Annotated in this window: 106 protein-coding genes and 1 tRNA gene (1 of these 107 only partly in view); 56 read left to right on the top strand and 51 right to left on the bottom strand. The window is 71.6% G+C overall.

What is annotated here, in order from left to right:
- Positions 1 to 222: 222 nt before the first annotated feature.
- Entirely contained in the window at positions 223 to 789 is a 567-nt protein-coding gene (locus tag AC6EUL_RS07320; RefSeq protein ID WP_056220398.1) for a superoxide dismutase family protein, read from the bottom strand.
- Between the two features lie 321 nt (positions 790 to 1,110).
- Here AC6EUL_RS07320 and AC6EUL_RS07315 point away from each other — a divergent pair, with 321 nt between their 5' ends.
- A complete protein-coding gene (locus AC6EUL_RS07315) occupies positions 1,111 to 1,725 on the top strand; it encodes a hypothetical protein (RefSeq protein WP_499869664.1) in 615 nt (204 codons plus the stop codon).
- 81 nt (positions 1,726 to 1,806) lie between these two features.
- On the opposite strand, the gene AC6EUL_RS07310 is transcribed toward AC6EUL_RS07315, so the two are convergent.
- Positions 1,807 to 2,163 carry a GcrA family cell cycle regulator gene (locus tag AC6EUL_RS07310; protein WP_244472518.1) on the bottom strand — a complete coding sequence of 119 codons (357 nt, stop codon included), beginning with the start codon at positions 2,161 to 2,163 and terminating at the stop codon, positions 1,807 to 1,809.
- A 334-nt stretch (positions 2,164 to 2,497) separates the two neighbouring features.
- On the opposite strand from AC6EUL_RS07310, the gene AC6EUL_RS07305 reads away from it, so the two are divergent.
- The 6 genes from AC6EUL_RS07305 (at position 2,498) to AC6EUL_RS07280 (ending at position 7,459) form a co-directional block, all read left to right on the top strand.
- Positions 2,498 to 4,138: an inorganic phosphate transporter gene (locus AC6EUL_RS07305; RefSeq protein ID WP_499869662.1), complete on the top strand. Its 1,641-nt coding sequence runs from the start codon at positions 2,498 to 2,500 to the stop codon at positions 4,136 to 4,138.
- Between the two features lie 427 nt (positions 4,139 to 4,565).
- Positions 4,566 to 4,895, top strand: coding sequence for an NAD(P)-dependent oxidoreductase (locus tag AC6EUL_RS07300; protein ID WP_056382784.1), 330 nt, complete (start codon positions 4,566 to 4,568; stop codon positions 4,893 to 4,895).
- Between the two features lie 145 nt (positions 4,896 to 5,040).
- Positions 5,041 to 5,793: an ABC transporter permease gene (locus AC6EUL_RS07295; protein ID WP_056382782.1), complete on the top strand. Its 753-nt coding sequence runs from the start codon at positions 5,041 to 5,043 to the stop codon at positions 5,791 to 5,793.
- A gap of 1 nt (position 5,794) precedes the next feature.
- Positions 5,795 to 6,568: an ABC transporter ATP-binding protein gene (locus AC6EUL_RS07290; RefSeq protein ID WP_056220383.1), complete on the top strand. Its 774-nt coding sequence runs from the start codon at positions 5,795 to 5,797 to the stop codon at positions 6,566 to 6,568.
- A 138-nt stretch (positions 6,569 to 6,706) separates the two neighbouring features.
- On the top strand, positions 6,707 to 6,925 hold the full coding sequence (locus tag AC6EUL_RS07285; RefSeq protein ID WP_056220380.1) for a DUF2842 domain-containing protein: 219 nt from the start codon (positions 6,707 to 6,709) through the stop codon (positions 6,923 to 6,925).
- A 123-nt stretch (positions 6,926 to 7,048) separates the two neighbouring features.
- On the top strand, positions 7,049 to 7,459 hold the full coding sequence (locus AC6EUL_RS07280; protein WP_056220377.1) for a hypothetical protein: 411 nt from the start codon (positions 7,049 to 7,051) through the stop codon (positions 7,457 to 7,459).
- Positions 7,460 to 7,464: 5 nt separating this feature from the next.
- Here AC6EUL_RS07280 and AC6EUL_RS07275 read toward each other — a convergent pair whose 3' ends face one another.
- Positions 7,465 to 8,574 (bottom strand): polysaccharide deacetylase family protein, encoded by a 1,110-nt coding sequence (locus AC6EUL_RS07275; RefSeq protein ID WP_082501143.1) that lies wholly within the window; start codon positions 8,572 to 8,574, stop codon positions 7,465 to 7,467.
- Positions 8,575 to 8,765: 191 nt separating this feature from the next.
- Here AC6EUL_RS07275 and AC6EUL_RS07270 point away from each other — a divergent pair, with 191 nt between their 5' ends.
- Positions 8,766 to 9,959, top strand: coding sequence for a GNAT family N-acetyltransferase (locus AC6EUL_RS07270; protein ID WP_499869659.1), 1,194 nt, complete (start codon positions 8,766 to 8,768; stop codon positions 9,957 to 9,959).
- An 82-nt stretch (positions 9,960 to 10,041) separates the two neighbouring features.
- Here AC6EUL_RS07270 and AC6EUL_RS07265 read toward each other — a convergent pair whose 3' ends face one another.
- Complete coding sequence (locus AC6EUL_RS07265) at positions 10,042 to 12,393, bottom strand: GumC family protein (protein WP_499869657.1); 2,352 nt, start codon at positions 12,391 to 12,393, stop codon at positions 10,042 to 10,044.
- Between the two features lie 186 nt (positions 12,394 to 12,579).
- Here AC6EUL_RS07265 and AC6EUL_RS07260 point away from each other — a divergent pair, with 186 nt between their 5' ends.
- The 3 genes from AC6EUL_RS07260 to AC6EUL_RS07250 all read left to right on the top strand — a co-directional run bounded on the left by AC6EUL_RS07260 (position 12,580) and on the right by AC6EUL_RS07250 (position 16,206).
- Positions 12,580 to 13,152, top strand: coding sequence for a polysaccharide biosynthesis/export family protein (locus tag AC6EUL_RS07260; RefSeq protein ID WP_056220364.1), 573 nt, complete (start codon positions 12,580 to 12,582; stop codon positions 13,150 to 13,152).
- 212 nt (positions 13,153 to 13,364) lie between these two features.
- The gene (locus tag AC6EUL_RS07255; protein WP_200941366.1) at positions 13,365 to 14,600 is read left to right on the top strand and encodes a glycosyltransferase family 4 protein; all 1,236 of its coding nucleotides are present in this window, start codon (positions 13,365 to 13,367) and stop codon (positions 14,598 to 14,600) included.
- Positions 14,601 to 14,679: 79 nt separating this feature from the next.
- On the top strand, positions 14,680 to 16,206 hold the full coding sequence (locus tag AC6EUL_RS07250; RefSeq protein ID WP_056220358.1) for an undecaprenyl-phosphate glucose phosphotransferase: 1,527 nt from the start codon (positions 14,680 to 14,682) through the stop codon (positions 16,204 to 16,206).
- Between the two features lie 93 nt (positions 16,207 to 16,299).
- Here the strand turns inward: AC6EUL_RS07250 and AC6EUL_RS07245 are convergent, their stop codons facing one another.
- From AC6EUL_RS07245 to AC6EUL_RS07200, 10 genes are all read right to left on the bottom strand, one after another.
- Positions 16,300 to 16,659 carry a hypothetical protein gene (locus AC6EUL_RS07245; protein ID WP_499869654.1) on the bottom strand — a complete coding sequence of 120 codons (360 nt, stop codon included), beginning with the start codon at positions 16,657 to 16,659 and terminating at the stop codon, positions 16,300 to 16,302.
- Between the two features lie 41 nt (positions 16,660 to 16,700).
- Entirely contained in the window at positions 16,701 to 17,084 is a 384-nt protein-coding gene (gene lanM, locus AC6EUL_RS07240; RefSeq protein ID WP_056348648.1) for a lanmodulin LanM, read from the bottom strand.
- Positions 17,085 to 17,470: 386 nt separating this feature from the next.
- Complete coding sequence (locus tag AC6EUL_RS07235; RefSeq protein ID WP_056220349.1) at positions 17,471 to 19,912, bottom strand: TonB-dependent receptor; 2,442 nt, start codon at positions 19,910 to 19,912, stop codon at positions 17,471 to 17,473.
- Positions 19,913 to 20,176: 264 nt separating this feature from the next.
- Positions 20,177 to 20,812: a hypothetical protein gene (locus AC6EUL_RS07230; protein ID WP_056382773.1), complete on the bottom strand. Its 636-nt coding sequence runs from the start codon at positions 20,810 to 20,812 to the stop codon at positions 20,177 to 20,179.
- The gene (locus AC6EUL_RS07225) at positions 20,812 to 21,708 is read right to left on the bottom strand and encodes an ABC transporter permease (protein ID WP_499869651.1); all 897 of its coding nucleotides are present in this window, start codon (positions 21,706 to 21,708) and stop codon (positions 20,812 to 20,814) included. The genes AC6EUL_RS07230 and AC6EUL_RS07225 overlap by 1 nt, the downstream gene beginning before the upstream one ends.
- Complete coding sequence (locus tag AC6EUL_RS07220) at positions 21,705 to 22,448, bottom strand: ABC transporter ATP-binding protein (RefSeq protein WP_499869649.1); 744 nt, start codon at positions 22,446 to 22,448, stop codon at positions 21,705 to 21,707. Before AC6EUL_RS07220 ends, AC6EUL_RS07225 begins: the two co-directional genes overlap by 4 nt.
- A complete protein-coding gene (locus tag AC6EUL_RS07215) occupies positions 22,445 to 22,696 on the bottom strand; it encodes a hypothetical protein (protein WP_499869647.1) in 252 nt (83 codons plus the stop codon). The genes AC6EUL_RS07220 and AC6EUL_RS07215 overlap by 4 nt, the downstream gene beginning before the upstream one ends.
- An 11-nt stretch (positions 22,697 to 22,707) precedes the next feature.
- Positions 22,708 to 23,142, bottom strand: coding sequence for a cupredoxin domain-containing protein (locus tag AC6EUL_RS07210; protein ID WP_056220340.1), 435 nt, complete (start codon positions 23,140 to 23,142; stop codon positions 22,708 to 22,710).
- A gap of 258 nt (positions 23,143 to 23,400) precedes the next feature.
- Positions 23,401 to 24,417: a YVTN family beta-propeller repeat protein gene (locus AC6EUL_RS07205; RefSeq protein ID WP_056220338.1), complete on the bottom strand. Its 1,017-nt coding sequence runs from the start codon at positions 24,415 to 24,417 to the stop codon at positions 23,401 to 23,403.
- A gap of 160 nt (positions 24,418 to 24,577) precedes the next feature.
- Entirely contained in the window at positions 24,578 to 25,855 is a 1,278-nt protein-coding gene (locus AC6EUL_RS07200) for an ABC transporter substrate-binding protein (protein WP_056270643.1), read from the bottom strand.
- A gap of 308 nt (positions 25,856 to 26,163) precedes the next feature.
- Between AC6EUL_RS07200 and AC6EUL_RS07195 the strand changes: the two genes are divergently transcribed.
- The 8 genes from AC6EUL_RS07195 to AC6EUL_RS07160 all read left to right on the top strand — a co-directional run bounded on the left by AC6EUL_RS07195 (position 26,164) and on the right by AC6EUL_RS07160 (position 33,538).
- Positions 26,164 to 26,721: a DUF3280 domain-containing protein gene (locus AC6EUL_RS07195; protein ID WP_082486907.1), complete on the top strand. Its 558-nt coding sequence runs from the start codon at positions 26,164 to 26,166 to the stop codon at positions 26,719 to 26,721.
- Between the two features lie 177 nt (positions 26,722 to 26,898).
- Positions 26,899 to 27,627, top strand: coding sequence for a (5-formylfuran-3-yl)methyl phosphate synthase (locus tag AC6EUL_RS07190; RefSeq protein WP_499869643.1), 729 nt, complete (start codon positions 26,899 to 26,901; stop codon positions 27,625 to 27,627).
- Positions 27,627 to 28,217 (top strand): amino acid kinase family protein, encoded by a 591-nt coding sequence (locus tag AC6EUL_RS07185; protein ID WP_499869641.1) that lies wholly within the window; start codon positions 27,627 to 27,629, stop codon positions 28,215 to 28,217. Before AC6EUL_RS07190 ends, AC6EUL_RS07185 begins: the two co-directional genes overlap by 1 nt.
- Positions 28,214 to 29,845, top strand: a complete 1,632-nt coding sequence (locus tag AC6EUL_RS07180) for a DUF6513 domain-containing protein (protein ID WP_499869639.1) — start codon at positions 28,214 to 28,216, stop codon at positions 29,843 to 29,845. The genes AC6EUL_RS07185 and AC6EUL_RS07180 overlap by 4 nt, the downstream gene beginning before the upstream one ends.
- Before the next feature lie 4 nt (positions 29,846 to 29,849).
- Positions 29,850 to 30,446, top strand: coding sequence for a DUF447 domain-containing protein (locus AC6EUL_RS07175; protein WP_056220330.1), 597 nt, complete (start codon positions 29,850 to 29,852; stop codon positions 30,444 to 30,446).
- 30 nt (positions 30,447 to 30,476) lie between these two features.
- Complete coding sequence (locus AC6EUL_RS07170) at positions 30,477 to 31,013, top strand: SRPBCC family protein (RefSeq protein ID WP_056220328.1); 537 nt, start codon at positions 30,477 to 30,479, stop codon at positions 31,011 to 31,013.
- Entirely contained in the window at positions 31,010 to 32,038 is a 1,029-nt protein-coding gene (locus AC6EUL_RS07165; protein WP_499869637.1) for a YncE family protein, read from the top strand. The genes AC6EUL_RS07170 and AC6EUL_RS07165 overlap by 4 nt, the downstream gene beginning before the upstream one ends.
- Before the next feature lie 477 nt (positions 32,039 to 32,515).
- Entirely contained in the window at positions 32,516 to 33,538 is a 1,023-nt protein-coding gene (locus AC6EUL_RS07160; protein WP_056270705.1) for a zinc-binding alcohol dehydrogenase family protein, read from the top strand.
- A gap of 261 nt (positions 33,539 to 33,799) precedes the next feature.
- Here the strand turns inward: AC6EUL_RS07160 and AC6EUL_RS07155 are convergent, their stop codons facing one another.
- Together AC6EUL_RS07155 and AC6EUL_RS07150 are read right to left on the bottom strand one after the other, a co-directional pair.
- On the bottom strand, positions 33,800 to 34,000 hold the full coding sequence (locus AC6EUL_RS07155) for a hypothetical protein (RefSeq protein ID WP_056348629.1): 201 nt from the start codon (positions 33,998 to 34,000) through the stop codon (positions 33,800 to 33,802).
- Positions 34,001 to 34,021: 21 nt separating this feature from the next.
- The gene (locus AC6EUL_RS07150) at positions 34,022 to 35,047 is read right to left on the bottom strand and encodes a hydantoinase/oxoprolinase family protein (RefSeq protein ID WP_244476309.1); all 1,026 of its coding nucleotides are present in this window, start codon (positions 35,045 to 35,047) and stop codon (positions 34,022 to 34,024) included.
- Between the two features lie 62 nt (positions 35,048 to 35,109).
- Here AC6EUL_RS07150 and AC6EUL_RS07145 point away from each other — a divergent pair, with 62 nt between their 5' ends.
- Positions 35,110 to 35,793 (top strand): HisA/HisF-related TIM barrel protein, encoded by a 684-nt coding sequence (locus AC6EUL_RS07145; RefSeq protein WP_499869635.1) that lies wholly within the window; start codon positions 35,110 to 35,112, stop codon positions 35,791 to 35,793.
- A 136-nt stretch (positions 35,794 to 35,929) separates the two neighbouring features.
- Here AC6EUL_RS07145 and fae read toward each other — a convergent pair whose 3' ends face one another.
- From fae to AC6EUL_RS07110, 7 genes are all read right to left on the bottom strand, one after another.
- The gene (fae, locus tag AC6EUL_RS07140; RefSeq protein WP_056220318.1) at positions 35,930 to 36,442 is read right to left on the bottom strand and encodes a formaldehyde-activating enzyme; all 513 of its coding nucleotides are present in this window, start codon (positions 36,440 to 36,442) and stop codon (positions 35,930 to 35,932) included.
- Positions 36,443 to 36,689: 247 nt separating this feature from the next.
- The gene (locus AC6EUL_RS07135) at positions 36,690 to 37,535 is read right to left on the bottom strand and encodes a triphosphoribosyl-dephospho-CoA synthase (RefSeq protein WP_499869628.1); all 846 of its coding nucleotides are present in this window, start codon (positions 37,533 to 37,535) and stop codon (positions 36,690 to 36,692) included.
- Positions 37,532 to 38,443 (bottom strand): ATP-grasp domain-containing protein, encoded by a 912-nt coding sequence (locus AC6EUL_RS07130; RefSeq protein ID WP_499869626.1) that lies wholly within the window; start codon positions 38,441 to 38,443, stop codon positions 37,532 to 37,534. The genes AC6EUL_RS07135 and AC6EUL_RS07130 overlap by 4 nt, the downstream gene beginning before the upstream one ends.
- Before the next feature lie 167 nt (positions 38,444 to 38,610).
- Positions 38,611 to 39,597, bottom strand: coding sequence for a methenyltetrahydromethanopterin cyclohydrolase (gene mch, locus AC6EUL_RS07125; protein WP_056220310.1), 987 nt, complete (start codon positions 39,595 to 39,597; stop codon positions 38,611 to 38,613).
- Positions 39,594 to 40,544 (bottom strand): ATP-grasp domain-containing protein, encoded by a 951-nt coding sequence (locus AC6EUL_RS07120; RefSeq protein WP_499869624.1) that lies wholly within the window; start codon positions 40,542 to 40,544, stop codon positions 39,594 to 39,596. The genes mch and AC6EUL_RS07120 overlap by 4 nt, the downstream gene beginning before the upstream one ends.
- A 212-nt stretch (positions 40,545 to 40,756) precedes the next feature.
- Positions 40,757 to 41,650 (bottom strand): NAD(P)-dependent methylenetetrahydromethanopterin dehydrogenase, encoded by an 894-nt coding sequence (locus AC6EUL_RS07115; RefSeq protein ID WP_056220304.1) that lies wholly within the window; start codon positions 41,648 to 41,650, stop codon positions 40,757 to 40,759.
- A 110-nt stretch (positions 41,651 to 41,760) separates the two neighbouring features.
- Positions 41,761 to 42,747: a beta-ribofuranosylaminobenzene 5'-phosphate synthase family protein gene (locus tag AC6EUL_RS07110; RefSeq protein WP_082486903.1), complete on the bottom strand. Its 987-nt coding sequence runs from the start codon at positions 42,745 to 42,747 to the stop codon at positions 41,761 to 41,763.
- 282 nt (positions 42,748 to 43,029) lie between these two features.
- Here AC6EUL_RS07110 and AC6EUL_RS07105 point away from each other — a divergent pair, with 282 nt between their 5' ends.
- From AC6EUL_RS07105 to folK, 16 genes are all read left to right on the top strand, one after another.
- Complete coding sequence (locus AC6EUL_RS07105; RefSeq protein ID WP_499869621.1) at positions 43,030 to 44,121, top strand: formyltransferase; 1,092 nt, start codon at positions 43,030 to 43,032, stop codon at positions 44,119 to 44,121.
- The gene (locus AC6EUL_RS07100; protein WP_499869619.1) at positions 44,115 to 45,758 is read left to right on the top strand and encodes a formylmethanofuran dehydrogenase subunit A; all 1,644 of its coding nucleotides are present in this window, start codon (positions 44,115 to 44,117) and stop codon (positions 45,756 to 45,758) included. The genes AC6EUL_RS07105 and AC6EUL_RS07100 overlap by 7 nt, the downstream gene beginning before the upstream one ends.
- A 33-nt stretch (positions 45,759 to 45,791) precedes the next feature.
- Entirely contained in the window at positions 45,792 to 46,748 is a 957-nt protein-coding gene (gene fhcD / locus AC6EUL_RS07095; RefSeq protein ID WP_056220295.1) for a formylmethanofuran--tetrahydromethanopterin N-formyltransferase, read from the top strand.
- Positions 46,745 to 47,539: a formylmethanofuran dehydrogenase subunit C gene (locus tag AC6EUL_RS07090; protein ID WP_499869617.1), complete on the top strand. Its 795-nt coding sequence runs from the start codon at positions 46,745 to 46,747 to the stop codon at positions 47,537 to 47,539. Before fhcD ends, AC6EUL_RS07090 begins: the two co-directional genes overlap by 4 nt.
- A gap of 203 nt (positions 47,540 to 47,742) precedes the next feature.
- Positions 47,743 to 47,949, top strand: a complete 207-nt coding sequence (locus AC6EUL_RS07085; protein ID WP_056270611.1) for a hypothetical protein — start codon at positions 47,743 to 47,745, stop codon at positions 47,947 to 47,949.
- Between the two features lie 256 nt (positions 47,950 to 48,205).
- Entirely contained in the window at positions 48,206 to 49,828 is a 1,623-nt protein-coding gene (locus AC6EUL_RS07080; RefSeq protein WP_056270609.1) for a sensor histidine kinase, read from the top strand.
- The gene (locus tag AC6EUL_RS07075) at positions 49,825 to 50,529 is read left to right on the top strand and encodes a response regulator transcription factor (RefSeq protein ID WP_055951546.1); all 705 of its coding nucleotides are present in this window, start codon (positions 49,825 to 49,827) and stop codon (positions 50,527 to 50,529) included. Before AC6EUL_RS07080 ends, AC6EUL_RS07075 begins: the two co-directional genes overlap by 4 nt.
- A 200-nt stretch (positions 50,530 to 50,729) precedes the next feature.
- Positions 50,730 to 50,819 carry a pyrroloquinoline quinone precursor peptide PqqA gene (gene pqqA / locus AC6EUL_RS07070; protein WP_055889187.1) on the top strand — a complete coding sequence of 30 codons (90 nt, stop codon included), beginning with the start codon at positions 50,730 to 50,732 and terminating at the stop codon, positions 50,817 to 50,819.
- Between the two features lie 43 nt (positions 50,820 to 50,862).
- Positions 50,863 to 51,765, top strand: a complete 903-nt coding sequence (pqqB, locus tag AC6EUL_RS07065) for a pyrroloquinoline quinone biosynthesis protein PqqB (protein ID WP_056220280.1) — start codon at positions 50,863 to 50,865, stop codon at positions 51,763 to 51,765.
- A gap of 143 nt (positions 51,766 to 51,908) precedes the next feature.
- Positions 51,909 to 52,991, top strand: coding sequence for a pyrroloquinoline-quinone synthase PqqC (gene pqqC / locus AC6EUL_RS07060; RefSeq protein WP_499869613.1), 1,083 nt, complete (start codon positions 51,909 to 51,911; stop codon positions 52,989 to 52,991).
- Positions 52,988 to 54,145 carry a pyrroloquinoline quinone biosynthesis protein PqqE gene (gene pqqE, locus AC6EUL_RS07055; RefSeq protein WP_056270606.1) on the top strand — a complete coding sequence of 386 codons (1,158 nt, stop codon included), beginning with the start codon at positions 52,988 to 52,990 and terminating at the stop codon, positions 54,143 to 54,145. Before pqqC ends, pqqE begins: the two co-directional genes overlap by 4 nt.
- Entirely contained in the window at positions 54,142 to 54,876 is a 735-nt protein-coding gene (locus AC6EUL_RS07050; RefSeq protein WP_499869611.1) for a hypothetical protein, read from the top strand. The genes pqqE and AC6EUL_RS07050 overlap by 4 nt, the downstream gene beginning before the upstream one ends.
- Entirely contained in the window at positions 54,857 to 55,237 is a 381-nt protein-coding gene (locus AC6EUL_RS07045; RefSeq protein WP_499869609.1) for a hypothetical protein, read from the top strand. Before AC6EUL_RS07050 ends, AC6EUL_RS07045 begins: the two co-directional genes overlap by 20 nt.
- Before the next feature lie 238 nt (positions 55,238 to 55,475).
- On the top strand, positions 55,476 to 56,249 hold the full coding sequence (folP, locus tag AC6EUL_RS07040; protein ID WP_156647934.1) for a dihydropteroate synthase: 774 nt from the start codon (positions 55,476 to 55,478) through the stop codon (positions 56,247 to 56,249).
- Positions 56,246 to 56,620 (top strand): dihydroneopterin aldolase, encoded by a 375-nt coding sequence (folB, locus tag AC6EUL_RS07035; protein WP_056270598.1) that lies wholly within the window; start codon positions 56,246 to 56,248, stop codon positions 56,618 to 56,620. Before folP ends, folB begins: the two co-directional genes overlap by 4 nt.
- Positions 56,617 to 57,108, top strand: a complete 492-nt coding sequence (gene folK / locus AC6EUL_RS07030; protein ID WP_056220262.1) for a 2-amino-4-hydroxy-6-hydroxymethyldihydropteridine diphosphokinase — start codon at positions 56,617 to 56,619, stop codon at positions 57,106 to 57,108. The genes folB and folK overlap by 4 nt, the downstream gene beginning before the upstream one ends.
- Positions 57,109 to 57,576: 468 nt before the next feature.
- On the opposite strand, the gene xoxJ is transcribed toward folK, so the two are convergent.
- The 6 genes from xoxJ to AC6EUL_RS07000 all read right to left on the bottom strand — a co-directional run bounded on the left by xoxJ (position 57,577) and on the right by AC6EUL_RS07000 (position 64,177).
- A complete protein-coding gene (gene xoxJ / locus AC6EUL_RS07025; protein WP_499869606.1) occupies positions 57,577 to 58,431 on the bottom strand; it encodes a rare earth element methanol dehydrogenase accessory protein XoxJ in 855 nt (284 codons plus the stop codon).
- Positions 58,431 to 59,036 (bottom strand): c-type cytochrome, methanol metabolism-related, encoded by a 606-nt coding sequence (locus tag AC6EUL_RS07020; RefSeq protein WP_082486902.1) that lies wholly within the window; start codon positions 59,034 to 59,036, stop codon positions 58,431 to 58,433. Before AC6EUL_RS07020 ends, xoxJ begins: the two co-directional genes overlap by 1 nt.
- A 135-nt stretch (positions 59,037 to 59,171) precedes the next feature.
- Positions 59,172 to 60,974 (bottom strand): lanthanide-dependent methanol dehydrogenase XoxF1, encoded by a 1,803-nt coding sequence (gene xoxF1, locus AC6EUL_RS07015; RefSeq protein WP_056220255.1) that lies wholly within the window; start codon positions 60,972 to 60,974, stop codon positions 59,172 to 59,174.
- Positions 60,975 to 61,645: 671 nt separating this feature from the next.
- On the bottom strand, positions 61,646 to 62,422 hold the full coding sequence (locus AC6EUL_RS07010; protein WP_056382746.1) for an ABC transporter ATP-binding protein: 777 nt from the start codon (positions 62,420 to 62,422) through the stop codon (positions 61,646 to 61,648).
- Positions 62,403 to 63,140 (bottom strand): ABC transporter permease, encoded by a 738-nt coding sequence (locus AC6EUL_RS07005; RefSeq protein WP_056220251.1) that lies wholly within the window; start codon positions 63,138 to 63,140, stop codon positions 62,403 to 62,405. The genes AC6EUL_RS07010 and AC6EUL_RS07005 overlap by 20 nt, the downstream gene beginning before the upstream one ends.
- Before the next feature lie 44 nt (positions 63,141 to 63,184).
- Positions 63,185 to 64,177: an ABC transporter substrate-binding protein gene (locus AC6EUL_RS07000; RefSeq protein ID WP_056382741.1), complete on the bottom strand. Its 993-nt coding sequence runs from the start codon at positions 64,175 to 64,177 to the stop codon at positions 63,185 to 63,187.
- 261 nt (positions 64,178 to 64,438) lie between these two features.
- Between AC6EUL_RS07000 and AC6EUL_RS06995 the strand changes: the two genes are divergently transcribed.
- Positions 64,439 to 64,816, top strand: a complete 378-nt coding sequence (locus AC6EUL_RS06995) for a 4a-hydroxytetrahydrobiopterin dehydratase (protein WP_056382738.1) — start codon at positions 64,439 to 64,441, stop codon at positions 64,814 to 64,816.
- A gap of 15 nt (positions 64,817 to 64,831) precedes the next feature.
- On the opposite strand, the gene AC6EUL_RS06990 is transcribed toward AC6EUL_RS06995, so the two are convergent.
- Genes AC6EUL_RS06990 through AC6EUL_RS06980 form a run of 3 tightly spaced genes read right to left on the bottom strand, consistent with a single transcriptional unit; the run spans position 64,832 to position 66,595 of the window.
- Positions 64,832 to 65,053, bottom strand: coding sequence for a hypothetical protein (locus tag AC6EUL_RS06990; RefSeq protein ID WP_055949561.1), 222 nt, complete (start codon positions 65,051 to 65,053; stop codon positions 64,832 to 64,834).
- A gap of 56 nt (positions 65,054 to 65,109) precedes the next feature.
- Positions 65,110 to 65,955: a metallophosphoesterase gene (locus AC6EUL_RS06985; protein ID WP_056220241.1), complete on the bottom strand. Its 846-nt coding sequence runs from the start codon at positions 65,953 to 65,955 to the stop codon at positions 65,110 to 65,112.
- A 19-nt stretch (positions 65,956 to 65,974) separates the two neighbouring features.
- Positions 65,975 to 66,595: a cation efflux transmembrane domain-containing protein gene (locus AC6EUL_RS06980; RefSeq protein WP_056220238.1), complete on the bottom strand. Its 621-nt coding sequence runs from the start codon at positions 66,593 to 66,595 to the stop codon at positions 65,975 to 65,977.
- Between the two features lie 234 nt (positions 66,596 to 66,829).
- Here AC6EUL_RS06980 and croR point away from each other — a divergent pair, with 234 nt between their 5' ends.
- From croR to AC6EUL_RS06935, 9 genes are all read left to right on the top strand, one after another.
- Positions 66,830 to 67,309, top strand: coding sequence for a 3-hydroxybutyryl-CoA dehydratase (gene croR / locus AC6EUL_RS06975; RefSeq protein ID WP_055949554.1), 480 nt, complete (start codon positions 66,830 to 66,832; stop codon positions 67,307 to 67,309).
- An 82-nt stretch (positions 67,310 to 67,391) separates the two neighbouring features.
- On the top strand, positions 67,392 to 68,144 hold the full coding sequence (locus tag AC6EUL_RS06970) for a TrmH family RNA methyltransferase (RefSeq protein WP_499869671.1): 753 nt from the start codon (positions 67,392 to 67,394) through the stop codon (positions 68,142 to 68,144).
- A 169-nt stretch (positions 68,145 to 68,313) separates the two neighbouring features.
- The gene (gene crtI / locus AC6EUL_RS06965) at positions 68,314 to 69,894 is read left to right on the top strand and encodes a phytoene desaturase family protein (protein ID WP_499869601.1); all 1,581 of its coding nucleotides are present in this window, start codon (positions 68,314 to 68,316) and stop codon (positions 69,892 to 69,894) included.
- A complete protein-coding gene (locus AC6EUL_RS06960; RefSeq protein WP_244472513.1) occupies positions 69,891 to 70,322 on the top strand; it encodes a DUF2141 domain-containing protein in 432 nt (143 codons plus the stop codon). The genes crtI and AC6EUL_RS06960 overlap by 4 nt, the downstream gene beginning before the upstream one ends.
- A 7-nt stretch (positions 70,323 to 70,329) precedes the next feature.
- Positions 70,330 to 71,316 (top strand): ABC transporter ATP-binding protein, encoded by a 987-nt coding sequence (locus tag AC6EUL_RS06955; RefSeq protein ID WP_056382734.1) that lies wholly within the window; start codon positions 70,330 to 70,332, stop codon positions 71,314 to 71,316.
- Positions 71,313 to 72,506 carry an ABC transporter permease gene (locus tag AC6EUL_RS06950; RefSeq protein ID WP_499869598.1) on the top strand — a complete coding sequence of 398 codons (1,194 nt, stop codon included), beginning with the start codon at positions 71,313 to 71,315 and terminating at the stop codon, positions 72,504 to 72,506. The genes AC6EUL_RS06955 and AC6EUL_RS06950 overlap by 4 nt, the downstream gene beginning before the upstream one ends.
- A 124-nt stretch (positions 72,507 to 72,630) precedes the next feature.
- Positions 72,631 to 74,157, top strand: a complete 1,527-nt coding sequence (locus tag AC6EUL_RS06945) for a phytoene desaturase family protein (RefSeq protein WP_056270573.1) — start codon at positions 72,631 to 72,633, stop codon at positions 74,155 to 74,157.
- Between the two features lie 11 nt (positions 74,158 to 74,168).
- Positions 74,169 to 74,969 (top strand): lysophospholipid acyltransferase family protein, encoded by an 801-nt coding sequence (locus AC6EUL_RS06940; RefSeq protein ID WP_056270571.1) that lies wholly within the window; start codon positions 74,169 to 74,171, stop codon positions 74,967 to 74,969.
- Positions 74,969 to 76,099 (top strand): glycosyltransferase family 2 protein, encoded by a 1,131-nt coding sequence (locus AC6EUL_RS06935; RefSeq protein ID WP_499869669.1) that lies wholly within the window; start codon positions 74,969 to 74,971, stop codon positions 76,097 to 76,099. The genes AC6EUL_RS06940 and AC6EUL_RS06935 overlap by 1 nt, the downstream gene beginning before the upstream one ends.
- Here the strand turns inward: AC6EUL_RS06935 and cutA are convergent.
- On the bottom strand, positions 76,078 to 76,410 hold the full coding sequence (gene cutA / locus AC6EUL_RS06930; protein ID WP_499869595.1) for a divalent-cation tolerance protein CutA: 333 nt from the start codon (positions 76,408 to 76,410) through the stop codon (positions 76,078 to 76,080). The two genes, AC6EUL_RS06935 and cutA, sit on opposite strands and share 22 nt — an antisense overlap.
- 136 nt (positions 76,411 to 76,546) lie before the next feature.
- Here cutA and AC6EUL_RS06925 point away from each other — a divergent pair, with 136 nt between their 5' ends.
- Positions 76,547 to 77,317: an NAD kinase gene (locus tag AC6EUL_RS06925; protein WP_056220208.1), complete on the top strand. Its 771-nt coding sequence runs from the start codon at positions 76,547 to 76,549 to the stop codon at positions 77,315 to 77,317.
- 7 nt (positions 77,318 to 77,324) lie between these two features.
- Here AC6EUL_RS06925 and AC6EUL_RS06920 read toward each other — a convergent pair whose 3' ends face one another.
- The 3 genes from AC6EUL_RS06920 to AC6EUL_RS06910 all read right to left on the bottom strand — a co-directional run bounded on the left by AC6EUL_RS06920 (position 77,325) and on the right by AC6EUL_RS06910 (position 80,618).
- Positions 77,325 to 78,992 carry a DUF2336 domain-containing protein gene (locus AC6EUL_RS06920; protein ID WP_499869593.1) on the bottom strand — a complete coding sequence of 556 codons (1,668 nt, stop codon included), beginning with the start codon at positions 78,990 to 78,992 and terminating at the stop codon, positions 77,325 to 77,327.
- Positions 78,989 to 80,095: a lytic transglycosylase domain-containing protein gene (locus tag AC6EUL_RS06915; RefSeq protein ID WP_499869591.1), complete on the bottom strand. Its 1,107-nt coding sequence runs from the start codon at positions 80,093 to 80,095 to the stop codon at positions 78,989 to 78,991. Before AC6EUL_RS06915 ends, AC6EUL_RS06920 begins: the two co-directional genes overlap by 4 nt.
- A 103-nt stretch (positions 80,096 to 80,198) precedes the next feature.
- Positions 80,199 to 80,618 (bottom strand): rhodanese-like domain-containing protein, encoded by a 420-nt coding sequence (locus AC6EUL_RS06910; protein WP_499869589.1) that lies wholly within the window; start codon positions 80,616 to 80,618, stop codon positions 80,199 to 80,201.
- A gap of 86 nt (positions 80,619 to 80,704) precedes the next feature.
- On the opposite strand from AC6EUL_RS06910, the gene ftrA reads away from it, so the two are divergent.
- Positions 80,705 to 81,691: a transcriptional regulator FtrA gene (gene ftrA / locus AC6EUL_RS06905; RefSeq protein ID WP_499869588.1), complete on the top strand. Its 987-nt coding sequence runs from the start codon at positions 80,705 to 80,707 to the stop codon at positions 81,689 to 81,691.
- Positions 81,692 to 81,770: 79 nt separating this feature from the next.
- On the opposite strand, the gene AC6EUL_RS06900 is transcribed toward ftrA, so the two are convergent.
- The 3 genes from AC6EUL_RS06900 to AC6EUL_RS06890 all read right to left on the bottom strand — a co-directional run bounded on the left by AC6EUL_RS06900 (position 81,771) and on the right by AC6EUL_RS06890 (position 83,161).
- Positions 81,771 to 81,845 (bottom strand) — tRNA-Gly (locus tag AC6EUL_RS06900).
- Between the two features lie 135 nt (positions 81,846 to 81,980).
- Entirely contained in the window at positions 81,981 to 82,457 is a 477-nt protein-coding gene (locus AC6EUL_RS06895) for an NUDIX domain-containing protein (protein WP_499869587.1), read from the bottom strand.
- Positions 82,458 to 82,462: 5 nt separating this feature from the next.
- Entirely contained in the window at positions 82,463 to 83,161 is a 699-nt protein-coding gene (locus tag AC6EUL_RS06890) for a fumarylacetoacetate hydrolase family protein (RefSeq protein ID WP_499869585.1), read from the bottom strand.
- Positions 83,162 to 83,306: 145 nt separating this feature from the next.
- On the opposite strand from AC6EUL_RS06890, the gene AC6EUL_RS06885 reads away from it, so the two are divergent.
- From AC6EUL_RS06885 to AC6EUL_RS06870, 4 genes are all read left to right on the top strand, one after another.
- Entirely contained in the window at positions 83,307 to 84,773 is a 1,467-nt protein-coding gene (locus AC6EUL_RS06885; RefSeq protein WP_499869583.1) for an FAD-binding oxidoreductase, read from the top strand.
- 235 nt (positions 84,774 to 85,008) lie between these two features.
- Positions 85,009 to 85,302 carry a DUF2218 domain-containing protein gene (locus tag AC6EUL_RS06880; RefSeq protein WP_056220187.1) on the top strand — a complete coding sequence of 98 codons (294 nt, stop codon included), beginning with the start codon at positions 85,009 to 85,011 and terminating at the stop codon, positions 85,300 to 85,302.
- A 108-nt stretch (positions 85,303 to 85,410) separates the two neighbouring features.
- Complete coding sequence (locus AC6EUL_RS06875) at positions 85,411 to 86,706, top strand: aminopeptidase (RefSeq protein ID WP_082486901.1); 1,296 nt, start codon at positions 85,411 to 85,413, stop codon at positions 86,704 to 86,706.
- A gap of 395 nt (positions 86,707 to 87,101) precedes the next feature.
- Positions 87,102 to 87,977, top strand: coding sequence for an outer membrane protein (locus tag AC6EUL_RS06870; RefSeq protein WP_499869581.1), 876 nt, complete (start codon positions 87,102 to 87,104; stop codon positions 87,975 to 87,977).
- A gap of 131 nt (positions 87,978 to 88,108) precedes the next feature.
- Here AC6EUL_RS06870 and AC6EUL_RS06865 read toward each other — a convergent pair whose 3' ends face one another.
- The 9 genes from AC6EUL_RS06865 to AC6EUL_RS06825 form a co-directional block, all read right to left on the bottom strand.
- Positions 88,109 to 88,882 carry a DUF1223 domain-containing protein gene (locus AC6EUL_RS06865; RefSeq protein WP_056348541.1) on the bottom strand — a complete coding sequence of 258 codons (774 nt, stop codon included), beginning with the start codon at positions 88,880 to 88,882 and terminating at the stop codon, positions 88,109 to 88,111.
- Positions 88,883 to 88,886: 4 nt separating this feature from the next.
- Complete coding sequence (locus AC6EUL_RS06860; protein ID WP_082514156.1) at positions 88,887 to 89,924, bottom strand: lipid A biosynthesis lauroyl acyltransferase; 1,038 nt, start codon at positions 89,922 to 89,924, stop codon at positions 88,887 to 88,889.
- Positions 89,925 to 90,016: 92 nt separating this feature from the next.
- On the bottom strand, positions 90,017 to 91,039 hold the full coding sequence (locus AC6EUL_RS06855) for a zinc-binding dehydrogenase (RefSeq protein ID WP_499869578.1): 1,023 nt from the start codon (positions 91,037 to 91,039) through the stop codon (positions 90,017 to 90,019).
- A gap of 109 nt (positions 91,040 to 91,148) precedes the next feature.
- On the bottom strand, positions 91,149 to 91,427 hold the full coding sequence (locus tag AC6EUL_RS06850; RefSeq protein ID WP_056220174.1) for an SH3 domain-containing protein: 279 nt from the start codon (positions 91,425 to 91,427) through the stop codon (positions 91,149 to 91,151).
- 13 nt (positions 91,428 to 91,440) lie between these two features.
- Complete coding sequence (locus AC6EUL_RS06845; RefSeq protein WP_499869576.1) at positions 91,441 to 92,220, bottom strand: SDR family NAD(P)-dependent oxidoreductase; 780 nt, start codon at positions 92,218 to 92,220, stop codon at positions 91,441 to 91,443.
- Positions 92,217 to 93,515, bottom strand: coding sequence for a beta-ketoacyl-ACP synthase (locus AC6EUL_RS06840; protein ID WP_499869574.1), 1,299 nt, complete (start codon positions 93,513 to 93,515; stop codon positions 92,217 to 92,219). Before AC6EUL_RS06840 ends, AC6EUL_RS06845 begins: the two co-directional genes overlap by 4 nt.
- A gap of 52 nt (positions 93,516 to 93,567) precedes the next feature.
- Positions 93,568 to 94,707 carry a beta-ketoacyl-ACP synthase gene (locus AC6EUL_RS06835; RefSeq protein WP_056382708.1) on the bottom strand — a complete coding sequence of 380 codons (1,140 nt, stop codon included), beginning with the start codon at positions 94,705 to 94,707 and terminating at the stop codon, positions 93,568 to 93,570.
- A gap of 42 nt (positions 94,708 to 94,749) precedes the next feature.
- Entirely contained in the window at positions 94,750 to 95,220 is a 471-nt protein-coding gene (locus AC6EUL_RS06830; protein ID WP_056220162.1) for a 3-hydroxyacyl-ACP dehydratase FabZ family protein, read from the bottom strand.
- 75 nt (positions 95,221 to 95,295) lie between these two features.
- A complete protein-coding gene (locus AC6EUL_RS06825; RefSeq protein ID WP_055949487.1) occupies positions 95,296 to 95,598 on the bottom strand; it encodes an acyl carrier protein in 303 nt (100 codons plus the stop codon).
- 298 nt (positions 95,599 to 95,896) lie between these two features.
- On the opposite strand from AC6EUL_RS06825, the gene AC6EUL_RS06820 reads away from it, so the two are divergent.
- Positions 95,897 to 97,060, top strand: coding sequence for an AI-2E family transporter (locus AC6EUL_RS06820; RefSeq protein WP_499869572.1), 1,164 nt, complete (start codon positions 95,897 to 95,899; stop codon positions 97,058 to 97,060).
- Positions 97,061 to 97,174: 114 nt separating this feature from the next.
- Here the strand turns inward: AC6EUL_RS06820 and AC6EUL_RS06815 are convergent, their stop codons facing one another.
- The 3 genes from AC6EUL_RS06815 to AC6EUL_RS06805 form a co-directional block, all read right to left on the bottom strand.
- A complete protein-coding gene (locus AC6EUL_RS06815; protein WP_056220158.1) occupies positions 97,175 to 97,651 on the bottom strand; it encodes a DUF411 domain-containing protein in 477 nt (158 codons plus the stop codon).
- Positions 97,652 to 97,764: 113 nt separating this feature from the next.
- The gene (locus tag AC6EUL_RS06810; protein WP_499869570.1) at positions 97,765 to 98,415 is read right to left on the bottom strand and encodes an NrsF family protein; all 651 of its coding nucleotides are present in this window, start codon (positions 98,413 to 98,415) and stop codon (positions 97,765 to 97,767) included.
- A complete protein-coding gene (locus tag AC6EUL_RS06805) occupies positions 98,412 to 98,966 on the bottom strand; it encodes a sigma-70 family RNA polymerase sigma factor (RefSeq protein ID WP_499869667.1) in 555 nt (184 codons plus the stop codon). Before AC6EUL_RS06805 ends, AC6EUL_RS06810 begins: the two co-directional genes overlap by 4 nt.
- 524 nt (positions 98,967 to 99,490) lie before the next feature.
- Here AC6EUL_RS06805 and AC6EUL_RS06800 point away from each other — a divergent pair.
- From AC6EUL_RS06800 to AC6EUL_RS06790, 3 genes are all read left to right on the top strand, one after another.
- On the top strand, positions 99,491 to 100,099 hold the full coding sequence (locus tag AC6EUL_RS06800) for a DUF2231 domain-containing protein (protein ID WP_056220153.1): 609 nt from the start codon (positions 99,491 to 99,493) through the stop codon (positions 100,097 to 100,099).
- An 800-nt stretch (positions 100,100 to 100,899) separates the two neighbouring features.
- Positions 100,900 to 101,187 (top strand): hypothetical protein, encoded by a 288-nt coding sequence (locus AC6EUL_RS06795; RefSeq protein ID WP_499869568.1) that lies wholly within the window; start codon positions 100,900 to 100,902, stop codon positions 101,185 to 101,187.
- Positions 101,188 to 101,234: 47 nt separating this feature from the next.
- Positions 101,235 to 101,518, top strand: partial view of a TolC family protein gene (locus tag AC6EUL_RS06790; RefSeq protein ID WP_056270522.1) — the 5' portion only. The gene runs 1,252 nt beyond the window's last position; only the first 284 of its 1,536 coding nucleotides appear in the window; the start codon lies at positions 101,235 to 101,237; the stop codon falls past the right edge of the window.

Below are 101,518 nucleotides of genomic sequence, written 5' to 3'. Positions count from 1 at the left end.
GTCCGGGTGCGCACGCTGACGCTGCCGGACACCTACCAGGACCACAACGCGCCGGACGCCATGTACGCCGAGGCCGGGCTCGACGCCGCCGGCATCCTCAAGACCGTCAAGAACGCCCTGCCTGAGCGGAAGGCGCGCGGCGCCAAGCTCGTCAGCGTCGTCCAGAAGTAGCGTCGTCCCGCATCCCGCGGAGCCCTCGGCTCCGCGGGGTCGAACGGAGGCCTACTTGATCACCGCGCAGGCGATGCGGGCGCCGGCCCCGCCGATGGGCTGGGTGGTGTGATCATCCTCGTTGGCGTGGATGATCAGGGCCGAGCCGTCGCCGTCCTTGAGGGCACCCTCGCCGGTCAGCGGCGTCTCGCTCGACACCTCCGCGTTCACCGATCCGTCGGCATTGGCGAAGACGTTCGGCAGGTCGCCCTCGTCCGGACCCTCGGGATTGAGCAGGCCGTGCTTGCTCTGGTCGTGGTTCACGTGAGCCTTCGACTTCTCGAACTTCGCGGTGTCCGAGCAATCGCCCACGGCATGGAAGTGGATGCCGTGCCAGCCGGGGGGCAGGCCGCCGGGCTGGATCGTCACGCGCATGACCAGGGAGCTGGCGCCGTCGCGGATCATGATCTTGCCGATGGGCTCGCCCTTCCCGTTCTGGATCGGGCTCTCGAAGGTCTGCGGGGCCGCAGGGGGCGCTGCCTCCGCGGGCGCCGCCGGTGCGGCGGGCTGCGCGAGGGCCGCCTGGGCGGCGAAGGCCGTGCTGGCCGCGAGGGCAAGGACCGACGGAAGTCGTCTCATGAAATGGCTCTCCTCTCCATGCCGGGTACGCCGGTGGAGCGTCAACGAAGATGGTCGCGGGGGGCTCCACGGCAATGCCGGGGTGCCCGACCTTTCCCATGCCTGGAGCGGCGAGGCCAGATGCCGGGCCCTCACGGACAGCTGTGTCCTGCGGCACCCAGGTGGTTGCCGTACGTGGACGAACTCTTAAGGTTTCGCTAAGTTTCCCGTGACGGGGCCAGTGTCGGCGTCCGATCCGCCAAGTCTCTTCCGGTGGACGGTCCGCAGATCTTGGCGCGGCTTGAATATCGATTGCAGCGTAAGACTCGTTGGGAGATTCCCATGACGTTCGCAGCCCTCCGCCGCCTCGGGTTCCTCGCTCTGATGCTGGGATTTCTGCCCGTCCTGGCGCATGCGCAGACGCCACCGTCCTCCGCTTCCGGGCGGACCTGGACCGACCCGCCGCCCCGGGGGACCGACGAGGCCAAAGCTCCGCTGGCCAAGGCTCCGCTGGCCAAATCCTCGCAGACCAAGGCTCCGGTCACCAAGCCCGAGGCGCCCGAGCAGGCGGCCGCAGCGCCTGCCGAGGCGCGGCGCCCGACGCACGCGGCGGTCCGGACGCCGAAAAGCGCGCGTGGGAATACCCAAGCACGCGTGCGGGTCGCGCGCCCGACGGCATCCCCGTCGCGTCGTCCTGCCGTCCGGACGGTGGCGCGCGCCCAAGACCGCCAGGACCCCGCCGTCCGCCGCGTCACGACGCGCCCGCCGGTGATGCGCTACAGCTACGGCGTCGTCCCGGAATCGACTGGCCCGTTCGGGTACGAGGACGACCGGGCCCGCCGGATCCGCCAGGCCCAGGAGGCCGGGTACCTCGTGGTGCGGTCCCGCAGCGTCGAGTTCCCCGACGGCCGGCGCCTACGCACCTATCGCCCCTACGAGGAGGAGGGCGACGACTAGGATGCGACCGGTTCCGCATAGGAAAACCCCGCCGGGGGGACCGACGGGGTTGGGGTGAGCGCGCGATGGGACGTCTGCGGATCAGCGCAGGCGGCCGGGCCGGGCCGGCTCGAACACGATGCGGCGGTGGAACGCGCACCAACTCTTGCCGTCCGGCGCCGGGGCGCCGCAGCAGACGGCGCGGTCGTTGGGCTCGCCGATGATGAATTTGCACACGAAGGCACCGGACTGCGCGAACGGCACCCGCAACTCGGCGGAGGGTTCGGCGATGGCATCGGCCTCGCCGACCTGTGACATGCGGACAAGCTGGTTCATGGATCGAATGACTCGCGGACTGGCTTTCGCGGGCGGGGCCCTGCGGCGTGTGACGGATCGGGAGCGTGTCGCCTTCGGGAGGGCCTCTCCCCTGCATGGACACAGCGGGCGACCCGCGGACATGAATGGGAAGAATCGCGGACCTTGCACAGGTCGGAAGCGCGGCCAGACCGGACGCGACAGCGTCATGATGCTGTTATATCTGGGGTTTGCCCCTCGGCAAACAAGTGCTGACGCATGTGTGTGTTGCAGCGCACAGGTTTCGGGCCGCTTTCTTGAGCCGCTGCGGGCCGGGCCGGCAGCCGTCACGAACCACGAATGGGTTTCATCCCGGCCGCTGCCAGGAGGCCGCCGGCTGTCATCGTCCTGAGACGGGACCGTCATAGAGCCCGGGACGTGCGGGGATCCTGCCGGGATCGACCCGCAGCGGCGATCGCCCAGCCGGGAGACCCGAATCATGGCCGATGCGATCGCCCCCGGACTCCGCCCGGTGCCGCAGGCGGAACCGGGCCGCCGCCCGGGCCCGAACCTCGACGGCCGCATCCCCGTCTCGGGCCTCCTGGCCTTCGCCCTCGTCCTCCTCGGCGGCCTCGCCTATGCCGGCTACAGCCTGATCCACGACATGAACGCGGTCGGCGAGACGCCGCTCGCGCTGGGGGCCTTCGCCCTCCTCGCCCTGGCCCTCCTGATCGCCCTGGCCTTCGAGTTCGTGAACGGCTTCCACGACACCGCCAACGCGGTGGCGACGGTGATCTACACCCACGCACTCCCGCCGGTGGTGGCGGTGATCTGGTCCGGCGCCTTCAACTTCCTGGGCGTCATGCTGTCCTCCGGCGCGGTGGCCTACGCCATCGTCACCCTGCTGCCGGTGGAGCTTATCCTGCAGGTCGGCTCGTCCGCCGGCTACGCGATGATCTTCGCGTTGCTGATCGCCGCGATTCTGTGGAACCTCGGCACCTGGGCGCTCGGCCTGCCGAACTCCTCCTCCCACGCCCTGATCGGTTCGGTGATCGGCGTCGGCCTCGCCAACCAGTTGATGGCGCCCGAGGGCCAGGGCACCTCCGGGGTCGAGTGGGGACAGGCCGTGACGGTGCTGGAGGGGCTGCTGTTCTCACCCGTCCTCGGCTTCGTCCTGGCGGCCCTGCTGCTCGTGGCCATGAAGGCGGTGGTTCGGCGCCGGGACCTCTACGAGGCCCCCGCGGGCGAGGCCCCGCCCCCGCTCTGGATCCGCGGCCTCCTCATCCTCACCTGCACCCTGGTGTCGTTCTTCCACGGCGGCAACGACGGCCAGAAGGGCATGGGCCTGATCATGCTGATCCTGATCGGCGCGGCCCCCACCGCCTACGCCCTCAACCGCACCATGTCGGACGACATGACGCCGGTCTTCGTGCAGCAGTCGCGGGACGCCCGCACGGTGTTCGCCGCCCGGGCCGCGGGTGCGGCCCGTCCCGATGCGGCGGCCGCCCGGGCCCAGGTCGGCGAGGCCCTGCGGACGAAGGCGCTGAACACCCCCGCCGTCTATGCGGCGCTGGCCGCCCTCTCGGACGACATCGCCGCCTCGGTGCAGCGCCACGGCGCGATCCGCCAGGTGCCGGCCGCCGCCACCCCGAACCTGCGCAACGACATGTACCTCGCCGCCGACGCGGTGCGGCTGCTGCCGGCCGCCGGCGCCGGCTTCCCGGAGGCCGAGGGCAAGGTACTCAAGGCCTACGAGGGCCTGCTCAACGACGGCACCCGCTACATCCCCACCTGGGTGAAGGTCTGCGTCGCCCTGGCGCTCGGCCTCGGCACCCTGGTCGGCTGGAAGCGCATCGTCGTCACGGTGGGCGAGCGCATCGGCAAGACCCACCTCACCTACGCCCAGGGCGCCTCGGCCGAGATGGTGGCCGCTGGTACCATCGGGCTGGCCGAGCTCTACGGACTGCCCGTCTCCACCACCCACATCCTTTCGAGCGGCGTCGCCGGCACCATGGCGGCCAACGGCTCGGGCCTGCAGGTCGCCACCGTGCGCAACATGGCGCTTGCCTGGGTGCTGACCCTGCCGGCGGCCATCACCCTGGCGGGCGGGCTGTTCGTCATCCTGCGGCACGTGTTCTGACGAGGGGGGCGCATCGCGTCCCACCCCCCTGTTCCCAGGGGTCGCTCCAGTCCGACGCGGCCCCCCGTGGACAGGGTGATCGCAGGGGAGGACGCGCCGCCATTCCGGGGCGCCGCAGGCGAGCCCGGACCCGAAGGGGCAGCGGCGTGCGATCCAGGGTCGCCGCCCGTCGATGGTCCTGCACCACCTGTGTGTCTGGATCCCGAGCGGCGCGGCCCCGGGATGACGGGGGGTGCAAGCGGGTTTCCGGCACGACGAACCCCCGCCGGGACAATCGCCGACGGAGCCCCCGGGAGCGATGACGGACCCCGATGGCCTCCGGGGCGGCGGGCCTATGGAGGCGGCCCCCCGCTTTCTTGAGGTCGCGCGGCGCTGCGTGTAGGTCGGGGACAGGCTCGACCCGGTTCGGACGGCCGCCAGGGACCCCATGCGCGTCTTCCTCACCGGCACCGCCGGCTTCATCGGCGACCCGTTCGCACGGCATCTCCGCGACGCGGACCACGCGGTCGCGGGCTTGGCTCGCCTCCGCGACGATGACGACGTCGCCCTGGCGCGGGCGCGGGCGCGCCACGCCGGCGGCGCACCCGGCGCGATCGCGGCGCTGCGGAGGCCTGTGGGGCGTCACCGTCTGTTCGCCTCCAACGGCCTGTTCGCCTCCACCGGCCCGGCCCAGGGCGGCCCAGCGCCCGGCCGGTCCCGCGAGACCGCCTCCGTCGTGAGGCCGCGGACCCGCGACGCCGCCGCTGGCGGGGCCTGAATGCCCTCACCCGTCCCTCCGCATCCGCTCCGGCCGGCTGCGCCGCGATGCCTTCACAACCCACGAGCCCGATGACCCCCAGACCCCTTCCACCGCGGCGCCGCCCCCGCTCGGGTCCGACCCGCAGCCTGCCGGGGCGCCGGCCATGATAGCCCTGCGCTCCACCGCCCTGGCGGCGGCCGGCCTCCTCGCCTTCCTGCTGTTCTGGGAAGCGATGCCGCGCCTCGGCCTGATCAACCCGGCCTTCCTGCCGCCGCCGAGCACGATCCCGGCCGCCTTCCTCAACGAGGTGCGCCTCGGCGTCTGGGGCGAGGCGGTGCTGTCGAGCTTGAGCCACTACGTGACCGGTCTCGCCGTCGGCGCGGGGGCGGGTATCGCCCTCGGCCTCCTCAGCGGCATGTTCCGCTGGTTCGAAGCCGCCACCGCCTGGATCGTGCGCCTGCTGCGTCCGATTCCCGGTCTGGCCTGGGTGCCGTTCGCCATCATCTGGTTCGGCGTCCAGCCGGAGGCCGCCGTCTTCATCATCGCCATCGGCGTGTTCTGGATCGTCTTCTTCGCGACGCAGGGGGCGGTGCGCGGCGTCGACCGCGACCTCGTCGAGGTGGCGCAGGCCTTCGGCTTCGGCTCGCCCTGGTCCCGGCTCACCAAGATCCTGCTCCCGGCCGCGACACCGGGCATCCTCGTCGGCCTGCGCACGGCGCTGGGCCAGGCCTGGATGGCGGTGGTGGCCGCCGAGATCTTCGGCGTGCCCGGCGTCGGCGCCCGGATGATGCAGGCCTCCAGCCTGCTCTCCACCGACATCGTCGTCGTCTACATGCTCACCATGGCCGCCCTCTACGGCCTGTTCGACACGGCCTTCGTCGCCCTCCAGGGGTGGCTCCTACGGTGGCGCGCCTGAGATGCCCGAATCGATCACGCCTGAGCCGATCATTTCCATCGCGGGCCTGAGCCTCGCCTACGCGCGCGCCGGCACCCGGACCGTCATCCTGGAAGACCTCGACCTCGACGTGGCCCGCGGCGAGTTCCTCGTCATCGTCGGCGAATCCGGGGTCGGCAAGTCCACCGTCCTGCGCGTGCTGATCGGCCTGGCCAAGCCGAGCTCGGGCACCGTGCGCCTCCGCGCCCGCCCCGACTGCCGCACGCCGATGGCCCTGGTCTTCCAGGATGCGCGGCTGCTGCCCTGGCGGCGGGTCGTCGCCAACGTCGCCTTCGGGCTCGAGGGCAGCGGCCTGTCCAAGGCCGAGCGCTTGGCCAAGGCGCAGGCGATGCTCGACCTCGTGGGCCTCGGCGACCTCGGCCAGCGCTGGCCGCACCAGCTCTCCGGCGGCCAGCGCCAGCGCGTCGCCATCGCCCGGGCGCTGGCCGTCGACCCGGACGTGCTCCTCATGGACGAGCCGTTCTCGGCGCTCGACAGCTTCACCCGCGAGGGCCTTCAGGACGAATTGCAGCGCATCCAGGCGGCGACGGGCAAGACCATCCTGTTCGTGACCCACGACATCGACGAGGCCGTGACCCTTGCCGACCGGGTCGTCGTGCTCGCCGGCAGCCCCGGCCGGCTGGCGGCCGAGATGCCCGTGACGGTGCCCCGGCCCCGCCGCCGCCGCGACGCCGCCCTGCAGGAGGCCGCCCGGCAATTGCGGATGGAGCTGTCGAACCGCTCGGCGGAGCTCTGAGGCGAAGGGTTACGGCCAGGAGCCTGGAAAGAAGCCCCGGGGCGGGATGCGAAAAGGGTCGCGGGCCCGGCCGTTGCCATCGCTCGCCCGGCGCTCTACCCCCCTGGGAGACACCCGTTCGCTTCGAGGACCAGGCCGATGCGCCGCCGCACCCGCTCGCTGATCGGCACGATCGTGATGCTGGCCTTCATCATCATCTACGCGCCGCTGGCCATGGCGCTGGCCGACAGCCGGATCTCCGAGACCCCGGCGGCCGTGCAGGCGGTGCTCTACGCCCTGCTGGGCATCGCCTGGATCTTCCCGCTGATGCCGCTCATCAGCTGGATGGGCAAGAATGACGCCGGGGATCGGGGCTGAGGGTGCCGGAACCGGGGAGAACCTCCGGACCGGCAAGAAAATGGCGGCCGGCGTCGGGTTTTCGCCGCACTCGGGCGCCAGACACGCGCCGTGTCATTCGTTAAAAGGCCGTCGTCCCGCTCAATGCCACGCCTGTGCACGCCCTCGCTTCTGCTCGGCCTCGCGATCCTGTCGGCCCTCCCCCTCCTGGCGGTGCGTCCCGCGCAGGCGCAGGGGGCGCCCCGCTCGGTCTCCGACTGCGAACGTCTGAAGAACGACCTCGCCTACAACCAGTGCCTCGCCTTGTTCGGCCCGGCCGCCAGGAACGTCGCCGGCGGCGTCTCCGCCGGCGCCGCCTCGGCCGAGGTCGCCAACGCGCTGGCGGCGATCCCCCAGAGCATCGCCGCGAGCGCCGCGGCGACGGGGGCGGCGATCGCTTCCATCGGCCATCGCACGCGGCGCGGCCGCCATGCCCGCCACGGCCGCCAGAGCGTCAGCTTCGCCATCGCGGGCGGCGAGAGCCGCGCCTCTCGCCGACACCGCCGCCGGCGCTGAGGGCTTCAGGCGACGTTGAGCCGGCGGCCCCGGTTCCAGGCCAGGAACGGCACCCCCGAGAGCAGGGCCGAGAGCGCGGCCTCCGTCTGGTGGTGCCCGTTCACCGAGACCCGCGGCAGCGCGTGCAGGTGGTCCGCATGGGCGGCGAAGAGGTGGCCCGGCCGGGTCGTGACCGCCGTGGCGAAGCCGAGGTCCCGGGCGAGGGTGAAATCGCGCGGGCCGGCTGAGGTCGGATCGCCCACCGGGTAGGACAGGTGCGTGACCGGGCGGCCGAGTTCGGCCGCGATCCGCGCCCGCCCCTCCGCGATCTCCCGGCGTGCGACGGCCTCGCCGTGCTTGGCCAGCATCGGGTGGCTGATCGTGTGGGCGCCGAAGGTGACGAGGGGGTCGCGAGCGAGATCCCGCAGCTCGGACCAGGACAGGCAGAGCCCGCCGGCCATGCGCCCCGGCGCCAGGCCGGCCTCGGCGCAGAGGGCGGCGATACCCGCAAGGAGCCGCGCCTCCGGGCCCGACCGCAGCCGGCGATAGACGGCCGCGAAGGCGGCGGATTTCTCGTGGGCGTCGCGGGCCGGCAGGTCGAGGCCCGCCTCCGGCACCCGGACCCGGTCCAGGCGGCGGATCGCCTCTTCCAGTTCAAGCCACCACAGGCGCCCCTGTCCGCTCGCGAAGTCGCTGGTGACGAACAGCGTCCAGGGCGCCCCGTGCCGCCGCAGGATCGGGGCCGCGTGTTCGGCATTGTCGCGATAGCCGTCGTCGAAGGTGAGCACGACGAAGGGGCGTCCGCCCGCGGCGAGGCGCTCCGGCAGGGCGTCGAGGCCGAGGATTTCGAATCCCCGCCGGCGCACCAGCGCCAGGGTCCGGTCGAGGAAATCCGGGGTGATGGCCAGGAGCCCGTTGGGGTCGTAGGGCCCCGGACGCCCGGGGCGGACGTGGTGGAAGGTCAGGATCAGCCCGCGCCCGCGCGCCACCGGCCCGAGCCAAAGGTCCGCCCGGCTCGCTGCGATGGCCCGGAAGCCGGCGGCGAACAGGCGGTGGCGTCGGCTCAAGGGGGGCGCCGGGGCGGCAGGGGGCTGCGTCGCGGACGTCTGGGTCGCGGGGGTCTCAGGAGCGGACATGGTGAATCCGTTTCGGCCTCGCCCCAGGGGACCACGCCAACCGGCAAGGTTTCGTTACCCACGCGCGCAGACAGCGGGAGCGTGGCGCCCCGGCGTCACCGCCGGGTTAAGGGCTGCGGGGCCAGGGTCGGCCCAGACGTCCGGCGGATCCCGATCCGCCGGTCACCCAGGATGATGGCAAGGATGATGGCATGGCCGTTCTCGCCCATGAACTGACCGGAGCCGGAGCGATGCGGGCACGGGTGCGGCCCCGCCTCGCCGCGGAGGTCTTCCACGATCTGGCCGCCGCCGAGGCCCTGTGGCGCGCCCTGGAGGCCGATCCGGCCGTGCTGGCCACGCCCTACCAGCGCTTCGACTGGGTCGCGGCCTTCGCCCGGACCGCGCCGGGCGCGGACCTGCGGATCGTGGTCCTGCGCGATGCGGCCGGGCGTCCCCGCGTGCTCCTCCCCCTCGTGGTCGCCCGCGAGGGCGGGGCGACCGTGGCCCGGGTGGTGGGCGCGAAGCACGCCAACTACCACATGCCGCTCTTCGCCTCGCGCGAGGCGGCGGCGATGCCCCCGGAGGACCTCGCCGAGGCCCTGCACCGGCTCGGCCGGGAGGCCGGGATCGACGTCTTCGCCCTCTCGCACCAGCCTCGCTTCTGGGACGGCGCGGCCAATCCCCTGCATCACCGGGCCGAGCCGGCCCCGAGCGACGGCTACGGGCTGATCCTCGGCCCCGATCCGGACGCGACGCTGAAGCGCGTCTTCAGCAGCGACGCCCGCAAGAAGCTCCGCGCCAAGGAGCGCAAGCTGGTGGAGGCCTTCGGGCCCGTGGCCTGCCGGCGCGCCGAGACCCCCGAGGAGACCGAGGCCTTTCTCGCCGCGTTCTACGCCCAGAAGGCCGCGCGCTTCGCCGCCATGGGTCTCGCCGACCCCTATGCCGATCCGGCGGTGCGCGACTTCCTCGCCCGGGCGGCCTCCCCGGCGGGCGGGTCGGTCCTCGAGGTGACGGCCCTCGTCGCCACCGAGACCAGCCGCATCTTCGCGGTCTTCGCCGGGGCGGTCGACGCCCAGCGCTACAGCGGCATGTTCACCGCCTTCGACGCCGACCCGGCCGTGAGCCGGTCGAGCCCCGGCGACATCCTGCTGCACCACCTCATCGGCGACCAGACGGCCCGGGGCCGCCGGACCTTCGACCTCGGCGTGGGCGAGGCCCGCTACAAGAGCAGCATCTGCGACGAGACCATCGAACTGGGCGAGGTCGCCCTGCCGGTGACCCTGCGCGGCCAGGCCTTCGCCTTCAGGACCGTCGCGGCCGCCCGCCTCAAGCGGCGCATCAAGCGCGACCCGCGCTTGATGGCCCTGGTGACGCGCCTGCGCCGGCGCCGGGCGGCGGCGGAGTAGCGGGGTCCCGCCGGACGCGCGGCACCGCCCCTCGCGGATGCGGGGGCCGGTGCCGGCGGGACGGACGCCCGGGTGGGCCGGTTCAGGCGGCCGAGAGGCGCAGGGGCATCGCCTCGTCGGCGAAGGCGGGCGCCTCGGGGGCCAGGGCCGCGGCGGCGTGGTCCTGGGCTACCAGGATCTGGGCGGCGCCGGAGGCCTCGGCCAGGGCGTAGAGGTCGAGGAGGTCGGCATCCTCGGGGTCGCGGTCCGAGGCGACGATCGCCGTATCCATGAGGCTGCCCGCCACCGCCAAGATGTCGCGGGCGGTGCGGGCCTGCGGCGTGCCGAGGCGGCACACCACCCAGTCATAGGCCTGGGCCAGGGCGTCGAGGGTGATCGCCAGGGCCTGCGGCTCCTCGGCCAGGATGGCCGCGTCCACGAAGCCCCGCGGGATCGCATGCAGGCGCGAGCCGGGGATCGACTGGATCACCTCGAGGAAGGCGGCCTCGCCCGCCACCAGGTCGGTGAGGCCCACCTCGTCCGCACCGCAGGCGGGGCCGTTGAGATCGAGCACCACGACGCTCGCGCCGGCCGCGAGGCTGCTGCCGAGGCTGACGGCAAGGCCCGCCTCCAGCCGCCTGGCCGGCACGGCCTCGATCACCAGGACCGCGCGGCCCGCGCCGGACCGGGCCGGGCCCGCGCCGGTGCGCAGGCGGGCGATGAGCGGGTCGAGGGCGTAGGCGCCCGCGTTGGCGGGGGCCGGGACGGAGGTCCGGGCGGAGGTCGCGGCGGCCTCGGCCGCCTCGGTCCGTGCCGGGGCGAGGGTCGGCCGGGCAGGCGCCGCCTCGGCCGTCGGGGCCGCGCCTTCGGCCACCGGCGGGGCCGCCCCGGAGCCGCCGGCCTGCGCCGTGGCGGCGGCACCCGGCCGCGCGAGGGCGAGGGAGGCTTCGGGGAAGGCGAAGGGCTGGCGGCCATAGGCGGGGCGCTCGGCCTCCCCCTCGGAGTCCGCCTCGTGCCGCCGGCGGCGGCCCGGGCCGTCGGGGTCGCCGAGGAGGTGGTGGGCGATCACGCCGCCCATGGAGAACAGCAGGCCGAGCACCGCCGCCAGGAGGACGATCGGCAGCTTCTTGGGGAAGGACGGCGTCTCCGGCGTGATGGCGCGCGAGACCACGCGGGCATCGGCCGGGGCCGCGCTCTCGGCGTCGCGGGCCGAGGCCTCGCGGTAGCGGGCGAGGTAGGATTCGAGCTGCTCGCGCTGGGCCTTGGCCTCGCGCTCCAGGGCCCGCAGCTGGACCTCGCTGGAATTGCCCTTCGAGACCACGTCGCGCTGGGCGTCGACGGCGGCGTTCAGGCTCTCGACCCGGGCCTCGGCGATGCGGGCATCGTTCTCCAGGGTGCGGACCACGCGCTCGGCCGTGGCCTTGATCTGGGCGTCGAGGTCGGAGATCTGCGCGGTCAGTTCCTTGATGCGCGGGTGGGCGGACAGGAGGGTCCGGGATTCCAGGGCGAGCTGGTTGCGCAGGGTGATGCGCTGCTCGACGGTGCGCCGGATGATCTCGTTGTTGGCGACATCCGGGATCTCGAAGGCGCGGCCGTCCTTGATCATCTCCTTGATCAGCTTGGCGCGGCCGGCGAGGTCGGCCTTGGCGGTGCGGGCCTGGGAGAGCTGGGTCGAGAGCTCGCCGAGCTGCTGGGCGCCGAGGGGCTGGCCGCCGGCCCCCCCGGTGGCGATCAGGCCATGGCTCGCGCGATAGGTCTCGACCTTGGCCTCGGCCTCGGCCACGCGGGTGCGCAGGGTCTCGATGTTGCCGCCGAGCCAGGTCGAGGCGTAGCGGGCGGTGTCGGTCTTGGCCGCGTCGAGGGAGGCGATGTAGAGCTCGGCGATGGTGTTGGCCGCCTGGGCCGCGAGGTGCGGGTCCTTCGAGCGGAACTCCACCGTGAGGATGCGCGACTTGCCGGCCGGGTAGACGGTCAGGCGGTCGAAGTAGGTCTCCAGCATCCGCTCCTCGGGCGGACGCTCCATCGGGTTCTTGGCCAGCCCGATCATCATCAGGGCGCGCTGGAGCGGGCCGAAGCCGGCGACGCCGGGGTCGAACTCCGCATTGCCGGCGAGCGACAGCCGGCGGATCGCCTCGCGGGCGAGATCGCGCGACATCACCACCTGCACCTGGCTCGCCACCGCCTGCTCGTCGATGGGCTGGGGCTGCTCGCCGCGCTCCTGGGCGGTGCGGGTGTAGGGCGTGTCGCGGCTCTCCAGCAGGATCTTCGCCTCGCCGGTGTAGCGCGGCGAGACCACCTGCACGAAGGCGATGGCGCCGATGGTGGCCAGGGCGGTCGGGATGACGATCCAGCGCCAGGACCGGCGCAGAACGCCTGCGAGCTGCGACAGCCCCAGGCCCTCGCTTCCGGCGGGGGACGCATCGCGCGTGGGCTCGAACAGCGAAGAGCGGGGCATGGCTCGATCTTTACGCAAGGCAAGGGCGTCGACCGCGGAGCGGCCGGCTTTCCACGACTAGACCGGTTTAAGGTTGACCGGACGTTAAGAACCGCGCGTTTCCTGCACCCCGAAGCGGGACGTCAGTGTTCGTTAACCATATCGGCTTAGGGCTGGGTTCGAATTCTCCTCACGACGGCAGTAGTGATGAACCGGCGATCACTCCTCTTAGCTCTCACGTCGAGCCTGGCGCTCGGCGGCTGCCTGCGCCCGGATTTCCGGACCGATCAGCTCGACGCGACGGGCACCGGCTCCATCGGTGCCCGCTACACCCTCTCCGCCGGGGACCGCCTCCGGGTCATCGTCTTCGGCCAGGACAACCTCTCGAACATCTATGCGGTCGACGGGGCCGGCAACATCGCCATGCCCCTCATCGGTCTCGTGAAGGTCGGCGGCCAGCCCACCAGCCAGGCGGCGCGGACCATCGAGGCCAAGCTCTCGGCCGGATTCGTCCGCGAGCCCCACGTCACCGTGGAGGTGGACGCCTACCGGCCGTTCTACATCCTCGGCGAAGTCACGACCTCGGGCCAGTATCCCTACGTCAACGGCATGGCCGTGGAGACCGCGGTGGCGATCGCCGCCGGCTTCGGGCCCCGCGCCGCCCGCGACTACGCGGTTCTCACCCGCGAGGGCCGGGACGGCCTCGTCTCCGGCATCGTGCCGATGACTTACCCGGTGCGCCCCGGTGACACCATCGTGATCAAGGAGCGCTTCTTCTAGGAGCCCCTCGTCCCGGCCGCGGCCGGATGCGGACGATGCCCTCGCGGCGGTTAGGACTCGCCTAACTGAACCGAGAACTATTCCGCTGGTCCGGGCCTTCGCCCGACTCGGCGCGGGTTCCGCCTTAACGGTCCACGCACCGGTCGTGCGCCAAGGTCTCGCGACGGACGAGCGGCCCGGCCGCTCGCGCTACGGTGCGTGGAGCAGCTGTCGTGAACGCGTTCCCCCTCGGTTCGACCGGTGCCAGCGACCCGGGCGCGGCGCTCAGCGCCGCCTCGGGCGGCCTCCCCGCCCAGCGCATCCTGCACGTGTTCCGCGCGCCCGTGGGCGGCCTGTTCCGCCACGTGGTCGATCTCGCCCGCCTGCAGGCCTCGGCGGGCCATCAGGTCGGCATCGTCTGCGACGCCTCCACCGGCGGCGAGCGCGCCGCCCAGGCCCTGGCCGAGCTCGCGCCCAGCCTCGCCCTCGGCATCACCCGCCTGCCGATGCGGCGCAACCCGCATCCCTCCGACCTCGCGGCGCTCCGCACCATCGCCCGGCGCGCCGCGGCGGTGGGGGCCACCGTCCTGCACGGGCACGGGGCCAAGGGCGGCGTCTACGCCCGCCTGGCCGTGGTGCCCGGCCCCGCGCCGATCCGCGCCTACACGCCCCACGGGGGCAGCTACAATTACAAGCCCGGCACCCTGCGCCATCGGTTCTACATGGGCCTCGAGCGCCTGATGGGCCTGCGCACCGACGTGTTCCTGTTCGAGAGCGAGTACGTCGCCGGGCGGCACCGGGCCCATGCGGGGGACCCGCGCCGCATCACCCGCATCGTCCACAACGGGATCAGCGAGGCCGAATTCGCCCCGATCGTGCCGGCCGCGGACCGGGTCGACCTCGTCTATATCGGCGAGTTGCGCGACGCCAAGGGCGTGCCCTTCCTCCTCGACGCCCTCCTGCGCCTACGCGCCGCGGGCCGTCCCCTGCGGCTGCTGATGGTGGGCTCCGGCCCCGATTCCGCCATCCTGTCCGACCGCGTGGTGGCGATGGGCCTCGGCGAGGCGGTGTCCTTCGAGCCGCCGCAGGCGATCCGCCCGGTGCTGGCCCGGGGGCGGCTCATGGTGGTGCCCTCGCTCGCCGAATCCCTCCCCTACGTGGTGCTGGAGGCGGCCGCCGCCTGCCAGCCCCTCGTCGCCACCAATGTCGGGGGCATCCCGGAAATCTTCGGGGCCGCGGCCTCCGACCTGGTGCCGCCCCGCGACGGGCAGGCCCTGGCCCAGGCCATCGCGCGGGTCCTCGACGAGGATCCCGAGGCCTCCCGGCAGCGCGTCGAGACCCTGGCGGCCTCGGTTCGGGCCCGCTTCTCTATGACCCGCATGGGCTCCGACGTGCTCTCCGGCTACGCCGCGGCCCTGCGCGCCCGGATGCCCGGTGCGGGCCACGCCGTCGCGCCCACGGCCCCGTGACGCCCGCCCTTCCGTCCCGATCCGACCCGCAACCCCGCTCCCCGTTTCCAAGACGCGTGCCCGAGCCCGGAAGTCAGCCATGAGCGCCTTCGATGTCCGTGACCTGCTGGATGCCGCGGGCCGCTTCGGACCCCAGTCCGAGGGGGGGGCGGCCACGGCGCTGCCGCCCGCCGAGGCGCGGATGCGCCCGGCCGCCCCGAAGCTGCTGTCGCCGGTGGTGCTGGCCGGCTGCGTCCGGATCGCGGAGTTCGCCCTCGTGGCGATTCTCGGGATCGTGATCCAGCGCCTGCAGCTCGCCGGGATCGTGCCGCTGTCGCCCCGCTACCTCGCCGCCACCCTCGGCCTCGCCGCCCTGGCCGTCTGCCTGCTCCAGGCCGTGGGGGCCTACCGCATGGCGGCCTTCCGCACCCTGCGCGGCTCCGCGCTGCGGCTGGTGGGCGCCTGGTCGCTGGCCTTCCTCCTGGCGGCCACCGCCATGGTGTTCGCCAAGATCGCCGACCACTATTCCCGGGTCTGGATGGCCAGCGTCTTCGTCGCCGGCCTCGCCGCCCTCCTGACCGGCCGCCTCGCCCTGGCGCGGTTCATCACGGCCCGGAAGCAGCGCGGCCATTTCGACCGCCGCACCGCCATCGTCGGCGGCGGCCCCGTCGCCGAGGACCTGATCCGCGCCCTCGACGCGGAAGCGGAGTCCGGCGTGCGCATCGTCGGCGTGTTCGACGACCGCGGCGATATGCGCTCCGACACGGTGGTGGCCGGCTACCCGAAGCTCGGCACCGTGAGCGACCTCGTCGCCTATGCCCGCACCACGCGCCTCGACCTCATCATCTTCACGATCCCGATCGCCGCCGAGGACCGCATCCTGCAGATGCTGGCCAAGCTCTGGGTCCTGCCCATCGACATCCGGCTCTCGGCCCAGGCCTCGAAGCTGCGCCTGCGCCCGCGGGCCTATTCCTATCTCGGCGCGGTGCCGGTGCTCGACATCTTCGACAAGCCGATGGCCGACTGGGACATCGTCGCCAAGAGCATCTTCGACCGGGTGGTCGGCTGCGCGATGCTGGTGGTCCTGGCGCCCGTGATGCTGGCGGTCGCCCTGGCGGTGCGCCTCGGTTCGCCCGGGCCGGTGCTGTTCCGGCAGAAGCGCTACGGCTTCAACAACGAGCTGATCGAGGTCTACAAGTTCCGCTCGATGTACGTGAACCAGAGCGATGCCGGCGCGGCCCGGCTGGTCACGCGGGACGACCCGCGCGTGACCCCGGTGGGCCGGTTCATCCGCAAGACCTCGCTCGACGAACTGCCGCAGCTGTTCAACGTCATCAAGGGCGAGCTCTCCCTCGTCGGTCCCCGGCCGCACGCCCTCCAGGCCAAGGCCGCCAACACCCTCTACGACCAGGTGGTGGACGGCTACTTCGCCCGCCACAAGGTCAAGCCCGGCATCACCGGCTGGGCCCAGGTCAACGGCTGGCGCGGCGAGACCGACACCAGCGACAAGATCCAGAAGCGCGTCGAGCACGACCTGCACTACATCGAGAACTGGTCGATCCTGTTCGACGTGAAGATCATGCTGGCGACCCCGGTCTCGCTGTTCCGGACCCGGAACGCGTATTGAGTCGACGGGCCCGCCGCCCCCGGAACGCGACAAGGGCCGCCCCCCGGGAGGGGGCGGCCCTTGTGCCGTTCGCGGGATCGAGGCTGCGAGGGCCTACGGCAGGGCGCCGGCCTTCTTCTTGGCCTCGGTCATCGTGTCCTCGCAGCCCTTCATGTCACCGGCCTTGTCCTGGGCACGCGCCTTCTTGATCAGGTCGCGGGCCTCGGAGATGCCACCGGCGCTGGCCGTGGTGGACGGGTCGGTCGGCTTTCCCTTGGGGGCGTGATCGAGGGCCTTGTCCGAGTGCGAGGAGGTCGGGCCGCCGGGCGGCTCCTTGCCCGTGATCTGCTCGGCGCCGGCGCTGTCGAGGCGGCGCTCGATCGTGGCGATCTGCTCCGAACAGGACGAGGCGACGGCGGGTCCGGCCGCGCCGAGCAGGATGAGGGCGGCGGGCAGGACGGTGGTGATCCGCATGGATGGGCTCTCCGGGTGGGTCGGCCGCCCCGCGGGCAGCCTTACTTCATCAGGGTCGCCAGAGAGACGCCTGCGGGCGACGAGAGTTCCTTCGCGTCGATGGTCCCCTCGGCATCCGGGTCTGCGGCTTTGAAGCGCGCCGCCACCACGGCGAGGTATTCCTTCTTGTCGAGGGTGCCGTCGCTGTCCGGATCGGCGGCCTTCAGCTCGGCAGGGGTCAGGAGGCCGTTCAGCTCCTTGGCGTCGAGGGTGCCGTCCTTGTCGGGGTCGAGCATGTCGAACTTCTTGGAGGCGGCGGCCTGCGCCTCGGCGAGGTCGATGGTGCCGTCCTTGTCCGGATCGAAGGCCGAGACGTCGGCCGCGAAGGCAGGAGCGGCGCCGAGCAGGACGGCGAGGAGGGTGACGGCGGACAGGCGGGACGACATCTCTGAATACTCCGAAGATCATCGGGAAGAACTGTCAGGTACTTCCCCGAGAAGGACATGACCGGGGCGAGTCGGCCCGAGTCATGGCGAGTCGAGTCGACGACTCAACTTGCCATCTGGTAGAAGAATCGGGAGAATCCGGCAACCCCTGCGGGGATGTTTTGAACTCATGCCTGGGTCGAAGCGGCAAAATCGCTGGATCGTGAGGTCAGGGTGGGGTTTCAGGGGTGAGTTCGGATGGACCAAAAACGAACGGCGCAGCTGCGAGGCTGCGCCGTTCGTCTTGTCAGGCGGAAGATCTGCATTCGGGCCCGGCCTGGTCTTGCGGGGGCGCCGTGCGCAGGGACTGCGCGGTTCGGGGGAGGCCCCCGAACCGACGCGTCGGTCTACCAGGTCACCCGGACGCCGCCATAGGCCGAGAGCGGCTGCACCAGGGTCGTGGTGCGCGGATCGTTGATCACGAAGTTGCCCGCGACCGCGCCGGTCTCGGCGAAGGTGCCGAAATTGGCGTAGCGGTTGTTGAACAGGTTGGTGACCAGGGCGAAGACCTGCACGTTCTGGGTGACCTGGATGCTCGTGTTCAGGTTGGCGGTGAAGTAGGGCGGCAGCTTGCGGTTGATGTTCGACTCGTCGCCCCGGTAGTAGGACGAGGAGAAGGCCGACAGGTTCATGCCGAAGGTCCAGATCGGGGTGATCAGGTAGTTGAACCCGGCCTTGAACTGGTGGTTCGGGATCAGCGGCACGTTGTTGCCGCGGCGCACGTTGATCAGGCCGTCATCCGCCAACGGGTTGTTGGGCGAGGACAGTTCGCCCTCGAACTGGAAGGTGGCGTCGATGAGCGCGTAGTTGCCGTAGAGGCTCAGGCGCTCGCCGACATACTCGCCCGAGACCTCGATGCCCTGGCGCTGGGTGGCCGGCACATTGACGAAGTAGCCGCGGGCGGCGTTGCCCGGCACCGCGACCTGCAGGATGTCGTTGCGCAGGTCCGTGCGGAAGGCGCCGATCTTGTAGTTGAACAGGCCGTTCTCGTAGAAGTTCGGCACGGTGCCGCGGAAACCCACCTCGTAGGTCTGGCCGGTGACCTGCTTGAGCGGCGGATCGGCCACGAGCGAGTTCGGCAGCAGGCAGGGCCGGTCGGGATTGGCGCAGGCGAGCTCGAGGGGCGTCGGGGCGCGGTTCGACTCGGAGTAGCCGCCGTAGAGGTTCAGCCAGGGGAAGAACCGGTAGGTGGCGCCCACGACCGGGTTCACCTTGGTGAAGTAGTGCGTGCCCGTCACGTCCGGGGAGAAGCCGGTCTGGTCCTGGGTCGAGATCCGGGCGAAGTTGAGCCGGGCGCCGGCGGTGAGCGACAGGGCGTCGGTGACGTCGAAGGTGTCGAGGGCGTAGAGGCCCATGTAGAGGTTCGAGCCGGTGACGTTGCTGGGCGCGATGCCGAGGGCCGCCGCCGTGCGGATCGCCTCGGTGCCGAGGCCCGGGATGGTGCCGTAGTTCGGGTTCAGCGGATCGGTGGTGACGCTGAGATCCGGGTTGATCACGCCGAGCGTGCTCGAGGATTTGTAGGAGTAGTTGGCCGCATCGATGCTGCCGCCGACCACGAAGGTGTTGTTGTGGCCGAAGACCTGGTCGCGGTTGGTGGCCTGCAGCGTTCCGCCGTAGCCGACCGCCTCGGTGCGTATGGTGTCGAGGGTGCCGTAGGGGACGCCCGTGGTGAACGGGATGCGCTGGCCCTGGCGCCCGACGATCGTGAACTGGTCGCGAAAGGCCCGGTCGCTCAGGGCGCCGCGCTCGAAGCCGTCATCCTCGAAGCAGAGGAAGCCGCGGTTGCTGGAGCGGGTGCTGCACTGCTCGAAATTGCCGTCGTTGCCGTCGATCACGAACTGGCTCAGGCGGCGCACGTAGGCGTTGCCCTGGAGGTCCCAGGTCGGCGAGACCACGACCTTGCCGGTGACCTGGATCTGGCCCTGCTCGGTGGAGATCGTCTGGGGCGAGGTGAAGATCGCCCGCTCGTTGACGTGGGTGAAGTCCACCGGCGTGGCGGCGGCGGCGCCGAAGAAGGTCTTGGCGCCCGAGGCGATGATGTGGAACTCGGAATCCAGGGTCTTGTGGCCGAGATCGGCGTAGACGCGGCCGATCTCCGAGGGCGACCGGAAGCGCCAGCCGCCGTCGCGCAGGCCCTCGCCGGCGAAGTAGAAGCTCCAGGGTCCGATGACCTCGCCGTATTGCAGGGAGCCGCTGATGCGCCCGTCGGAGCCGCCGCTGACGGTGACCTCCTTGCCCTGCCAGGTGAAGCCGTTCTTCATCTCGATGTTGACGGCGCCGCCCAGGGCGTTGAGGCCGAAGACGGGGTTGCCGGTGACGATGTCGATCCGGTTGATCGCCACCGAGGGGATCAGATCCCAGTTCACCACGTCGCCGAAGGCTTCGTTGATGCGCACGCCGTTCTGGTAGACGGCGAGGCCCTGCGGGGCGCCCTGCAGCGGCGAGGCGTCGAAGCCCCGATAGGTCAGGGTCTGGCGGAAGCTGTTGCCCTGCCCGTCCGACAGGTTCACGCCCGGCGTCTTGCGCGCGAGGGTGAAGGTCGGGTCGAGGGTCGCCCGGTCCTGGGCGAAGTCGGCCGCCGTGACGGTCTCGACCGTGTTGGGGATCCTGTAGAGCGAGACGCCGCCGCCGCCGCCCGTGGCGCTCACCGGCGTGGTCGCCACCACGTCGAGTTCGCTCAGCGTCACCGCCTGCTGCCCACCCGCCGGCGCGACGCCCTGGGCGCAGACCGCGCCCGGGATCAGTGCCACCGACAGCAACAGGCTGCCGCGCAAGGTCCGCTTCATCATCCCCAGCCCCTCGGTCGTCTTGGTGTCCCTGCCCCTTGTCCGGGGCTTCGGTCACACCTTTGAGAGGATCCAGGATGAAGAACAATCGTGCGGCGGGCCGTTTCCGTGGATTTGCGGCGCCAAAGCTTGCTTGGCCGTCCGGCGTGGCGTCGCGGACACAATTTCGGGCCTGATTTCAAGGCCTTAAGGATGTTTCAGCAAGGCACCCGGGATAAACTGGCAATGGCGACCGCAAGGGCGCGGGCCGGGGCCGGCCCCCTGCCCTCAAAGGCGCGCCTGGATTCGCCGGGCGATCTCGCCGAGGCGCTGTTCCAGCAGGGTCGGGACCTCGCAGACATAGGTCAGGGACTGGCTGCGCTCCTGGAAGATGCGCCGGTCCCAGGTGAACTTGGTCTCCAGCTCGGAGGCGTCCTTGGGGATGTCGCGGGCGTCCTGGGCGCTCGGACCGTCCTTGGTGGCGCTGATCTGATCGGCCTCGTCGCGGATGCGCTCGGCCATGCGGCGCTGCCCCTGGGCGTAGCGGCCGATGCCCGAGATCACCTTGTTGCGCTCGCCGTTGATGACCTCGAACACGCCGGCGAAGACGCGGGTCAGGCGCTTGTCCTTCTCGGGGCCGACCTTGGCGGCGAAGGCGTCGAGGAGCGGGTCGACCTCGTCGAGGGCGGTGCGCCGCGAGGCGATCTTCTGGGCGAGCGCCGCCGCTTCGAAATCGTCGCCCCAGGCGCCGGCGGCCTCGAGGTCCGGCCCGGTCCAGACCGTACCAGGGCTGAGGGTCGAGACCTTGCGCTGGACGCAGGGCCAGTCGGGATCGCCCTTGGGCTGGGCCAGGGCCGTTCCGGCCCCGAGGGCGAGGGCGGCGAGGCTCATCAGGGTACGGGCGGACATCGTGCGAACGGTCATCAGGAATTGTCTCCGGCCGGGCCGCCGCGCCGGGCCATGATGCCACGGCCGGGATCGTAGGCCACGACGGCGAGGGTGAAGAAGGCGAGGGTGGTGCCCACGACCACCGCGCAGGCGACCGGCTCGAACTGCCCGTAGAGGGCGAAGCGCACGAGCTGCACGGCGTGGGAGAAGGGGTTTGCCTGACAGATCCAGTACAGGGTCTCGGAGGATTCGCGGATGCGCCAGAGCGGGTAGAGCGCCGAGGAGGCGAAGAACATCGGGAAGATCACGAAGTTCATCACGCTGGCGAAGTTCTCCAGCTGCTTGACCATGGAGGAGAGCAGCAGGCCGATGGCGCCGAGCATCAGTCCCGAGGCGATGAAGGCCGGCAGCGCCGCCACGTAGCCGATGGCCGGGATGTCGAGCTCCCAGAACCACGCGATGGCCAGGAAGGCGTAGGCCTGCACCACCGAGACGGTGACGCCGGCGATCAGCTTGGCCAGCAGCAGCAGCCAGCGCGGATAGGGGCTGGTGAGCAGCACCTTCATCGAGCCGACCTCGCGGTCGTAGACCATCGAGAGGGAGGATTGCATGCCGTTGAAGAGCTGGATCATCACGGCGAGGCCCGGCACCACGTAGACCTCGTAGAGCACGTAGGTCTGGTAGGGCGGCTCGATCGAGACGCCGAGCGTGTTGCGAAAGCCCGCCGCGAAGATGAACAGCCAGACCAGGGGGCGCACGAGCGCCGAGAAGAAGCGCTCCTTCTGGTTGAAGAAGCGCAGCAGCTCGCGCCGCACGATGCCACCGAGGCAGATCAGGTAGCCGACCGCGTCGAGGCGCCCGAGATGGGGCACGGGCGTCTCGGCCTGTGCTGAGACGGCCGGATGGGGTGGCGTGCGCTCGATCGTGTTCATGCGGCCTGCCGGGCGGGTTCGGCGACGAGGCGGCGGAAGGCCGCCTCCAGGGTCTCGTCGCCCCGGGCGATGGAGCCGGCGGTGCCGCGCGCCACGATGCGGCCCTTGTGCAGCACCACCGCGTCGTCGCCCGCGTCGATCTCCTCGAAGATGTGGGTGGCCCAGAGCACCGACAATCCCTCCTCGCGCACCAGGGCGCGCACGATGGCGACGATGTCGGCGCGCGATTCGAGATCGAGGCCGACGGTGGGCTCGTCGAGGAGCAGCAGCCGGGGCTCGTGCACCAGGGAGCGGGCGATCTCGATGCGGCGGGACTGGCCGCCGGACAGGGTGCGGACCTTGTCGTCCCGCCTGTCGCGCAGCCCGACGCGGGCGAGCAGGCTCTCGATCCGCGCCTTGGCGGCCTTGCGGGTGATGCCGTGCAGGCTGGCGTGGTAGAGCAGGTTCTGCGCGACGGTGAGGTCGGTGTCGAGGGTGCGGGCCTGGAACACCACGCCGAGGCGGGCCAGCGCCCGGCTCGGCTCCCGGTCGAGGGCATGGCCCAGGATCGAGACCCGGCCGTCCTGGTTCGCGTAGAGCCGGGTGATCACCGAGAACAGGGTGGTCTTGCCCGCCCCGTTCGGCCCGAGCAGGGCGGTGAAGTGCCCGCGGGGCACGCTGAGGGAGACGTCGGAGAGGGCCGCCCGCGTGCCGAAGCGGTGGCTGACATGGGCGACGTCGAGGGCAGGGCTTGCGCTCACGGCTTCAAGGCCCGCCGGGCGTCGCCGACCGCGTCGAGGCACTCGTCGAACTCGCCCTCCCCCAACTCGCGCTCGGCCACCCGCAGGGCCTTCTTGAGCTTGGGCTGGGCCGCCTCCGGGGCGGGCTTGGCGAGTTCGGCCTTGATCATCGCGATGCCCTCCACGCAGGCGGCCTTGTCGTCCGCGTGGGCGGCGACGCTCCCGAGGACGAGGAGGACGGAGAAGGCAAGAACCGGGGGCGCGCGCATCAACAGGGGTCCTACTTCACGATGAACTTGCCGGTCATGCCCTTGGATTCGAGGCCATGGACCGACCAGGGATACTCCCCGGGCCGGATGGCCACGAACTCGATCGCGATCTCGCCCGGATCGTCGAATTCGAAGTGGTCCGGCGGGCCGCTGCCGTGGATCTCCAGGTGCTGGATGACGATCTGGTTGAACCAGATGTTGCGGAAGAACTCGGTGGCGTAGAACTTGTACTCCTGCCGGCCCTTGGCGACGATCCGCAGGCGGTAGGCCTTGCCGGATTCAAGCTCGATCTCCTTGTTCTCCACGACGAAGTCGTTGCCCTCCTCGTTGCCGAGGACGAGATCGGGCAGGTTCTGGCGCTTCTTCGTCAGGTCGAGGGCCCCGGCCGGACCGGTGGCGAGACACGCCGCCAGGGCGAGGGCGGCAAGCTGCATCGTTCGCGTCATTCGTTGTCCTCCCGTTGGCCGCCCGAGGGCGGTGCCGCCCGAGGGCGGTGCCGCCTTGGAGCGGTCGTCGTTTTCGATCTCACGGAGCTCTCCTCCCCTGTGGGGAGGCGTTGGAGGTGGGGCTGGGTGACCCTCAGGCCCCCGGGGCCAGCGGCACCACCCGCACTCCCAACCTCTCCCCACAAGGGGGAGAGGGACGCGTCCAGCTGCCGGAAACGCGGATGAGCCAATCCGGAAGCCTTCCTGAGGGGCGCGTGCCTAGTTCGGCGAGACCGCGACCCCCCAGGGCAGAAGCCCCACGGGGATGCTCTTCACCACCTTCTCGGCCGCCACGTCCACCACCGAGATGTCGTTCGAGGAGCCGTTGGTGGAGAACAGCAGCTTCTGGTCCGGCGTGAAGGCGAGCTGCCAGACGCGCTGGCCCACGGGCAGGTACTTCTCCACCGCGTAGGTCTTGGCGTCGATCACCGCGATGCGGTTGGCCGGGCCGAGCGCCACGAAAGCCTTGGTGCCGTCCTTGGTGATGCGGATGCCGACGGGCTGGATCGCTTCGTCGTTCACGCTCGGGATCTTGAAGGTGATCTTCTTGATCACCCGGCGGGCGGCGACGTCGATGACGCTGATGGTTCCGCCGACCTCGGCCGAGACCCAGAGATACTTCCCGTCCGCCGTGAACTCGGCGAAGCGCGGGCGGGCATCGACCAGCACGTTGTCGATCACCGCGAAGGTCGTGGTGTCGATGAAGTGCGCCATGTTGGTGGTCTCGGAGGTGTTCACCAGGATCTTGCCGTCCGGCGACAGGCCCATGCCCTCCGGCTCGACACCCACCGGCACCTCGGCCAGGACCTTGTTCTTCTCGACGTCGATGACGGTGACCTGGCTGTCGTCCTCGTTGGCGACGTAGAGCAGGTTGCCCTGGGGGCCGAGGATGAACTGCTCCGGGTCGGGGCCGGAGCGCAGCGAGCGCACCACCTTGCCGGTGCTGGTGTCGAGCACGTCGATGCGGTCGTCGTCGCTGGCGCAGACGAAGAGTTCCTTGCCGTCCTTGCTGGTGGTGACGCCGCGCGGACGCCGGCCGACCTTCCAGGTGCCGGTCACCGCCATCGTCTCGGTGTCGATGACGCTGACGGAGTTGCCCTTCTCGTTGGTGACGTAGACCGTATAGGCCTGCGCCGGCGACACGCCGGCGAGCGACAGGCCCGCCAACGACGGGCCGGCCAGCAAGGCCAGGCCCAGTACCGTACCGGGCGCGCCTGCCCTGAAGCCGCGGCTCATGGGGTTCCTCCTCGGGGCCATCGCTGTGTCGTGCGCGATTGATCGGGCGTTACTATAGTGCAGCCCCGTCTCACGGGGAGCGCGGGACTGCAAGCGGGCACAGGACCGCGTTGCCGCAGGCGGTCGCGGATCGGCCGGGGCCTCCCGCGAACGTGAGGGCTCAATCCGCGAACTTGCAGGTGGTTTCCGGCAGGTCGATGCCGAGGGTGTCGAGCGGCGTGCGCTGGTGGGTGAAGCCCTGCTCGGGCGCCACCGAGACCAGGGCCTTGGGCTGCACCACGATGAGGGGCTGGCGCAGCTGGTGGTCCCAGGGGCGGTAGGTCAGGGAGACGCCCTTGTAGGCCGGCAGGCTGAAGGTCGGCTCGGCGAAATAGGGGGCCAGCACCGCCGGATCGGCGGTCTTCTTCTGAGTCGCCGCCTCGCCCACCGAGCGCACCGCCGCCCAGGCCTGGTAATCGAGGGGCCGCATCAGCCGGCCGCTCTGGCGCCGGAACCGGTTCTGGGCCTGGGCCGCCCCCCAGGTCTCCAGCATCGGGTGCCAGGTGGTGGCGATCAGCCCCTGCGTGCCGGCCACCGGGCGCGGGTCCACGGTGCGGAACGGAACGTAGTCGCCCCAGTCGCCGGCCTCGTCGGCCACCACGGCGAGGTCGTAGTCCACCCCCCGCGTGAAGACCATCGCCTCGGAGCGGGTCGGCGTGTCGCCCCGCGCCTTGGCGAGCGGCCCGAAGGTCCAGGGCTTCTCGGCGTTGATCTTGAGGGCGAACTTCCGGGCCGAGTTCTTGAACGCTTCGGCATAGAGCCGGTCGTTCTCCTGCGGCCCGACGATGAGGAACATCTTGCGCCAGCGCATCAGGGTGAAGAACTGCGCCAGGGCGTCGGTCTGCATCGCCCGGCTGGGGATGACGTGGAAGACGTTGCGCCGGCAATCGGCCCCGCGCAGGCGATCGTCGGGCGCCGCGATGTTGAAGACCGTGACGCCCTGCCCCTTGAGCGCGTCCGCGACGGCGAGCACCTCGTCCGCCGGCAGCGCCACGACGAGGTAGCGGATGCCCCGCCCCGCGAGGTCGCGGGCCGCCGCCACGGCCTTCTGGCCGCCGTCGCTGCCCGAGCCGGGCTCCAGGGCGACCTCGTCCAGCCGGTAGGTCTGCTTGGTGAAGCGGCCGGTGTTGTTGTTGTCCTTCACCGCCATCCGGGCGCCGGCCACGCCCTCGTCCTCCGGCACGGCCTCCGCGTCGTAGGACGAAGGCGCCACCTCCGGCCGGTAGATGAATCCGATCGCGGTCTCGCTCGGGACGATCGCGGGCGCGGCCACGGATCCCTGGGCCGCGGTTTCCTTGGCAACGGGTTCCTGGGCCCGTGCGGCCGGGACGCCGGTGAAGCCGAGGCCGAAGAGGCCGAGGGCGAGCGGGGCGAGGAGGATGCGGGCAGGATTGTGCATGTGGCCGGCAGGCTAACAACATTGCGGACCCGCGCTCAATCGCGGATTGATAAGGGCTTTCTAAGGGCTTCGACCCGGCCCCTCGGGAAGGTGCGGGATCGAGCCCCGGCCGCGTGCGACAAGGGGGCGCCCGTCCGTTTCGCGGCCGTTTCATACGGCGCCCTCGATCGCGCGGCACCGCAAATCGTGCGGAACGGATGGCGCGGGCGGGATCGCGGACCGTGCCGGCGCGTTTCCCGAGCCCCGTCGCTTCCGGCGTCCTGCGGAGAGTTCTCCCCATGGTCCTGTCTTCCAGGGTCCAGTCTTCCATGATCCGGTCTTGCACGGATCGGTCTTCGGTGCCGTCCCCGGCCCGCTCCCGCGTGGGATGGGCCCTCGCCGTCCTGACGGCGGCCGGTGCCCTCGCCGCTCCGGCGCAGGCCGCTCCGGAGAAGGCCGCCATCTTCGGCGTCGAATTGTTCGATCCCGGCGTGGTCGGCGGCCGCAAGGCCCGGCCCGACGAGGTCCGGCGCCTCGGGCTGGTCACCGACGAGTTGCGCAAGGCGCTCGGGGACAGCGTCGAGCCGGTCGACGTGGCGCCCCAGGCCGCCGAGATCGCCAAGCAGGCGCCGCTCTACAAGTGCGACGGCTGCGCCGCCGCCATCGCCAAGACCCTCGGGGCCGACCTCGCGGTCAGCGGCTACGTCGAGAAGGGGTCCAACCAGATCTTCAACCTCACCGTCACCATCGCGGAATCGGCCACCGGCAAGGTCATCCGCGGCGGGCGCGTGGTGATCCGCGCCGACACCGACGACACCTGGGCCCATGCCATGCGCTGGGTGGTGAAGAATCGCATCCTGGCCGAGCCGCTCCCGAACCGGTCGTGATCGGGCAAGCTTTCGACGCCGGGGGGTTTCCCTTCCTCCGGTCCATGCGCTAGGCCCCGTTCAGGCCGGAAGCTCCCGCTCGAGGCCGAACCTGCCCCGGCCGCGCCGTCACGGGTGCGGCGCTTCCCGACCCGGGCGTCGTCGTTGGTCCATCCCGAGCAACCGAAACCCGCGCTGATGTCCTCGTCCCGCGCCTGCCCCCCCTTCGCTTCCGACGCGTCCGTGCCGCGCCTCCTCGTGAGCGTGCGGGACGCGGACGAGGCCGTCCTGGCCGCCCGCGCGGGCGCCGACCTCGTCGATGCCAAGGACCCCGACCGCGGGGCGCTCGGCGCCCTCCCGCCCGACCGCGTCCGCGCCATCGTGGCGCGGGTCGCGGGCGAAGCGCGCACCAGCGCGGTGGCGGGCGAGCCGGACCGGCCGGCCCTGCGCCCCTGCATCGACGCCATGGCGGCGACCGGCGTCGGCTTCGTGAAGGTGGCGGTGCGGGCCGCGTGGTCGGACGGCGATCTCGCCGAGGCCGCCGGCGCCGCGCCGGGCCGCCTGATCGCGGTGCTGTTCGCCGAGGCGGGCGGCGCCCTCGACCTCGTGCCGCGCCTGGCGCGCGCCGGATTCGTCGGAGCCATGATCGACACCGCCGCCAAGGACGGCCGCCGCCTCACCGACCACCTGCCCCTGCCGGCCCTGGCGGCCTTCACCCGGACCTGCCGGGCGCACGGCCTGGTCTCGGGCCTCGCCGGCTCCCTGGCGCTCGCTGACATCGCCATCCTGGCCCCCCTCGGGGCGGGCTATCTCGGGTTTCGCGGCGGCCTCTGCGCGGCAAGCGACCGCAGGGGCGGTCTCGATCCCGCCCGGGTGGCGGAGGCGGTGCGCCTCCTGCGCGCCCAGTTCCGGCGGGACGCCGCCTGATGGGCGCGGGCACCGCCCCGACCGTGGTGAAGATCGGCGGCAGCCTCGTCGCCGATGCCCGCCGCCTGCGGGCGCAGCTCGTGTGCCTCGCCGACGGCGAACTCGGCCCCTGCCTCCTCGTGCCCGGGGGCGGCCCCTTCGCCGACGCGGTGCGGACGACGCAGAGCGCGCTGGGCTTTCCCGACGCCCTCGCCCATCGCCTCGCCCTCGACGCCATGGGTCACATGGCCGAGATTGTTTCGGAATTGGAGCCGCGTCTCGTCGTCGCCCGCGACCTCGCGGCCATCGCGGACGCCCTCGCGGCCGGGCGGGTCCCGGTCTGGGACCCCGTCGCCCTCAAGGCCGGGCATCCCGACATTCCGGAAACCTGGGAGGTCACCTCCGACAGTCTCGCGCTCTGGCTCGCCGGCGCCGTAGGGGCGCCGCTCTGCCTCCTGGTGAAGTCGGTCGACCGCCCCTTGCGCACCCGCTGGACCGACCTCGCCCGGATGGGTCTGGTCGATGCGGCCTTCCCGGCCTTCGCCGAACGCTATCCCGGGCGCATCGAGATCCTCGGCCCCGGCACGGATTTGCGGAGGGCCGCCGCATGAGCACCCCGACGCCATCCGGGCCGGTCCCGCCGGCGCAGGGCTCGCCCGAGCACCTCGTCTTCATCACCGGCCGCATGGCCAAGGCGCGCCTGGAGAAGGTCGCCGCCACGCTGCCGCCGGAGCGCTACGCCTGGAGCATCGCCGATGCGGGCGTGAAGGTCGCCGCCCTGATGACGGAGGAGATCATCCGCCGCCGGGTGACGATTCCCGAGGGCGCCACCCGCATCGTCCTGCCCGGGCGCTGCCGGGCCAATCCGGAGGCGCTGGCCGCGCATTTCGGCCTGCCGGTGGAGCGCGGCCCCGACGAGATCGTCGACCTGCCGGCCTATCTGGGACTCGCCGGGCGCCAGGTGGACCTGTCGCGTCACGACCTGCGCATCTTCTCCGAGATCGTCGACGCCTCGAAGATGACGCCCGAGCAGATCCTGGCCAAGGGCCTCGACCTCGCCCGGCGCGGGGCCGACGTGATCGACCTCGGCGGCCTGCCCGACACCGACTTCCCGCATCTCGAGGATTGCGTTCGGCTGCTGAAGGGCGCCGGACTGAAGGTGAGCGTCGATTCGTTCTCCCTCGACGAGCTGACGCGCGGGGCCCGGGCGGGAGCCGACTACCTGCTCAGCCTCAACGAGCAGACCCTGGATCTGGCCTTCGAGACCGACGCCGTGCCGGTGCTGGTGCCGGTGCGGCCCGACGACCTGCCCTCCCTCGACCGGGCCATCGAACGCATGGAGAAGGCCGGGCGGCCCTACATGGCCGACCCGATCCTGGAGCCGATCCATTTCGGCTTCGTCGAGTCGATCACCCGCTACCACGAGACCCGGCGGCGCTGGCCCGGCATCGAGATGATGATGGGCACCGGCAACCTCACCGAGCTGACCGAGGCCGACAGCCTCGGCGTCACCGCCCTGCTGGTGGGCATGTGTTCGGAGCTCGCCATCCGCAACGTGCTCATCGTCCAGGTCTCGAACCACACCCGCCGCACGGTGGAGGAGCACGACGCCGCCCGACGGGTGATGTTCGCGGCCCGTGCCGATTCGGCCCTGCCCAAGGGCTATGGCCGGAGCCTGCTGGCGCTCCACGACAAGCGGCCCTATGTGCAGACCCCGGACGAGATCGCGATGCAGGCGGCCGAGGTGAAGGACCCGAACTACCGCATCGCCGTGGCCGAGGACGGCATCCACGTGTTCAACCGCGACGTCCACGCGATCGGCACCGACGCGATGGCGTTCTTCCCCGACCTCCAGAGAACCGGCGACCTGGCGAGCGACGGCGCCCACGCCTTCTATCTCGGCGGAGAGCTGACCAAGGCCGAGACCGCCTGGCGGCTGGGCAAGCGCTACGTGCAGGACGAGGCCCTGGCCTGGGGCGCGGCCGCCGATGCCGAGGTGGAGGACACCACCGCCTTCAAGAAGGCCGGCCACACGAAGCATTCCGGCCCCGCCGCCGCCGCGATCGCGGCCCGCGACGTCACGCCGCCCGAGGCCGGGGCGGCCGCCCCCGAGACGACGGGGCCGGGCGAGACCCGGCCCGCCGACGCGGTCTCGGAGACGCCCGCCGAGGGCGGCGGCCGCATCGTCTGCGGCAAGTTCGTGCCCGACACCGAACGCGCCGCGACGGGAAAGGCGTGATCCCGTGCCGCTGATCCTCGAGACCGTGGTGACCACCACCGCCCGCGACGGCGCGCTGCACCTGGTGCCGTTCGGGCTGATCCAGGACGGGGCGGACTGGATCCTGGCCCCGTTCCGGCCCTCCCCCACCATCCTCAACCTCGCCGACACCCCGGTCTTCGCCGCCTCGAGCCCCAGCGACGTGCGGGTGATCGCCGGCGCCGTCACCGGCCGGCGCGACTGGGCGACCCTGCCCTGCGACCGAATCGCCGGGCGCCGCCTCGCCGAGAGCTTCGGCCACGCGGAGTTCGAGGTGGTGGCGATCGAGGACGACCCGGTGCGGCCGCGTTACCGGGGACGGATGGTCCATTCGGCCGCGCACATGCCGTTCTTCGGCTATAACCGGGCGCAGGCGGCGGTGCTGGAGGCGGCGATCCTCTCCACCCGCCTGCACATGCTGGAGCCCGACAAGATCCTGACCGAGATGCGCTACCACGCCATCGCGATCGCCAAGACCGCCGGGCCCGCCGAGCGCGAGGCCTGGGACTGGATCGAGGACAAGGTCGCTGCGGCCCTCGGCCGCGACGACCGCATCCTCGAGCGTTCCCCCCCAGCACCCTAGACTGTGCATTCCCGAGGAGACGAGGACCCGATGAAGCTACTCACTCTGGCGACCGTGGCGGCCTTCGCCGTCGTGTCGTTCGGCGCCCAGGCGCACGGCCCGACCCGCAAGAAGGTTGAGGAGACCGTCGAGATCAACGCGGCTCCCGACAAGGTCTGGGCCGTGATCGGCAACTTCCAGGACATGAGCTGGCTGCCGCCGGTCGAGAAGACCGAGGGCAAGGGCGGCAACGAGGTCAAGGCGACCCGGACGCTGACGCTCAAGGGCGGCGCCACCGTCGACGAAGAGCTGTACAAGTACTCCGCCGAGAAGATGAGCTACTCGTACCGGATCACCAAGGTCGACGTGAAGACCCTGCCGGTGAACGACTACTCCTCCACCCTCAAGGTCGAGGATGCCGGCGGCGGCAAGTCCAAGGTCGTCTGGGACGGCGCCTTCTACCGCGGCTACATGAACAACGATCCGCCGCCCGAGCTGAACGACGAGGCCTCCCAGAAGGCCGTGCGCGGCCTCTATCGCACGGGCCTCGACGCCCTCAAGGCCAAGCTCGAGAAGAGCGGTTCTTGATCGCTCCACGTTCGAGAACGGGGACGGGCCGGCGCTTCGCCGGCCCTCTCCTCCCCGGCCTGCCACGCCTTGGCCCCACGTCTCTCGGCCGCACACGTCTCGGCCTCCCGCTTCTCGGCCTGCTGCTGCTCGGCGCGCCGGCCCGGGCCGACGAGGCCCTCGTCACCGCGCAGGGCGCCAACACCCTTGCGATCGTCGATCTCGAAGCCGGCAGCGTGGCCGCCCAGATCCCCATCGACGGCGCGCCCGCCGGCATCGCTCTTTCGCCCGACCGACGGACCGCCTACGTCACCCGCCCCGAGGGGCCGGGCCTCGCGGTGGTCGACCTCGCCACCCGCACGGTGACCCGCACCCTCGCGCTGCCCGGCGGGCCGCTGGGCATCGCGGTCAATCCGAAATCCGGCGCCGTCTACGTGGCCGACTGGTACGGCAGCCGCATCTTCGTGGTTTCGCCCGACGGCACGACGCTGGTGACCGAGATCCAGGTCGGCGCCTCCCCGTCCGGCCTCGCCGTGACCCCCGACGGCGCCACGCTGCTGGTCGCCAACCGCGAGGGCGATTCAGTCTCGGTGGTCGACGTCGCCACGGCCCGGGAAGTCCAGAAGATCCCGGTCGGCCAGCATCCGTTCGGCATCACCCTCGATGCCGAAGGCGCCCGCGCCTACACCGCCAACGTGACCTCGAACGACGTCTCGGTGATCGACGTGCCCGGCCGGCTCGAGATCGGACGGGTGACCACTGGCGAGCGGCCCTACGTGATCGCGCTGGCCGGCCCGCGCGGCTTCGTCACCGACCAGTATTCGGGCACCGTCACGGTGTTCAACCTGAAGACGCTGACCAACGTCGCCGCCATCGAGGTCGGCGACCACCCCGAGGGCATCGCCGCCTCCCGCGACGGCCGCACCCTCACGGTGGCGAACTGGGGCTCGAACACCCTGAGTCTGATCGACGCGACCACGCTCAAGGTGACGGGCGAGATCAAGGTCCCGGACGGGCCGCGCGCGTTCGGGGATTTCTTGCGGTGAGTGTCGGAGGCGGGGTGCGCCGCGCGTGAGGGGCCGGATCGTGCGGAGAGAGAGTACGAGTCTGTCGCCCTGAAGCGGCCGTTCCGTATGCGATCCAAGCCGGTCGTCCAAGCCGCCTTCAGCACATCCGCGAAGCGGACATTCGTCGGCCACTCGGAGTGCTCGCACGCGGTACACCGCCTGCGCTCCCACCGGCTTCGGCGCGGACGTGCGGGGGGGCGTCCACGAGGCCCTGTCTTCATGTCAGCTCAGCTCTGCTGCAGATGAGGCGAGGGTGCATATCGACGTCTAGATTCGAGGTCGCTAGATTGCCGATCTCGAAATTCGTTCGGGTCGACATCCCGCCACTGCCTCACGGTTTCAGCAGCACGGGCGTGATGTGCGCGTCACGCCGCTGCGCCAAAGGAAGCGGCACGCGATTAGACGGTCTGAGACGGTGGCGCGGAGCCGCCCGTCGCTACATCCTGCGAGATGCTCATGCGTGCCGTTACCTACACCGAAGGCGCCCGGATCGATGCGCCGGACGCCCTCCTGGACACGACTTTCCCCGATCCTGTTCCAACCGGACGCGACCTCCTCGTGCGCGTGGAGGCGGTCTCGGTGAACCCGATCGACACGAAGGTGCGTCAGGGCGCCTACAAGCAAGGCTGCGAACCGAAGATCCTTGGCTGGGATGCGGCCGGGATCGTGGTCTCCGTCGGACCGGAGGCGCGCCTGTTCAAGCCCGGCGATGCGGTGTTCTATGCCGGAGCGCTCGACCGGCCGGGTAGCAACGCCGCGTTCCAGTGCGTGGACGAGCGCCTCGTCGGTGCCAAGCCCGCCACCCTCGATTTTGCCGCCGCCGCGGCGCTGCCGCTCACGGCGCTGACCGCCTGGGAGATGCTGTTCGACCGGCTCGACGTCGCTAAGCCCGTGCCGGGTGCCGCACCGGCGATCCTAATCGTCGGCGGCGCCGGCGGTGTCGGCTCGATCGCGATTCAGCTCGCCCGGCAGCTCACGGATCTCACCGTGATCGCCACGGCGTCGCGCCCGGAGACGGCGCAATGGTGCCGGGACCTCGGGGCCCACCACGTGATCGACCATGCGAAGCCCCTCGCCGCCGAGGTCGCGGCGCTCGGTCTTCCCGGCGAGCCCGGGTTCGTATTCGCGACCACGCAGACCGGTGCGCATCTCCCGCAGATCATCGAGCTCCTCGCGCCGCAAGGACGCCTCGGCCCGATCGATGACCCCGAGACCCTGGACGTGATGCCGCTCAAGCCCAAGAGCCTGTCGCTGCATTGGGAGCTGATGTTCACCCGCTCACTGTTCCAGACCGCCGACATGGAACGACAGCACGCGATCCTGACCGAGATCGCCCGCCTGATCGATGCGGGACGGCTGCACACGACGTTGAGCGAGACCTTCGGTCCGATCAACGCCTCCAACCTGGCACGCGCCCACGCGCTCATCGAGAGCGGGAAGGCGAGGGGCAAGGTCGTCCTCGCCGGGTTCAGCGACTAAGCCGGCAGGCGAAGCGTCCCGGCTCGGAACCGAGACGCTTCCTGCATCAGCCCGAGATGCCTCCGCGTCGTGGCCTGGACTAACGCTATTTCGACGTCGGCTCTGATGCCGCAGCCACTCGAAAGCGGACCTGCGGAAATCCATCCCACCCAAACGTAACCCATCCTCCACCAAGCTGGCGCGAAGCGAAGCTTCCGGGTTGGCAAACGGATGGGACCGGGCATCAAGCTCCGACCGCGAGAGCCTGCGACCCCCTGCCCCTCAGGCCGCCGCGGGCGGCTCCGGGGCGTCGGGCTCCTCGGGCGAGTTGAGGATGTCCTCCAGCTCGTCCACCAGCATGTCGATCTGGTCCTGCGTCGCCAGCACCCGCACGGTCTGGCCGGTTTCGGTGGCGAGGGCGAGCTCGATGCCGCCGCCGGAGCGGGTGGCGAGGATGCGGGCGAGTTTCTGCGGCGTGCTCATGCGCGGGGTCTCTCCAGGGGATCAGGACGGATCGGCGGCCAGCAGCGCCACGGCGACGGCGGGGCCGCAGGTGGAGGCCCAGTCGGCCCCGGCCTCGGCGAGGCGGCCGGCGATCAGGTCGGTGAAGGCGACGACCGGCCGTCCGAGGCGCGCGGCCAGGCGTTCGGCGAGGAAGCGGCCGGCGCCGCACGCCACCACGGGCGCCGCGTCCGGCAGGGGCCGCTGCGAGAGCACCAGGGCCGCCGCATCGTGCAGCAGCCGGAGCTGACGTTCTGCGAAATGGGCCGCCAGGGCGCGCCACTCGGCGGCGCTGCCCTCGTCGCGGTCGCGGCCGACGATGCGGGCGAGGCGGGTCTCGCTCTCGGGAATCGACTTGCCCTTGAGGTCGACGCTGTGCTGCTGGTCGGCGCCCTCCGGCAGGTCGCCGAGGATGCGATGGATGTCGGCGGCCGTGGCGAAGGTCTCGGCCATCAGACCGGTGCGCCGGCCCCGGAACGGGGCGTGGTCGGCCAGCGCCACGAGATGCGAGCGCACCACCCCGGTATAGACGAGTTCCCCCGTCTCCAGGCGCTCGGCGTCGCTGTAGCCGGCCGCCACCGGAACCCCGGCGGCGATCGGGATCAAGTCGGCCGTGGTGGAGCCGATATCGACGAGGAGCCCGTCGGCGACGTGGCGGCCGATCAGGGCGGCGGTGGCGTGCCAGTTCGCCGAGGCGATGTCGGCGGCGTGCGCCGCGGCGGCTTCGGGCGCGAGGAGGCCGGACCGGCCGGCATAGATCCGCACCCGGCCGGTGAGGGTCGCCTCGGCCCAGGCGGAAATCTGCCGCACGCCGTCGGTGCGGCCGGCGAAGCAGTCGGTGAGTTCCCCCGTCATGGTGACGACGTGATCGGCCGTGTCCCGCGCCCAGTCGGGCAGCTGCGCCAGGGTCTCGTCGAGGGCGGGAAGCCCCCGCCAGAGGCGGCAGGGCGCCTGCACCACGGCCGCGACGCGGCCGTCGCGGACCAGGGCCGCCTTGACATGGACCCCGCCGAGATCCCAGCCGATCACCGGCGTGTCAGGGGATGGAGTCTGTGGGGTCACGGGCAGGCCTGAACACGGGAGAAAGCCGGATGGCGGACGAATTCGAGATCATTCCGGTGCTCGACCTGCGCCACGGAGCGGTGGTGCGGGCGCGGGCCGGAGACCGTGCTTCCTATGCCCCGATCGTGACGCCCTTGGCAAAGGGGTCGGCGCCGGCGGACGTCGCCCGCGGGCTCCTGGCGGCGGTGCCGGCCCGCATCCTCTACGTGGCCGACCTCGACGCGATCGTCGACCGCGCGGCCCCCGACCGGGCGAGCCTCGCCGCGATCGCGGCCGCCTGCCCCGGCATCACCCTCTGGGTCGATGCGGGATTTTCCGGGCCGGCCGGGGTCGAGGCCTTCCTGGCGACCGGTCTCGGCCGGCCGGTGATCGGCAGCGAGAGCCAGGCCGACGAAGGGCTCGTGCGCGCCCTGGGGGAGCGTGCCGTGTTCTCGCTCGATACGCGGGAGGGCGAGCGCCTCGGGCCGTCCAGCCTGCACGACACGCCGGCCCACTGGCCGCGCGACGTCATCGTGATGACCCTCGGGCGGATCGGCGTCGGGGCGGGGCCGGACCTCGACCGTCTGGCGGCGGTGGCGGCGTCGAGCCCGGCGACGCGCCTCTACGCGGCGGGCGGTGTGCGGGGCCCGGCGGATGTGGAGGTCCTGCGCCGCCGCGGCATGGCCGGCGCCCTCGTGGCCTCCGCCATCCATGACGGGACGCTGCGCGGCTGAGGGCGCGCCCAAAAAAGAGGGGCGGCCCGAAGGCCGCCCCGTCTCATGTTCATCGTCCGAGGAAGATGGAAGCCAGTCGCTGGAGCAGGCCCCGCGGTGCGGGCGGAGGCGCGCTCTGCCCAGGACTGCCCCCGATCTAAGCGTTCGACGCGAAGGGGTGCGACGCGGAGTTGCGCTGCTCGGTGACGACGGCAGCGGTGGGCTCGCCCTTGACGGCGCGCTCGATGGAGAGCTTCACGGCGTCGTAGTTGTACTTCTGGATCTTGGCGTCGTCGGCCGCTTCCCAGTGAATGAACACGCCGACCAGGATGAACAGGTCGTCGGCCTCATCGGCGGGAATCGTGCCCTCGGCCACGCAATCCTGAACGGCCTTGGCGACACCGTGCTGGGCAGGGCCGAACATCTGGACGGCCTGACGGGCGTCGTTGATGGTGACCTTGTTGAACATCAGGGTGTTGGGCTTGCAGGGCAGGTTCGGCGCGATGACCGCGAGCAGGCTGGTGAAGCCGTGCTTGTTGTTCACGAGGCCGTTGCAGAAAGCGGCCTCGGCCGGCGAACCGCGCGGTCCGATGATCAGATCGATGTGGGCGACTTCGTTGCCATCGCCGACGAGGGCTTCGCCGACCAGAACCTTGTTGATCTTCGCCATGTGGGGTTTCTCCCAAAGTCTTGAAAAGACGTGGCCGCTCCCGAGCTCAGGGGGCGGCCGGCAGCTATCCTTGTTCACGGCGTCCAGTCCATCGAGGGACCGGACCGGTTAGCCCGGATCGCGGCGCGGACCCTACTCTGGGGTCCGGCCGGGAACAACCCTGCGCAGCCCGGTCGGCTTGGCAATTTATTCATCGGTGGACGGAACCTTCCCGAGAGGCCGTGAAATCCCGGTCGATCGGCCGGATTCAGGCTTCGGCCCGAAGGAGGCGGTCGAGGAACAGCGTCGCCACCGTGAAGTCCGCGCTGGTGCCCGGATTGAGTCGGGCCGCCTTCCAGGCGCGGTCCCGGTCGAGGAGGGCGTCCACGGGGGCCGCGGCGAGATCGAGGGCGAGCAGCGCCTCGGCCTCGGCCCGCAGGGCCTCCGCCCGGTCGGGGCCGTGCTTGCGCGCCACGTGGCTGTCGGGCACCCGGGCGAGATAGGCGAGATACAGGGCGGTGGTGCACCAGGGAGGGGCGAGACCCCGCGCCCGGGCCGCGGCCAGGGCCGGCAGGCCGATGGCGAACAGATCGGCGAAGCCCGTCACGTAGGCCCGCGCGATGGCGTCGCGCGGGGCGGCCTCCGCCATGGCGGCCCGAAGCGAGGCGGGGCCTTGTGGATCGGGACCCTGCGAATCGGTGACGTCGTAGCGCTCGGCCCGGCCGAGGCCGCCCGGATTGGCCCGGCGGATCGCCGCGAAGACGTCGCGGGCATCGGCGGCGTCGAAGCCGTCGAGCACGATGGCGAGGGCGGCCCGCAGCGGAGGGGCGCTCTCCGCCGCCCGGGCGAGGGGCGCGCAGAGGAGCAGGATGCCGAGATTGGTGTTCTGGCCGACGCGGTCCATCGTCGCCTCGACGGCCCGGAGCACCCGCCGGCCGACCGGCGCGCCCGCCTCGGCCAGGGCCGGAGCCGAGACCTCGGCGCTCGTCACGAAATCCGCCACCGCCATGCGGTGGCCGTCGGCGAAGGCGTGGACGTTGCCGGGCTTCAGGGCGTCGAGCTCGTCGAGGCAGCTCGCGCGGTAGGCGGCGGCGACGGTCCCGGGTGCGATCATCCGAGGGCCGAGACGAGGCGGGGCGGACGGGCGGCCCGCACGGCGTTGAGGAAGCCGCGGGCGACGGCGAGGGCGATGTCGACCTCGGTGACCTGCTGCAGCCCGGACCAGGCCGGCATCGAGTTCACCTCCAGCACGAGGTAGCCCCCCTGCCCGTCCTCGACGAGGTCGATGCCGGAATAGTCGACGCCGACCGCCGCGGCGGCGCGCTCGGCGAGCTCGGCCGCGGCGGGCGGCATCGCCCAGGCCAGGGGCCGGCCCCCGCGATGGACGTTGGTGATCCAGCCGTCGCCCTCGCGGATCATGCCCGCGATGGCGCGGCCCTCGCAGACGAAGACCCGGTAGTCGCGCCACAGCCCGTCGGTGCGGGCGATGTAGCGCTGCAGGTAGTAGACCCGGGACACCGCCTCCTCGTCTGGCAGGTCCTCGGGGTGCTCGATCAGCTGGAGGCCCTCGCCCTGCGAGCCGAAGAGCGGCTTCAGCACCAGGGGACGGCCGGGGCGGGCCTCCCGGGCCACGACCGCGGCGGCGGCGTCCCGCTTCGAGAGCACATAGGTCTCCGGCGTCGGCAGGCCGGCCCGGTCGATGAGCAGGCTCGTCATGGCCTTGTCGACGGAGCGCTCGATCGCGCTCGGGGAATTCCACACGGTCGTGCCGCGGGCCACCAGGGCGTGCAGCACCCCCAGGCGCATGGTGGTCGCCTCGAAGGTGCCCCCCGCGATGGTGCGCAGGAGGACGCCGTCCGGCAGGGTCTCGAAGCCGGGCACCCGCAGGGGCTCGGGGCCCCCCGTCACCACTGCGACGTCGGCCATGGAGAACAGCACCGGCGCGGCGCCGAGCTGTTCGAGGGCGGCCCTCAGGCGTGCCTTGTGCCAGTTGCCGTTATCGGCCGCGAGCCCGATCCGCATGCTTTCTCACCACCTCAACGTCGGTTCCCTCTCCCCCCTGCGGGAGAAGGTGGCCCGCGTCAGCGGGTCGGATGAGGGGAGCGCCATATCCGGATAGGTCGCCCCCTCTCCCGCCTGCTCCGCAGGTACCCTCCCCCGCAGAGGGGGGAGGGTTCTTGCACGTCCGCTCAGCGGAACGAGGCCTCGACCAGCTCCGGCATCAGCTTGCCACCGCGAAAACTCTTGCCGGTGGTGACCGAGGTGACGATGACCTCGGCCGGGCTGAAGAGGGCGCCGTCGATCTTGTAGAAGTCGCCGTTCACCCGGGAGAAGATGTCGGCGAAGGGCGCGCCGTGGTCGGCGGAGTTCGACGAGGGGATCTGCTCGGCGAGCTGCCGGGCGTCGGCCTCGTCGGCCTCGACGAAGAGCTGCACCCGGCCGCCGTAGATGATGGCGTCGTTGGTGCGGCCCATGGCCTGGATGAAGTCCGGGTGCGGCGGCGAGAGCGGCGCGGAACCGATGCCGTCCACGATCGTGTGCAGGTCGAAGCCGACCGTGTGGGCCTTGTGCAGGGCCACCTCGAGGACGCGGGCGACGACCTGGGTCGAGCCGGCCAGGCTCTGGGTCGGGGCGTAGATGAAGGTGAGCTGCTCGGGGCTGAGGCCGGTGGCCTCGGCCACCTTGGCGATGACGGAGGCCGGCGGGCCGCCGGCGGCTTCCAGCACCAGGGCGGTCCGCTGCGCGGTGTCCTTGTAGCCGAGCTCGCCGTAGAGGTCCTCCACCGCCGCGACGGCGCGGCCGGGGCCGGAGCCGAGGGCGAAGAAGCCCGAATCCCCGGTCTCGTCGGCCAGCGACCAGCCGGCATACTGGCTGCCGAGGCAGGCGATGACCGGATCGGCGGCGTGCACGATCACCGAGTAGGGCCAGGACGCGATCGGGCCGGACGGCGCGATCGAGACGGTGCCGAGGCCGCCGAGACAGATCTCGGCGATGCGGCGGCCGGCCTCGATGGAGCCGCGCACGGTGGCGCCGGCATCGATCATGCGGGCGCCGTTCTCGGTGGTCACGGACAGGCGCAGGGCCTCGGCATCGGCGACCAGCCGCTCCACCAGGGGAGCGGTCAGAGCGTTGACGCTCGGAAACGGGAATTTCGCGCCGCTCGGGCTCGTGGTCATGGGTGTCCCTCCGTCAGGGCGAGCTGGATCCGCAATTCGGCGGCCCGGCCTCGCAACATCGCTCTCGTGGCGGCCGAGTCCGGCCCTGTGGCGAACAGGGTGCACAGGGGCGCGTGGCGCGCCACCGTGGTGCCGGGTCTTGGGCGGTCGCGCACGAAATCCGGCCAGGTGATCGGCGGTATCGGCGCGTAGCCGCTGGCCGCGTAGCAGATTTCGGACGCCGCCGCATCCACCGGTGCGGGTTCGGGATCGCCGAGGCGGCCGAGGCTCGCGGCGATATGCAGGCCGAGCAGGGGTGTCGCGCGCCGGTCGAGCACGTCGAGGGTCGCCCCCGGGCGGGGATTGATCTCGGTCAGCCACCAGGCCTCGCCGTCGACCAGGCAGTCGGCGCTGGCGAGGCCGGCGAGGCCGGTCGCCGCCGCGAGGCGGGTCACGCCCGCGACGATGTCCGCCTGCAGACGTGGCTCGAGGATCGGTGGTTCGTGGCGGCCCCGTTCCAGAGCGCCGGCATAGCGGAAGGGGTGCAGGGGCGACGGGGCGCACCATTGCTCGGTCACGCCCACGACTCGGACGGCGCCGCCGGCAGCCAGGACCGAGATTGCGACGGCGCGGCCCGGCACCCGGGCCTGAAAATAGGCTCCGGGCGGCGCCGCACCGGCGGTCGCCCGGCGGATGTGGGTGCCGCCCGAGCCCCCGGCCCGCTTGAGGAGCCAGGCGGACCGATCCGGCACGGGGGCGCGGGTCACGGCCGGGTGCGGCACGCCGTGCGCCCGGCACAGGGCCGCGAAGGTGGCCGGGTCCTTCAGCGCACCGACGCAATCCGGGCTCGCGCCGAGGAGACGGTAGCGGCCCGCGATGGCCCGCATCAGCGCGGGCGCCGCCTCGAAGCCGCTGCCCAGCACAATGCCGAGGGGCTTTTCCGATCCCAGGGACGCGAGTTCGTCCAAGCGGGCGACGAGGGCATCACCCGCGAGCCCGGCCCCGAAGCGGCCCTCGGCCTGGCGGTACCCCTCGGCCAGCGCCTGCGTGTCGGCATCGCCGAACAGGTCGAGTACGAGGGGCCGCAGGCCCGCCCGCCGGGCCGCCTGAGCCAGGGCGCGGCCGGACTGGGCGGCGACGAGGAGGGTCTGTCCGGGGCCCAGCCCCGGGTGGGCCGCTCTCAGCCCGCCACCTCGACCGCCAGGGTGTAGGCATCGCGAAAATCGAGGCAGAGGGGCTCGTGGGATTCGAGCATGCGGCGGAACAGGCGGGATTCGGTCTGGTACTTGACGTTGCCGACCGCCAGCGCGCCGATGCCGACGCCCCGGCCCGTGGGCAGGGGCACGTCGATGGCGTTGACGTCGATGCCGGCGATGCCGGCGGGCGGCACGGCGTTGACGTCGGAGGCCACGAGCAGGTTCGGGGCGGATTCGAGATCCTCCGCCGTGAGGATCGGGATGCCGGCCGGGCCGGCCGAGAGGATGACGTCGGCCTTGCCGATCGCGGCGCGGCGCGCGGCGACGGTGGAGCCGTCCACGGCCTCGACCTCGACGCCGAAGCGCCAGCGCATGGTGTTGGCGATCTTGCTGACACGCTCCTCGCCGTCATGGCCGACGATCACCGCGTTGGCGCCGTGGAGGGCGCCGATCACGGCCGCGACATAGGCGACGACGCCGGCCCCGCCGAAGATCACGATGCGCTTGCCCTCGAGGCCGGTGTCGAACTTCGATTTCAGGGCGCGGGTCACCTCGGCCACCATGGCGGCGCCGGTGGTGAAGGAGCCGGCGGGGTCGGCGAAGATGTGGTTGGCGAAGGGCGGCACCAGGGCCTTCTTGGCCCGGTCGACCATGTCGAGGGCGTCCTCGGCGTTCTTGCCGCCGATGAAGATGCCGGTGCGGACGCCGTCCTGGGGGCTGCGCGAGAAGATCGAGTCTTGGACCAGGGTCGTCACGTCCGCGAGCGTGGCGTTGGTGTAGGTCGCGATCGTCTCGAAGCCCGCATCCACCGCCATGTTCACGTCGAACGGGCTCATGTGCTTCAGGGGCGTGATCATGTGCAGGATCGAGCGGGCCATCGTCGGACTCCCTTCGTGCTGTGACGCGGCCCGATCGTGCGCGGAGGCGTCGAATTGTCAAAGCCCGCCGGGTTCGGGTGGGCGGAAGCTCGGCTCTAGCGGGATTCGTCTTAAAGCGCGGTGACCGACGCGCCGGTGTTGCGTCCCCGGGCGATCAGGAACCTGAGGGGACCCGGACGCTCCAGCATGCCCACGAGGGCGCGGGCCTCGGCCTCCGAGGGCACCAGGGCGAAGCCGGTGGGGCCCCAGGAGCTCTGGCCGTAGCCGGCGAGTCCGAGGTCGGCGACGGCGGCGAGCGCCGCGGCCACGGCGGGGCTGGCGAAGCGCCCGCCCTGGTGGGGCGCGAAGTGGTCGCCGATGAGCTGCTGGATCCGGGTGATGCCGGCGCCGAACCCCTCCGGCTCGGCCGTGACCGCGGCCGGCAGCACCTGCATCAGCACGATGCGGCAGATCTCGGCCGCCTGCGCCTCCGGGAAACGCGGCAGGTCGCGGAAGGCCGCGACCTCGCGGGTGCCGTGGACGCCGGTCATCTCGGTGTCGAGGATCAGCACCACGCGCCAGGCCTCCGGATAGGCCAGGCGGGCGATCACCGGCGGCGGGTTGCCGTCGGGGTCGCGGCCGCCATCGACGATGAGGCCCCCCTGGGTGAAGGCCGCGAGGCCGACCCCCGAGCGGTTCCCCCGGTCGAGGGCGTCGGCGAAATCCTCCGGCGCGAAGGGCCGCCCGGCCAGGCCCGCCAGCGCGGCCGCCACGCTGAGCGCCAGCTGCGTGCCGGAGCCGAAGCCCGCATGGGCGGGGATCGCCGATTCGATGGTCAGTGCGGCGTGACCGGCGATGCCGAGGTGGCCCGCGGCCGCCAGCGCGTAGGCGGCGGCCCGGCGTGCCTCCGGCCCGGTCACGTCGAGGCGCTCGGCCGGACGGGCGGTCAGGGTCACGGCGGGGGCGTCGAGGGCGAGGCCGATGCTGCCGAAGCGCCGGCCGAGGCCGCCATGCAGGTCGAGGAAACCGAAATGCAGGCGGGCCGGGGCGTGCACGCGAAGGCCGGCGCCGGGTCCGCCCGGCCCGCTCGGGATCCGCATCACGTCGATCCCCTCCATCGTGCCCCGTCCTCCCCGCTCCGAACGGCCTCGTGCCCCCGCGGGCCGCCGATCCCGCGCCGCCGGCTTCTCCCACGGAGCGCCGACCCGTCGCAAGCGCATCGGACAAATCTCCCGCCGCGGTGCCGGGCGTCTGATTCGCCCGACGCGGTTCAGGGGGGTTGCCTGGGGGGCGGCGGCGATGCAAACGTGCCGCCCCAACGACACGGACTGGCTCAGTCCCGCCGTGCGCGACGCCGAATACGGCGCGCGCCGGGCCCTCGATTTTCCAAGGTGCAACGCATGGCGGCCTGGGTGAAGGGTGGTGCGACGGACGCGGACGCGGCGGTGGAGGCCGCCGCCACGCTCCTCGCTTCAGCGCAGAATGTTGTCCTGGCGGGGCTCTGCGCCGAGTTGAGCGCGGTGCGCGCCGCCTACCATCTCGCCGACGCCCTCGGTGCCTCCGTCGATCCCGTGGCTGGCCCGAGCCTCTATGCCGAGCTCGGATCGCTCAGCCGCAGCGGGGCCATGACGACGACGCCCGCCGAGGCCGTCGGCCGGGCCGATGCGGTCCTCATCGTGGGCAACGCCCCCTGGGACCGCCCCATCGTCCAGGACATCGCCGGCACGCAGGCGACGCGGGGCCGCGCCGCCGGTTCCGAGCGGGTGATCCTGTCCCTGGGCGGCCCGCGCAACGGCGCCACCCGACACGTGGCCTATCCGGCCGAGGCCGGCGGCCTCGCCGTCTCGGTCGCGCATCTGCGCGCCTTCCTGAAGGGCAACCTCGGCGGCGAGGCGGCCTATGCCGACCTGGCCCGCCGCCTTGCCGCCGCGCAGTACGGCGTCGTGCTGTACGACCCGGCCGAGATCGGCGAACTGGGCGTCGAGATGCTCCAGGGCATGATCAAGGACCTCAACGAGGTCACGCGCTTCTTCGGCCTGCCCCTCGCCGATCCGTTCCAGGGCCGTGCCCTCCTGCAGCTCGCCGCCTGGACCACCGGCCAGGCCCCCCGCGTCGGTTTCGGCCGGCACGTGCCCGAGCACGATCCCTGGCACTTCGACAGCGCCCGCCAGATCGCCGCCGGCGAGGCGGACGCCGCCCTGTGGCTCGCCTCCCTGCCCGCCCCGCGCCCCGACTGGCTCGGCACCCTCCCCAGCGTCGCCATCGTGGGCGTCGGCAGCCCGGAGGCCGGCGGCGACGTCGCCGACGTGGTCTTCGCCGTGGGCGTTCCCGGCGAGAGCGCCGGCGGCAGCCTGTGGGACGAGCGCCGGGCGGCGATCACCTACGCGCCGGCCCCCGGCCCGACCGCCGAGCTGAGCGCGGCCGGCATCCTCACCGCCATCCACGATCGACTTCAACACCGCCTCATGCAGAAGAAGGCCGCCGCATGCTGATCCGGATTCACGGAGGCCGGGTCGTCGACCCGACGGCCGGCCGCGACGCGGTCGGCGAGGTCTGGATCGAGAACGGGCGCGTCGTGCCCGCCTCCGACCGCGCGCCCGACCGCACCGTCGACGCCACCGGCTGCGTGGTGATGGCGGGCGGCGTCGAGGTCCATTCGCACATCGCCGGCGGCAACGTGGTGATGAGCCGCCTGCTGCTGCCCGAACTCTACGCCAGCGAGGCCGCGCCCGAGGGCCATCCCTTCGCGCATGCGGGCGGCTCGGCCGCCTGGATCGGCGCGAACTACGCCCGGATGGGCTACACCCTGGCGGTCGAGCCGGCGATGCCGCCCGCCAACGCGCTCGCCACCCAGCTCGAGCTCGCCGACATCCCGCTGCTCGACCGCGGCGCCCTGACGGTGATGGGCAACGACGACCACCTGCTCCAGCTCCTGCGGGCGCGCGAGGGCAAGGCGGCGGTGCGCGACCTCGTCGCCCTCTCGGTGGCGACCTCGCGGGGCCTCGGCGTCAAGTGCATCAACGCGGGCGGCGCCTCGGCCTTCAAGGACGGGATGCTGAAGCTCAGCCTCGACGACGAGATCCCGGTCTACGGCCTCTCCACCCGCAAGATCATGGGCGCCCTCCTCGACGCGGTCGAGGAGATCGGCGTGCCGCACCCGCTGCACGTCCACTGCAACAACCTCGGCATCCCGGGCGCCGACGAGTCCTTCGTGGACACCCTGGAGGCGGCGGAGGGGCGGCGCATCCACTTCGCCCACGCCCAGTTCTACGGCTACGGCGTCGCCGACCCCGAGAACCCCCTCACGGGCGGCTTCCGCTCGGCGGCCGAGCGCATCACCGAGGCCATGGAGGCGCACCCCAACGCCACCTACGACGTCGGCCAGGTCGCCTTCGGCCAGACCGTGACGATCTCCCTCGATATCCTGCGCCAGTTCGCCGGTCGCAAGGGCGCCACCCCGAAGAAGTGGATCGTCACCGCGGGCGACGCGGAGGGCGGCGGCGTGGTGCCGTTCCTCTACAAGCCGCGCGGCGCCGTGAGCTCCCTGCAATGGGCGATCGGCCTCGAGCTCATGCTCCTGTCCAAGGAGCCGGAGCGCACCATCCTGACCACCGACCATCCGAACGGCGGTCCCTTCACCGACTACCCGCGCATCATCCACTTCCTGATGGACAAGGAGGAGCGCGACCGCGAGATATCCTCCCTGCACAAGGTGATCGCCGAGCGCTCCGGCCTCTGCGCCATCGAGCGCGAGTACAGCTTCTCGGAGATCGCCCAGCTGACGCGCTCGGGTCCCGCCAAGCTCCTCGGGCTCGCCGATCGCGGCCACCTGCGCGAGGGCGCCCGGGCCGACGTCGCGATCTACCGCGACGACCCCGACCGCACAGCCATGTTCGCCCGCGCCAAGCTGGTGCTCAAGGACGGCGAGACCATCGTGGAGGACGGCGAGGTGGTGGCCTGGCGCTCGGGCCGCACCCTGGAACTCGCCGTCGAGTCCGACAAGGCGATGGTGGCCCGCTCCGAGACCTACCTGCAGGACCGCTTCGGCACCGGCCTGAAGAGCTTCGCGGTGCCGGACGAGGCCTTCCCGAAGCCGGACGTGTTCGCGGAGGTCGCATGTCGGTCGTGAGAAAGATGCGTCGCGTGGGGACGGGTGACTGAGATGACGGACCTCACCCTCAACGGCATTCCGGTGATCGACACCTTCGCGGAGGCGTTCGACGTCGCCGGAACGGCGATCATCATCACCAACGACACGGCCAAGTGGGCGATGATCGCCGCCACCGTGATGACGGGCTTCGCCACCTCGGTGATCGGCTGCGGCGCCGAGGCCGGGATCGACTGCGAGCTCTCCCCCGAGGAGACCCCGGACGGGCGCCCCGGCGTGCGCGTGCTGCTGTTCGGCTTCGAGCCGAACGGCCTCAAGGACCAGCTCCTCAAGCGGGTCGGCCAGTGCATCCTCACCTGCCCGGGCACCGCCTGCTACGCCGGCGTGGACGGCCCCACGAAGATCAAGCTCGGCGGCGCGATCCGCTACTTCGGCGACGGCTTCGCGGTGGCCAAGCGCCTGACCGACCCGGTCACCGGCAAGGCCCGGCGCTACTGGCGCATCCCCGTCATGGACGGCGAGTTCCTGTGCGAGGACTTCGTCCGCGCGGTGGACGGCGCGGTCGGCGGCGGCAACCTGCTGTTCCTCGGGCGCAAGCACGCCGACACCCTGAAGGTCGCCGAGATCGCCGTGGAGGCCGCCCGCGCGGTCTCCGGCGCGATCCTGCCCTTCCCGGGCGGCATCGTCCGCTCCGGCTCGAAGGTGGGCGCGCGCACCAAGGGCATGATGGCCTCGACCAACGACGCCTATTGCCCGACCCTCAAGGGCCGGGCCGGCACCGAGCTCTCGGCCGAGGTCGGCGTCGTGCTGGAAATCGTCATCGACGCGCTCACCTCCGACGCGGTGGCCGAATCGATGCGCGCGGCCCTGCATGCGGCGACCGAAGCGGGGGCGGCGCACGGGCTCGTGGCCGTCACGGCCGGCAATTACGGCGGCAATCTCGGCCGCCACCATTATCATCTGAAGAACCTGCTCTCGAAGGAGCCGGGCAGCGAGGCTGGAGCGGCATGAGTACCCTCACCCTGCGCCAGGAGCCGCCGGAGCGGCTCGATTTCCGGCACGTCACCCCGCTGGCGCTCAGCGGCCTGTCCGAGGCCGAGGCAGGCAAGCTCCCCGTCGGCACGGGCCGGCGCGGCCTGACGCTCGGCGATTGCTTTACGCTGTCCCTCGACGGCTCCGACGACCTCGTCATCGAGGGGGGCTCGTCGCGCCTCGACCGGGTCGGCGCATCGCTCAGCGGCGGCCGCATCCGGGTCACCGGCGATGTCGGGCAGCGCCTCGGCGAAGGCATGGCCGGCGGCTCGGTGACGGTCACGGGTTCGGCCGGTCCCTTCGCGGGCGCGGGTGCCACCGGCGGCACGATCACGATCGAGGGCGATGCCGGCGACCATGCCGGCGGCGCGGTCTACGCCGCCAAGGCCGGCCTCGACGGCGCCACCCTGGTGATCCGCGGCAGCGCCGGCGACTATCTCGGCGACCGCATGCGGCGTGGCCTGATCCTGGTCGGCCGGGCGGGCGCCCATGCGGGCGCGCGGATGATCGCCGGCACCATCGCGGCGACGAGTCTGGGCGACCATCCGGGCTATGGCATGCGCCGGGGCACCCTCCTGGCCGGCGCCGTCGGGGCCCTGTCCCCGAGCTTCGTCGAGACCGGCACGCACGATCTCGTGTTCCTGCGCCTCCTGGCCCGCTCGCTGCGCCCCCTCAGCCCGGCCCACGCGGATCTCGCCGCCGGGGCCCTGACGCGCTACTCCGGCGACCTCGCCACCCTCGGCAAGGGCGAGCTCTGGGTGGCGGCCTGAGGCCGTCTCCGGCTCTTTCGGGCGCGCCCACGGCGAACCGGAGGGCCGGGCCCACCGTCTCGGCCCCGGAGGGGCGGCCCTCGATGCCGGGCCGATGACCCTCCGGACTTGCACAATCCTCCCGATCGGACAATTTTCTGCGTCCGCGGGCGGTACCATAGTGCCGGTGTCCCGTTTGTCCCCAGCGCGAACCCGGCCTCCTCATGCTCATCCTGCTCTCGATCTGCCTCCTGTCGCAGCCCTCGCAGTGCCGCGAGGACAAGATCGACCTCTCGTTCGAGGCGCGCAGCCCGAACATCTGCCTGCGCAACTCCCAGAGCGCCATCGCCAAGTGGCAGGCGGAGCACCCGGAATGGCAGGTGACGCGGTGGCGCTGCGCCGTCCGGGGCAGCCAGCCGCGCGACCTGTAAGCGGGGCGCCCGCGATCAGGAGCGCGCGCCCCGCGCCCGCCGCGCGGCAACGCTTGCAACCGAGCCGGCCCTGAGCCTACAGAGCATGCGCGCCCGATGTTGATCGCAAGGTCGTCGGAGCAGACGGGATGATCAGGCAAACGCGGAATGCAGTGCAGTCCGGGTGGCCGTCCTGGTCAAGGCCCGAGAAACACGTCGGGACGATTGCGCAAGACGGTTTGGCAGGACGATCGGGCAAGACGATGTCGGCACGACCATGCGCTCGCTGAAGGTCCGGTTCGCGCTCCTGCTCGGCGGCACCGCGCTCCTCGTGGTCCTGGCGGCCCTCGGCGTCCTCGCCTCGATCGGCGCCGCCGAGCGCACCATCGACCGGACGCTGGCGGCCCAAGGGCGCCTCGAACTTCTGGTCGAACTCTCCGGGCGCATGACCCAGTACGGGCTCGCCGCCCTGGAGGCGGTGAGCAACCCGGATGCGCAGCCGGAGGGACTCGCGGTGGCGCGCGCCCATGTCGACCGCGCCCTGGTGGCGGTGGACGAGGCCCTGGGGCGCTCCATCGCGTCGAGTGACGACCCCCTCGACCGCACCCAGTACGCCGCCCGCACCCGGCCCCTCGCCCAGCTGCGCGCGGCCCGCGCCGTCCTCGACCGGCAGGTGACCCAGGTGCTGCGCCAGTCGGAGGACGAGTCGCGCCGGGCGGCGATCCGGGGCGCCCTGAACGGCTTCGGTGCCATGACCGGGCAACCGCTCTCCTTCCTGATCGAGGTGGAGCGGCGCTCGATGATCGCCGGCTCGGACGCGGCGCGCGCGCTCTCCGGCACCCTGCGGGTCGCGTCGCTGGCCGCCGTGGCGGGGGCGCTCGCCCTCGTGCTCCTGCTCTACCGGGCGGTGACCCGTCCCGTGCTGGCCCGGATCGAGGCGGTGCGCCGCGCCGCCGGCGCGGTGGGCCGGGGCGAGCTCGACACCCGCCTGTCGGTGGCGACCCGCGACGAGCTCGGCCTGCTCGTGGCGAACTTCAACCGCATGGCCGCCCGCCTCGCCCGGCGCGAGGGCCGGCTCGCGGCCGACCGGGCCGCCCTGGAGGACACGGTGGCGGCCCGCACCCTCGATCTGCGCGCCGCCAATGCCCGCCTGGAGGCGGTGGACCGCTCGCGCCGGCGCTTCTTCGCCGATGTCAGCCACGAGCTGCGCACGCCCCTCACGGTCATCCTGGGCGAATGTGACATCGCGGCCCGCTCGGCCGGGCGCCAGACCGACGTCACCCCGGTCTTCGCCACCATCCGCAAGCGCGCCCTGCGCCTGAAGCGCCGGGTCGAGGACCTGCTGCGCGTCGCCCGCTCCGAATCGGGGCAGATCGAGCTCGACCGCCGCCCGGTGGGCGCGGGGGAGATCCTCGCCGACGCCGTCGACGGCATGGGCTCCGAGGCCGCCCGCCGCCGCGTGGCGCTGAGCCTCGCTCTGGTCGAGGCCGACCCGATGCTGCTCGCCGACCGGGAATGGCTGCGCCAGGTGGTCGAGAGCCTGATCGACAACGCCCTGCGCCACGCCACCGGGCTCACCCGGGTGGTGGTCGCCCTGGCGCGGGCGGAGGGGGGGCACGCGGTGGTGACGATCACCGACGACGGGCCCGGCTTCCCCGACCTCGGCGACGGCCTGTTCGAGCGCTTCCGCCGCGACAGCCCCACGGGAGAGGCCGGCTTCGGCATCGGTCTGGCCCTGGCGCGCTGGGTCGTGGAGCGGCATGATGGCACGATCCGCCTCGGGGCGGGTCCGGGCGGGCGCGGTGCGCAGGTGGCCCTCGACCTGCCCGCGCTGTCCCCCAGCGACGCCGAGCATCCCCCCTCGCCTCACCCGACGGGCGCCCAGGAGACCGTGGCATGACGCGCGTACTGATCGTCGAGGATGACAGCGACATTCGCGCCATGCTCGCCCGCGGCCTGGAGGCGGAGGGCTTCTCCGTCGGCGTCGCCGGACGGGTCGACGACGCCCTCGCGGCCGCCCGCGCCGAGGCGCCCGAGGCGGTGGTTCTCGACATCACCCTGCCGGACGGCTCCGGCCACGATGTCTGCCGCTCCCTGCGCGAGGGCGGCTATCCGGGGCCGATACTCTTCCTCTCCGCCCGGGACGAGGTCCGCGACCGCGCCGAGGGGCTGGCGCTCGGGGCCGATGACTACATCGTGAAGCCCTTCGTCTTCGACGAGCTCCTGGCCCGCCTTCAGACCCACCTCCTGCGCCGCAAGGCCTCGGAGGAGCCCCGCACACTGGTCACCGCCGGCAAGCTGATGCTCGACCTGACCGTCCGTCAGGTCGGATTCGCGGATGCGACGGCGCGCCTCACCCCCCGCGAGGCCGAGCTCCTCGCCCTGCTGATGGACAACGCCAACCATCCGGTCTCGCGGGGCGACATCTTCGACAAGCTCTGGGCCGGCCAGGGCGGCCTCTCCCTGAATGTCGTCGATGTCTACGTGGGTTACCTGCGGACCAAGCTGTCCGACTTCGTCCGCCTCGGCGGCCCGGTCATCGTCACGGTGCGGGGCCGGGGCTTCATGCTGGACCTGAAGGGACAGGATTTCCGGCACTGAAACGGGCATGCCGCGTTAACGCCGACACCGGATTCGCGGGGGTGGACGGGAGGAACCGGCAATTTAGCGCTTGAACTGCCGGGCCAAATTGTCGATACCAGCGCGGCGACAGAAATCTCTGCGCCGTCAGTGTCTTACGATCTTCTTAGAGGCGATCGGGATGCTGCTGACGTTCAGAAGAAACCTTCAGGAGAAACACCATGACCTGGGCTGCCCCCATCGTTTCCGAGATCTGCGTCGGCATGGAAGTCACCAGCTACGAGTCGGCTGAGATCGACACCTTCAACTGAGTTTCGTCGAACCCGAGGGTCCGAAGGCAGCGTCGGTTCCACCATGCATGTCCTGATCCTCGGTTCGGCCGCGGGCGGCGGCCTTCCCCAATGGAATTGCCGCTGCCCGATCTGCTCCCTCGCCCGTGAGGACGAGACCCGCGTCAGGCCGCGGACCCAGTCGAGCATCGCCGTCTCCCCCGATGGAGAGCGCTGGCTCCTGGTGAACGCCTCCCCCGATCTCCGCCAGCAGCTGTTCGACAATCCGGCGATGCACCCGCGCACGGGGCTGCGGCACTCGCCGATCCAGGCCGTGCTGCTGACCAACGGCGACGTCGACCACGTCGCCGGCCTGCTGACGCTGCGCGAGGGCCAGCCCTTCACCCTCTACGGCACCGCCGGCATCCTCGACTCCGTCAACGCCAACCGGGTGTTCGACGTGATGGCCACGGGCGTCGTCGCCCGCGAGCCGATCGCCCTCGACCGGCGCTTCGAGCCGGTGCCGGGCCTGCACGTCACCCTGTTCGCGGTGCCCGGCAAGGTGCCCCTCTGGCTGGAGGACGAGACCCTGCAGATCGGCGCCGAGACCGAGACCACGGTGGGCGCGATGATCGAGGCCGGCGGGCGGCGCCTCGCCTACATTCCCGGCTGCGCCCGCGTCACCGAAGACCTGAAGGCCCGCATCGGCGGGGTCGACGGCCTGCTCTTCGACGGGACCGTGCTCCTCGACGACGACATGATCCGCGCCGGCGTCGGCACCAAGACCGGCTGGCGCATGGGCCACGTGCCGATGACCGGCGAGGGCGGCTCCATCGCGGCCCTGTCCGACGTCGCGATCGGCCGCCGGGTTTTCGTCCACATCAACAACACCAACCCGGTGCTGGTCGAGGGCTCCGAGGCGCGGCGCCAGGTCGAGGCCGCGGGCTGGACCGTGGCCCATGACGGTTTGACGCTGACTCTTTCGTGAGGCGTCCATCTGGCAGTTTAGTGCCGACGACATACATTGTGTCCGATTGAATTGCGTCGGCGCGCCCGTGGCCTTCACGGGGTGCGGCGCGATTGATAAGAAAAGTTCCTAAAACCGCTCCACGCTGATCCGCGAGCCACGCCATGACCGCGCCCTTCCCGACCCCGAAGACCGATGAGGCCCAGCGCCTGCTCTCGCCGGAGGAGCTGGAAGCGGCCCTGCGCGACATCGGCGCGCGCCGCTACCACAACCTGCACCCGTTCCACCGGCTCCTGCACGACGGCAAGCTCAGCAAGGATCAGGTCCGGGCCTGGGCGCTGAACCGCTACTATTATCAGGCGATGATCCCGGTGAAGGACGCCGCCGTCCTCGCGCGCATGACCGACGCGTCCCTGCGCCGGGTCTGGCGCCAGCGCATCGTCGACCACGACGGCGACGCCCCCGGCGACGGCGGCATCGAGCGCTGGCTCAAGCTCGCCGAGGGCGTGGGCTTTGCCCGCGACTACGTGGAATCGACGCAAGGCATCCTGTCGGCCACCCGGTTCTCGGTGGATGCCTACGTGCACTTCGTGAAGGAGCGCTCGCTGCTGGAGGCCATCGCCTCCTCGCTCACCGAGATGTTCTCGCCGACCATCATCTCGGAGCGGGTGGCCGGGATGCTGAAGAACTACGACTTCATCACCAAGGACACGCTGGCCTATTTCGACAAGCGCCTGACCCAGGCCCCGCGCGACGCCGACTTCGCCATCGCGTACGTCAAGGAGCACGCCACCACGCCGGCCCTGCAGCGCCAGGCGATGGATGCCCTGACCTTCAAGTGCAACGTGCTCTGGACCCAGCTCGACGCCCTCTACTTCGCCTACGTGGCCCCCGGCCTGACCCCGCCCGACGCCTGGACGCCCGGCATGGGGCTCGTCCCCGAGCCCGCCGTGGCGCAGGCGGCCGGGACCGGCACCCTCGCGGCGCAGGACGTGCCACGCCTGCCCCGGGGCGTGCGCCTGCGCCACGACGCCGTGCGCGACCAGCACGTCCTCCTGGCGCCCGAGCGCACCTTCGACCTCGACGCCAACGCGGTGGCGGTTCTCGAACTGGTCGACGGGCAGCGCAGCGTGCGCGCCATCGCCGCCCTGCTGGGCGAGAAATTCACGGCGGACCCCGCCGTGATCGAGGCCGACATCCTCGTGATGCTGAACGATCTCGCCACGAAACGGGTCCTGGAGCGATGAACGCGATCACGCCGAACGCCCCCACCCTGCCGGCACCGGTCGGACTCCTGGCGGAGCTCACCCATCGCTGCCCCCTGCGCTGTCCCTACTGCTCGAACCCGCTCGAGCTCGACCGGCGCTCGGGCGAGCTCGACACCGCCACGTGGCAGCGGGTGCTGACGGAGGCGGCGGGCCTCGGCGTGCTGCACGTCCACCTCTCGGGCGGTGAGCCGACGGCGCGCAACGACATCGTCGAGATCACCGCGACCTGCGCGAAACTCGGCCTGTATTCCAACCTCATCACCTCCGGCGTCGGGGGCGCCCTGCAGAAGCTCGACGCGCTCTACGAGGCGGGCCTCGACCACGTGCAGCTCTCGGTGCAGGGCGTCGACGCGGCCAATGCCGAGAAGATCGGCGGCCTCAAGAACGCCCAGCCGCAGAAACTCGCCTTCGCCGAGCGGGTGACCCAGCTCGGCCTGCCGCTGACGCTGAACTCGGTGATCCACCGGGGCAACATCCACGAGGTCGAGGGCTTCATCGATCTCGCGGTAAAGCTCGGGGCTAAGCGCCTGGAGGTGGCCCACACCCAGTATTACGGCTGGGCCTACGTGAATCGCGCCGCCCTGATGCCGAATAAAGCGGAGGTCGACCGCTCGATCCGCATCGTCGAGGCCGCCCGCGAGCGCCTGAAGGGCCAGCTCGTCATCGACCTCGTGGTGCCGGACTACTACGCGAAATACCCCAAGGCCTGCGCCGGCGGCTGGGGGCGCAAGCTCATGAACGTGACGCCGCAGGGCAAGGTGCTTCCCTGCCACGCGGCCGAGACGATCCCGAACCTCGAATTCTGGTACGTGTCCGACCATTCGCTCGGCGACATCTGGGCGAACGCGCCGGCCTTCACGGCCTATCGCGGCACGGACTGGATGCAGGAGCCCTGTCGCTCCTGCGACCGGCGCGAGAAGGACTGGGGCGGCTGCCGCTGCCAGGCCCTGGCTCTCGCCGGGGATGCGGCGGCCACCGATCCGGCCTGCTCGCTCTCGCCGCTCCACGCCAAGGTGCGGGGCCTCGCCGCCGAGGAGGCGGCCGAGATCCCGCCCGACTACATCTACCGGACCATCGGCAGTAACGTGCAGCCCAATGTGCGTCCGCCGCTGAATGAGGAAGCGCCGCTTTGAAGCCCGTCACACTCGCCGCGCTGCTGATGCTCGCCGGCGCACCCGCCCTCGCCCAGACCCCGCCGACCACCCCCGCGCCACCGGCGACGCCCGACGCGTCCGCCGTGACAAAGGCCAGCACCGCGACGACGCCCGACGCCTCGGACCTGCTCTTCGAGCAGCCGCAGATGAAGAACGTCCCGCCGGGGTCGAAGCTGACCTACGATTACCTGCGCCGCAGCGGCATCTCGAAGGGCCCGTTCGGACCGCCGCTGAACGACACGATCAAGCTTGGTATCGAGCCCGGCAACGGTGCGGAGAACCGCAATATCCGCGTGGAGATGTTCTCCGGGGCCAACCGTTTCCCGGCCGGCCCGTTCGAGGACATGCCCGGCAACCCGGTGATGACGCTCTTCCTGGAGCACCATCTCATGGATCTCGCCCGCGTGCTGATGGCCAATCCGCGCTACATCAAGAACGCCATCCGCAAGGGCCTGCGCGACAACGCCACCGTGACGCCGACGCAGATCGACTACAAGGGCCAGAAGGTCGACGCCTGGCGCATCGAAACTCAGCCCTTCCTCGACGACAAGATGAAGGAACGCATGCGCGGCTTCGAGAACCTGAAATACACCTTCGTCACGTCTGCGGCCGTGCCGGGCGAGCTCGTCTCGATCGAGGCGAGTTCCAAGAACGCCGAGGGCGGCGAACTCCTGCAGGAGAACCTGAGCTATGATCCGAACGCTGGTTAAGCGGCTCCCGCACCTCGCCGCCGGCGCCTGCGCCGCGGCCTTCCTGGCGGGTGCGGCGACCGCGGCCGAGTCAGAGAACGACTACCCCACGGAGGCCCGGGCCGACTACATCTTCGGCTGCATGGCGGCGAACGGCCAGTCGCGCGAATCCTTGTCGCGCTGCTCCTGCTCCCTGGATGCCCTCGCCTCGCTGCTGCCCTACGACAAGTATGTCCAGGCCAGCACCGTGCTGTCCCTGCGCCAGGGCATCGGCCAGCGCACGGCCCAGTTCAAGTCGACCAAGGTCTTCGACGATCAGGTGGCCGACCTGCGCCGGGCCCAGGCCGAGGCCGAGATCCGCTGCTACCGCAGCGGGACCTGACCGGGTCACGCGGACGTCGCAGGGGCGCCGCCCGGCGGCGGCGCAGGACTTGGCCCCGTTCGGCCCCAGCGCCGGCAGGGGCGTTGCTCCGACCGGGCATTGCGTTCAAAGACAGCGGCATCCCGGCCGAGGACGCGCTCCGGTCGCGCCCGCCTTCGAACCCGAGCATCTCGTGCCCCCAGACCTGCCGGCTCCGCTGACGACGCTCCTGCCCGATCTCGGTCGGCGCGTGCTCGTGATGGGCATTCTCAATGTCACGCCCGATTCGTTCTCCGATGGCGGCCGCTTCGCGGATGTCGTGGCCGCCCGCACCCAGGCCGAGGCCCTGGTGGCGGAGGGCGCGGCCCTGGTGGATATCGGCGGCGAATCCACCCGCCCCGGCCACGTGCCCGTCCCGGCCGAGGAGGAGCAGGCTCGGATCCTGCCGGTGATCCGCGACCTCGCGGCCCGCCTGCCCGTTCCGATCTCGGTGGACACCTATAAGGCCTCGACCGCCCGGGTGGCGCTGGAGGCCGGCGCCCGCATAGTCAACGACGTCTGGGGCCTGCAGCGCGAGCCCGATATCGCCCGGGTCGCCGCCGATCACGGCGCGCCCGTGATGATCATGCACAACCGCGAGACCATCGATCCGGCCCTCGACATCGTCGCCGACATGCTGCGCTTCTTCGAGCGCTCGCTGGCCATCGCGCGGGCCGCCGGCCTGCGCGACGGCGACATCGTGCTCGATCCCGGTATCGGCTTCGGCAAGAGCTGGGCGCAGCACCTCGAAGCCCTGCGGCGCCTGCCCGAGATCGTGGCCCTCGGCTTTCCCGTCCTCGTCGGCGTCTCGCGCAAATCCCTCCTCGGACGCCTGCACGATGCCGAGACCAAGCCGGTGGACCGGCTCTTCGGCTCGATCGGCAGTCACGTCCTCGCCGCCACCCTCGGGGCGCAGATCGTGCGCGTTCATGATGTCCGCCCGCACGTCGATGCCCTGCGGGTGGTCGACGCCGTGATGGGACGCTCCGCATGAGCGACCGCATCCTCGTCGACCGGATCGCGGTCTTTGCCTTCCACGGCCTCCTGCCCGAGGAGGCCCGCCTCGGGCAGCGCTTCTACGTCTCGCTCGATGTGCGCCTCGACCTCGGGGCGGCCGGGCGTTCCGACGACGTCGCCCGGACCGTGAGCTACGCCGACCTCACCGAGATCGTGACCCGGATCGCCACGCAGCGGCGCTTCGCCCTGATCGAGGCCCTCGCGGAAGCCATCGCGGGCGAGATCCTCGACCGTCACCCGCCCATCACCGAGATCCGCGTGCGGGTGGACAAGCCGAGCGCGCCGGTCCCGGCCGTGATCGACGGCGTCGCCATCGAGATCGTGCGCCGCCGCGAGGCCGCCCGATGAGGCGTGGACCGGACTGGCACGCCGCCTATCTCGGCCTCGGCAGCAATCTTGGCGACAAGGCCGCGACCCTGGCCGATGCGGTGGCGCGGCTGGCGGCCACACCGGGCATCCGCGTCACCGCGCGCTCGTCGAATTATCGCACGCCGCCCTGGGGCGACACCGACCAGGACTGGTTCCTCAACGCCGCGATCGGGATCGAGACCAGCCTCACCCCGCACGAACTCCTGGAGGTGGGCCTCGCCATTGAGACCGCCATGGGCCGGGTGCGCGAACGCCGTTGGGGTCCGCGGGTGATCGATATCGACGTTCTGTCCTACGAGGGCGCGACGATCTCGGATGCGCGCCTCGTACTGCCACACCGTTTCGTGCGCGAGCGCGCCTTCGTGCTGGTGCCTCTGGCCGAGATCGCCCCCACCCTGCGCATTGGGCCGGAGACGGTCGCCGCAGCCCTCGCCAAGCTCGACGCCGCCGGCATCGAGCGGGTCTGATCTGGGCCGGATCTCGATCGGGGATCTGGGATCGACCCCGGCGGAAAGAGCCGCCCTCTCGGCATCGTGACGCCGACGCAGCCGTCGGTCCAGGCGACGAGGCGGTGCGAGGGGCCGAGCCGGGACAGCCCGAGTTGCGCTCGGCGATCGCGTCGGTACTCTCCGGCATGCGCCCGTCACCCGCGCGGGATTTCTGGCCCTCCGGGCTGACCCCGAGGGAGACCGGATCGGGGCACGAGGATCCCAGCTCCCGCGCAGAGAGGCGTCAGGCGGCGAATGCCTAGCTCCACGCGGATGCGGTCGGCCCTGTCCGGTTCGATCCGAAGGGCCGTCGTGAACCGCGGCCATGGGCGCTGGTCGACGATGCGCGCGCAGGGGTCTGAACGACGATGGCGGCGACGGAGCCCATCCGATCGCCGCCATCGCGGTCTCTCTCTCCTGTCGCCCCCGACCTCCTCGGGGGCAATATCAGGGGCTCGGAGCGTCGAGGAGCTTGTTGCCCTCTTCCTCCAGCAGCGGCACGTCGTAGTCGCGCAACACCTTTTCGATATCGGCGCGGCGCTTGCGCAGGATCGTGTTGAGGGTGCGCTTCCAGTCGTTCTCCTCCAGGCGCACCCCGAGGGCGATCCGGAAGGTGAGCGGCGGCCGATCCGGCTCCTGCAGCAGCGCCACCACCGTCATCGGCACGCCGCTGTGCTTGGCGAGCCAGCCGGCGGCGGGTCCCCAGAGGATGGCGGCATCGATGCGCTTCTCGGCGAGATCCGCGATGACCTCGGCCGAGACCGTCTGGTGCCTGCGGGCCGGATCGAGCTGATAGGGCGCGTAGGCCTTCATGGAGCTGACGAGGCCGACCTCGCCCATCCGGTTCACCGGGGGCGTGCCGCCGATGACGCCGATGGACTTACCCTTCAGCTTGGGATCGTCGAGCCGGGCCACCCCGTCGAACTCGCCCGTGCGGGTGACCAGCGTATAGGCGGAGCGGTAATAGGGATTCGAGTGCTGGACGAGCTCTCCACCGGCGGCCGAGCCGATGATGAGGTCGCAGAGGCCCGTGCCGAGGGTATTGCGGACGAAGCCGGGCCCCTGCGTCAGCCAGTAGTACCGGATCTTGACCTTGAGCTCGTCGGCGATGATCGCGGCGATTCGGTTCTCGAAGCCGTCCTCCTTGCGTTCGGAGAACGGCATGTTGCCGGGATCGCCGCAGACACGCAGAGTGTCCGTCGTCACGAGGTCCGGCAGCGATTGTGCCAACGCAGGTCGCGCTCCGGCTGCGAGCAGCAGGAGCGCGAGCGCGAGGCCCGTCCGGGAGCCTGGATGCGCCATTAGCCGCCCAGGCACTCCTTCTCAGCCGTCTTGGCGGCCTCGGGCTTGTCTTCCTTGTCGGTCGGGCGGACGCGTGGCATGGCGCCGGACGCCCGGGCCTTCAGGTAGACGTAGAGGTCGTCGGCGTAGCACATGACGTTCTTGTTATCGCCGAAGGCCGGCATCACGCGCTCCTGGCCGGCCTGCGAGTCACGCTTGCCGCCAGCGAGGATGCCGATGAACTCCTCGTAGCCGATCGTCTTGAGCGAGTCCTTCAGGGCCGGCGCGTAGGTCGAACCCATGGCATCGGGTCCGTGGCAGACGTGGCACTCGGCGTGATAGCGGCGGTAGCCCGAGTAGGCGTACCAGTCGAACTTCTTGCCATCAGCGGTAATATGGTAGGTGGGGTGACCTTCCGAGTCCTGATACTTTCCGTCCTCGACCTTCACGGCCGCGAACTTGTCGATCAGCTTCGGGTCCTTCTCGGGTGCATTCGGATCGAGCTGATTGGCGAGGGCCGGATCAGCCTTCTTCGCATCCTGGGCCTGCACGGCGAGCGTTGAGACCGACGCGAGAGCGAACGCTGCCGCGAGAGGGCGGATGACGGCTTTGCTAAAGGTGTACAACGACGTTTCTCCCAGGAACACCACGTCGGCTCACCAGCCGCGTGTTTCGCGTGTTGTTCTTCCAATTCTAATCATAAAGGTGCCGGCGCGGAAACCCGCGCCGGCACCCTATGATCTACCGTTGCGTGCGACCGATTAGTTCGGCAGCGAGAAGACGGTCAGCTGACCACCGAGGTTGGTGTAGTTCGAGAGGGCGGCGTAACCACCCACCGCACCGAGACCGGCGTTCGGGTCGGTCAGGCCGGCCGCGAGGCCGATGCCGGCCCAGCCACCGACACCCGACAGGATGCCGACGTACTGCTTGCCCTTGTGGCTGTAGGTCATCACGTTGCCGATGATGCCCGACGGGGTCTTGAACTTGTAGAGCTCCTTGCCGGTCTTGGAGTCGACGGCCTTCAGGTAACCCTCGAGGGTACCGTAGAACACGACGTCACCAGCGGTGGCGAGGGCGCCCGACCACACCGAGAACTGCTCCTGGTTCGACCACTTGATCTTACCAGCGACGCCGTCCCAGGCGATGAAGTTACCCATGCCGCCGTGGCTGTTGGGGGCCGGGTACATGGCCAGCGTCGCGCCGACGTAGGGCTGACCCGGGGTGTAGGAAACCCGGAACGGCTCGTAGTCCATGCAGACGTGGTTGGTGGGCACGTAGAACAGGTTGGTCTTCGGCGAGTAGGCCGCAGGCTGCTGGTCCTTGGTGCCGAGAGCGGCGGGGCAGATACCCTTGGAGTTGGTATCCTCACCGTTCTGCTCGGTGGAGTACTTGGCCTGGACGAGCGGACGACCGTAGGTCTTGGAGCTCTTGTCCATGTCGACCTTCGAGGCCCAGTTCACGACCGGATCGAACTTCTCGGCGACCAGGAGCTCGCCGGTGGCGCGATCGAGGGTGTAGCCGAAGCCGTTACGGTCGAAGTGGGTCAGGAGCGGACGCTCCTTGCCGTCAACCTTCTGATCCGTGAGGATCATCTCGTTGATGCCGTCGTAGTCCCACTCGTCGTGCGGGGTCATCTGGTAGACCCACTTGGCGGCGCCCGTGTCGGGGTTACGCGCCCAGATGGTCATGGACCACTTGTTGTCGCCCGGACGCTGCTTGGGGTTCCAGGTCGAGGGGTTGCCCGAGCCGTAATACATCAGGTCAAGCTTGGGATCGTAGGAGAACCAGCCCCAGGTGCAGCCGCCGCCGGTCTTCCACTGATCGCCTTCCCAGGTCTTCAGCGAGGAGTCCTTGCCGACCGGCTTGCCGAGCGAGGTGGTCTTCTCGGGGTCCATGATCATGTCGGCGTCGGGGCCCTGGGAGTGGCCGCGCCACACCTTCTTGCCCGTCTTGGCGTCGTAGGCGGTGACGTGACAGTTCACGCCGAACTCGCCACCGGAGATGCCGACGATGATCTTGTCCTTCACCGGGAGAACGGTGGCGGTGTTGGTCTCACCCTTCTTGGGGTCGCCGTTCACCACCGACCAGTTCACCTTGCCGGACTTCGCGTCCAGCGAGACGACGGTCGTGTCGGCCTGGTGCAGGATGATGGCGCCATCGGCGTAGGCGAGGCCACGGTTGACCGTGTCACAGCACATCACCGGAATGACCGACGGGTCCTGCTTGGGCTCGTACTTCCAGACGATCACGCCGTCCTTGTCGAGGTCGAGGGCGTAGACGATGTTCGGGAAGGGGGTGTGAACGTACATCATGTTGCCGACGACGAGCGGGGAGCCCTCGTGGCCGCGCAGCACGCCGGTCGAGAAGGTCCAGGCCACCTGGAGCTGCTTGACGTTGCTGGCGTTGATCTGGTCGAGCTTCGAATAGCGCGTGTTGGCATAGTCGACGGTCTGAAGGACCTGCTCGGCCGGGTTGGCCGTGCGCTTCAGGACGTCTTCGTTGGCGAACGCCGTGGTCGAAGCGACCATGCCGGCGCCGAGTGCGAGAAGATGTACCGCTCTCATGGATTCCTCCGACAGATCTTGCAGCCGCCATCATGCGGAAAACCCGCAGGATCACGCCGTGATCTGACTGTTTGCGACAGGGATAGGTTCGCCTCGGTAGCGGACGCCAAACCCTTATTTCCAAACCACTAATGGCCAGGACGGGGTTTGTGTAGTCAGGGGCCGCTATCCCTTTGCGGCGCCCCTCGAAACCGAAGCTTGAATGAACTCTAAGAAAAATTCGGCCGGCGTCAACTCGCTTGCGCCCTGTGCTTCCAGGCTTCGCACAAGTCCTCGTGAGCCTTTGGCCGACATTCTGTCAGGCTCACGCTTCGCAGCATCGGATTGTGCGTTGCAATATCTCAAATTGGTAAGACAAAGTGTTTTAAACAGCTTGGCCTCATCATCATGCGTTTGACGCATGTAGCCTGAGCTTGGCCGGTATGGTCATGCGATCGAAGCTATGTTCGCAGCAAAAGAGCCCCTGCGAGAAGATGCGTTCGTGAAATAAAATGCCTAAAAGGAGGTATATTTCAAAATCACGTGTCGGAGCGGGGGATTGTGATGGTCATATTTGGCATCCGCGGAACCCTGGGGGATGCTCATCGGATGCGCGGTCTCGCCGCATCCGGTCTGGGAAAAGTGAAGACAGCGCGCGATCGAGGCGCGAGCATTGTCCGATCCGGGGCGAATCAGCTTGCGATGATGCCCGGGAATCGGGCGGCGAGGGACGCTCGGTTTGCCTCCATCCAGCCGCGTTCGCGCTGGCCCCGCGGCCGATCCAGGGTGATCGTGCCGAGGAGGCTCGCCGGTCGTCCCGAGACCAGGAGCAGGCGATCGGCGATCTCGAGGGCCTCGGCCACGTTGTGGGTGACCATGAGGACGCCCATGCCGGAGCCCTCCACCGCCGCGACCACGAGGCCGCGCAGGGCCGCCGCCGCATTGTCGTCGAGGGAGACGAAGGGCTCGTCGAGGATGAGGATGCGCGGCTTCTGCGCGAGCGCCCGGGCGAGCGAGACCCGCCGGGCCATGCCCAGCGACAGAGCGCCCGGGTAGCGGCCCCGCCAGGGAGTCAGGCCGAGAGAGTCGAACAGGGCATCGAGGTTCTGGGTGCGGGCCGGTCGCGGCAGGGCGAGGCGGACGTTCTGCTCGACGGTGCGCCAGGGCAGCAGCCGCGGCTCTTGGAACGCCATGGCGATGCCGGCCTCGTCCGGCGGCGGCGTGACGCGGCCCTCGTAATCGGCGTCGAGCCCGAGGAGGATGCGCAGGGTCGTGGTCTTGCCGGCCCCCGAGGGGCCGATCAGGCAGGTGATGGCGGCCGCCGTCACCGTGAAGGCGAGGTCGCGCACCGCCTCCACGGGCTCCGGGCCGGCACTGCCATAGACCTTGCGGAGGATGTCGACCCGCAGGGCCGCGCCCGCGCCGTCGGAGGCGGGAACGGCCATCCCCTCAGCGCCAGCGTCGGACATAGGCTTCGAGCCGCTGGAGGATGAGGATGTCGATGGCGATCATCACGCTCATGAACACGATGCTGTAGCCGACGATTGCCGCCACGTTCAGGCTCTGGACGAAGTAGTAGTTGATCGCGAAGCCGACGCCGTTGGGCCGGCCGAGAAGCTCGATCACCAGCACGATCTTCCAGGCGAGCGACAGGCCGGAGCGCGCGGCGGCCACCGCGAAGGGCTGGAGCTGCGGCACCAGCACGTGCGCGATCCAGGTCCGCCGGTCGAAGCGGTAGCTGCGCGCCATCTCCTCCAGTTGCGGATCGAGGCCGCGGGCCCCCTCGCGCAGGATCACGGCGACGTTCGGCAGCTTGTTCAGGACCACGGCGACGATGGCGGCCGCCTCGTTCAGGCCGACCCAGATGTAGGCCAGCACCGTGATCACCAGGGCGGGCGTGTTGAGGAGAATGAGGAGCGGGGTGTCGAGGACGAGGTTGAGCCGGCGCGAGCGCCCGAGGGCGATTCCAAGGAGCACGCCCAGTGTCATGGCCAGGAAGAAGGAGATGCCGACCCGCGAGAGGGTGATGCCGACGTTCCACCACAGGTCGCCGGTGGCGGATTCGCGCACGATGAAGTCCAGGATCGCCAGAGGCGCCGGCAGCAGCCGCGAGCCCGCGGCCGAGGCCGCGACCTGCCACCCCGCGAGGAGGACCAGCACGGAGGCGAGACGGGTGGCAAAGCCCATCGGATCAGGGCGTCGGACGCGCGGAGGGCGGGCGCGGGGCGGCCTCAGCCATTGCCGGTGCCGTCGAAGTACAGGCCCGCGGGGAGCGTCGTACCCGCGCCGACCAGGCGCTCGCCGCCGAGCCGGGCCATCACGCTGAACAGCGTCTCGCCGTCTTTGCGCTCCGTGGCGAGGGGCCGGCGCGGGATGCCCGCGAGGAAGTCGCGCTTCAGGGCCTGGAAGGTGGCCTCGTCGTCGGCCGACATCAGGGGGCGCACCACGTCCCAGGCAGCGGGATCGTTGGCGAGGAGATCCTTGGCGGCCTTGGAGGCGCGGGCGAACCCCGTCACCGCCTCGCCCTTGTCCTTTACGGTGGCGTCGTCGAGGAGGTAGCCGATCAGGGCCATCGAGCCGGTGGCGCCGAAGGCGCGCATGATGTCGTCCGAGCCGATCAGGCGACGGAAACCCTTGGGCTCCAGGCGGGCGCAGTAGGTCCAGTACAGCAGCCCGGCATCGAGCTCGCCCTGCTCCAGCTTGAGCGCCAGGAGGGGCGGCGCGCCGAACGCGATGGTGGCCTGGGTCTCGAGGTCGATGCCGACGGTGTCCCGGGCCTGGGCCTTGAGCAGGAGCCAGTTCTTGTCGAGGGGGCCTCCGGCCACGCCGAGGCGCTTGCCCTTGAGGTCGGCCAGCGTCCGGATCGGGCTGTCGCCCGGCACCATCAGCGAGCCCTCGGTGGTCGAGTAGGGGAAGAACCGGATCGCGCGGCCCTCGTTGCCGAGCCGTGCGGCCCAGAGCAGGTCGCCCACGATGGTGTCGACCTGGCCCCCCAGGAAGGCGATCCGTGCCGCGTCGTTGCCGGCGAGCTTGACCACGTCGAGGGTGAAGCCGTTGGCGCTGTCGAGGCCGCGCGCCTTGATCACCGCCGCTTCCCAGGAGACCGTGCCGAACGGCAGGCTGCCCACCCGGAAGGACGGCCCGGCCGCCCGCGCCGGCCGGGCGAGGCTCCAGGGCAGGGGCAACAGTGCCGCCGTCGCGAGCAATCCGCGCCGTGACAGCATGAGGGACTCTCCCTGGTTTCCAAGTCGAACGCTCGGGGTGTCCCGTGAAGGCCGGCGTTGGTTGGCAATCTTCATAGGAGGTCGGGCCCAGGGCGTCCACAGGACGAATTGGCAAGTTCGACGGGCGGATGGCCGCTTCCGAACCGGCCAATCCTTCCGGATCCGGCGCGACACCTTGCGAACCGGGCGCGATCCCTTGCGCACGGCCGGGGCCGGGCGCAGAGAGTCGGCAACGCTGCGTGTTCGAGGGAGAGTGGGACCATGGCCGGCACACGGGACGACGTGATCGACGACGCCACCGTCACGGAGCGCCTCGCGCGCGAGCTTCCGGCCTGGCGCCTGGAAGAGGGCTGGATCCGGCGCACCTACAAGACCGCGGGCTGGAAGGGCACGCTGATGGTGATCAACACGGTCGGCCACCTCGCCGAGGCCGCCTGGCACCACCCGGACATCACCGCCTCCTACGCCTGGGTCGAGGTTCGGCTGACCAACCACGCCGCCAAGGGCATCACCGAGAAGGACTTCGCCCTGGCCGCCAAGATCGAGGAGGTGGTCGGCTGGCAGCCCGGCACCGAGGGCGGCGCGCTGGAGGGCACCCCCACCGATCCGCGCTTCGCCTACATCAAGTACGACAAGTAGCCGGCCGCGTTCGGGTCAGTCGGCCTGCTTCACCCGGCGGCACTCGGTCTTGAGGTAGCTCGTCTTGCCGACCTCGTCCCGCAGGTCGGTGCGCGCGATGATCTCCTGCCAGCCGTTGGTGCAGCCGAGCTCGTTGGCGACGCGGACCTTGCGGACTTCGCTGGCCTTGTCGTCGGTGCAGGCCTCGATCGGGATCCCGTTGGCGCAGACGAGGACCACGGCGATGAAGGCGTTCATGGGCGAGCTCCGGCGGTTCGTTGCCGGACAGGTACGCCACCGGCGCCCCTCCGGTCTCAATCGATCGTGAGAATGTGATCGGCGGAGAAGTCCCGCCCCTCCACCGGGTTCGCCACCCAGCGGGTCCGGCCGATCCACAGGTCGTGCCCGGCATGGAAATGGCCCGAGACCCAGAGGTCGGGCCGGTCCGCCTCGGGCAGGTCTTCCAGGGCGGTGGTGGCGTAGAAGGCCGGGACCCACCAGGGCACGCCGGGCACGTGGCGGAACGCCTCGGCCGCGCGTGGGCTCGCCGGGTGATGGGTGACGCAGACGGTCGGGCCGGCATGGGGCTGCGCCAGGGCGGCGGCCAGCAGGGCACGCTCCCGCTCATGGGCCGCCATCGCGTCGGCGGGCGACCAGGCCGTGCCGTCACCGTTGCGGATGGAGCCCCGATACTCCCGCGAGCCCGTGACCGGATCGGTCATCCGCGCGGCCGCGTAGGCGACCGGATCCGACGGCGCGTCGGCGCCGCTCTCGTCGAGCCAGAGGCCGGCCAGCGACCAGTCGCTCCACAGGGTCGTGCCGACGAAGCGGACGCCGTCGAGGACGATCGCCGCCCCGCGCTGGAGCAGGTGGATGTCCGCCCCCTCCCCGTTCAGGCGCAGTACCTCGGTCTCCAGGGCGGCGAGGAGTTCCGGAGCCGTGCGCCGGTCGCCGGTGGGCGCGTAATGCTCGTGGTTGCCCGGCACCAGGACGATCGGGCGTCCCTGCGCCAGGGTCATCAGGGCCGCGAGCCCCGATTCGGGCCTGCCCTCGTGCAGGTCGCCGGGGCAGACCAGCACGTCGAAGGGCCGGGTCGGGCGCGGGATGACGTCGAGGCGCCGGCGCTCGAGGTGCAGGTCGGAGATGGGGAACAGGCGCATGGCGGGGGCTCGAAGCCTCTCAGGGAACCGGACTCTCGGACACGGCCTTGGCCGCGCGCCACTCGGCGCGGGCGGCCTTCAGGATGTCACCCGCCGAATCCGCGTTGAGGATGGCGATGCCGGCCGCCGCGATGAGGTCGGGCCAGGCCGACAGGGTCAGGGCGGTGGCGAGGCCGGCGGCGATGATCGCCAGGTTGGCGAAGGCGTCGTTGCGGGCGGAGAGGTAGGCCGCCCGGGTCAGGCTGCCGCCGCCCGAGCGGTGGCGGGCCAACATCATCGCGCAGGTGAGATTGACCGCCAGCGCCCCCATGCCCGTGAGCGTCAGGGGGATCGGGGCCGGCGGCGCCATCGTGGCGAACTTGATCCAGGCGGCATAGGCGGTGGCGAGCGCCGGCAGGAGCAGGATGACGGCGAGGACCGCCCCGAGCCGGGCCCGGTTGCGCACGCTCCAGCCGATCCCGGCGAAGATCAGCAGGTTGATCGCCGCGTCCTCGAGGAAGTCGAGGCTGTCGGCGATGAGCGCCAGCGAGCCGATCGCCAGGGCGACCGTGATCTCGATGCCGAAATACGCGAGGTTCAGCCCGGCGACGCGGGCGACCACCGGGCGCAGGGTGGCGGACGGGGTGGGCGTGGCGGACACGGGCGGCGGCTCGTCTCGTGACGGTGCGGTCTTCAGGGGAGGTCCCCGGACCCGGGCCCGGCGCCTCGCGGCAAGAGTCTCCATGGCGCGAAGTGCCTCCGTCTGTCGAGGCTCACGACTCGGCGCGATGCTTTTCGGCTGGCGGATACTGGATTTGGCCCGCCGCCTGTGCGAGGCGAAAAGCCACGCCGCACGAGACCCGCGTGCCACACCCGAAGTCAGGGGAAACTGCCGATGATGCCCGAACTGCGCGTCCTGTACTTCGAGGATCTCGAGGTCGGCCTGTCCGAGACGCTGAACAAGGTCATCGCCTCCTCCGACGTGGTGGGCTTCGCCGAGATCACCGGCGACCGCAATCCGATCCACCTGTCCGAGCACTTCGCGGCGCGCACGCCCTTCGGCACCCGGATCGCCCACGGTCTCTACACCGCCGGCCTGATCTCGGCGGTGCTCGGCACCCGCCTGCCCGGCCCCGGCGCGGTCTATATCAGCCAGACCCTGAACTTTCGCGCGCCGGTGCGCATCGGCGACACCGTCGAGGTCACGGTCGAGGTGGCCGAACTCGTCCCGGAGCGCCGCCGTGCCCGCCTGAAATGCACCTGCTCGGTGGCCGGTGAGGTCGTCCTCGACGGCGAGGCCCTGGTGAAGGTGCCGACCAAGGCTGAGGCCGATCCCCTGGCGGTGCGCATGGGCGGGCGTCCGGCGAGCGCCTGACGCCGCCTTGGCCGCCCCTTGCCGACCCGCGCCGATCGCCATCGAGGATCCCGCCGACCCGCGCCTCGCGCCCTATACGGCGATGCGCGAGCGCGACCTCGTCGGGCGTGCCGGCCGCTTCATCGTCGAGGGCGAGGTGACCCTGCGGGTCATGCTCTCGGCCCGAGCCCGGTTCGGCCTCGAATCGGTCCTGCTGGCGCCCGAGCGCCTGGCCGGCCTGGAGGCGGCCCTGGCCCGTCTGCCCGAGCCCGCGCCCGTCTACACCGCGGCGAAGCCCGTGATGAGCGCGATCACCGGGTTTCCGATCCATCGCGGCGTCCTCGGCGTGGGCCTGCGCGGGGCGGAGGCCACGGATGCCGTCCTCCCCGGCCTGCCGCCCGCCCCGGCACCGGCCCTCGTGGTCGGTCTTGTCGGCCTGACCAACCACGACAATGTCGGCGGACTGTTCCGCAACGCCGCCGCCTTCGGGGCCGACGCGGTGCTCCTCGATGCCGGCACCTGCGATCCGCTCTACCGCAAGGCGATCCGCGTCTCGGCGGGCGCCGCCCTGATCGTCCCCTTCCTGCAACTCGCCGATGCGGACGCGCTCCTGGCCTTCGCGGCGCGTCACGCCCTGGAGCCCCTGGCCCTGAGCCCCGGCGGAGCCGAGACCCTGGCGGCCCTGGCGCCCCCCGACCGGACCCTGCTCCTCCTCGGAAGCGAGGGGCCGGGCCTGCCGCCGGACCTGATGGCGCGCCTGCGCACCGTCCGCATCGCGATGGCGCCGGACTTCGATTCGCTCAACGTGGCCACGGCGGGCGCGATCGCGCTGCATCACCTGTCCCGGGCCGCCTGACGGCGGATCGCGGGCGTCCGCGGCCCGATGGGCCGGGGATGCGCGACACTGCGCCCCCATTGCCGCCTGCACCGCTACGGTCAAGATTAGACCGCGAGCCCTGGACGGACCATGCTCCCGCGCCACATGGATGAGGCGCGTGGGCCTGTAGACGATGGAGTTTTGAGCGTTGTTGCAGTCACGGGACGGCTTGCGGACTTTGTCCGGACGCCGCGTCATCATCGTCGGTGCCGGTCCCGGCGGCCTCGCCACCGCACTCCTCCTCGCCCGCGCCGGCGTGCACGTCACGTTGCTGGAGAAGGATCCGGCGGTGGGCGGACGCACCAAGACCGTCGAGGCGCCCGGGGGCTTCCGGTTCGACATCGGCCCGACCTTCTTCCTCTATCCGCAGATCCTCGCCGACATCTTCGAGACCTGCGGCGAGCGCCTGGAAGACCACGTCAAGCTCGAGCGCCTCGATCCGCAGTACCACCTCGTGTTCGAGGCGGGCGGCGAGATCCGCGCCACGAACGACATGGACCGCCTCGAGGCCGAGGTGGCGCGCATCGCGCCGGACGACGCCAAGAACGTGCGCAAGTTCTTCGCTGACAACCGGGTCAAGCTGAAGTTCTTCAAGCCCGTCCTGGAGCAGGCCTTCCATACCCTGCGGGCCATGGCCTCCCCGGCCATGATCGCCGCCCTGCCCCACCTCCATCCGGGGCGCAGCGTCGACAAGGACCTGCAGCGCTACTTCAAGGACCCGCGGGTCCGCCTCGCCTTCGCGTTCCAGACCAAATACCTCGGCATGTCGCCGTTCCGGTGCCCGAGCCTGTTCACCATCCTGTCGTTCCTCGAATACGAGCACGGCGTCTATCATCCGGTCGGCGGCTGCGGCGCCGTTTCGGAGGCGATGGCGGGCCTCGCACGCCGGATGGGCGTCGACATCCGCCTCGGGGCGGGCGTCGAGCGGGTGCTGTTCGAGGGCAAGCGCGCCAGCGGCGTCGTCTGCAACGGCGAGACCCTGCAGGCCGACGCGGTCGTCATCAACGGCGACTTCGCCAAGGTCATCCAGGACCTCGTGCCGCAGCAGCACCGGCCGCGCTGGCGCGACGCCAAGATCGCGAAGGCGCGCCTCTCCTGCTCGACCTTCATGCTGTATCTCGGCCTCGACGGGCCGATGCCGGAGGCCCTCGGCCACCACACCATCCTGCTGTCGGAGGATTACGCCCGCAACATCCGGGAGATCACCGACGGCATCCTGCCGATGCAGCCCTCGCTCTACGTGCAGCATGCGGGCTTCACCGACGGCGGCATGGCGCCCCCCGGTCAGACCAGCCTCTACGTGCTGGTGCCGGTGCCGAACCTGAAGGCGGGCATCGACTGGAAGGGGCTACGGGAGACTTATCGCCGCCTCGTCCTCGACCGCCTGAAGCTGCTCGGCCTCGGCGACATCGAATCGCGCATCCGCTACGAGCGCATCGTCGACCCGACCGAATGGCGCGACGACTTCTTCGTGCACGAGGGGGCCACCTTCAACCTCGCCCACGACCTGATGCAGATGCTCTACTTCCGCCCGCACAACCGCTTCGGACCGGGGCTCTACCTCGTCGGCGGCGGCACGCATCCGGGCTCCGGCCTGCCGGTGATCTACGAGGGCGCGCGCATCACCGCCCGCCTCCTGATCGAGGAGCTCTCCGCCGGGCGCGTCGGGGCCGCCAGTGCCGGCATCCCGGCCACCGCGCCCCTGGCCACCTCGGGCGACGCCACTTGAGGGGGCTGTCGCGGCCCCTGGCCGGCCTCTGCGCCCTCGTCCTGGTTTCGGGGGCGGCCCGGGCGGCCTCCGTGGCGGTGGAGGTCGAGGGCATCGAGCCCGGCGGCCTTGTCTCCGTCGCCCTGTGCCAGGACGGCCTGTCCGAGGCCGATTGCCGGACCGGGCAGCAGGCCGAGCCCCAGGCCGCTGCCCAGCGCTTCGTCTTCGCGAACGTGAGGCCCGGGATCTACGCGGCGGTGGCCTATCAGGACACCAACCGCAACGGCCGCCTCGACCGGACCGGCCTCGGCCTGCCCCTTGAGCCCTACGGCTTCTCCGGCGAGTCCGTCCGGTCCGCCCGCCCCGATTTCGCGCGCGCGCGTTTCACCGTGCGGGAGCCGGGCGTCGGCGTGCGGGTTCGCCTGTCACGCGCGCTGCCGCCCCGCTGAGCGCCGCGTGAGCCTCCCTTCCGAGCCGCTCCTGCGGGTGGCCGGCGCCGCCCTCGCCTATCGCGGCACCCGCGTGCTGGAGCGCGTCGACCTCGCCCTCGGCGCCGGCGAGACCCTCGCGCTCCTCGGCCCCAACGGCGCCGGCAAGACTTCGCTGATGCGCCTCGTCGCGGGTCGGCTCGCCCCCCGTGCCGGCAGCGTCCGCGTGGCCGGCGACGATCCCCATCGGACGCCGGCGGCGCGCCGGGCGATCGGGTGGGTGCCCCAGGAAATCGCCCTCTATCCCCGCCTCTCTGTGGCCGAGAACCTGTCGGTCTTCGCCCAGCTCGCCGGCATCCCGCGGCGCGGGCGGGCCGAGGCGGTGGCGACGGGCCTCGCCCTCTGCGCCCTCGGCGAGGTCGCCCGGCGCCCGGTGGGGCTGCTCTCGGGCGGCTACCAGCGCCGGGTCAACATCGCCGCCAGCCTGATGGCGCGACCCCGCCTCGTCCTCCTCGACGAACCGACGCAGGGCGTCGACCTGCACGCCCGGGCGGCCATCCATGCCGTGCTCGCGCGCCTGCGCGAGGCCGGCACGGCCCTCCTCGTCGCCACCCACGACTTCGCCGAGGCCGAGCGCCTGGCCGACCGGGTCGCCATCCTGGCGCAGGGGCGGATCGTCACCGACGGCCGCCTGTCCGATCTCCTCGCCCGCATCCGCGCCGAGGCCCCCGAGCACGAGGCGGCCCTCGTCGCCCCCGCCGATGGGGCGGCGGAGGCGGTCCTGCGCCAAGCGGGCTTCGTGCCACTCGACACCGGCTCGACCTGGCGGGCGCGCCGCCTGAGCGGCACGCCCCGCGACGGAGCCGACCTGCTCGCCGACCTCCGGAGCGCGGGCGTGCCCATCGCCGAGATCCGCATCCGAGCCCCCGGGCTGGAGGCGGTGTATCGCGATGCGCTGGCGGGATCCGCGCCGCCGGCCGCGGACGGGCTCGCCGAACGGGAGACCCCCGCATGATCTCGGCCGCCTTCCGCGTGATGCTGCTCGGCCTGGTGCGCGACCGGGCCGCCCTGGTCATGGCCTTCGTGCTGCCCACCGTGATCTTCGTGATCTTCGCCGCGATCTTCTCTGGCGCCCTGGGCGACCGCATCCGCATCCATGTCGGCCTCCTTGACTTGGCCCGGACGCCGACGACGCAGCGCCTGATGCAGGCCCTGGAGGCGGACCCGTCCCTCCGGGTCGGACGCCTCGCCGCCTCCGATCTCGACGGCGCCGTCGCGGCGGTGCGCCGGGGCGAGGTCGACGTGGCCCTGGTGCTGCGCGGCGACCTCGAGGCCGGCTCGACCCGCGCCGACCAGCCCGTGGTGCTGATCGAAAATCCCGCCAAGGCTCTCGCCACCCCGATCGCGCTGGGCCAGCTCCAGCGCGTCCTCAACGAGGCCCTGCCCGACGTGGTTTTGGCCCGGATCGTCGCCGACGTGGAGCGCTCGGGCAAGATTGGCCCGGACGAACGGGCCTTCCTCAACCAGGCCTTCGCCGAGCAGCGCGCCCGCAAGGAGCCCTTCGCCTTCGCCTCCCTGGTGGAGCGGCGCAGCACCGCCTCGGGTGCCACCAACGATCGTGTCAGCTACTACGCGGGGGCGATCACGGCGGTGTTCCTGCTCTTCGCCGCCATGCAGGGCGCCCTCTCCCTCGTCGACGAGCGCCAGTCCGGTCTCGCCGACCGGCTGATGGCGGGGCCCGGCGGGCTCAGTGTGGTGGTGCTGGGCAAGTTCCTGTTCCTGGTGGGCCAGGGCCTCGTCCAGGCCGGGCTGATCTTCTCGGCCGCCGCCCTCCTGCACGGCGTCGACATCCTGCCCCATGCGGGCGCCTGGCTGGCGACCTCCCTCCTCGTCTCGGCGATGGCGGCCGGCCTCGCCCTGGCCGCCTGCGCGGCCTCCGCCACCCGCCAGCAGGCGCACCTGGCCGCGACCTTCGGCGTCCTCCTGCTCTCGGCGGTGGGCGGCAGCATGGTGCCCCGCTTCCTGATGCCGCCCTGGCTGCAGGAGGCCGGCTGGCTCACTCCCAACGCCTGGGCGATCGAGGCCTACCAGAACGCCTTGAGCGAGGGCTGGGCCGCGGCGCTGTCCGCCTGGGGCGTGATGGCCGCCGTGGCGGCGGCGGGGTTGGGGGTCGCGCTGGGGCTGGTGTCGCGGCAAACGAGCTAGGAAGGTACGGGCGAAGACGGCGTCGGTCCACGCCGCGACCGGTTAGCGCGTTGACCGCGCGGCCATCCGGTCTAGCTTCATGCAGGGTATGGGCTTTCGGACCGGCCCGGGGAGTGACACGAACATGCGGGCTGGGTCTTCGGTCGCCGTCGTCGGCGCAGGGTTGGGCGGCTTGGCGGCTGCCTGCGTGAGCGCCGCGCGCGGCCACACCGTTACGCTCTACGACAAGAACGACTGGCTCGGGGGCAAGGCCGCGGTCCTGCACGAGGGCGGTTTCCGCTTTGACATGGGGCCGACCATCCTCACGGTGCCCAAAGTGCTGGAGCGCATCTTCCAGGAGGCCGGGCGCAACATCCACGACTACCTGGACCTGCGCCGCCTCGATCCGCAGTGGCGCTGCTTCTTCGACGACGACACCCAGCTCGACCTCATGGCCGACGTGCCCACCATGGCCGCCGACATGGAGCGCTTCGCGCCCAACACCGGCGCGGGCGAGGGCTACAAGAAGTTCCTCGAGATCTCCGAACACCTGCACGACGTCTCGAACAAGTTCTTCTTCTGGAAGCCGGTCGAGGATTTGTTCGACACGATCAACATCCGCGCCAACATGAATCCCGGCACCCTGCGCGACGTGCTGTCCCTGCGCATGGGCTCGTCGGTCGCCGGCACCATCCGCTCGAAGGTGAAGGATGCGCGCCTCGCGCAGATGCTCGACCACTTCGTCCAGTATGTCGGCTCCTCGCCCTACGGCGCGCCCGCCGTGCTCTGCGCCATCGCCCACATGCAGACCGCCGAGGGCGTCTGGTACCCGATGGGCGGCACCCGCGCCGTGGCCGAGGCCCTGACCAAGCTCGCCTCCGAACTCGGCGCTACCCTGCGGCCCGGCGACGAGGTCACCGGCCTCGCCATCGAGCAGGGCGCGGTCAAGGGCGTGCGGACCGCCTCCGGCGTCACCCCATTCGACGCCGTGATCTCGAACATGGATTCGGTACGCACCTACCGGGAACTCGTCGGCGGCGACGTCGGCAAGTCCTACGAGAAGAAGAGCTTCGAGCCGGCCTGCTCCGGTGTCGTCCTCTATCTCGGGCTGAACAAGCGCTACGAGCACCTGAATCACCACGACTTTGTCTTCTCCCGCGACCCCGAGGAGGAGTTCGACTACATCTACCGCAAGGGCGAGCCGGCCCCGGACCCGACCGCCTACCTCGCTGCCCCCTCCTCCACCGACCCGTCGGTGGCGCCCGAGGGCGGCGAGGCGCTCTACGTCCTCGTGCACACGCCGTATCTGCGCCCGCACCACGACTGGTCGAAAATGTTCCCGGCCTATCGGCAAGTCATCCTCGACAAGCTCAAGCGCACCGGCAACATGCCCGACCTCGAGGAGCGCATCGTCGTCGAGCGCCACCTGACGCCGCAGGACATCCACGAGCGCTACAAGGTGCTCAACGGCGCGATCTACGGCCTGGCCTCGCACGGCAAGTTCATGGGCGCCTTCAAGCCGGGCAACCGCTCCCGGCAGGTCCGCGGCCTCTACCTCGCCGGCGGTGCGGCCCATCCGGGTCCGGGCATGCCGATGGTGATGATGTCGGGCTGGATCGCGGCGGATGCCCTCGACACCGATGCCCGGGGAGAGGAGCGCGCCAGCGCCTGAAGGCCCCGCGCATGTCCCGCGAGGATGGCCCCGCCCGATCGCCCGCCCTGTGGCGGTTCATGGTCGGGTATTTCGACCGCTACGTCCGACGCCACCTCAACGCCCTGCGGCTCGCCCGCTGGGGCGTGCCGGCCTGCGCTGACCATCCCGGGCCGGTGGTGGTCTACTGCAACCATCCGGCCTGGTGGGACGCCGCCGTGGTCATCCTCCTGGCCGGACGGCTGTTTCCCCGCCGCGAGAGCTATGCGCCCTTCGACGCGCGGATGCTGGAGAAGTACGCGGTCTTCGCCCGCATGGGGGCCTTCGCGGTGGACCTCGACTCGGCCCGCGGCGCCGCCCAGTTCCTGAGGGCGACGCGGCGCATCCTGGGGGCGCCGAACCGGATGATCTGGATCACCGCCCAGGGGCGCTTCCAGGACGTCCGCGCCCGGCCTCTGGGCCTGCGCGCCGGCGTCGGCCGCCTGCCCGAGATCGCACCCGACGCCCTGTTCGTACCGCTGGCCCTCGAATACGCGTTCTGGGAGGAGCGCGGTGGCGAGGCCTTCGCGGCCTTCGGGGCGCCGATCCCCGGAGCCGAGCTGCTCGCCCTGTCCCGGGCCGAGCGCCTCGCCCGGATGGAGGCGGACCTGACCGCTACCCTCGACCGGCTCAGCGCCGACGTGGTCGCGCGCGAGGCCGGACGCTTCACGCCGCTCGCGTCCGGTGCCAAGGGGATCGGCGGGATCTACGATCTCTGGCGGCGCCTCGGGGCCGTCGTCACGGGCCGGCGCTTCGAGCCGGCCCACCGCCAGAAGGGAGATCCGGTTCCGTGATGCTCGGTTTCGCGATCCTGGCCCTGGCCTGTGCGCTGCTGTCCGCCCTGGTCGCCTGGGTGAACCTCTCGATTCTGCGCACCCCCGAGCCGGATCTCGACGTCCGGGCCCGGGTCTCGGTGCTGATCCCGGCCCGCAACGAGGCCGCGGTGATCGCCGCCACCGTGCGGGCCGCCCTGTCGAGCGCCGGTGTCGCCCTGGAGGTGCTCGTCGGCGACGACTATTCCACCGACGACACCGCCGCCATCGTGGCCGCCATCGCCGCCGAGGACCCGCGCTTGCGCCTCGTCGCGATCCCGCCCCTGCCCGAGGGCTGGACGGGGAAGAACCACGCCTGCGCGCGGCTGGCGGAGGCCGCGACCGGGACGCATCTCCTCTTCGTCGATGCCGACGTGAGCCTGGCGCCCGCGGCGGCGGCGGCCCTCGCCGCCCATGCGCGCCGGACCGAGAGCGCCCTGGTGAGCGGCGTGCCGCGCCAGTTGATGGGCTCGCTGGGCGAGCGCCTGACGGTGCCGATGATCAACTTCCTGCTCCTCGGCTACCTGCCGATGGCGATGATGCGGGCCTCCCCGCGCCCCAGCCTCGGGGCCGCCTGCGGCCAGCTCATCCTCGTCGGTCGCGAGGCCTACGCGGCCACCGGCGGGCACGGCGCCGTGCGCACCAGCCTGCACGACGGGGTCGTACTGCCGCGCCGCTTCCGGCAGGCCGGCTACCGGACCGACCTCGTCGCCGGGCACGCCCTGGCGACCTGCCGGATGTACCGCGGCTTCGCCCAGAGCTGGGCCGGCTTCTCGAAGAACGCCCACGAGGGCATGGCGACCCCGCGGGCCCTGCCGGTCTGGACCCTGCTCCTGGTCGGCGGGCACGTCCTGCCCTGGCTCCTCCTCTTGGCGGCCCTGGCCGGCCTTGAATCCGGCCACGCCGCGTTCCTGGCCTTCGCCGCCGCCCTCGTCTCCCTGGCGACCCGGGCGGCGATCACCCTGGTCACCCGCGAGCCCCTGGGGACGGTTCTGCTCCACCCGGCGACGGTCCTCGTCGCCCTGGCGATCCAGTGGACCGCCCTCCTGCGGCGCAAGGGCAGCGGCACGCCTCTGTGGAAGGGCCGGAGCTACCCGATCGGCGGCCCTTGAGTCTCCGCCGCGATCCAGGCCGCGGTCTCGGGATCGGCCCCCGCCACCGGCAGGTGCAGGATGATCGGCGTCTCGTAGGGGTGGCGGGCCTTCAGGGCGGCGCCGAGGGCCTCGGCGAGGCCCTCACGGCTCTTCAGGATCGCGACGACCTCCGAGCCCTGCTCCACCGTGCCCTTCCAGGCGTAGAGGGAGAGCATCCCCGGCAGGACGTTGACGCAGGCCGCGAGGCGCAGACGCACCAGCGCCTCTCCGACGGTCAGGGCGGTGCCGGCATCCGGGAAGGTGGTGTAGACGAGAAGCGGCCGCTCCATGCTATGGGTCTCCGACCAGGGTTCCGCCGCTCCACCGGCGGGAGCGGGCCGGCGGGACTGCCGGCAGGACTGGGAACGGGACGCTGGAGCGAAGGCTCCGCGTCGGCAAGGTGGTCGGCAAGGCGGATGTGAGCCCATGGCCCGGCGTTTCGAACGGCTTGCCTTCGTCGCAAGTCCCACGGAGGACGCCCGCCAGGCGGCCGCGACCCTGATGCGGCGCTACGACCACGTGCCGCCCGACGAGGCCGACGTGGTGGTGGCGCTCGGCGGCGACGGGCTGATGCTCCAGACCCTGCACCGCTTCATGCATGCCGGCACGCCGATCTACGGCATGAACCGCGGCACCGTCGGCTTCCTCATGAACGAGTTCCGCGAGGACGGGCTGATCGAGCGCCTGGAGAACACCAAGCGCAGCATCATCCACCCGCTGATGATGGAGGCCGTGGACACGGAGGGGCGCCGGCACCAGGCCCGCGCCCTGAACGAGGTCTACATGCTGCGCCAGACGCACCAGACCGCCAAGCTGCGGATCTCAATCGACGGTCATGTCCGCCTGCCGGAGCTCATCGCCGACGGCGTGCTCGCGGCGACCCCGGCGGGGTCCACCGCCTACAACCTGTCGGTGGGCGGCCCGATCCTGCCCCTCAACGCCCGGCTCCTGGCCCTGACGCCGATCTCGGCCTTCCGGCCCCGGCGCTGGCACGGGGCCCTGCTGCCGGACTACGCCCGCATTCTCATCGAGGTGCTCGACGCCGCGCACCGCCCGGTGGCGGCGGTGGCCGACCACACCGAGTTTCGGCGGGTCTGCACGGTGGAGACCTGGCTCGACCACGCCACCAACCTGACCCTGCTGCACGATCCCGGCCACAGCCTCGACGAGCGCATCCTGCGCGAGCAGTTCGGCTGATCGCCCCTCAGGCGGCGAGGCGCGCCCGGTCCTCGCGGTAGCTGGCGATCAGCGCCTCGGGGATCGCGTCGAGCACGACCTCGGTGGCGAGGGCACGGCGCCGGGCGCGGCTGCCCTCGAACTCGGCGAGCAGCGCGTCGGAGAGTCCGTCGAGGATCAGGCCCACCGGGTCGGTGCGCCCCGTCTCGACGTCGGCTGGCGCCTCGGCCGGCACGACGGCCCGGATCGCCACGACAGGGGCGACGTCCGATTCCACCGGCGCATCCGGGGTCGGCAGGTCCGCGACGACGGGCGGCGCCTCCGCAGCGGAGTCGACGGCCACCGGCGCGGTCTCTTCCTGGATCGCTTCCGAGGTTCCGTCCAAAGCCGCGCGCGCGATCGCCGCGACGGTCTCGGCGACCGGTTCGGGGGCTGCGGCGGCCGGCGCGGCCTCGAGGACCTGCGGGGCGTCCCAGTCGGCCAGGACCTGGCGCTGGGCCTCGCGCCACTCGGCGTCGAGGATCTCGCGCTCGATCCGCAGGATCTCGCTGCGCTCGGCCTCGGCGGCGAGTTCGCGGGCGAGCACCCGGGCCTCGTCGCGGGCAGCCTCCGCCTCGAAGCGGGACAGGAGCGCCATGACGCTCTGCGCCTCCGCGAAGGGCATCGTCTCGCAGGCGGTCAGCGCCCGCTCGATCATCAGGCGCGACAGGCCCGCCCCGGCGCTGGCGATGGCGCCCTGCCCCGCCTCGCGCCAGGCCGACAGCGCGGCGCTGAAGGCCGGCAGCAGCACCGGCGGAAGGCCGGCTTTGCGGTGCAGGGCCGCGAAGGCGGCGGTGGAGGCATCGTGCATCAGCCCGGCCACCCGGCGGACGGGGAGGCCGGCGAGGTCGGCCAGGGCCATCTCGGCGAAGGCCATGTTGCCGGACAGGATCGCCCGCAGCAGCAGGCCGGCATTGAGCTGGCCGCAGGCCTTCAGGTGTGCGACGAGCCGGGCGAGGTCGACGGGATGGGCCTCGGCGCAGAAGGCCAGGGTCGTGCGCTCCTGCGCCTCGCGGCTGGCGCGCGCGCTGCGGGCCGGGGTGAGCCAGCCGGAGGACACCGCGAAGGCGGAGAGGGATTCGGCGAGGCGCGTGGTCACGCTCTGGCGCACCTCGAGGGGCAGGTAGGGCCGGGCCAGGACCGCCTCGCGCAGGGCGGCTACGTCGCCGTGGCGCTCCACCATCCGCATCAGGCTGCCGGTGGTGATGTGGGCACTGCGGTTGCGGGCGAGCACGACCAGGGCCTCGGGCTCGGCGATCTCGACGAGCGCCCCGGCGACGGCCGGCGACAGGTCGATCCGGCCCGCGATGGCGCGGCGGGCGGCGAGGCACCCGATGGCGACGCCGTCGACGAGGTCGGCGTCGCTCAGCACGGGCGAGCGGGCGAGCACCAGGGTGGCGATCTCGGCCTGGTCGCCCGCCAGCGCCACGATCAGCGGACGCGGGGCGTTCGCGCAGGCGGCGCAGGCCTCCGCCAGGGCTCGGCGCACCAGGCTGGAGGGGTCGTCCAGGAGGGCGAGGAGCGCGGCCTCCGCCTCCCAGGCCACGTCCTCGCCGAGGCCGTCGTAGAGGTAGGCCCGGGCCAGAGCACCCGCGGCCTCCGCCCGTCGCGCCGCGGAGGTGTGCTGCGTCCAGGCGAGGAACTGGCGGATGATCATGAGCCGCTCCGGATCGTGAAGAGGGACAGGTCGAGGGGGGCGCCGGGGCGGGACGACTGGCCGGAGGCGCCGAACTCCGCCGGACGGCGCGGCGGCAGGGGGGCTCCCACCAGGGCCGCGGAGGCGGCCGGCACGGGATTGGCGGCAATCGCCGGCGCGGCGACGGGGCTCGCGCCCCCGGTCATGCTCTCGGTGCCGTCCGAGCGCGGGAAATAGGTCGGCGCCGCGCGAGCCGGCTCCGGCCGAACCGCATCGGTCCCGCCGCTGCGCCCCTGCCAGAGGCGGGCGACCCCGGCCGAGACGCCGCCCTGCTGGCGCGGATCCGTCTGGAACATCGAGCGCAGGCCGCCCTCGTTGAGGGAGGCGTAGGCGGTGGTGCCCTCGGGCAGGCTGATCGTGGCGGCGGGTGTAGCCGGCGCCGCGCCCGTGCGGGCCGCGGCGAGGTGGGCGTAGAGCTCGGCCGCGCCACGGGGGCGGCCGCCTCTGTCGTAGAACAGGACGCGATTGGCGGCCGCCGCCTCCGGCATGTCGAGGGCGGCGGCCCGGGCCGGGCTTGCCTGGGCGGTGGCGATGAGGGCGGCGGCGCCGCGCGCGCCGAGGACGTGGGCGGCGTAGAGGTCGCCGCCGGTGGGCTCGCGCCCGAGGGCGCCGGTCAGGGCTTCCCGGTTCTGCTCGGTCAGGGCCCCCGCCAGGGTCGCGGCGATCCGCGGATCGCGGCGCAGGTCGAGGATGGTCTGCTTGGCCGCCGGATCACTCACCGCGTAAGTGCCGTCGGCGCTCCGGGTGATCGCGTCCGCGTAGGTCCCGAGGCCCAGGCGGGGGCCGGCGGTCTTCAGGGTGCCGAGCCAGGTCTGCTCGATGAACTGGAACAGGCCGGTGGCCGAGGAGGTGCCCGCCTTGGCGGAGGGGTCGAGGGCGGATTCGCGCTGGGCCGTGGCGAGCAGGTAGTCGAAGCCCGCGCCGGATGTCTGCGCCCCGTCGCGGATCGCCTCGATGACCCCGCTCGACGCCCCCGTGCGCCCGGCGGCGCCGTCGCGCGTGCCCAGGTCCCGGCTGGCGCCGGGATCGCGGGCAGTGGCGGGGGGCGTGGTGAAGAGGAACATGGCCGTCCGGCTGGGGGCGGACCCAGGCGCCGCCCCGACGGCAACTTTGTTCTCCCTATGGTAAAGGAAGATTGAAGAGCCGGCTCGCGCACGATGCCCGATTTCAGGATTGGCCCCCGCCGGACTGGTCTTCACCCGCGAAGGCCAAGTCCTCGTCCGCCCAGCCGCTCAGGCCGCCGAGCATGAGCTTGACCGGGCGCCCGAGCTCGGCGAGCCGCAGGGCCGCCCGGTCGGCTCCGTTGCAGTGGGGCCCGGCGCAGTAGACCACGAACAGCGTGTCGGCGGGCCAGGCGGCGAGGCGCTCGGCCGTGATCAGCCGGTGCGGCAGGTGCACGGCGCCGGGGAGGTGACGGCGCCGGAACGCCGCCGCCGAGCCAACGGCGTGCAGCAGCACGAAGTCGGGCGGGCCGGCCTCCAGGGCCGCCGCCACGTCGGCGCAATCGGTCTCCAGCTCCAGGCGACGCCGGAAGTGATCGCGGGCGATGGCGGGCGGACAGGCGGGTATGGCGGTCACGGGGCTCATCGTCGGTCTCCGGCGTAGGGGACGACAGAGCTAGCAGGAGGCGCGGCCCTTGGCGGCGGCCCGGATTGCCGATTAGCGTCGCGATCATGCCAAAATCGCAGGCGCGCCTGTCCCCCGCCGACCGTCTCGTGGTGGTGCTGGCCTATGACGGCCTCTGCACCTTCGAGTTCGGCGTCGCCGTGGAGATCTTCGGCCTGCCCCGTCCCGAGATGGGGCCGGACTGGTACCGCTTCGCCGTGGCCGGGCTCGATCCGGGGCCCATGCGGGCCGAGGGCGGCGTGCGCCTCCTCGCCGATGGCGGGCTCGATCTCCTGGAGCGTGCCGGCACCATCGTGGTGCCGGGCTGGCGGGGTGCGGACGAGCCGGTCCCCGAAGCCCTCTCCACCGCCCTGCGGGCGGCCGCGGCCCGCGGGGTGCGCATCCTGTCGATCTGCTCCGGGGTCTTCGTGCTCGCGGCGGCGGGCCTGCTCGAGGGGCGCCGCGCCACCACCCATTGGCGCCATGCCGAGGCCCTGGCCGCACGCCATCCCGGCATCCGCTTCACCCCCGACGTGCTCTACGTGGACGAGGGCGCGATCCTGACCTCCGCCGGCTCGGCCGCCGGGATCGACCTCTGCCTGCACCTCGTGCGCCGCGATTTCGGGCCGGCCGCCGCCAATGCCGTCGCCCGGCGCCTCGTCGTTCCGCCCCACCGGGACGGCGGCCAGGCCCAGGTGGTCGCGGGTGCGGTGCCGACGCTCCACGAGGCGGCGCGGATCGGGCCGCTGCTCGATGCCATGCGGGCGGCGCCGGCCCGGGACTGGCCGGTCGCCCATCTGGCAGACCGTGCGGGCATGAGTCCCCGAACGCTCCTGCGTCGCTTTTCCGCCGCCACCGGCACGACGCCGGCCCGTTGGCTCCTCGATCTGCGCCTCGCCCGGGCCCGTGACCTGCTGGAGCAGGCGGACCAACCGCTCCAGGCCGTCGCCGAGGCGGCGGGCTTCGCCACCGCAGCGACCCTGCGCCAGCAGTTCCGCCGGCGTTACGCGGTGACGCCCGCGGCCTACCGGGCTGCCGCGCGCCCGCGACCTTGACGCCGCGCCGCCGAGCGATGGCCCACCAACGAAAAGCGCCCCGGAGGGCAATGGGTCGGATCTGGAAGGGTTGGGAATTTGGAGCGGGCGAAGGGATTCGAACCCTCGACCCCAACCTTGGCAAGGTTGTGCTCTACCCCTGAGCTACACCCGCTCACAACCGCGCCGCTGGTGGGAAAGACCCGCCGGCGGCCCCGGACGGCGTCTCTAAACACCATTCCGTCGGGCGTTGCAAGCGCTGAATCCCGGCGCTCGCCCTGCGGGCCGTTTGCCGGCATCGCACCGCCCCTCAGGGCTGCCACTGCGCGGGCGGGGGCAGGCCCTCGCGGATTTCACGCAGGCGCGCGCGGGTGGCGTCGGTGGTCTCGGCCGGGAGCGCATCGAGGGGGAAGAAGCCGCAGGCGGCGATCTCGCGGTCGGGCTGTTTCGGCGCCCGCACCGCGAAGGCGGCGGCCACGTAGAGGGCGACGTGGTCGCGCCCGGCCCCCGTGCGGCTGTGATAGAAGCCGTGCAGCCGCAGAGGATGCACGGGATCGACGACGATCTCGGCCTCCTCGCGGAACTCCCGGACCATGGCCGTCACCGCGCTCTCGCCGGCCTCGATGCCGCCGCCGGGCAGGTGCCAGCCCGACACGTAGGTGTGGCGGACGAGGCAGACCCGGCCTTCGGCGTCGATGGCGACGCCGCGAACACCCAGGGTCATGCCGCGCGTCGCCAGGGCGCCGTAGTGGATCAGGCGCCGCATCCAGGGGCGTTGCAGGAGCATGCGGCTCAGACGACGCGCAGGCGGATGGCGCCGAGGCCCTCGATGGCGGCCGTCATCGTCTCGCCGCGCCGGACGGCGCCGACGCCCGACGGGGTGCCGGTGAAGATGAGGTCGCCCGGGTGCAGCTCGAAATAGGTCGAGAGCAGCGCGACCTGCTCCTGCGTCGACCAGATCATCTCGGAGAGGTCGCCGCGCTGGCGCTCGCCCGCGTCCACCGCCAGCGTGATGGCGCCTCGCGCGGGATGGCCGATGGCCGAGGCCGGGTGCAGCGGTCCGATCGGCGCCGAGGCATCGGCGGACTTGGCGAGGTCCCAGGGGCGCGCCAGGCGCTTGGCCTCGTCCTGGACGTCGCGCCGGGTCATGTCGAGCCCGACGGCGTAGCCGTAGACGTGGTCGAGGGCGGAAGCCTCCGGGATGTCGCGGCCGCCCAGCCCGAGGGCCGCCACCATCTCCACCTCGAAGTGGTAGTTCTCGGTGCGCGGCGGATAGGGGTGGTCCACCGGATCGTCGCCCGTGATGATCTGCAGGGCATCGGCGGGCTTCATGAAGAAGAACGGCGGCTCGCGGTCGGGGTCCTTGCCCATCTCGCGGGCGTGGGCGGCGTAGTTGCGACCCACGCAGTAGACCCGCCGCACGGGAAACAGGTCGTCGCTGCCGACGATCGGAAGGGCGATGCGGGGCGGGTTCGGGATTACGGACAGCATGGGTCTCCAACCTCTTCTCTCGGCGGATGCGGCGCGGCGCCCGGTCGCTCGCCCTGCACAGGACGCCGCGCCATCCCTATCATAGGCAGCGGGCCCGGCCGCGCCATCCTGCCGCGAGCCGAGGCCTGCCGTTGCGAGTTCCGTGGTGACCGACCCCTCCCGCCTGCTGGCGCACCTCGCCGCGCGTCTCGGCGCCGCCCACGTCCTCACCGACCCGGCCGACCTCGCGCCCCACCTCGCCGAGACCCGCGGGCTGCGGCGTGGACAAGCCCTGGCGCTGGTACGGCCCGCCGACACCGCCGAGGTCGCCGGCGTGGTCCGTGCCTGCGCCGAGGCCGGGGTGCCGGTGGTGGCCCAGGGGGGCAACACCGGCCATGTCGGCGGCGGCCTGCCGCAGGGGGGCATCGTGCTGTCGATGACACGCCTGACGCGCCTGCGGGCGATCGACCCCGTCAATGCCAGCATCACCGTGGAAGCCGGCATGGTGCTGGCCGACGTCCAGGCGGCCGCCGAGGCCGCCGGCCTGCTGTTCCCGCTCTCGCTGGCCTCCGAGGGGTCCTGCCGCATCGGCGGCAATCTCTCCACCAATGCGGGCGGGACCGCCGTGCTCGCCTACGGCAACGCCCGCGACCTCGTCCTCGGGCTCGAGGTGGTGCTGGCCGATGGCCGGGTCTGGAACGGGCTGAAGGGCCTACGCAAGGACAATGCCGGCTACGACCTCAAGCACCTGTTCCTCGGCTCGGAGGGAACGCTTGGGCTGATCACCGCCGCGGTGCTGAAGCTCTTTCCCCGGCCGACCTCCCGCGCCGTGGCCTTCGTCGGCCTCGCCTCGGCCGAGGCCGCCCTGGCGCTGTTCCGGCGCTTGCGGGCGGAGGCCGGCCCGACCCTGACCGCTTTCGAGTACATCGCCCCCTTCGGGCTGGAGATCGTCCTGCGCCACCGGGCCGGGGCCCGTCGGCCCCTGGCCGGGGCGCACGGGGCCTACGCGCTGGTGGAGCTCTCCACCACCCGACCCGGCGAGGACGCGGCGACCTTGATGGAGATGCTGCTCGCCCGGGCGCAGGACGCGGGGCTCCTCGAAGATGCGGCTCTGGCGGCGAGCGAGGCGCAGGCGAACGCCTTCTGGGATCTGCGCGAGAGCCTCTCCGAGGTCCAGAAGGCGGAAGGCGGCTCGATCAAGCACGACGTCTCGGTGCCGCTCTCCCGCCTGCCCGAGTTTCTCGCGCGGGCGACGCGGGCCTGCGAGGCGGCGATGCCCGGTCTGCGCGTCTGCGCCTTCGGGCACTTCGGTGACGGTAACATCCACTTCAACCTCAGCCAGCCCATGGGCATGGACCGCGCCGCGTTCCTCGCCGCCTGGGAGCGCTTCAACCGGATCGTCCACGACATCGTCGCCGGGCTCGGCGGCTCGATCGCGGCCGAGCACGGCGTCGGCCTCCTGAAGCGCGACGAACTGGCGCGCTACGCCGACCCGGTGGCCCTCGACCTGATGCGCAGCCTCAAGGCCGCCCTGGACCCGGCAAACATCCTCAACCCGGGCAAGGTTCTGCCCGACCGCCGGGCCGGCGAGGGGGCGTCATTCGGCTTTTTCGAAGGCTCAACAAAAATTTAGGCGGAACCGGACCGGGCCCGTCCGGATTGCTGTTGTGCGGCGCACAAAGACTTGCCAGATTATCGACGGCAATGCGCCATAAATCGGCTCCGCTGCGGGCGGAGGAGGTTGCACGACAACGGCGCACGGCTGGTTGCAGTGCGGTGGGTTAGGCCGGTCTTAACCCTTCCGCCCTCTCTTGGACGAGAGAACAGATCAGACGTCGCGATCGAAGACCGAGCAGGAGACACGTTCGATGCCGACTTCCCAGGCGAGAGTCCCGACGGCCGAGGCGAGCCGCTACCTCAAGCAGCTCTGCCGTCACTGGAGCCACAAGTTCCCAGTGGAAGCCACCGAGGAGGCCGGCCGGGTGCCCTTCGGCGAGGACCGCGTCTGCACCTTCGAGGCCGGCCCCGACGCCCTGCTGATGCGGGTCGCGACGCCCGATCCGGCTGCCCTGACGCGCCTGGAGAACGTGGTCTCCGACCATCTCCTGCGCTTCGCCTTCCGCGAGAACCTCGGCGAGATCACCTGGTCCCGCGCGGCCTGAACCCACGCCGTGGCCGGCTCGCCCGGCCTGCGTCCACCGAGGGTTGACCTGCCGTCCCGGGACCTGATCTTGAGCGCACAGCGCTGAAGGCAGCATCGGGAGACAGGCATGGACGGGATCGCGCAGACAACCGCTGGCTCCACACCGACCGGGGCCGCGTCGTCGCACGGGGCACGGCATGCCGAGCGCCTGGAGCGCCTGGCCGAGGTCGCCGTGAAGGTCGGCCTGGGTCTCCGGCCCGGCCAGGAACTCGTGATCACCGCGCCGCTCGAGACGGTGCCGCTGGCCCGCCTCATCACCGAACAGGCCTACAAGGCCGGCGCTTCCCTGGTCACCACCTTCTACACGGACGATGCCGCCACCCTGGCGCGCTTCGCCCACGCCCCCGAGGCGGCCTTCGACACCGCAGCCGGCTGGCTCTACAGCGGCATGGCCGAGGCCTACCGCAACGGCGCGGCCCGCCTTGCCATCGCGGGCGACGATCCCTCCCTCCTGGCCGGCCAGGACTCGGCCAAGGTGGCCCGTGCCAACCAGGCCCGGTCGAAGGCCTATGTGCCCGCCCTGGAGCTCATCGCCAACTTCTCCACCAACTGGACCATCGTCTCGGCGGCGACGACGCCCTGGGCCCGCACGGTGTTCCCCGACCTACCGGAGGCCGAGGCCGTGTCCCGCCTCTGGGACGCGATCTTCGCGGCCTCGCGGGTGGACGGCCCCGACCCGGTGGCGGCCTGGGAGGCGCACAACGCCGCCCTTCACGCCCGGATGAACGCGCTCAACGCCCACCGCTTCGCGGCCCTCCGCTTCTTCGGACCCGGCACCGACCTCACGGTGGGCCTCGCCGACGACCACGAATGGTGCGGCGGCGCCTCGGCCTCCCGCAGCGGCATCGTCTGCAACGCCAACATCCCCACCGAGGAGGTGTTCACCACCCCGCACAAGGACCGGGTCGACGGCACCGTCACCAGCACCAAGCCGCTCTCCTACCAGGGCACGCTGATCGACGGGATCCAAGTGCGCTTCGAGGGCGGCCGCATCGTCGAGGCCACCGCCCGCACCGGCGGCGACGTGCTCGCCAAGGTGCTGGAGACCGACGCGGGCGCGCGCCGCCTCGGCGAGGTCGCCCTGGTGCCCGCCTCCTCGGCGATCTCCGCCTCGGGACTCCTATTCTACAATACCCTCTACGACGAGAACGCGGCGAGCCACATCGCCCTGGGCCAGGCCTACAGCAAATGCTTCCGCAACGGCGGCGCGGAGTTCAGCGCGGACGACCTCGCGGCCCGCGGTGCCAACCGCAGCCTGATCCACATCGACTGGATGATCGGCTCCGACCGGATCGACGTTGACGGACTCTCCGCCGAGGGCCGGGCGGTTCCGGTAATGCGCGCCGGCGAGTGGGTCGACTGACGCCCTCCCGGCGGCGTCGCCCGCCCGCCTGATCCGACACGCCATCCGTCCGCGTGGGCCCTCTTCCGTGTGAAGGCGCACGCTATTGACGGCTCTCGAATTGACGTGGGCAAATTTCCCACGCATGGTCCGGACGTGGTCGCACCGGCCACGGACTTTCGAACGGATGTCCGTACAGACTTGCCGCCGCCCTCGGGCGGGTTCGGCAGGCGTAGACGACCGCCCGATCCCCGCGCTCCCGTGTCTGCCGGCGCACGGATGCGGAGATCGGGGCCGGCCTCGTCGCGGTGGCGCCCGGGCGCCCGCGGGTTTCCGCGCCGGGTGTCCGGCACCGGTCTGCGGGTTGGAACCGTCGTTCGGGTTCGCCATCTCCCGAGGGAGACAACGAGGATCTCATGACCAAGCCCCTTCTCCTGGCCGGCCCGATGGCTGTCCTGCTCGCCGGAGCGGCCTCTGCCGCCGACCTTCCGCGCCGCGCCGCGCCGCCGGTCTTCACCACGGTTCCGGTCTTCAGCTGGACCGGGTTCTATGCGGGTCTCAACGCCGGCTACGGCTTCGATGCCAACAGCAGCCGCGGCGCCACCGTGATCGGTACCACCGCCGCCTCCGGCGTCGTCGCCAACGGCGCCGATCCGGGCCTCGTGGCCTTCAGCAACCGCAACGCCAACAACGGCTTCACCGGGGGCGGCCAGATCGGCTACAACTATCAGTTCACGCCCGGCTCCGGCGTGGTGGTCGGCGTCGAGGCGGATGCGCAGTATCTCGGCTTCGGCATCAACCGCAACACGGCGTCCTTCGTCGGCACGCCCAACGCGGACCTGACCTTCGTCAACCCGAACGGCCTGTCGAACCTCGACTACTTCGGCACCGTGCGGGGCCGCCTCGGCTACGCCTTCGACCGGACCCTGGTCTACGGCACCGGCGGCTTCGCCTATGGCGGCGGGGGCGGCTCCAGCTTCGGCCTGCCCAGCAGCAGCACCGATACGTTCCGCACCGGCTGGGCCGCGGGCGGCGGCATCGAGTACGCCCTGCCCTCCGACTCGTTCCTGAACTTCTTCAAGTCCTCCGCCGTGACCGTGAAAATCGAGGGCCTCTATGTCAGCCTCGACCGGAACAGCACCAACGGCGTGTTCGCCTATTCGAACTCGACGGGCGCCCAGTACAGCGTTTCCGGCACGGGTTATGCAGCCGCGACGGGCTATACCAGCCGCCGCTCCGACGAGTTCGCCGTCGTCCGCGCCGGCCTGAACTACAAGTTCGGGACGTACTGACCCGTCGCCGGACCCGCTTTTGGCCCGAGCCTCCCCAGCCCGATCAGACTGGCCGCTCGGTCAAACGGCGCCCCGGGAGCGATCCCGGGGCGCTGTCGGAAGCCCGGTGTCTTTCAGAAGCCAGGTGCCTTTCAGAAGCCAGGCGCCTTGGCGGCGCCGAGGATGCGGGCGGGGCGGCCCTCGTTGCCCCCCTGCAGCACGACGACGTAGGAATCGGCATCGGCGACCTGGGCCGCGTGGCGCGGCACCTCGAAATGGGCGGCATGACCCGTCCAGGGGCCGATCCGGTGCATCCCGCGCACGACGTTGATGTAGTCGAACACCTGTCCCTTGTTCTCGCCGCCGCCGATGGCGATGCGCCGCCGCCGCATCACGGGCAGCAGCCAGAGCTCGGCCTTGGTGTCCGGTCCCGTGCTCGCGCCGACATCGACGCAGATCCGGTCGCCCTCTTCCCAGCTCCGGACCGGCACCTGGATGGGGCTGGTCGCCCGGGCCCGGCGCAGGGCCCGTTCCAGGGAGTTGCGATCCGAACGGATCATCGAGGGCTCGCCGTTGACGATGGCCTGGGGCGTGAAGACCTGTCGCTCGCCGCGTAGGGAGGCGTAGGCCCGCTGCCGCGCCGTGAAGGCGGGCTGGGCATAGGCGTCTTTCCAGCCGAGATAGTCCCAGTAGGTGATCGGGAAGGTCAGGGCGATCACGCCGGGCTCCCGGGCGAACTCCCCGAGCACCCGCGAGGCCGGCTGACAGGAGGCGCAGCCCTGGCTCGTGTAGAGCTCGATCACCACCGGGGTGCGCTCACCCGCCAGGGCCTGGGTTGCACCCGCCACCAGGGCACCGGCGGCGACCAGGAGGGCGAGGCGCAGGCCGACGGTTCGGCGCGGAAGGGACGGGGCGGCGCGGCTCATGGGATCAGGATACCGTCGCCGGGCCATTCCCCGTCATCACGGTCGCTCGATCCTCCGGCGCGCCGGCCGGGGCCGTCGTGCCCGAAGCCGGACCCTGAGCGGGTTTGGGCTTCGGCAGCATCGCGGGACGCCAGCGCCGGTGCATCCAGAGCCATTGACCGGGATTCTCGCGGATCCAGCCCTCGATCACCCGAGTCATCGCCTGCATCGCCCCCTGCACGTCGATGGCGCCCGAGGCGTCGCGCGGCAGGTCGACGGGCGGCGTCAGTTCAAGATGGAAGCGCGTCCCGTCGCGGCGGACCACCCGCGCGCCGTGGACGGGACATTCGTAGTGGCGGGCGAGCTTGCCCAGCAGCGGATTGACCAGCACCGGCTTGCCGAAGAACTCCACCACCACCCCCCGGGTGAAGTGCTGGTCGATGAGCTGGCCGAGATGGCCGCCGCGCTCCACCACACCCTGCATGGCGAAGACCGCGCCCTGCCCCGCCGCCGCCAGGCCTCCCATGGTCTGGCGGCGGACCTCCTGGACCAGGCGCGCGGAGGCCGCGTCGTTGGGGGGACGGAAGATCGCGGTGGCGTCGAGGCCGAACTGGGCCGCGCAGATCGCCGGCAATTCCCAGTTCGCCAGGTGGGCGGAGAAGATCAGGCCCGGTTTGCCGTCGTCGCGCAGGTCGGCGAAATGCGTCTCGCCCGCCACCGTGATCCGCCCGCCCGCCGCGAGATCCGCCGGATCGAGATCGAACAGCGTGTGGAGATGGGCGTATTCCGCACCCGTCCGGCCGAGATTGTCCCAGGCCTCCCGGGCGAGGGCGCGGATCGCGGCCTCGTCCCGCTCGGGGAAGGCCGCGCGCAGATTGGCCGTCGCGATCCGGTGGGCCGGCAGGAAGGGACCGACCGTCCGGGCGACCCAGCCGCCGACCCGGCTCGCACGCTCGGCCCCGAGGAGGCGCGCCAGCCAGAACAGTCCCCGGATCAGGGGAATCATGGCGAGGCCGGCCAGCCGCGGCAGGTTACGCTTCAGGACGAGGGCAAGGCGAAGCAAAACGAATCCCGTGACGCGGGGCGTTCCGGCGACGACCCTGGCCCCTGGCATAATTCATTTTAGCCCGGGAGGGCACCCGTGCGGCCTGCAACTCAGAGCGTCACGAGGATCTTGCCGAAGACCTTCCGGGATTCCAGGCGCTCCAGCCCCTTCGCGAAATCGGCCAGGGGCAGGACCGTGTCCACCACGGGGGTGAGGCCGTCCGCCATCTTGGCCATGGCGTCGCGGATATTGGCCATCGAGCAGCCGAACGAGCCGGTGATGCGGTACTGCTGCTGGAACAGCTGCATCAGGTTCATGCTGGTCGAGACGCCCGAGGTGGAGCCGCAGGTGACGAGCCGTCCCCCGCGCTTGAGGCAGAGGAGCGAGCCGTTCCAGGTGTCGGGGCCGACATGTTCGAAGACCACGTCGACGCCCTTGCGCCTCGTCAGGCGGCGGACCTCGCCCTCGAAGCGCTCCTCCCGGTAGTTGATGACGTGGTCGGCGCCGAGCGCCTTGGCCTTCTCGCCCTTGGCGTCGTCGCCCACCGTGGTGAAGACCGTGCAGCCGATGGCCTTGGCCATCTTGATCGCCGCCGTACCGATGCCGGACCCGCCCGCATGGACGAGGATGCTCTCGCCCGGCTCCAGGCGGGCATTGTCGAACAGCATGTGCTGCACGGTGCCGAAGGCCACCGGGGCGCAGGCCGCATCGGTGAAGCTGACGCCGTCCGGCATCTTGATGACGAGGCGCGCCGGCATGGTCACCCGCTCGCGGGCGAAGCCGTCGATGTGGAAGCCCATCACGCCGGAGACATCCTCGCAGAGGTTGTCGCGGCCTTCCTGGCAGGCCTTGCACCGGCCGCAGGTCCGGGCGCCGTACATCGCCACCCGGTCGCCCGCGGCCAGACCCGTGACGCCCTCCCCGACGCAGACGATCTCGCCCGAGGCCTCGGCCCCGACCGCCAGGGGCAGCTTGCGCTTGGCGAAGGCCATGCCGCGGAAGCCCCAGACGTCGATGAAGTTCAGGCCCACCGCGCGCACGCGGATCTGGACCTCGCCGGGGCCGGGGGGCGCGGGCTCCGCGACGTCCTCGAGGCGCAGGTCGCGGTCACCGTGGAGCTGGAGGGATTGCATGGAGTTCGCTTCCGTTCGCGGGGCGCCGCGGATGCCCCCGCAGGGGCTGGGCGTTCATGCGTCTCTCGCTAGCCTCCGCGGGTCGAGGCATCAACCCGCCGGGCCGGCCTCACTCCGGCGACAGGTAGCGCCGCCGGGCCCAGCCGAGGATCGGGCCGGCCTTGACTCGGCACCAGGTCAGTCCGCTCGGGGTTTCGGCGGTGCAGCCGAAGCCGCGCAGGCGGGCGCCCAGCGGGGCCTGGCCGAGTGCGGGCGCGGCGGCATCCGGCGTCTCGCGGATGCTCAGGGTCTCGCCGCGCGGGAGCCCGTCGACCCGGAACGCGTCGGCCGCGGCGGCGGGACCGGCGGCGAGGAGCAGGAGGACCAGCGCGGCGGGGATCGGGGACATGCTCGGTTCGGCCTCAGGAGCGATGGACGCCCATCATCGCGGTGAGGCCGCCGTCGACGGGCAGCACCGCGCCGGTGATGTAGGCGGCGCCCTCGCCCATCAGGAAGGCCGCGAGGGCGGCGACGTCCTCCGGCCGGGCGAAGCGGCCGGCCGGGATCTGGCGCTCCATGGTGGCGCGGTAGGCGGCGTAGGGGGCCATCATCCCGGTATCGATGAAGCCCGGCGCGATCACGTTGACGGTGACGCCGCGCTTGGCCGACTCGACCGCCAGGGTGCGGCAATAGGCGATGAGGGCGCCCTTGGTCGCGGCGTAGGCCGCGTTGCCCGGGTTGGCCCGGAGGGCGGCCACCGAGCCGATGGCGACGATCCGTCCCGCGCGCGCGCGGGTCATGCCCCGGACCAGGGATTTCGCCAGGCGCGTCAGCGACCAGAAGTTCACCTGCATGGCCGCCTCGGCCCGGTCCTGGTCCAGCATCGCCGCCAGGGCGTCGTAGGACTGGCCGGCATTGTGGACGAAGCCGTGGAAGCCGTCGCTGGCCTCGAGCTCCTCGCAGAACGCCGCGACGGCGGCGCGATCGGCGAGATCGAGGGCCTGCGCGGTGATCATGCGGTCGGGATGGGCCGCCGAGAGATCCGCCACCAGCGCCTCGGCGGCCTCGGCGGAGGACCGGTAGGTGAAGGCGACGTCGTGGCCGGCGGCGACCAGGGCCCGCACGATGGCGGCGCCGAGGCCGGAGGCGCCCCCGGTGACGAGGACGCGGCGGCCGGGCCCGGCGCTCGGGTCCGTCGTCATGCCGGCTCGTCCGCCAGAACGAGGCAGGTGTTCTGGCCGCCGAAGCCGAACGAGTTCGACAGCACCCGACGCACCGGCATGTCCCGGGCCTCGGCTACGATGTCGAGGGGAATGGCGGGGTCGGGGACCGCGTAGTTGATGGTCGGGGGGATCCGGCCGTGCGCGATGGTGAGGAGCGAGATCACCGCCTCCACCGCGCCCGCGGCCGTGAGGGTGTGCCCGATCATCGACTTGTTGGACGAGACCGGCAGGGTGCGGATGCGGTCGCCGAACACGGCGGCGCAGCTCATCGCCTCCATCTTGTCGTTCTCCGGCGTCGAGGTGCCGTGGGCGTTCACGGTGTCGATGGCGTCGGGCGCCGTGTCGGCATCCGCCAGGGCGGCGCGGATCGCCGCGATGCCGGGGGCGCCGTCGGGGCTCGACCGGGTGCGGTGGAAGCCGTCGCCCTTCTCGCCGCAGCCGAGGACGTAGCCGAGAATCCTTGCGCCGCGGGCGCGCGCCGCCGAGGCGTCCTCCAGGACGAGGGCGCCCGCGCCCTCCCCCATGACGAAGCCGTCGCGGTTCTTGGAGAACGGCTTTGAGGCGGCCTCGGGCGGGTCGTTCTGGGTGGAGAGGGCCGAGAGCAGCGAGAACCGGATCAGCGATTCCGGGTTCACCGAGCCGTCGGTGCCGATGCAGAGGGCGGCCGTGACCTCGCCGCGCCGGATCGCCTCGACGCCGAGCTGGATCGCGGTGGCGCCGGACGAGCACGCGGTGGAGAGGGAGATCGGCGAGCCCTTGGTGCCGAAGCGGTCGGCGATGTGGTCGGCCACCGTGCCGAAGATGAACAGGTCATGCCAGGGGTCGAAGCGCCGGCTCGCAGCGGCGCGCTGCAGGTCCGCATAGGTGATCGGGCCGGTCTGGCCCGAGGCCTCGGCCAGGGCCTGACGCTGCGGCCACTCGATCTCCACCGGGGGGACGGCGATGAACAGGGCGCCGGGAAAGTCCCCGGGCCGGCCGATGCCCGACTGCGCGATCGCCTCGTCGGCGGCGGCTTCCGCGAAGCGCTGGGACAGGGCCGGTGCCACCAGGGGGTCGGTATCGAGGAAGTCGACAGTGCCGGCGATGCGGGTGCGCAGGCCCTCCGTGGGGAAACGTCGGATGGCGTGGATGCCGGAGCGGCCGGCGGTCAGGGCGGCCCAGTTGTCGGCCTGGCCCTGGCCGAGGGAGGTGACGATGCCGAGGCCGGTGACCGCCACCAGCGGCCGGCCTTTCGCGTCGCGGACCTTGGCGTCCCGGGGAGGTTGGTTCGTCATCGCGCCGTCTTATACTCTTTTCGTCACCACCGGAGTCCGGGATCGCCCCGGGTCAGGCCGCCGTCACCCGGATCACGCCCTCGCCCCGGCGATGGCCCACCACCGTCACGGCGACCTCGCGCAGGCCCTTCTCGGCGACGAGCGCCGCCGCCAGGGCCGCGCCGAACGGCGCCACCGTCTCGAGGGTGTGGCCGGTGACATCGCCCAGAGCCGTCACGGCCACGCCCGGGGCGAGGCGCGCCAGGGCTGCGCCCTCCTCGGTCGTGACCGGGGCGACGCCGGTGGCACCGGCGAGGACGATCTCGGGCGCCGCGACGCCCGCCGTCGTCCAGAGGGCCGCCAGGCTGGCCTCGGTGCTGCCGGCCGTGCGCGTCGTGCGGTCGCTCGCCACCGGGCCGAGGCGCGCCAGCGCCCGGGCCCCGCGGGCGGCGGCATGCTCGGCCGCTTCCAGAACCAGGAAGGCGGCGGCACTGCCGAGGATGAAGCCGGCCTCTGCCGCCGGGGTCCGGTCGAAGACCGGGCGGAAGTCGCGGGCGCGCAGGAAGCCGCCCATCTCGTGGATGACCATGACGTCGGGTCGCTCGGCGCTGTAGGAGCCGCCCACCAGCATGCAGTCCACCTGCCCCGAGGCGATCCGCGCCTGGGCGATGCGCAGGGCGTCCGTGCCCGCGGCTTCCTCGCCCATGAAGGTGCGGGACGCACCCGTGACCCCGTGGACGATGCCGATATTGCCGGCGAGCAAGTTCGAGAGCTGGGCCAGGAACAGGGTCGGGCGCAGGTCGTTCTGCAGGTGCTCGTTGAGGTAGGCGCCCGGATCGGCGGCCTCCCGCAGGCCCGTGAGGATCGCGCCGTCCACCGCGGTGTCGCGCTCGCCGCCGCCGGCCGAGACCACGAGGTGCATGCGGCCCTTCAGGTTGGCATCCCCCTTCACCCCGGCGGAATCCAGGGCGAGGCCGGCGGCGTAGACGCCCAGGCGCTGCCAGGGCTCCATCTGGCGCTGGTCGGACTTTTTCGGGATCTGGCCGTCGAGGGCGAGGGGCGCCATCGGATGCACCGTGTAGGGCGCGAAGGCCTGCGTGTCGGTGCGCGCCGGCGCGCCGGCCCCGAGGGCCGCGAGATGCGCCGCGATGCCCTCGCCCGCGCAGGAGACGAGGCCGATGCCGGTGACGACGACGTCGCGCGAACTGCTCATCTCACCTCGTCGCTCATCTCTGGACGCTCGCTCGCCGCACGCTCACGCGGGCTCGCCCGCGAGATCGAACAGCCCGATCTTGCGGGCCCGCGCGCGCATCGGCCCGTCGAGGCCGGCCGGGAACGGCATGGTGCGGAAGCGCAGCTCGGCATTGGCCAGCGGCTTGCCGTCGTGCTGGATCGCCGCCTTCGTCACCGCGTAGCCCGAGCCGTCATGTTCGAGGCTGGCTTCGATCTGCAGTTCGGCGCCCGGGCCAACGAAGGACCGGAAGCGCGCCTTGTCGACGCCCATCAGGAACGGCATCTGCCGGAAGCCCAGATGGGCGAGCACGAGGTAGCCCGAGGCCTGGGCCATGGTCTCGGTGAGCAGCACGCCCGGCACCAGTGGGTGGTCGGGGAAGTGCCCCTCGAAGACCGGGCTCTCCATCGGCACGCGGGCCAGGGCCTCGATCCGGCCGGCCTCGCGGTCGAAGCGGGTCACGGCGTCGATCATCTCGAAATATTCGAGGCGCATGGCGTCCTGGGTCCCGGGCGGGCGGGGGTCGAAGGGGCGGCGTCGGTCGCCCGGGGCGTCCCGGGCGGCCCGGCTTCAGGCCTTGGCGGCCTTCTCGGCCACGAGGGCGTCGATGCGGGCGCAGAGGTTCTTCAGGACGAAGTACTCCTCGGCCGGCACCTTGCCCTCGTTGACCTCCTGGGTCCAACGCTCGAGGGGGAGCTTGATGCCGAAGGCCTTGTCCACCGCGAAGGCGATGTCGAGGAAGGCGAGCGAATCGATCCCGAGATCGTCGATGGCGTGGCTCTCGGGGGTGATCGTGTCCCGCGGGATGTCGGCGGTGTCGGCGATGATGTCCGCGACGCGGTCGAAGGTGGCGGTGTGGGTCTGGTCGGACATGCGTTCTCGCCGTGTGACTGGGTATCCCGCCGGATTCGGCCCGTGCCGATCGGGGGCCGGAGCGATCCGGCGCATGATGCCCGGTGCCCCCGGTCGCGCAGCATGCCCCGTGGGCCGGCGCTGCCGCCGCCCTGGACAGTGAAGGCGGTCCCTTACACGAGGGGGTCAGGAGGGGCAACCGTGGCCATCACGGCGTCGCGATCCGGCCTGCGCCTCCATTCCGATCCCGCGGCGATGGACTAGATGCACCGGCAGGACGTGGCCGCCGCGGCCGCTCCGCACGAGGTCGCACAACACGATGGTCCAGCTTCCCTCCGTGACGCCGGCCGGCCCGCCGCCGGCGGGCGCGCCCGACCCGCGCTCGCTTTCCGACCCTCCGCCGCGTGCGGGGGCGCACCCGGTATCGGGCTCGGCGCAGAGCCTCGCGCGCCTTGCCCTGTTCCTCGCCCTGGCGGGCCTCGGGATCTGGGTCCTGCACCCCTTCATCCCGGCCCTGGTCTGGGCGGTGATCCTGGCGATCGCCCTCGGGCCCCTCTACGCCCGTGCGGAGCGGCGCTGGCCGCCGGGCCGGCACAACATCCTCCTGCCGCTCCTCTTCACCGCGGCGGTGGCCCTGGTCTTCCTGATTCCCCTGGTGGTGCTGGGCGTGCAGGCGGCGCGGGAGGCCCACGACGTGGTCGCCTGGGCCCGCTCCTTCGAGAAATCCGGCATCCCCGTGCCGGACTTTCTCGGCCACCTGCCCTTCGGTGCGGCGCAGGCGCAGGCCTGGTGGGCGGAGAATCTGAGCCACCCCGCCGCCGGCTCGGAGCTTCTGCACCGCTTCGACAATTCCTCGGTGATCGGCGTGACCCGCAGCCTCGGGGCGCAGATCGTCCGGCGCGTGGTCTTGTTCGGCTTCACCCTCGTGGCGCTGTTCTTCCTGTTCCGCGACGGCCGGGCGGTCGCCGCGCAGGTGCTGGCCGCCAGCGCCAAGCTGTTCGGCCCCCGCGGCGAGCGGGTGGCACGGCAGATGGTGGCCTCGGTGCACGGCACCGTGGACGGCCTCGTCCTGGTCGGCCTCGGCGAGGGCCTGCTTCTGGGGATCGTCTACTTTTTCGCCGGCGTGCCGCACCCGGTGCTGCTCGGGGCCCTGACGGCGGTGGCGGCGATGATCCCGTTCGGGGCGCCCCTGGTCTTCGGCATCGCGGCCGCGATCCTGCTCGCCAACGGCGCGGTGGTGCCGGCGGCGGTCGTGGTGGTGGCGGGCTTCGTCGTCACCTTCGTGGCGGACCACTTCGTGCGTCCGGCCCTGATCGGCGGCACCACCCGCCTGCCCTTCCTCTGGGTGCTGCTGGGCATCCTCGGCGGCGTCGAGACCTTCGGCCTCCTGGGGCTGTTCCTCGGCCCGGCCGTGATGGCGGCGCTGATCCTGCTCTGGCGGGACTTCACGCAGGGCGAGCCGGCCGAGGGCCCCCGGGCCTGAGCCCCGGGGTCCGCATCCGGTGCCCGGACGCGTCGGTCCGAGGGCTCTCGAGGCCCCCGGGCGGCTCAGCCAGGTCGGCCCGCGCCCGATCCCCGGTCCGGTCGCGCCGCGGTCTTACGCCGGCACCCCGCCACGGTACCGGGCGAACGGGCTTCGGCCTTCCGGGCCGAACAGAATCACCGCATAGGTGTCGGGCTCCATGCCCTCGACCTCCATGCCGGGCGAGCCGGCCGGCATGCCCGGAACGGCCAGTCCCGTGGCCTTGGGCGTCTCCGCCAGCAGCCGCTTGATCGCGCCGGCCGGCACATGCCCCTCGACCACGTAGCCGCCGACCTCGGCCGTGTGGCAGGAGGCGAGGTCCCGCGGCACGCCGAGGCGCGCCTTCACCGGGTTCACGGGCCCCTCGGTCACCGTCACCGTGAAGCCGGCCTCCCGCAGGTGGGCCACCCATTTCTCGCAGCAGCCGCAACTCGGGTCCTTCGCCACGGCGACCCGGGGCAGACCCTCCGCCAGGGCGGGCCTTCCGAGCATCAGTCCCGCCGCTAGGCCGACGAGCACGTCTCGCCGGGACGCCAAGGTTTCCGTCCCCATCCTCATCTCCCGTTTGTCCTCTATTCGGCCGCCCGGGCCCGTTGACCGATCCCATCCCCCCCGCCCCTGTCCCGACAGCATCGGGCTCAGGTGCGGGGAGGCTCGGCGGCGCGCTACCAGCGGAGGAGACGCGGCCCCAGAACCGCCCCGGCCAGGGTGCACAACGCGATCGTCCCGCCGTACCAGACGGCGACGAACGGGACGGTGTCGTCCATGCAGTGCAGCGAGTAGCCGAGCGCGCTCACGGCGCCCGCTGCGAGACCCACCAGGGCTCCGGCGCGAATCAGGTCCGTCGGAGCCCCGAACCGGCGGACCGCCCAGGTGACGAGGGCGAACGGAACGATGGCGATCAGGGGGATCGAGACCAGGCATTCGAGCCAGGAATGGCCCGAGATCTGGACATGCCAGTGCTCGCGGGGCACCGTCGTGAGGCTGGCCCCGGCCAGGGCCGCGACCGCGACGAACGGCAATGCCGCGATCCCGAGATGGACGCGGCTCTCCCCGCCCGGACTGGCCACCCTGACGAGATACCGGATCGCGAGGCCACCGACCGCGGCCGCGAAGGCGAGCTTGAAGGCGAGGAACAGGAGCGGGCGGCCCTGCATGAGGCCGGGGCGTACGCCGAGGACGGCGAGCGCGAGAAAGAGGGCACAAGCGGCGCCCACGGCCACGGCGAGGCCGAGCCGCCGGGTCATCCACGAGGTCCGAACCGGTTCGCGCTCGAAACTGCTGCCCAGGAAACCGATGAGGTCGTCCGTCTTCATCGCGCCGTGCCTCCGACCAGTTTCGCCAGCGCCTTCAGGCCACGGTGGACGCTCACCTTGACCGCCGTCTCGGACATGCCGGAGCGCGCGGCTGCCTCGGCGGTGCTCAGGCCGTCGACCTTCGTGGATTGGATCGCGCTTCTCATCTTGGCCGGCAAGTGCGCGAGCAGGCGCGCGACATCGAGGGAACTCTCCGCCGCGATGTGATCGCCGTGGGCCAGCAGCACACCCGCATCCTCGACGGGGACGTTCGCAGCGGTCGCGCGCGTCTGCCGGAGATGGTCGATCAGTTTGTATCGGGCGATGGCGTGGACCCATGGCGTCACAGGCTGCGTGACGTCATAGGTGTGCCGCCGCGTATGGATCACCATCAGGGTTTCCTGGACCAGGTCCTCCGCCTCGGTGTCCGTCCGCCCGGACCGGACCAGCTTGCCTTTGTAGTACGCGCGCAGATGCGAACCGAGGCGCTCGAGGAAGCGCCGGTAGTCGACGGCGCTCCCCCCGAGGCTGGCGATGAGCAGGCCACGCAGTTCTTCCTCCGCCTGGGACACGCGAGCTAGGCGAGCCGGTTCATGGCCGCCGAGCGGAAGAACGAAGTCGATCACATCATCCGCCACCCCGCAGAACTCCTCATAACGGCCACGCGGTGTCGCCGAAGCACGCCGTTCGTCCGGCGATCCAGTTCACGCGGTCGGCGGCCCAATCGCCACACGGAATCGCTCCCGCCGCTCAAACGGACAGTCCGCAATCCTGGCCCGAAAGGTTACTGCGCTCCCGTCATGCCTTCACGCACAGGTATGTTGCGGGAATGATTGTCAAGCTTAGGTAGTATTCCTATACCCCGGACGGGTACGGTGAGACAGGTGGGCAGGGAGGTTTCCGAGCCTTGGCGCCGGCGCGCTCCCCATCCCACGACAAGGTGTTCCGGGCCGGATCCGGCTAGGTCTGACGTCCTATCCGGTGACGGCGTCGGCCGTGTCCCCGTGCGATGTCTCGCTCGGTCCCTCCCCGCGATTGAACTGACCCGGACAAAGACCGGCCGTCCGGCCATCGACGCTTTTCTTGGAGTGCAGTCATGATCGAGGTGATCCCGAACTGGCATCCGGTCGCGGTCCATTTCACGGTCGCTCTCCTCATCACGAGCAGCGGCCTCTTCGCCCTCGGGACCTTGCTCGGGCAGCGGCCGTACGGAGGCGCGCTCACGACGGCCGCCCGCTGGAACCTCGCGATGGGTGTCGGCATCACGGTCGCAACCCTCGCCACGGGCTGGTCGGCCTACAACACGGTGGCGCACGACGCGGCCTCGCACCGGAACATGACGATCCACCTGCGTTGGGCCGTGGCCACCGCGCTGGTCTTCCTCGCCGCCGGGGGCGTCGCCTGGTTGGAGCGCCGAAAGAGCGCCGGAGCGGGCCTCGTGCTGCTGGCGTTGCTGGCGGGAGGTTCGGGCGCGCTCGCGGTGACGGGCTGGCTCGGGGGCGAGAACGTCTACCGCTATGGCCTGGGCGTCATGGCACTCCCGACATCCGGCGACCACGTCCATCCCGGTGGCGGCGACCATGCCGAGGGGCATAGCCACGCGCACGATCACACCCCCACGAATGACGCCGCCACGCCCGATGCCGTGGGCAGGACCGATGCGGTCCCGGCTCCGAGTGCCCTTCCCAACGACCATACCCATTGACCGTACCGCCGCCTCCCGCTGCGTCGCCCATCCTGCAGAACCTGTCCGGGACCCGGCTCATGGCGGAAATGCAACAGAGGGTTGTTATCGGAGATTGTTGCTGTCGGGGGGGTTGCAGGCCCCGCCGGGCTGCGGGATGTTTTCTCCAGATCGGGCCGGAATCCTGAGCGATGCTCTTCCTGCGCACAGTGATGCTCGCCGTCCTGGCTTTCGCTTTGGCCATCGCGCCGGCGGCGGCATGCACGATGGGCCGTCAGGCCGCGGCGGCCGACCGTTGGCTCTCCGACGCCTCCGCGCGGATGCCGCACGCCGACCCCGCGCGGGCGTCGCGGGACTTCGACACGCCGGACAGCGCGCGGGACGCGGCGCGTCATGCGCCGTCACAGGACGGTCCCTCCGCGTCCGCCGGCGATGACGGCGGCCCGGGACACCGACACGGTTCGAAGCGCCCGGGCGGCCCGTCGCCCTGCTGCGCCCTCGGCTGCCAAGCCGCGTTGCCGACGATGGCAGGGGGCGGACCGCCCTTGGAGGACACGCCCTCCGACCGCGGACGGATCGGACGGGCGGACGGACCCGTCGACGCCCATCCGCTCCGGATCGAGCGACCGCCGAGGCTCGGCGCCTGATGCGCGGGCGGCTCTCGCGACCGCCGACGGCCGTTCCGACGGGACGGCCACCCCCTCCCCCCTCATCGCCTTGGTGCCCTGGTCGAGCGCGACCCCGTCGTCGGCTTCCGCCGTGCGGCCGGCGGCTCGCCGGGCCATGTCCCCGGCCCTCCGCCTCAGTTCGGGAAATATACGATGTTCAAGTTGCCGAGACCGGCCGCGCTCGCGGCGGTCCTGCCGCTCGCCGGCTGCATCCCCGCCACAGTGCCCGTCGGGCTTGTCCTGCCCTCCGATCCGAACGTGACGGTCCCACCCCCTCGCTACGCGACGGTCACCCGGGGCGTGAAGGATTTCGGTGTGGTCGAGACGAAGGACTGGCTGGAGCTCAACCGGCAGGTGGCCCCGAAGGCGGGGTCCGGCGGGACGGGAGGCATGCCGGGCATGGACGGCATGGGCGGAAAGCGCGATTCGGGAGGTCGGTGATGGTCCGTCTCTGTAACCCGATCGATCCCCCTCCCGGACTAACGGTCATGGGACGCAACACGACCACGCCGGGAGATGCCGGTACGACGGCGCGCCCTCCGGGCGGCGCCGTCCGGGGGCGCCCGGGGGGCGGGAGCTTGACCGGGAGCTTGGCCGGCGTGGCCTTGCTGTTGGGAGGCTGCGCGAGCTTCTCACCGGATGCAGGCCTGTCGGTCGCCAGCGAATACGCCTCGCTCGAACTCGGCAAGGACATCGCGAAATCGAGCGACCAGGGGATCGCGCCGAGCGCGGAGGCGCGGGTGGATGCGCTGCTGCGGCGTCCCCTCACGGC

It is taken from the genome of Methylobacterium sp. 001424705, assembly GCF_059816145.1.
The sequence above is the reverse complement of the archived record's forward strand: the minus strand, read 5'-3'. Positions and strand labels throughout refer to the sequence as shown.

Coding starts and splice junctions, on each gene's coding strand:
- AC6EUL_RS07170 (WP_056220328.1), top strand. CDS start 30,477: ATGAAGCTACTCACTCTGGCGACCGTGGCGGCCTTCGCCGTCGTGTCG.
- AC6EUL_RS07235 (WP_056220349.1), bottom strand. CDS start 19,912: ATGATGAAGCGGACCTTGCGCGGCAGCCTGTTGCTGTCGGTGGCACTG.
- AC6EUL_RS07185 (WP_499869641.1), top strand. CDS start 27,627: ATGGGCGCGGGCACCGCCCCGACCGTGGTGAAGATCGGCGGCAGCCTC.
- AC6EUL_RS07275 (WP_082501143.1), bottom strand. CDS start 8,574: ATGTCCGCTCCTGAGACCCCCGCGACCCAGACGTCCGCGACGCAGCCC.
- AC6EUL_RS06825 (WP_055949487.1), bottom strand. CDS start 95,598: ATGTCCGACCAGACCCACACCGCCACCTTCGACCGCGTCGCGGACATC.
- AC6EUL_RS07200 (WP_056270643.1), bottom strand. CDS start 25,855: ATGCACAATCCTGCCCGCATCCTCCTCGCCCCGCTCGCCCTCGGCCTC.
- AC6EUL_RS07250 (WP_056220358.1), top strand. CDS start 14,680: ATGAGCGCCTTCGATGTCCGTGACCTGCTGGATGCCGCGGGCCGCTTC.
- AC6EUL_RS07245 (WP_499869654.1), bottom strand. CDS start 16,659: ATGCGGATCACCACCGTCCTGCCCGCCGCCCTCATCCTGCTCGGCGCG.
- AC6EUL_RS07305 (WP_499869662.1), top strand. CDS start 2,498: ATGGCCGATGCGATCGCCCCCGGACTCCGCCCGGTGCCGCAGGCGGAA.
- AC6EUL_RS07075 (WP_055951546.1), top strand. CDS start 49,825: ATGACGCGCGTACTGATCGTCGAGGATGACAGCGACATTCGCGCCATG.
- fhcD (WP_056220295.1), top strand. CDS start 45,792: ATGACGGACCTCACCCTCAACGGCATTCCGGTGATCGACACCTTCGCG.
- AC6EUL_RS06890 (WP_499869585.1), bottom strand. CDS start 83,161: ATGCTGTCCGTAATCCCGAACCCGCCCCGCATCGCCCTTCCGATCGTC.
- AC6EUL_RS07145 (WP_499869635.1), top strand. CDS start 35,110: ATGGCGGACGAATTCGAGATCATTCCGGTGCTCGACCTGCGCCACGGA.
- AC6EUL_RS06925 (WP_056220208.1), top strand. CDS start 76,547: ATGGCCCGGCGTTTCGAACGGCTTGCCTTCGTCGCAAGTCCCACGGAG.
- AC6EUL_RS07115 (WP_056220304.1), bottom strand. CDS start 41,650: ATGGCCCGCTCGATCCTGCACATGATCACGCCCCTGAAGCACATGAGC.
- AC6EUL_RS06990 (WP_055949561.1), bottom strand. CDS start 65,053: ATGAACGCCTTCATCGCCGTGGTCCTCGTCTGCGCCAACGGGATCCCG.
- AC6EUL_RS07230 (WP_056382773.1), bottom strand. CDS start 20,812: ATGACCGTTCGCACGATGTCCGCCCGTACCCTGATGAGCCTCGCCGCC.
- ftrA (WP_499869588.1), top strand. CDS start 80,705: ATGCCAAAATCGCAGGCGCGCCTGTCCCCCGCCGACCGTCTCGTGGTG.
- AC6EUL_RS07000 (WP_056382741.1), bottom strand. CDS start 64,177: ATGCTGTCACGGCGCGGATTGCTCGCGACGGCGGCACTGTTGCCCCTG.
- AC6EUL_RS07265 (WP_499869657.1), bottom strand. CDS start 12,393: ATGCCCCGCTCTTCGCTGTTCGAGCCCACGCGCGATGCGTCCCCCGCC.
- cutA (WP_499869595.1), bottom strand. CDS start 76,410: ATGGAGCGGCCGCTTCTCGTCTACACCACCTTCCCGGATGCCGGCACC.
- AC6EUL_RS06915 (WP_499869591.1), bottom strand. CDS start 80,095: ATGTTCCTCTTCACCACGCCCCCCGCCACTGCCCGCGATCCCGGCGCC.
- AC6EUL_RS07320 (WP_056220398.1), bottom strand. CDS start 789: ATGAGACGACTTCCGTCGGTCCTTGCCCTCGCGGCCAGCACGGCCTTC.
- AC6EUL_RS06920 (WP_499869593.1), bottom strand. CDS start 78,992: ATGATCATCCGCCAGTTCCTCGCCTGGACGCAGCACACCTCCGCGGCG.
- AC6EUL_RS07310 (WP_244472518.1), bottom strand. CDS start 2,163: ATGTCCGCGGGTCGCCCGCTGTGTCCATGCAGGGGAGAGGCCCTCCCG.
- AC6EUL_RS07225 (WP_499869651.1), bottom strand. CDS start 21,708: ATGAACACGATCGAGCGCACGCCACCCCATCCGGCCGTCTCAGCACAG.
- AC6EUL_RS06875 (WP_082486901.1), top strand. CDS start 85,411: ATGGACGGGATCGCGCAGACAACCGCTGGCTCCACACCGACCGGGGCC.
- AC6EUL_RS07130 (WP_499869626.1), bottom strand. CDS start 38,443: ATGCGGATCGGGCTCGCGGCCGATAACGGCAACTGGCACAAGGCACGC.
- croR (WP_055949554.1), top strand. CDS start 66,830: ATGATGCCCGAACTGCGCGTCCTGTACTTCGAGGATCTCGAGGTCGGC.
- AC6EUL_RS07210 (WP_056220340.1), bottom strand. CDS start 23,142: ATGACGCGAACGATGCAGCTTGCCGCCCTCGCCCTGGCGGCGTGTCTC.
- AC6EUL_RS07290 (WP_056220383.1), top strand. CDS start 5,795: ATGCCCGAATCGATCACGCCTGAGCCGATCATTTCCATCGCGGGCCTG.
- AC6EUL_RS07045 (WP_499869609.1), top strand. CDS start 54,857: ATGATCCGAACGCTGGTTAAGCGGCTCCCGCACCTCGCCGCCGGCGCC.
- folK (WP_056220262.1), top strand. CDS start 56,617: ATGAGGCGTGGACCGGACTGGCACGCCGCCTATCTCGGCCTCGGCAGC.
- AC6EUL_RS06945 (WP_056270573.1), top strand. CDS start 72,631: ATGCGGGCTGGGTCTTCGGTCGCCGTCGTCGGCGCAGGGTTGGGCGGC.
- AC6EUL_RS06855 (WP_499869578.1), bottom strand. CDS start 91,039: ATGCAATCCCTCCAGCTCCACGGTGACCGCGACCTGCGCCTCGAGGAC.
- AC6EUL_RS07260 (WP_056220364.1), top strand. CDS start 12,580: ATGAACCGGCGATCACTCCTCTTAGCTCTCACGTCGAGCCTGGCGCTC.
- AC6EUL_RS07100 (WP_499869619.1), top strand. CDS start 44,115: ATGCTGATCCGGATTCACGGAGGCCGGGTCGTCGACCCGACGGCCGGC.
- AC6EUL_RS07010 (WP_056382746.1), bottom strand. CDS start 62,422: ATGTCCGACGCTGGCGCTGAGGGGATGGCCGTTCCCGCCTCCGACGGC.
- AC6EUL_RS06940 (WP_056270571.1), top strand. CDS start 74,169: ATGTCCCGCGAGGATGGCCCCGCCCGATCGCCCGCCCTGTGGCGGTTC.
- AC6EUL_RS07005 (WP_056220251.1), bottom strand. CDS start 63,140: ATGGGCTTTGCCACCCGTCTCGCCTCCGTGCTGGTCCTCCTCGCGGGG.
- AC6EUL_RS06870 (WP_499869581.1), top strand. CDS start 87,102: ATGACCAAGCCCCTTCTCCTGGCCGGCCCGATGGCTGTCCTGCTCGCC.
- AC6EUL_RS07180 (WP_499869639.1), top strand. CDS start 28,214: ATGAGCACCCCGACGCCATCCGGGCCGGTCCCGCCGGCGCAGGGCTCG.
- pqqC (WP_499869613.1), top strand. CDS start 51,909: ATGACCGCGCCCTTCCCGACCCCGAAGACCGATGAGGCCCAGCGCCTG.
- lanM (WP_056348648.1), bottom strand. CDS start 17,084: ATGTCGTCCCGCCTGTCCGCCGTCACCCTCCTCGCCGTCCTGCTCGGC.
- mch (WP_056220310.1), bottom strand. CDS start 39,597: ATGACCACGAGCCCGAGCGGCGCGAAATTCCCGTTTCCGAGCGTCAAC.
- AC6EUL_RS07270 (WP_499869659.1), top strand. CDS start 8,766: ATGGCCGTTCTCGCCCATGAACTGACCGGAGCCGGAGCGATGCGGGCA.
- AC6EUL_RS07105 (WP_499869621.1), top strand. CDS start 43,030: ATGGCGGCCTGGGTGAAGGGTGGTGCGACGGACGCGGACGCGGCGGTG.
- AC6EUL_RS06985 (WP_056220241.1), bottom strand. CDS start 65,955: ATGCGCCTGTTCCCCATCTCCGACCTGCACCTCGAGCGCCGGCGCCTC.
- AC6EUL_RS06795 (WP_499869568.1), top strand. CDS start 100,900: ATGTTCAAGTTGCCGAGACCGGCCGCGCTCGCGGCGGTCCTGCCGCTC.
- AC6EUL_RS06840 (WP_499869574.1), bottom strand. CDS start 93,515: ATGACGAACCAACCTCCCCGGGACGCCAAGGTCCGCGACGCGAAAGGC.
- AC6EUL_RS07295 (WP_056382782.1), top strand. CDS start 5,041: ATGATAGCCCTGCGCTCCACCGCCCTGGCGGCGGCCGGCCTCCTCGCC.
- AC6EUL_RS07300 (WP_056382784.1), top strand. CDS start 4,566: ATGCGCGTCTTCCTCACCGGCACCGCCGGCTTCATCGGCGACCCGTTC.
- AC6EUL_RS06865 (WP_056348541.1), bottom strand. CDS start 88,882: ATGAGCCGCGCCGCCCCGTCCCTTCCGCGCCGAACCGTCGGCCTGCGC.
- AC6EUL_RS07215 (WP_499869647.1), bottom strand. CDS start 22,696: ATGCGCGCGCCCCCGGTTCTTGCCTTCTCCGTCCTCCTCGTCCTCGGG.
- AC6EUL_RS07135 (WP_499869628.1), bottom strand. CDS start 37,535: ATGATCGCACCCGGGACCGTCGCCGCCGCCTACCGCGCGAGCTGCCTC.
- AC6EUL_RS06830 (WP_056220162.1), bottom strand. CDS start 95,220: ATGCGCCTCGAATATTTCGAGATGATCGACGCCGTGACCCGCTTCGAC.
- AC6EUL_RS06835 (WP_056382708.1), bottom strand. CDS start 94,707: ATGAGCAGTTCGCGCGACGTCGTCGTCACCGGCATCGGCCTCGTCTCC.
- folP (WP_156647934.1), top strand. CDS start 55,476: ATGGGCATTCTCAATGTCACGCCCGATTCGTTCTCCGATGGCGGCCGC.
- AC6EUL_RS06820 (WP_499869572.1), top strand. CDS start 95,897: ATGGTCCAGCTTCCCTCCGTGACGCCGGCCGGCCCGCCGCCGGCGGGC.
- AC6EUL_RS07090 (WP_499869617.1), top strand. CDS start 46,745: ATGAGTACCCTCACCCTGCGCCAGGAGCCGCCGGAGCGGCTCGATTTC.
- AC6EUL_RS07080 (WP_056270609.1), top strand. CDS start 48,206: ATGCGCTCGCTGAAGGTCCGGTTCGCGCTCCTGCTCGGCGGCACCGCG.
- AC6EUL_RS06880 (WP_056220187.1), top strand. CDS start 85,009: ATGCCGACTTCCCAGGCGAGAGTCCCGACGGCCGAGGCGAGCCGCTAC.
- pqqA (WP_055889187.1), top strand. CDS start 50,730: ATGACCTGGGCTGCCCCCATCGTTTCCGAGATCTGCGTCGGCATGGAA.
- AC6EUL_RS06815 (WP_056220158.1), bottom strand. CDS start 97,651: ATGGGGACGGAAACCTTGGCGTCCCGGCGAGACGTGCTCGTCGGCCTA.
- AC6EUL_RS07110 (WP_082486903.1), bottom strand. CDS start 42,747: ATGGAGGGGATCGACGTGATGCGGATCCCGAGCGGGCCGGGCGGACCC.
- AC6EUL_RS06810 (WP_499869570.1), bottom strand. CDS start 98,415: ATGAAGACGGACGACCTCATCGGTTTCCTGGGCAGCAGTTTCGAGCGC.
- AC6EUL_RS07315 (WP_499869664.1), top strand. CDS start 1,111: ATGACGTTCGCAGCCCTCCGCCGCCTCGGGTTCCTCGCTCTGATGCTG.
- pqqB (WP_056220280.1), top strand. CDS start 50,863: ATGCATGTCCTGATCCTCGGTTCGGCCGCGGGCGGCGGCCTTCCCCAA.
- AC6EUL_RS07285 (WP_056220380.1), top strand. CDS start 6,707: ATGCGCCGCCGCACCCGCTCGCTGATCGGCACGATCGTGATGCTGGCC.
- pqqE (WP_056270606.1), top strand. CDS start 52,988: ATGAACGCGATCACGCCGAACGCCCCCACCCTGCCGGCACCGGTCGGA.
- AC6EUL_RS06950 (WP_499869598.1), top strand. CDS start 71,313: ATGATCTCGGCCGCCTTCCGCGTGATGCTGCTCGGCCTGGTGCGCGAC.
- AC6EUL_RS07160 (WP_056270705.1), top strand. CDS start 32,516: ATGCGTGCCGTTACCTACACCGAAGGCGCCCGGATCGATGCGCCGGAC.
- AC6EUL_RS07190 (WP_499869643.1), top strand. CDS start 26,899: ATGTCCTCGTCCCGCGCCTGCCCCCCCTTCGCTTCCGACGCGTCCGTG.
- AC6EUL_RS07195 (WP_082486907.1), top strand. CDS start 26,164: ATGATCCGGTCTTGCACGGATCGGTCTTCGGTGCCGTCCCCGGCCCGC.
- AC6EUL_RS06850 (WP_056220174.1), bottom strand. CDS start 91,427: ATGTCCCCGATCCCCGCCGCGCTGGTCCTCCTGCTCCTCGCCGCCGGT.
- AC6EUL_RS07205 (WP_056220338.1), bottom strand. CDS start 24,417: ATGAGCCGCGGCTTCAGGGCAGGCGCGCCCGGTACGGTACTGGGCCTG.
- AC6EUL_RS06935 (WP_499869669.1), top strand. CDS start 74,969: ATGCTCGGTTTCGCGATCCTGGCCCTGGCCTGTGCGCTGCTGTCCGCC.
- AC6EUL_RS06800 (WP_056220153.1), top strand. CDS start 99,491: ATGATCGAGGTGATCCCGAACTGGCATCCGGTCGCGGTCCATTTCACG.
- fae (WP_056220318.1), bottom strand. CDS start 36,442: ATGGCGAAGATCAACAAGGTTCTGGTCGGCGAAGCCCTCGTCGGCGAT.
- AC6EUL_RS06895 (WP_499869587.1), bottom strand. CDS start 82,457: ATGCTCCTGCAACGCCCCTGGATGCGGCGCCTGATCCACTACGGCGCC.
- AC6EUL_RS06995 (WP_056382738.1), top strand. CDS start 64,439: ATGGCCGGCACACGGGACGACGTGATCGACGACGCCACCGTCACGGAG.
- AC6EUL_RS07280 (WP_056220377.1), top strand. CDS start 7,049: ATGCCACGCCTGTGCACGCCCTCGCTTCTGCTCGGCCTCGCGATCCTG.
- folB (WP_056270598.1), top strand. CDS start 56,246: ATGAGCGACCGCATCCTCGTCGACCGGATCGCGGTCTTTGCCTTCCAC.
- AC6EUL_RS07155 (WP_056348629.1), bottom strand. CDS start 34,000: ATGAGCACGCCGCAGAAACTCGCCCGCATCCTCGCCACCCGCTCCGGC.
- AC6EUL_RS07085 (WP_056270611.1), top strand. CDS start 47,743: ATGCTCATCCTGCTCTCGATCTGCCTCCTGTCGCAGCCCTCGCAGTGC.
- AC6EUL_RS06970 (WP_499869671.1), top strand. CDS start 67,392: ATGCGCGAGCGCGACCTCGTCGGGCGTGCCGGCCGCTTCATCGTCGAG.
- xoxJ (WP_499869606.1), bottom strand. CDS start 58,431: ATGGCGCATCCAGGCTCCCGGACGGGCCTCGCGCTCGCGCTCCTGCTG.
- xoxF1 (WP_056220255.1), bottom strand. CDS start 60,974: ATGAGAGCGGTACATCTTCTCGCACTCGGCGCCGGCATGGTCGCTTCG.
- AC6EUL_RS06845 (WP_499869576.1), bottom strand. CDS start 92,220: ATGACGACGGACCCGAGCGCCGGGCCCGGCCGCCGCGTCCTCGTCACC.
- AC6EUL_RS06910 (WP_499869589.1), bottom strand. CDS start 80,618: ATGAGCCCCGTGACCGCCATACCCGCCTGTCCGCCCGCCATCGCCCGC.